We start from the raw sequence: 113,878 nt of genomic DNA on the forward strand, positions 1-113,878 counted from the left end.
ATGATGCCTGCCACGCTGGCCATCATCCGCATGAGCTTTCCCGACCAGCGCGAGCGCTCGGTGGCCATTGGTATCTGGGCCTCGGTCGCCTCGGGCGGCGCGGCGCTGGGCCCCGTCGTCGGCGGCGTGCTGCTGGAGTACTTCTGGTGGGGCTCGGTGTTCCTGGTCAATGTGCCCATCGTGGCGCTGGCCTTGGTGTTGACCGTGTGGCTGATTCCCGCAGACCGCCTCAAGCACCAGGCCAGCCTGGCCGGCTGGGACTACAGCAGCTCGCTGCAGGCCATGGTCGCCATGGTGAGCCTGGTGCTGGGCATCAAGGAGCTGGCCAAGCCCGCGCCATCGCTGGTGTTTGCCGTGCTGATGGGGCTGCTCAGTGCCGCCGTGCTGTGGGTCTTTATCCGCCGCCAGCTCAGCCGGCCCCAGCCGCTGATCGAGCTGCGTCTGTTCCGCATTCCGACGTTCTCGGGCGGTGTGGTGGCTGCCGTGGTGGCTGCTGTGGCCCTGGTCGGGGTGGAGCTGGTGTTCAGCCAGCGCCTGCAGCTGGTGCTGGGCCTCAGCCCCCTGCAAGCGGGACTGGCCATTTTGCCAATCCCCGTGGCCGCCTTTGTCGCCGGCCCCATTGCCGGCTGGGCACTGTCGCGCCTGGGCACCCACCAGCTGATTGTGGGCGGCCTCCTCGTCACCGCCGTGGCGCTGTGCGCGCTGGCCATGAGCCTCAACAGCGATGCCCATGGCCTGCAGAAAATCGCGGTGCTAACCGTCCTGGGCCTGGGCGTGGGTGCCACCATCACCGCCGCATCGAACGCGGTGATGAACAGCGCGCCGCCCGAGCATGCCGGCATGGCCGCCTCGGTCGAAGAGGTGTCCTACGAGTTTGGTGGCGTGCTGGGCGTGGCCTTGCTGGGCAGCGTGCTGTCCTGGCGCTACACCAGCAGCCTGGTGCTGCCAGACAGCCTGCAAGGCGCCGCTGGCGGGGCCAGTGGCGCTAGTGACGGCATCGATGCGGCTTTGTTGGCTGCAGAAAAGCTGCCGCCGCAGGCTGCCACGCAGCTGCTGGGCCTGGCCCATGCCGCGTTTGACCAGGGCTTTATCGCCGTGATGGCCACTGCCGTGGTGCTGGTGCTGGCCGCCGCACTGGCCGTCGCCCTGCTGCGCAGCGGGAGCCCCAAGCGGCGCAGCCCATCTGCAAAACCAGCGGCCAACGCGGTGCCGGGTGTCACGGGTGACGGGCGCTGACCCCCAAAAGGCGCGTTAGAAAAAGTCCTTGTCGGGCAGCGGCTCGCCATGCACCGCCAGCTTGCCCAGCGCCAGCGCCTTGTACAGCGCCGGGTTGTGCGATGCCACGGTGCGGGCATTGCGCCAATGGCGGTCCAGGTTCTGCGTGCGCAAGGTCGACGAGGCACCACCCAGGTCAAACACTGCCGTGCCAGCCTGCAGCACCAGGCCGTCGACGATCAGCTTGGCCTTGGCGGCCAGCACCGCCGCATGGTGGGCCGTGTCCTTCAAGGCGGGGTCGCCTTCGGCGGTGGCGAGCGACGCATCCTGCGCATGGCTGGCTGCTGCCACCACTGCTTCAGCGGCAAACAGCTGGGCTGACAGGTCGCCGACGATCTTCAGCAACAGCGGATCTTGCGCCGGGGTATCGGCAGCGGCAAAGAAAAAGCCCTTGCGCGAGCGCTTGTGCAGCATCGCCGACGCATCACGCACAATGGCGCGCAGGATGCCGGTGTTCACCGCCGTCAGAAAGAGCTGCGGCAAGGTGCTCTTGTAGGGCCGGCTGTAGCCGGTGCCGGCGCTGTCCACAATGATCTCTTCGGGCTCGACCCGCACGTTCTCGAACAAGGTGGTGCCGCTGCCGGTCATGCGCTGGCCCATGGCATCCCAGTCATCGACCAGGTTCACGCCTTCGCGCCGGGTGGGGATGATGGCGGTGACATCGCGCTCTTGCGAATCGCGCGCCCGCACGATGACAAAATCCGCATACAGGCTGCCGGTGCTGTAGAACTTGGCGCCCGTCATGCGGAAATGCGCGCCGTCGGGCACCAGGCGCGTGAAGGTCTTCTCGCCGCTTCTGGCCTGCGCCAGCTCGGTATTGGCCAGGCCAAAGATGGCCCCCTGGGCCACCTGATCGCGCCAGAAATGCGCCTGCGCGCTGACTGGGTTGCGCGCAAAGCGCTCCACAAAGACAAAGTGGTTGCGCAGGATATGCGCGACGTTGGAGTCGGCAGCGCCCAGCGCAATCACCTGCTCCATCAGCCCCGCAATGCTGGCCCCCGTGCCGCCCTCGGCCACCGGCAGGCGGTAGGCACCAAAGCGCTGCTCCTTCAAGGCCTGGATCTGCGCAAACGGCAAAATGCGCTTTTCCTCGCGCTCGGCCGAGCCAGCGGCGATCTCGTCAAACAGCGCTTGCCAGTCGCTGCTGGCGGTTCCGCTGGTGGCGGTCTGCGCAGCAGGGGTCAGGGTCTGGGGATGGTCGATTTTCATAAACGGTTCTGCAAAAAGCGCGGGCCGGGCCCGGCGGGTGTATATGGAGAGGGGCTCAGGCCGCAGCCAGGCCCAGGTTGCCGCGCAAGGTGCTGGCGTTATAGGTTTCGCGGTAGACGCCGGCTTTGCGCAGCAGCGGCACCACCTGGTCGACAAAGTCTTCCAGGCCCGAAGGCAGCACGTCGTGCATCAGGTTGAAGCCATCGATGGCGCCGCTGCGGAACCAGCTCAGCATGTAGTCGGCCACCTGCTCGGGCGTGCCGACGATGGTGTTGTGGTTGCTGCCGCCGCCGTTTTGCGCGCGAATGAGCTCGCGCACCGTCCAGCCATGGCTGCGCGCCTTGTCCACCACGTTCTTGGCAAAGGTGGTCATGCCGTTGTCCGGCAGTCGCAGGTCTGCGCGCAAGGGCCGGTCCAGGTCGGCATGGCCAAAGCGGGTTTGCAGCAGGTCCGACAGGTAGTTCAGCCCCTGCTCGATCGGCACCAGATCGGCCAGCGCCTGGGCGCGCTGCTGCGCGGCCTGCTCGGTGGCACCCAGCACGGTGACCAGGCCGGGGAAGACCTTGACGGTGCTGCTGGCACGCCCCAGCGCATGCAGCCGGGCATCGAGCGCCTGGCGGTAGCTTTGCGCCTGCGCCAGCGACGGCGCCAGGGTGAACACCGCATCGGCATGCAGGGCGGCCAGGTCCAGGCCCGCATCCGAGCCACCGGCCTGCACCACCAGTGGCCGGCCTTGCGGGCTGGGCGGCACATTGATGGGGCCCTCGACCGCAAAGAACTCGCCCTGGTGCGCAATCGGGCGGATCTGCGCCGGGTCAAAGTACTGGCCCGTGGCGCGGTCGGCCACAATGCCGCCCGGCCCCCAGCTGGCCCACAGGTCCTTGAGCACCTGGCTGAACTCTGCCGCGCGCCGGTAGCGGTCGGCATGCGCCAGCGGCGCGCTGCGGCCAAAGTTGCGCGCGGCCTCGACATCGGCCGAGGTGACGATGTTTACCCCCGAGCGCCCGCCACTGACCAGGTCGAGCGACGCAAAGCGCCGCGCAATATTGAAGGGCTCGTTGTACGAGGAAGACACGGTTGCCAACAGGCCGATGTGCTGGGTCTTGGCCGCAATCAGGGCCAGCAAAATGCTGGGCTCGATCGCCGGAAACGGCCGGTGCAGGCTGTTGCCGGGAAAGGCCGCGCGGTCCGAGAAGAACACCGCATCAAAGCCTCCCCGCTCTGCGGTCTGGGCCAGGCGGACAAAATAGTCGGGTGTTACCGGCCACAGCGGGTCGTTCTGCGGCCACAGCCAGGCAGCGGCATGGGCGCCTGCGCCATAGATATTGAGGTTGAGGTGGAGTTGGGTAGGCTGGCTCATCGTGTGGGGCACACTGGGGATATCAAAAATAGGTTCAGCGCAGGCGAGGCATCAGGCCACGCGGGCCAGCGCGGGGCTGTCTGGCTCAACCTCGGCCGGCCGGGTCTTGAAGCGGCTGCGCGCCGGGTCGATGTCGAGCATTGCGCCGAGCAGGCTGCGGGTATAGGCATGGCGCGGCGCGCCAAAGATCTGGTCACGCGGGCCGGCTTCCACCACCCGGCCCTTTTCCAGCACGACGATGTCGTCCGAAATCGCATAGACGCTCTCCAGCCCATGGGCGATGAACACCATGCTCAGCTGCAAGTCCTTTTTGAGGCGCTGCAGCAGCGCCAGGATTTCGGCCTGCACCGAGACATCGAGCGCAGAGACGGGCTCGTCGCAGATCAGCAGCTGGGGCTGCACGCTCAGCGCCCGCGCAATGCAGACGCGCTGGCGCTGGCCGCCCGAGAGCTCATGCGCAAAACGGTCCAGGGCCGAGGCCGGCAGGCCCACCATGGCCAGCAACTGCGCCGCTTGCGCCCGCAGCTGCGCTGCCGTCCAGCCCGGTTGTTCGGCCAGCGGCTCGGTGATCAGCTGGCCAATGCGCATGCGTGGGTTCAGCGATGCATAGGGGTCCTGGAACACCATCTGGATGCTGGCAGCGGCGCGCACCGCCGGGTCGCCCAGATCGGCGCCCTCAAAGCGCAGGCTGCCGCCATCGGCCTGCGCCAGGCCGACGATGATGCGCGCCAAAGATGATTTGCCACTGCCCGACTCACCCACCAGGCCCAGGGTGCGGCCCCGTTGCAGCGAGAAAGACACGCCATCTAAGGCGAGGTGCTTGAAGGGTTTGAAATGCCAGGCACGGGGCTGCTGGTAGTACTTGCTCACGGCATCCAGCTGCAGAATCGGCGGCGCATCTTGCGCTTCTTGCGGCTGCTGCAAGGCGGCCTCTGCCAAGGGCTGGCGCACCACGGCCGGAATGCGCGGCGCCAGCGCCAGCAACTGCTGGGTGTAAGCGGCCTGCGGCCTGGCAAACAGCTGCTGCACCGGGGCGGATTCGACGATCTCGCCGTGGCGCATCACATGCACATGGTCGGCCACCTGGGCGACGACCGACAGGTCATGGGTGATCAGCAGCACGCCGACATTCGATTGCTCGGCCGTGCGCACCATCAGCTCCAGCACCTGGGCCTGCACCGTGTTGTCCAGCGCCGTGGTCGGCTCGTCGGCAATCAGCAAGGCCGGCTCGCCGGCCATCGCAATGGCCAGCATCACGCGCTGGCGCATGCCGCCCGAGAGCTGGAAAGGGTAGTCCTGCAGCAGCTGCGCCGGCCGGGGCAGGCCCATGCGGGCCAGCAGGTCAATGGCCTCGGCCCGGCGCTGGCGGCGCGTCAGCTGGCGCTTGTAGTACAGCACCTCTTCGATCTGGTCGCCAATGGTCAGCACCGGGTTCAGCGACGACAGCGGCTCCTGGAACACCATCCCCACGTCACCCCCGCGCAGGCTGCGCCATGCGGCCTTGTCCAGCTGGCGCAGATCGCGGCCATTGAGCATGGCCTCATCCGCGCTGAAGCGGGCATTGCTGGGCAGCAGGCCCAGCACGCTCAAGGCCGTCAAGGTCTTACCCGATCCGCTCTCGCCCACCAAGGCCACCACCTGCCGGCGTTTGACCTCTATATCCACTCCGCGCACCAGGCGCAGCGGCTCGCCGCCACCATGGGGCTGCAGTGTGACGCCGGCATTGCGGTAGCGCAGCACGGTGTCTGTCAGGCCTGTATGCAGCGCGGCAGGGCGAAGAATGGCGCCAGCCTGGTTGGCGGCGTGGGCAAGCGTTGGGGCAGCAGTCATGGCAGGCGTGGGTCCAGGTAGTCTCTGAGCCAATCGCCCAGCAAGATGATGCTAAAAACCGTGGCCGTCAGCGCCACGCCGGGGAAGGTGCTGATCCACCAGCTGGTGGCCAGCTGCTGGCGTCCGTCGGCCAGCATCTGGCCCCAGGAGATATCGGGTGGCTGGATGCCAAAGCCCAGAAAGCTCAAGGACGACTCCGTCAGGATGACGGTGCCAATGTTCAAGGTGGCCACCACGACGAGGGCCGGCAAGATATTGGGCAGGATGTGGCGCAGCAGCAGGCGCGAGGTGCGCACGCGGCTCACGCGCGCGGCAGCCACAAACTCCAGCTCCTTGACGCGCAGCACCTCGGCGCGCGCAATGCGGGTATAGATCACCCAGTTGGTGAGCGCTATCACCACAATCAGCGGCGCCAGGCCGGCGCCGGCCACCAGCGCGACTACCAGCATGAACAGCATGGCTGGAATCGCCAGGATGGCATCGACCACGCGCATCAGCACCTGGTCCAGCCAGCCGCCGCGCAGCCCGGCCAGCACGCCGATCGCCACACCAATGGCCCCCGAGAGCGCCACGGCCGCCAGGCCCACCATGACCGAGCTGCGCGCGCCATAGATGATGCGCGCCAGCATGTCGCGGCCCTGGCCATCGGTGCCCAGCGGGTAGGCCCACTGGCCCTTGTCCAGCCAGACGGGGGGCAGGTAGCGCAGCGACAGATTGCGTTTGACCGGGTCGGCCAGCGGCAGCAGATCGGCGCCCAGGGTGGTCAGCAAGATCAGCAGCAGCAAGATGGCGCCCAAGCGGCCACTGCGGCTGCGCCACAGCGCGCGCAAAAAGCGCTGCAGGCCCGAAGGCTGGGCCGCCACCACAGGCGCATCGGCCTGCAGGGCCGCGCCGGTATTCACCACCACGCCGCTCATAGCTTCATCCTTGGGTCAATCAGGCGGTAGACCACATCGGTGGCGAAGTTCACCAGCAAGGTCATCGCGGTGATCACCAGCACACTGATCTGGATCACCGCCATGTCCTTGGTGTTGATCGCCTGCACGATCAGCTGGCCCAGGCCCGGCCAGGCAAAAATGGTCTCGGTCACCAGCGCCCCGCCCAGCAGCGCCACCACGTGCAGCGAGGTCATCGTCACCGTCGGGATCGCGGCATTGCGCAGCGCATGCTTGCCAATCACCAACCAGTCGGGGATGCCCTTGGCATAGGCGGTGCGCATATAGTCCTGGCTCAAGGTTTCGAGCATGCTGGCGCGCACCAGCTTGGCCAGATCACCGGCAAAGGCCGTGCCCAGGGTCAGCGCGGGCATCACCAGGTGCGCCCAGGTACCGCTGCCCGATACCGGCAGCCAGCGCAGGCTGACGCCAAACACCAGGATCAGCATGATGGCGACCCAGAAATTGGGCATGGCCTTGCCCAGCACGGCTACGCCGGAGACCGCATGGTCCACCCAGCTGCCGCGCCGCAAGGCTGCCGCCACGCCAGCGGGCACCGCGATCAGCACGGCTACCAGCATCGATGCGGCAGCCAGCAGCAAGGTGGCGGGCAGGCGCTCGAGCACAATGGGCAGCGCCGAGCTGCCATAGCGGTACGAGGTGCCAAAATCGCCGTGCAGCAGGTTGCGCATGTAGTTGAGGTACTGCAGGTGCACCGGCTGGTCCAGCCCCCAGGCGGCCACCATGGCCAGGCGGTCGGCCTCCGAGGCCTGGTCCGGGATCATCATCACCGTCGGGTCGCCGGCCAGAAACACCAGTGCAAACACGATCAGGGTGACCGTGAACAGCACCGGCACCGCCTGGAGCAGCAGCCGCCACAAGGCCGAGAGCATCATGCGCGCCGCACTTGTTCAGCCGGGATCATCTCGTCAAAGCGGCCGGCAAACTGCACTCGCTTGTTGACGCTGTAGATCGCCTTGGGGTAGAGCACACCGATGCGGGCGCGGTCCTGGGTGATGATCTCCTGCGCGCGCCAGATGATGGCCTGGCGCTCCTTCTCGCCGGTGGTCGCGGGCAGCTCGGTTGCCAGGCGCTCGAACTCGGCGTTCTTCCAGTGCGGGTTGAAGCGCTTGAGCGAGCCCATGTTCAGGATGAAGGAGGCATCGGTGTAGGAGCCCATGCCCCAGAAATAGATCTCGCCGTGCGAATCACTGCCCACGCGGGCGTTGTAGATGCTCCACTCCTGCACTTCAAGCTGGGCATTGAGGCCGACATCCTGCAGGTAGCCGACGATGGCCTCGGAGACCTCGCGGTCCTTGATATAGCGGCCGCTGGGCGAGCCAAAACGGATCTTGGCCCCCTTGGCGCCTGCCGCCTGGATCAGCTGGCGGGCCTTGTCGGGGTTGAAGGAGTTGGCTGCCGTCAGGCGCGTATTGGCGTTCGGGATCTCGGGCGGGAACAGGCCGCGCGTGGCGGTGGCATAGCCATCGGCCACCACCTCGGCCAGCTCCTGGCGGTTGATGGCCAGGTCAATCGCTTCGCGCACCCGTGCATCGTGGGTGACCACGCCCGGCTCGGTGCGCAGATGCAGGCCGAAGTTGCGCGCAATATTGAAGGCGACGATGCCGGTATCCGCATTGGACTTGAGGCGGCCGATGTCCTCGGGCGGAATGTTCACCGCCAGGTCCACGCCGCCGGACAAGGCCTCGGCCACGCGCGTGGCGGTTTCAGGAATCGCGCGGATCACCACCCGCTCCCAGTGCGGCGCCCCACCCCACCACTGGGGGTTGCGCGCGAGCACCAGGCGGTCGGCCTTTTTCCACTCGACAAACTTGTAGGGACCCGTGCCGATGGGCTTGGCAAAGAAGGCCTCTTCGCTGCCCGCCGCCTTGAACGCGTGCTGGGGCAGGATCGAGCCGCCGTTGCCGACAAAGTTGTGCAGAAACAGCGGATCGGGCTTGCTGGTGACCAGGCGCACCCGGTGCGGGCCCAGCACCTCGACCTTTTCCACCGAGCGGAACTTCTCCACCGCGCTCAGCAGCTTGGGGTTGCCTTTCATGCGCTCGACGGTGAATTTCACGTCTTCGGCAGTAAAGGGCTTGCCGTCGTGCCACTGCACATCAGGGCGCAGCTCAAACACCCAGGTGCGCGGGTCTTCCTGCTTCCAGGACTGGGCCAGGCCCGGCGTGAAGGCCATCTTGCCGTTCGGGAATTCCTTGTTGACCAGGTACTCATAGAGATTGACCAGCGCCGACTGGGTGCTGTTGTTCTCGTGGTTGGCCGGGTCCAGGGACAAGATGTCGTTGCTCTGCGCAATCGTCAGCGTGGTGGATCCGGCCGCAAAGGCGGCCCGCGGCAGCGCAAGAGGCAGCGCGGCCAGGCTGGCCGTGGCGGCGGCGTTTCTCAGAAAGATACGGCGGCTGGTAGACATGGGGGTATTCGAATCAAAAAGAAAAAGGGGGAGAAGAGACAAGCAGGGGGCGCAGTGCGGGCCACGCTTGCCGCAGCCTCAGGCGCAGGGGCGGATCAGCCCAAACAGAACAGCGCCCGCTCTTGCGCATCGATCTGGGCGAGCAGGCCGGTTTCCCATGCCAGGTAGGCACGCGCTGCCGCCTTGTTGCCGCTGTGGCGGTCATGCACAAAAAACAGGTAGTCGATGCGCTCGGCGTCGCTTGGCACATCGGGGCTGGCCAGCACTGGCAAGCCCGCGCGCTGCCACTGCTCGGGCCCGTCGCTCAGCAGATGCCAGACGCCGCCCACATCGCGCGCAGCGGCTGCGGCCAGCGCAGGCTCGGGCGTGATGAACACGGTTGCCCGGGTCCCATCGCCGCGCTGCAGTAACGGCCGGATGGACCAGCGCGCACCGGCGATATGGCCAGCGCGGTAGCTGGCGCTGTCGCGCAGATCGACCAGATCATAGACAGTGGGGTCCGCAGCCAGCGCCGCACTGCTGATACGCGGCAACGCCGCTTCAGGCAAGGGCGCCGTGGGGATCGCCGGCAAGGCATCGGGCCTGGCCAGATAGGCCTTATGCCCCAGGCGCCGCAGCCAGACCGCCGTCATCGGCGCGCGCAGGCCATCGGTATCCACCAGCACAATGCGCGCATGGCGCGTGCCCAGGTACTGGTCGGTGGCCTGCACCAGCTGGCCGCCGGGCGCATGGGCGGCACCCGCAATCGGGCTGGCGGCAACTTCTTCGGGCGAGCGCACATCCAGCAGGTAGGTGGTGCGCTCGGGGTCGGCCAGCCAGGCGGCCAAGGTGGCGGCATCCAGGTGTGCCGCGCCCTGCTGCTCGCTCAGCTGGGCCAGCCGGGTGGCCACCTCGGGCGCCGGTGCACGGCGGTGTTCGGGGTAGCTGCGGCTTTGGCCATGCTCGAGCGGCAGGTCGTTCAAATACCAGCCCTGGGTGCCGTTCTCCAGCGCATAGATGGGGTTGGGCAGGCCCAGGTCGCGCAGGGTCTGCGCGCCCACAATGGAGCGGGTGCGGCCGGCGCAGTTGACGACCACCGTCGTCTGCGCATCCGGGATCAGATCGGCATGGCGCAGCGCCAGCTCGCCATTGGGGCAGCTGATCGCGCCGGGAATGCTCATCTTGTTGAACTCGGCCAGCGGCCGGCCATCGAGCACCACCAGCTTGCCGCCAGACGCTTGCAGCTGCTGCAATTGCTGCGCGCTGATATGGGGAGTGCCCAGCGCGGCCTCGGCCAGCTCGCCAAAGGTTTTGGATGGCAGGTTCACACCCTTGAACAGCACCAGGCCCGCCGCCTCCCAGGCGGCCACCCCGCCCTCGCTGATGGACAGATCGCTGTAGCCCAGCGCTGCCAGCGCCCGAGCGGCCCGGCTGGCAACACCGTTGCCGCCATCGATCAAAACAATGCGCGTGGACAGCCTGGGCACCAGGCGGGCGATATCGGCCTCCAGGCGACTGTAGGCCAGCGGGATGGCCAAAAATGGATGACCCTCCCCAAACTCGCCGGCTTCGCGCACATCCAAAAACGCGAACTCTTGGCCATCCCCCAACAGGGCTTTGACGGACAGGGGACTCAGTGCTTGCATAAAAACCATCATCTCTCGGACACAGCCCCAGACACAAAGGGGCATGGGGGAGAGCTGCGATTGTGCGCAAGGGCCCACTCGGCGAAAACGAATTAAATCTACTTAGCATATTTGCTGAGCGAGTATGGTGCGGCCGGCGAGGTGCGGCCGGCGAGGTGTGGCCGAACAGGTGCGACCACCCAGGTGCGGCCGGCTAGCCGCAGGCAGCAAAGCCCCAGCCTCAGCAGCGCGCGGACCCATCCTCCCGCGCGCTACCCACCACCAGCAAGGCGGCAGCCGCCACACCGGCCGCGGGCCAGAGCATCGCCGGCAAGTCCCATGCATCCCTCCCCTGCCCAGGCTCCCAGCCGATGCACGGGCGCTCGCAGCGCTGATCTATGGCAGCCTGGCCGAGGCGGCGTTCTGGATTGCCGATGGGGCCGACGGTGCGGAAGGGGTCGATGGCGCTGCGCGCCTGGAGCAATCCGCCGCAGGTCTGGATTTGCTGCTGCGTGGCCTGCTGGTGCAGCCGCAGCGTGGCTAGCTCTGGCGGCTGTGTGAGGTTGATGGTGACGACATGCCTCCCCGGCTTACTACGCCTAGGCAAGCACAGCGACTACAGATTCCGCAATGCCATGCCCTTAACCTGAAAGGGCAGCCAATACCGCGCTGCATCCCCCCTTCAACCGGAGACAGAGATGAGCAACCAGCAGCAACCCAACCAAAGTCCCAATGGCCAACAACCTGCCCAAAAGCAGCAGGACCAACAAAACCAGCAGCGCCCTGCCCAGCAGCAGCAGCAAGGCCGGGACCAGAACCAGCAGCAGCAAGCGCAGTCCCAGCAGCAGTAAACGCAATGGCGGCAGGGCGTCTGGCCCGCCCGGCACGCGCCCGGTTCCCGCCTAAAGGCCGCCCAAGAAAAAACCCGCCATTGCGGGTTTTGTGTCGTATCGCTTAGGGGCGAAATTGCGTTTGGTAATGTTTCAGTGCCAATTCCACATCCTGCAGGCGATCATATTGCGGGGAGCCCATAAAGGGCTCCAGATCCCGTAAACCAATCACTTCCAGTTCCAGACGCTCGTATTGCGCTTGCGTCACCACAAGCAGGTCTTCCGCTTCTCGCATAAGACCTCCTTTCCACCTGGTACCCAAATCCGTAAGTTTGGCTGACGATCCAGGTTCCACCACGATAGCGCCATCCAGGCATTTTGCAAAGTTCTTTTACAAGAACCAACGTCTGGTACACACCCGGGCGTATTCAGTATTCGGGCGTTTTCCAGCTGTCTGCGGTGATGGGCCGCGTCAGCTGCTCGATCTTGGCATCGATCAGCGACAGGCGCGCGTGCTCAATGGTGCCTTCTGCCGGGTGGTCGGCCAGCAACTCAGCGCCCTGGGCTTTCAAGGCATCCAAATAGGCGTCTTTCTCCTTGTCATTTCCGGTCTGCGTAGACATTCCTAGCCTCCAATGCTTTGGTGGTTAAACTGTAACAAAACTACTCCAAAACGCCAGCCAGCGATCTCAAAATTACGAAATAAGCAGAAAACGTCCTACAGCCACACCGAGGTGGAGCTGAGGTCTGTTATTTGCTTTGCGTAAGACTAACCTAGCTTATATGCACTGGGTTTATATAGAGGCATTTCGCCCGACACCCGTCAGTCGGCGGATGCATTGCCCGAACCGCCCAGCAGCTTCATCGCCGCCGTGATCGACACAGCCGCCTTGGCATAGCCATCCCAGGGCGCATTGCCTTGGCGAAAGCGCGCTTCGATAGAACGGAGGCCCCAGTGCGCGCCGCTGCTGACCTGGTCCAGCTCTGCCCAGCTGATGGGCACCGACACCCCCATACCCGGCCGCGCCCGCAGCGACCAGGCACTGACGGTGGTGGCGCCCCATCCATTGCGCAGGTAGTCGACAAAGATCTTGCCCTTGCGGTTCTGCGGGCCGCTCTTGGCCACAAAGCGCTGGGGCACGGTGGCAGCGAGGTGCTGCACGATGGCCTTGGAAAAGCCCTTGACGGTGTCCCAGTGGTGGCGGCGCTGGATCGGTACCACCAGATGCAGGCCCTTGCCGCCGCTGGTTTTGAGAAAGGGCTCCAAGCCAAGCTCCTGCAGCAGCACCCGCACCAGCTCGGCCGCTTCCTGCACCGCCGGCCAGGCCAGGCCTTCGCCCGGGTCCAGGTCAAAGGTCATGCGGTCGGGCCGCAGAATCTTGTCGCGCCTGGCGTTCCAGGTGTGGAGCTCGACCACATTGAACTGCGCCGCCTGGGCCAGGCCCTCTGCTGCGGCAATGGCCAGCAGCGGCGGGTGCTCCGGGTCCAGCGACGGGGGCAGTTGCACGATGCCGGCCTTCGCGCGAGACTGCAAATGCTTTTGAAAGAAATGCTCGCCGTCCACACCATCCGGCGCACGCAGCAGCGACGTGGGCCGGTCCTGCAAGTGCTCCATCATCAGCGGCGCCACCTGCTCGTAGTAGCGCACCACGTCCAGCTTGGTCACGCCCGTGCTGGCATCGATGATGCGATCACCATGGCTGACTTCAATGCCGCCGGTAGCGCAGGGGGTTTTCTTGCGGGTAGGCATGGTGGCTGTTCTCTCCCGGGTGATCTGGTTGGCGGGCTTGTCCTCGCGCAAGCCATGGAAGACCGCATGGCGCACCCGGCCCTGGCCGGTCCAACCGGCAAAGGCGATTTCTGCGACCAGCTCGGGACGAACCCAGATGGCCGCATAGTCAATGCGCTCGGGGTCGACAAAGGGGCATGTCTTGGCCTGGATCTTTTGCAACTGCGCCGTCAGCGCGCGCAGGCTGGCCTCGTTAAAGCCGGTGCCGACATTGCCGGCATAGACCAACTGGCCATCGCTGCCATGTACCCCCAGCAGCAAGGAGCCCAGACCGGTGCGCGTGCCTTTGGGACGCGTGTAGCCGCCAATGACAAACTCCTGGCGCTGGCCGCATTTGAGCTTGATCCAGTCTGCCGAGCGGCCCGCATGGTAGGCAGCATCCTTGCGCTTGCCGACCATGCCCTCCATGCCCAGTGCGCAGGCCGAGGCCAGCAACTGCGCCGGATCGCCGGCAAAAGCCTCGCTGATCCGCACGCTATTGCCCAAGCCCGGGCTGGCATCCAGCGCCGCCTGCAGCGCATCGTGCCGTGCCTGCCAAGGCTGGGCACGCAGATCCTGGCCATTGGCAAACGTCAGATCAAAAAGGTAGTAGACGAGGTCGGTCGTGCCCTCCCCATCAAACGCGTTTTGCAACCGCTGAAAATCGGGGAGCCCTTGGTCATTGAGCGCTACCACCTCGCCATCCAGCCAGGCGTCGTTGAGCTGCAGATGCTGCAGGGCCGCTGCCAGCGCCGGCATCCTGGCCGTCCAGTCCTTGCCATTGCGCGTCCACAACTGCAGCTTGAGGCCTTTTTTGCGGGCTGCCATGCGGTAACCGTCCAACTTCAGCTCCCAGGCCCAGTCCTCGGCGTTTTGCGGTGGCGCGTCCGCAAGCACGGCCAGCTGGGGCGCCATTGTGGCGGGCAAAGCAGCATTTTTTGCTATGGCCTTGCTGGATTTACTGCGCTTGGCAGCCGGCTTGGCGCGGGTCTCGGTGGCCACCGCACGCTGCTCACTGGCCACGCTGTCAGGCCTGGCGGTCACAATGTCCAGCTCTTCTTCCTTGCGCGCAAAGTCATCGGCTTCCTTGATCAGCAGCCAGGGCGGTTGGCGCTCACCCTCCTTGCCCTTCATGCGCACCAGGGTCCAGCGCCCGCCCAGCTTCTGGCCCCGCAGCTCAAAATGGAGCTTGCCCTTGCGGTAGCCCTCGTGCGGGTCGGCGAGAGGCAGCCACAGGCCCTTGTCCCAGACGATCACCTTGCCCGCGCCATAGTGGCCAGCGGGTATCTGGCCCTCAAAGCGGTTGTACGAGATCGGGTGGTCTTCCACCTGCACGGCCATGCGCTTGTGGCTGGGGTCCAGGCTCGGCCCTTTGGGTACTGCCCAGCTTTTCATCACGCCATCGAGCTCAAGCCGTAGGTCGTAGTGCAAGTGGCTGGCCCAGTGCTTCTGAATGACAAACTGCAGCTGGCCCGCGACCGATTCCCCGCCGTCGGCCGGCTCAGGGGTCTTGGCAAAGTTGCGCTTGGCTTGGTATTTGTCCAAGGAGCTGGGCATGCAGAGCCTCCGGGCGCCAGGCCACTAAGCCGCACGGCGCCGGGCAGGCGCGGCCTTGCGGGCGCTGGCGGATTTGGTGGCTGGCTTGGGCTTGGCCTGGGGTTTAGCCGCTGCGGCTGCCGCTTTGGCTGGGGCACTGGCCTTGGTCTTGGCCGGCGCGGCCTTGGGCTTTCGCGCAGCGGGCTTGCTATCGGCCGCCTTGGCACCACCGGCCAGGCTGCGTCTGAGCAAGGCAGTCAAATCCAGGATCTCGCCGCTGCCCGATACCGGCGATTCCTTGGGCGCCTGCACCACCTCTTCGACCTCGCCCGATTTAACCTTGGCATCGATCAGCTTGTGGATCTCTTCGGAGAAGGAGTTTCTGAAGTCGTCGGCATTCCAGGCCTGGGCCTTGTCCTCGATCAAGGCGACTGCCATGTCCATCTCGGCGCTGCTGATGCCGGCGGCCTTGGCCGATTGGGGAGGCAGGTTGAGCTGCTCGAACGAACGGATATCGCCGCCCCAGCGCAGCAGATTCAGCACCAGGGCCCGGCCGCAGGGCACCAGCACGGCCAGGTGCTGCTTGGTCTGGATGACGACCTTGGCCACGCCCACCTTGTTGGTCTTGCGCAGCGCCTCACGCAACAGCGCATAGACTTTTTCGCCGCGCTTGAGGGGCGCCGTGTAGTAAGGCCGCTCCAGGTAGATCAGCGGAATGTCATCGGCATCGACAAAGGCCTCGATCTCGATGGTCTGCGTGGTTTTGGGAAAGGCCGCGCTGATCTCCTCCTGGCTCAGGATGACGTAGCGGCCGTCTTCGTACTCCACGCCTTTGACGATATCGCTGCTGGCAATCTCCTTGCCGGTGCGCTTGTTGATGCGCTTGTAGCCGACCGGCTCCATCGAGCGTTTGTCCAGCCAATCAAAGTCAATGCCCGAATCGCGCGTGGCCGTGTACAGCCCAATGGGGACATGCACCAGCCCAAAGCTGATCGCACCTTTCCAGATGGTGCGTGTCGATGTCGGGGCATTGCCTTGCTGCTCTTTCATGCCGGCCTCCTAGGTATGCGGCCAGTGTGCACGCGTCACGGCCGCACCGCTGAGAGCAAATGGCAACGCGCGCAGGGAACTTCCGACCATCTGCATGCCAGCGCGGTCTGACAAAAAGACCCATCACTCCAATCCTGCACCAGCCTTAGCTGCCAACTCGCTTGGATGACTCCATGCGCGGGCGCACAAATCCTACAGACCTGGGGCGCAGCAGCAGCGAACCTAGTAGGCATACGACCGAGGAGCACGACATGAGCAGCACCAAGCCAGACACCCCTACCGACACCCGGCCCGCAACCCAACCTAACTATCCTGAAGACGAAAGCATGGACCCGGTGGGCGAGCCCTATCCCGAGCAGGAGCCGCTGGCACCCGAGCCCGGCGAGGACCCTCCCCACCCGCCGTTCTCGCCCAGCACGGAGCCCGATATTCCACAGGATCCCGAATCCGAGCGCGTCATCAGCCCCGAGCCGCTGGATCCCTGATGGCCAGCCTCTCGCCGCTGCCGCTGCCGCTGCCGCTGCCTAGCGATGCGGCACTTTTCCTCGACTTTGATGGCAGCCTGGTGCCCATTGCGCCAACGCCCGACAGCATCGCCGTGCCTACCGGGCTGGTGCCCTTGCTGCGCGATCTGCAGGGGCGGCTGGGTGGCGCGGTGGCCATCATCTCCGGACGGGAGATTGCGGTCCTTGACGCCTACCTGCAGCCCTTGCAGCTGGCCTGCGCCGGGGCCCATGGCGCGCAGCGCCGCAATGCCAGCGGCCAGCAGTGCAACGATGCGCCCGGTGATATCTCGGCCGTGATCGACGCCTGCGAGCAATTGGCTAAGGCGCACCCTGCCCTGTATGTCGAGCCCAAACAAAGTGGTGTCGCCCTGCACTACCGCCGCGATCCATCGCTGGAGGACCTGTGCCTGCGCAGCCTGCAAGCAATGCTGGCCCACAGGCCTCAGTGGACGCTGCTGCGCGGCAAGCAGGTGCTGGAGATGCTGCCGGTGGGCGCAAGCAAGGGCCGCGCCATAGATGCCTTTATGCAGGAGCCGCCTTTTGCCGGCCGCACGCCGTTTTTCGTCGGAGACGACATCAGCGATGAAAGCGGCTTTGCCGCAGTGCTGGCCGAGCGCGGCGTCGCCATCAAGGTGGGCGCGGGTGTGAGCTGCGCCAGCCACCGCCTCGATGACGTGGAGGCCGTCTACCACTGGCTTCAAGCCGCCTGCACGCAGCACCGCATGCTGAGCGCGCTGGGCCGGCCGGCGGAGGTGCAGCCATGAGCCGCCTGGTCGTTGTCTCCAACCGCGTCGCCGACCCGCAGGATGCCGCGCCCGGTGGCCTGGCCATTGCGCTGGAGGAGGCGTTGCAGCGCCAAGGCGGCCTGTGGTTTGGCTGGGGCGGCACGGTCAGCGAGCAATCCCCGCCCCCACTCTGCATCCGTCCATGGAAGGCCGTGACCGTCGCGACGACCGCGCTGGAGCGCTGCGACCATGACAGCTACTACAGCGGCTTTTGCAACAGCACGCTCTGGCCCGTGTTCCACAACCGCCTGGATCTGGCCGCATTCGACCCGCGCTTCTACGAAGGCTACCGGCGCGTCAACCGCCAGTTTGCGCAGCAGCTGATGCCGCTGCTGCAGCCCGATGACGTGATCTGGGTGCATGACTACCACCTGATGGCGCTGGCGTCTGAATTGCGCGCGCTGGGCTGCCAGCAGCGCATCGGGTTTTTTCTGCATATCCCCTTTCCGCCGCTGGTGGCCCTCGGGGCCGTGCCCCAGCACAAGGCCTTGATGCAGGCCTTGATGGACTTTGACCTGGTGGGCCTGCAAAGCCGGCAGGATCTGCAGCATTTTGAGAGCTATGTGCTGGCCCAAAGCGATGGCCGCATCAGCCACCGCCACCACTACCGTGCCCATGGCCAGCAAACGCGCTGCGAGGTGTTTCCGGTGGGCATCGATGCGCGCGCCTTTGCAGCGCTGACCACCACACCCCCGGCGCAGCAGGTGCAAGCCACACTGGCGCAGGAATACCGCCAGCGCCGCTTGGTGGTGGGCATTGACCGGCTCGACTACTCCAAGGGCCTGCCCGAGCGCATCCACGCCTTCCGCGATCTGCTCGAGCGCCACCCGGCCCACCGGCGCAGCGCCAGCCTGGTGCAGATTGGTTCGCCCACCCGCGAGCACCTGCAGGCCTATGCCGATATCCGCAGTGAGTTTGAGTCGCTCTGCGGCGCCATCAATGGTGATTTTGGCGAGCTCGACTGGATGCCCGTGCGCTATATGCACCAGGTGCTCACGCGTGCCCAGCTGGCGGGCCTGTGCCGCTCGGCCGCCGTGGGCCTGGTCACGCCCTTGCGCGATGGCATGAACCTGGTTGCCAAGGAATTTATCGCCGCCCAGGACCCGGCCGACCCCGGGGTGCTGGTGCTGTCGCGCTTTGCCGGCGCGGCCGAGCAGCTGCAAGAAGCCCTGCTGGTCAACCCCTATGACGCGCACAGCACCGCCAACAGCATCGACCAGGCGCTGCAGATGCCGCTGGCCGAGCGCATCGAGCGGCACCAGCAGCTGCTGGCCCGTATCGAGGCCGAAGATGTGCACTGGTGGTGCCAGCGCTTTTTGCATGCGCTCCACCAGTGCCAGCCTGCGCTTGCGCGCAAGCCGCGCATTGCCGTTGCAGCCAGGAGCGCTGTGCTCGATGCAGAACCCGACCTGCCGATGACCCGCCCCACGCGGGATGGCAGCTTTCCCTATCTGCGGGTAGTGCCAGGCGGAGGCCCTGCGCAGCCCAGCACCACGGCCGCACTGCGCAGGGGCGGTTGAAGGATGCATGCCTCTACCGCACTTGAAGACTTTCTGACCGGCTCCGAGACGCAGGAGCCCGGACAGACGCTGCGCGACCTGGTCGCACAGGGCCTGGACCAGTTGCCCCTGCCCGGCCAGGGCCAGACCCTGGCGCGCTGGCGGGCACTGGCCGCGGTGGCCGCCAGCAACCTGAGTCTGGTCAAGCTGTTTGAGGGCCACACCGACGCCCTGGCCATTCTGGCCGAACTGGGAGCCCAGGCGCCCGCAGCGGCGCGGACCTGGGCCGTCTGGGGTGCAGAGCCGCCGGGCAACCGGGTGCAGGCCACGCCCATCAGCGCCAGCGCTCACCTGGCCCCCGGCAGCGAGGTGCTGCTGAACGGCACCAAGGCATGGTGCTCGGGCGCGCACAGTGTGGACCATGCGCTGGTAACCGCCTGGCTGTCCGATACCGAGCGCTGCCTGGTCACCGTCAACCTGCTGCAGCCTGCGGTGCAGGTCAGCAGCGAGGGCTGGCAGGCCGTGGGCATGGCCGACAGCGGCAGCGTCGATGTACAGCTGACCGGCGCCCGCGCCAGCTTGGTGGGCAGCCCGGGCGCCTATCTGAGCCGCCCGGGCTTTCAGCATGGGGGCGCCGGCATTGCCGCCTGCTGGTATGGCGCCAGCGCCCGCATTGCAGGCCAGCTGCTGCGCGCCTGCCGCAACCATGCCGAGCCCCATGCCTTGGCCCACCTGGGCGCGGTGGATGTGGCGCTCTCGGCCACCGCTGCGCTGCTGCGCGCCACCGCAGCCCATATCGATGCCCAGCCCGAGCAGCCCTGGACCCGGGAGGTGAACCGCACCCGCCTGGCCGCCGAGGCTGCTGCCCAGCAAGTGCTGCAGCATGTGCCGCGCGCGCTGGGCCCGGGCCCTTTTTGCAAAGACCGGTCGCTCGCCTTGCTGCTGGCCGACCTGCCGATTTTTATCCGCCAAAGCCATGCCGAGCGTGATCTCGCCGCGCTCGGCCAAGCGATCGCACAACAGGAGAACAACGCACCATGGAAGCTCTGATGCCCCGCCACATCGAAGGAGAAGGCACGCCCGAACTGCAATGGCAGCCCTGGCTGGCCCAGGCAGCATTGGGCACCACGCCGCTCGAGGAGCTGCTGCAAGGCTGCGCGCGGGTGGTGATTGTCTCGCCCCATCCTGATGACGAAATCCTGGCCACGGCCGCCATCATGCAGCACTGCGAGGCCAACGCGCTGCCCTGCACGGTGATCGCGGTCACCTCGGGCGAGGCCAGCCACCCGGGCTCGCGCCTGTGGACGCCGGACCAACTGGCCCAGGCCCGCGAGCGTGAAAGCGCCCAGGCGCTGGCCCTGCTCTGCCCGGGCAGCCAGATCATCCACCTGCGCATCCCCGACGGGCAGGTGCAGGACCACCAGCCCCAGCTCGAATCACGCCTGCAGCAATTGCTGCGCCCGACCGATGCGGTCTTCTGCCCCTGGCGCTACGACGGCCACCCCGACCACGAGGCCACCGGCGAGGCCTGCGCCGCCGCCACCGCCGATGTCGGCAGCCGCTTGTTTGAGGTGCCGATCTGGACCTGGCATTGGGCGAGCCCCGGCGACCAGCGCGTGCCTTGGCAGCAGGCCGTGCGCATGCCGCTGAGCGCCGAACAGCTGGACCGCAAATGCCTGGCGCTGTCCTGCTTTCGCAGCCAGTTGCTGCCCGACCCGTCCACCGGCAGGCCCGCCATCCTGCCGCGCTGGGCCACGGCGCGCCTCTTGCGTAACTTCGAGGTGATACTGCGATGAACCAACGCCAACACTTTGAACAGCTCTACCAAAGCTCCTCCGACCCCTGGGCCGTCAAAACCGCCTGGTACGAGCGGCGCAAGCGAGAGCTGCTGCTGGCATCGCTGCCGCGCGAGCACTACCGCCACGGCTTTGAACCCGGCTGCGGCAATGGCGAAACCACGATGGCGCTGCTGGAGCGCTGCGACCAGCTTGTGGCCGCGGACTTTGCCGAATCAGCCGTGCTGCTGTGCAATGCCCGCATCCAGCGGGAAGACCGGCGCCAGCTGCACCTGCAAAAGCTGCAGCTGCCGCAGGAGTGGCCGCAGGTGCCGCCCGGCGGCTTTGATCTGCTGGTGGTCTCCGAGCTCGCCTACTACCTGGATGATGCCGATCTGGCGCTGTTCAGCGAGCGCTGCCTGACCTCGCTGGCAGCGGGCGGGCACTGGCTGATGTGCCACTGGCGCCACCAGGCGCCCGACCTGCTGCAAAACGCCGACACCATCCATGCGCAAATCGGGGCCAGCGCCGCACTCAAGACCGTGGTCGAGCACCGAGAGACCGATTTCCTGCTGGAAGTCTGGGAAAGGCTCTGAACCCATGATCGGCATCTGCATCCCCGCCCACAACGAAGAAGACTTGATGGGCGCCTGCCTGGAAAGCGTCGCCACGGCCAGCCTGCATCCCGACCTGGGCGCCGAAGAAGTCAAGGTGGTTGTCGTGCTCGACAGCTGCAGCGATGGCAGCGCCGCCATCGCCCGGCAATGGCCCTTTGTCACCCTGCAGGTCCATGCCCGCAATGTCGGCCGGGCGCGGGCTGCCGGGGTCCGCCATCTGCTGCAGCACCAGGCGCGCTGGCTGGCCTTTACCGATGCAGATACCCGTGTGGCCCCCGATTGGCTGGCAGTGCAGCTGTCGCTGGGGGCCGATGTGGTCTGCGGCACCGTCGGGGTGGACAGCTGGGCGGCCCATGGCGCCGATGCGCAAGCTGCGCGCCTGCGCTTTGAATCGGGCTACCAGGACCGCGACGGCCACCGCCATGTGCATGGTGCCAACCTGGGCCTGTCGGCCCATTGCTACCAGCAGGCGGGCGGCTTTGATGCGATGGAGTGCGGCGAAGACCAGGCGCTGGTGGACCGCCTGGCCGCGCTGGGCGCGCAGATCGCCTGGAGCGCCCTGCCACGGGTGCTCACCAGTGGCCGCCCTTTTTCCCGCGTGGAGCATGGCTTTGCTGGCGCCATTCGGTTAGCAACCCAGCCGGGGTAAGCCCGCCCGCCGCCCGGCTCGATGCCTGTGGCAGCAAGCCACGGGCAAAAGCACTACAGCCAGTCAGCTGAAACCTGTTGACATTCCTCGGACAACGCCTACACCGCGCACCAGCCCTTCGCCGCGATCATGGAGGCATCGAAGAAAGGAGTTCGTCATGCAACACCAGCCATCTTTTCCGATGCTGACCATGCCAACCCGACCCTTAGTCGCGCAGCGTGGTGAAAAGCAAAACCGCTATGTTCCAGCGGTGTCCACAGATATCAGCAAGACCTTCGAGAAGTACCGCCGCCTGGCCGCGCTTCAAAACGCCAAGCAGTTGGCGACTTAGCCGTTTTTCTTGCCGAGTTCATGCTTTCCCCTCCATCCGGTTCAAACTTGCATGAACGGCTCACATTGAGCATCGGCCTTCTTCTACCGGCCTATGCCGCCCCTTGGGCATGGCCACCAACGCAACAGCCCGCCAAAGGGCGGGCTGTGGGCAGATGGGAGCCTTCCAACTCAGCCCGCCGCAGTCTTGGCAGGGCCCCCTGCCCGGGTCGCGAGCCAGCACAAAATGGCGCCACCGCAGACCATCGCAGCCCCTTGCCAAAACGCCAACGACAGTGGCGCGCGCAGCAGCACAGTGGACAGCGCGGCCGACAGCACGGGGATAAAGTAGGATGCGCCGGCCAGCACGGTCACGTGGCCGTGCAGGATGCCGAAGTTCCAGGCGCCGTAGCCAAAGCCCATCGCGGCAGCGGCCAGCACCAGGTAGACGATCGCCTCGCCGCTGAAATGCATCGCGCCACCGCCACCCAGCAGGTACTTGGCCCAGAGGGTGATCGACACCAGGATAAAGAACAGGGTCACGCCATTCTTGCCATGGGCGATACGCGCCGTGACCGTGCAATAGGCCGCCCAGATCAGCGCGCCGGCAAAGGCCAGGCCGTAGCTCAGCGGGTTGTCGCGCACGTTGTGCAGCATGCCTGCCATGTCAAAGCCCTGCTCGCCGCCCAGCACCCAACAGATGCCAACGATGGACAGCACAAAACCCGGCACGATCAGAAAATTGCTGTGCTGGCGGTTGAACAAAATGGCCGCGACGATGGTGAAGGTGGGCCAGAGGTAGTTGACCATGCCCACCTCAATGGCCTGCTGCGCCGTGTTGGCGTAGCCAATGGACAGCGACAGGCACAGCTCATAGACCACAAACAGCAGGCTGCCCCAGACCAGGTACTGGCGGGGAAAACTGCGCAGCTGGCGGGGGCGCGCACCGCCCACCGTTAGCAGCAAAAAGACCGACGCCAGGCTGTACATCAGCGCCGCGCCGCCGGTGGCACCAAAATGCGTACTCACGCTGCGGATCAGGCCGACGATGGCGCTCCATAAAAGCACGGCCACGAGGCCGATCAAGGTGGCCTTGTTCTTGTTTTGCATGGTTGTTCAAAGGTTGCAGGCACAGCGCCCAGCCATGCTTGGCCGGGCGCTGCGCCTATTGTCGCTGCCGCATCAGTCCTGCGTGTCGATCCAGATGGTTTTCATCTCGGTGTACTGGTCATGCGCCCACTGGGATTTGTCGCGGCCGCCAAAGCCCGATTCCTTGTAGCCGCCAAACGGCGTGGTGACATCGCCCTCGCCAAAGCAGTTGACGGTGACCACACCGGCATGGATAGCACGCGAGACTTTGATGGCCTGGCGCAGGTCATCGGTGTAGACCGAGGCAGCCAAGCCATAGACCGAATCATTGGCCAGCGCAATCGCCTCGTCCACGGTGCGAAAGCTCGTCACCGCCAGGATGGGGCCAAAGATCTCCTCCTGGAACAACCTGCTGTCCGGGCCCACGCCATCGACCACGGTGGGCTGCACATAGACGCCCTGCTCCGTCTGGCCGCCATAGGCCACGGCCAGCTTTTCCGCCTGGGCCTGCGCAAAGTAGGAACTCACCTTGTCGAAATGCGCCTTGCTCACCATCGCGCCCAGGCGGTTGTCCGGGTCCAGCGGGTCGCCCATCTTCCAGGCGCGCATCTGCTCGCCGATGTGGGCCAGCAGGTCGGCCTTGATGTCTTCGTGCACGATCAGGCGCGACGAGGCCGAGCAGTTCTCGCCCATGTTCCAGAAAGCACCGGCCACAATGTGCTGGGCGGCAGCGGCCAGGTCCTGCACATCGCGCAGCACCACGGCCGGGTTCTTGCCGCCGCACTCCAGCACCACGCGCTTGAGGTTGGACTCGGCCGCGTACTGCAGGAACAAGCGGCCGGTGTCGGTCGATCCGGTAAAGCTCACCATGGTCACATCGCGGTGGCGGCCCAGCGGCGCGCCCACATCGCGCCCGCCCCCGGGCAGCACATTGAACACGCCCGCTGGCACCCCTGCCTGGTGGGCCAGCTCAGCCACGCGCAGGGCCGTCAAGGTGGTTTCCTTGGCAGGCTTGACGACGATGGAGCAGCCCGCTGCCAGCGAGGGGCCGATCTTCCAGGCCAGCATCAGCAGCGGAAAGTTCCAGGGCAGCACCAGGCCGACCACGCCAATCGGCTCACGCACCACCAAGGCCAGCGCATTGCCACCCACCGGCGCCGTGTGGTCGTAGATCTTGTCGATCAGCTCGGCATGCCAGCGGATGGTGTGGATGGCCTCGGGCACATCGGTGTTCTGGCATTCGCGGATGGGCTTGCCGCTGTCCAGCGTTTCCATCACCGCCAACTCATGGGCATGCTGCTCCAGCAGTCCGGCAAAGCGCAGCAGGATGTGCTTGCGCGCATTGGGCGACAGGCGGCTCCATCGGCCATCCTCGTACGCCGCCTTGGCCGCAGCCACCGCCAGGTCCACATCGTCGGCATTGCAGGCCGCAATCTGGGCCAGCAGCTGGCCGGTGGCCGGGTTGGTGGTCTCAAAGGTCTGGCCCGACAAGGCGGGGCGAAACGCGCCATCCACAAAGGCCTGGGTGGGCAGCGTGATGCGGTGGGCCAGTTCGGCGTACTGGGCGGCGGTCAGCAAAGGGGCGGCCATTATTGCTGGCCTCCGGTGATGGCCGCGACATCGCGCTGGAGCTGGTTGAGCACGGCTTGCAGGCCCTGCTTTTCTTCGTCGTTCAAGCCTTGGAGCGGTGCGCGCACGCCACCGGCCTGCAGGCCGATCAGCTCGCAGCCATGCTTGATGGCCTGCACAAACTTGCCGCCTTCGAGGAAATCCATCAACGGCATCAGCGCGGCCATGATGCGGCGGCCCTTGTCAAAATCCTTCTCGACCACGCAGGCCTGGTACAGCGCAATGTGCTCGCGCGGGATGAAGTTGGAGCCCGCGCAGACCCAGCTGCGCGCGCCCCAGGCAAAGAACTCCAGCGCCTGGTCGTCCCAGCCGCAGGACAGGCCGATCTGCGGAAATTCGCAGGCCAGCATGTGCAGCTGGCCGGTCTGGCCCGAGCTTTCCTTGATCGCGACAAAGTTCTTCGAGGCCTGCGTCACGATCCGGAAAAACTCACGGCCCATCGACATGCCCATGCGGCCGGGGTAGTTGTAGAGCATGACCGGCAGGCCAGCGGCGGCATCGATGGCCAGCGCATGGGCGGCGTTCTCGGCCTCGGTGGGCAGCGCATACGGGGGCGTGCCCACCAGGATGGCATCGGCCTTGATCGCCTTGGCCAGCTTGGCGTATTCGACCGATTCCTCGGTGCGCACCGCGCCGGTGCCGATGATGAGCTGGGTACGGCTGCCGATCACCTCTTTGGCATAGCGGGCCAGGTCCAGGCGTTCCTGCGTGCTGTGGGCGTAGTACTCGCCGGTGGAGCCGGCAATGATGATGCCGTGCACGCCGGCGTCGATCAGGTGCTCCAGCACCTGGCTGAATGCAGCGTTGTCGATGGCGCCATCGGCGCGCAGGGGCGTGATCGCGGGGGTGTAGATGCCTTCAAAGTTCATGGTCGTCTCTGTTGGGTAAAGAATGGGTGGAGGGAATAAGCGCCGCAGTGCCAACCGCAGCGCGAAGGATCAGCGTTGGAGCGATGCCGCCTCTTCAAGGCTCATCGCACGGGTCTCGGGCGCCAGCAGCACCGATGCCACCAGGCCGACCACGGACACGGCGGCGGCCGCATACATGGTGTGGCCGATGCCAAAGCTGGCCAGCGAGGCGGGCACCAGCCAGGTGCCAATCGCAGAGCCCACGCGTGTCATCGACGAGCCGACACCAACGGCAAAGGCGCGGATCTCGGTGGGGAACAGCTCATTGGGGTAGACCAGCTCGAGCACCTGGGCGCCGCCGATAAACAGGGCATAGGCGCCAAACAGCAGCAGCACCACCACCTCGGAGCCGCTCGAGAACGCGCCCAGCCCCAGCAGCGCCAGGCTGGACCAGAGAAAGCTGTGGATGATCAGCGGGCGGCGGCCCATGCTGTCGATGAGGCGCGTGGCAATCACGCAGCCCACGACAAACAGCAAGGTGATCAGCACCGAGCCATACGAGGCCCAGTCGCCCTTGAGGTTGAGCGCCTGCAGCACCACCGGCGCAAAAGAGTAGACCGCAAACATCGGCACCACGGCTGCGGTCCAGAACACGATGACAAACAGCATGCGCTTGCCATAGCCCGAGTGCAGCAAGCTGCCCAGCGACACCTTTTGCGCCGAGGCCTGGGCCGGCATATTGGCCAGCGAGAAGCTGGGGCCGTAGACCTTTTTGATGACCTGGTCGGCCTCGTCAAAGCGGCCCTTGTTCATCAGCCAACGGGGCGATTCGGGCGTGCCCAGGCGCACCAGCATCAGCAAAGCACCCAGCACGGCCGAACTGGCCAGCACCCAGCGCCAGCCGTCAGGCCCGCTGTGCGCCAGGATGAAGTTGCCCACGATATAGGACAGCGCAGCGCCGACAAACCAGAGGATGGTCAGGCCCGCCAGGCGCGGGCCCCGGTTCTTTTGTGGCAGAAATTCGGCCAAGAGCGAGCCGGCTACCGGGTATTCCAGCCCCACGCCCATGCCCACCAAAAAGCGCAGGATGAACAGCGCCGTGCCCGACTCGACCCAGAACGAGCCCAGCGAGCCGATGATGAAGAGCAGCGGCCCGACAAAAAACAGGCGCTGGCGGCCGATTTTGTCGGTCAACCAGCCGCCCAGAAAGCCGCTGAAGAAGGTGCCCAGCATCGCCGATGCCGCCACCATGCCCTGCCAGAAGGAATCGAGGTGCAGATAATCAGAAAACTGCACAATGGCCACGCCGATAATACTCAGAATATAGCCATCCAAAATCCAGCCACCGCCACAACGCAAGGTCATTAACTGGTGAAATCCATTCAAGGGCACGTCCTCGATGGACATATTCTCCTTTTGCATGATATATCGTCTCCTTTTTTAGTAATACATCAATCCATGGATAGCGTTATCCATGCCGGATATTTTTTGAATCCGGTTTAAAAAATCATTGGCGCCACGCTTTCACCGCGAGAGGCGCGGCGGCCTCAGCTCTCCAGCCCTGCCTTGCGCTGGCCCCACCACAGGGTGGCGTTGACGCCGAGCGACAAAAACGGCTCGGGCGGCAAGCGGCTGGGGCCGGAAGTAGCCAGCAAAAACTCCATCAATTCATGGCGTTTGCCGGCGATCATGTCGGCCAGCAGGCTGCCGGTGACGGTGCCGCGCGTGATGCCCAGGCCGTTGCAGAACAGCGCGCCGTAGACGTTGGGCGCCAGCTGCCCAAAAAAGCCGTTGTGGTTGCGGGTCAGCGCCAGCGATCCGCTCCAGGTGTAGTCAAAGCTGACGTCTGGCAGCATCGGAAAGCGCCGCGCAAAAGACTGCTGGTGCTGGCGGGCAAAGCGCGCCAGGCAGGCCGGCTTGGAGCGCTGGCAGGGGTTGAAGCTGAAGCTGTTGCGCATGAGAATGCGGTTGTCATGCGTGCGGCGCACCGTGCTGCCATAGGGGTCGGCCGGGATCACGCCCCAGAAGGCCTCGCCCCCCAGCAGCTGCTGCTCGGCCTCGGTCAGGGGGCGGCTGAGGCTGGCATACAGGTACATCGGCAGCACGGTGCGCTGCAAAAAGCCAAAACGCGCGCCAAAGGCATTGTTGGCCAGCACCAGCTTGTCGGCCCGGATGCAGCCCTGGGCATGGCGCAGCCGCACCTGGCTGCCGTAGTCCACTTCGGTGATGGCGGTGTTTTCGTACAGGGTCACATTGGGCGGCAGGCTATCGGCCAGGCCTTTGACCAGGGCCGAGGGCTGCAGCAGCATGGTGCCGGGGGTGAACAGCGCCTGGCGATAAAAATGGGTGCCAATGCGTGCGGGCAGGTCCTTGCCGGCAATCACCTCATAGGGCTCGCCCAGCTTGTCCAGGCCACGCCGGTAAGCCTCCAGCACCGCAATGCCCCGGTCCTCCACCGCCGCCTGGTACTTGCCACTCGCACGCATATGGCAGTCGATCTGGTGCTGCTGCACCAGCGCATGGAGCAGGCCCTGGCCCATGCGGTTGAGCTTGAGCGTGTTCCTGGCGATGGTAATGTCGCCGATATAGTCGTCAGCGCCAATGTCATGGGGCAGGTCGATCGCAAAGCCGGCATTGCGGCCCGAGGTGCCAAAGCCCACTTCCTGCGCATCGATCAGCACCACCTCGTCCTGCGGAAAATGCAGTGCCAGCTGCCGCGCAGCGGCTAGGCCGGTAAAGCCTGCGCCGATCACCGCCCAGCGGACGTGGCGATCGCCGCGGTGGGCGGGCCGGGCCTGGCGTGCAGGCGCCGTGTGGTACCAGCCGCAGGCGGCATCGTCCTGGGGCGTAACGCTTATCTTTTGCATGTTGTCTCCGGCTTCCGGCCTCAAACTACTGCAGATATTCAAGCACTGCAATAAATCAAAGCCTTTTTATCAAAGGAAGCGATTATTTTTAGGCCGGCACACCACCCACAAAAAAACACGTCGCTTTACCAATACCCCGCCTTTAAAAGGTGGATAAGGGTAAAAACACAGACGGGCTTGTTTAACGAGATAATGCGTTACCGAGCGATTGAAGTTTAGGCATTGGCCACCCCGGGCACAATCGACATTTCGTCCGGGCAATTGATAACATGGCGTTATGAATCAGCACCCCAGCACCGACCAGACCCTGCTCAAGATGCCTTCGCTGCGGGCGGTGAAGTGCTTTGTGGCCGCCGCCCGCTATGAGAGCTTCACCCGCGCGGCCGAGACCCTGTGCGTGACCCAGGCCGCCATCAGCCGCCAGATCCGCGAACTCGAAGAGCACCTGGGCACGCCGCTGTTCGAGCGGGTCGGGCGCTCGGTCCGGCTGACGACGGCCGGCGCCATCTTTTTTGATGCGGCGCAGCTGTCCTTCATCAACATCGCACAGGCGGCATCGCGCATCCGCAAGGACTATGGCAACAATGCCCGGCGCAGCTTGACCGTGTGCTGCTCGCCGGCCTTCTCGGCCTTGTGGATGGCGCAGCGCTTGCCGAGTTTTTTCAGCGACAACCCCGATATCGACCTGGACCTGGTGACCAGCCAGAACTTTCTGTCCCTGGAGCCGGGCATCCACCCCGATATCTTCATCACCAAGATGTCGCGGCTGCGCGATGGCTATGCCAGCGTGCCGCTGTTCCATGACCGCATCTACCCCGTCTGCACCCCCGCCTACTTGCAGGCGCACCCGGAGATCCAGACTCTCGACGGCCTGCGCCACAGCGTGCTGCTGAACCTGAGCCCCTATGGGCGCTCCCAGGTGGCCGAGCATGTGGACTGGAGCGTGTGGCTGGCCATCCACCGCCTGGACCTGGACGAGCGCCAGAAAAATGGCGCGCATTTCTTCAACGCCAATGACTACAACCTGCTCATTCAGATGGTGCTGAACGGCCAGGGGGTTGCGCTGGGTTTCAACCAGCTGGTCTCGCACCTGATCGCGCAGAACCTGCTGGTGCGGCCTGTGCCCGAGGAGCTGGTGCTCGAAGAATCACGCCACTACTTTGCCTACCGCGAAGACAAGGCCAGTGACAGCGCGCTCGCCCGCTTCAGAAGCTGGTTTTTTGCGCAGTGCGGGCTGCTGCAGGAATAAGCTGAAAGGCCATCACAGCGCAGCCTGCCGCATCCTGCTGTGCATAAAAAAAGGCCAGGCTTCCCCAGCCTGGCCTTCCCTTCTCCTCCTGCATTCTTAGTCAATGGGCACGATGCGCACACTCGACTGGCTCGCTGCATCGGCAGCCACCACGCCCACAAACAGGCGGCGGTTCTGCTCGTCATAGGCCACGCCCCGGATCTTGGGCCAGCCGCTGGCCAGCACGCTGGTCTCGCCCTTGGGGCTGACGCGGAACAGCTTGCCGCCCGAGCCACCAAAGAACAGGCTGCCGTCCGTGGCAGCGGTCATCAGGTCAATGCCATCCGAGCTGCTGAACGTGGCGATCAGCTTGCCGTCGGCCACGGTAGCCGGCGCCGCACGCAGCTTGGCCAGCGAGAAGGACAGCACCTGGCCGCTCGTCTGGTCGCTCACATACACCGCATCGCCCACCACGGCCAGGCCCACGGGCTTGCCAAAGCCGGTGATCAGCTCGGTCTCGGTGGCAGCGCTGCCACTGATCTTGAGCTCGCTCACGGCACCTGTGCCGCCCTTGATGAACCAGCCATCCAGCAGCGATCCATCAGGCGTCGAGGTGATGCCGATGCGGCGGCGCAGGCTGTCGGTGCCGCGCAGGTTGTAGGCCGTGCCGCTCTTGGGCACCGCAGCCACGGCGCCATCCGTGCCAAAGCCAAAGCGCGTCACATAGACGGTGCCATCGCTGCCACGCGTGACCTGGCCCAAGGTCGAGCCGCTGGCGGGCGCAGCGGGCAAGGCCGCGTACTGTGCAAACTGGCTGCCGCCCTCCCATACCCGGATGGTGTTGGCCTTCTCATCGCTCACAAACAGTCGGCTTTCGTTCTTGTCCCAATACAGGCCATTCAAATCCGCAGATACCGACAAGGTGGTCGGCCCCCGGTCCGCATCACTCCCGCCCCCGCCGCAGGCCGACAAGGCGACTGCCGCGCCAGTCAGGCCCACCAGCAGCATGCGGCGTATGCCTGCATCCACAAAAGGGCGGCGCAAAAAGGGGCTGATCCATGGCATGGGCTTGTCCTCGTTCTTCATATAAAGCGCTATTATATTTTTGAATAGCGCTTGGGTGGAACAACGACTGGTGCGACAGCTGAGCCCGGGATTCTCAGCGCAGCAACGGCAGGCCGTTTCATGGATGCGCACCGCAAGCGGTGGGGCATTGGGCAGCTGCTCAGCCCCTCGGCCCACGCCATTGGCGCTGCCCAGCGGCCGGACGTAAGACATTGTGCGGCCCGGTTTAAGGCCATTAAAAGGAGTACCGTGGGCCGAGGCCATCCATCTTGGTGTGCCGCAATCGCCATAGACCGGAGGTCTACATGTTCAAATTCTCAGCCTATCCCCCTGCTTCGTTTTGGGATAAGTCCAAACTGATGCTCCAGAGCGCAGGTGTGCCAGCGCCGCAGGAGCAAGACAAGAAGCCGCCTGCTGACCCAGAGCGCCCAGGCCAGGATCAACAGATCGTGGCTGGCCATGGTTTCAAATTTGTATAAACGTGGGAAGCTGCCGTCCCCAGAACTGACCGCCGTTGTGCGGTTTTTTTCTACCTGGTGTGCGCTTGCGCCAGCTTTGGCAGCACTGGCGCTGTTGTGGCCACTGCCGGCAAGGGCTGGCAACTACGCCACCTGTATCCTCGACCATGCAGCACGGGTGCGCAGCGACGCGGCGGCCAAGGCCGTGTCGCAAGGCTGCTTGGCCAGCTATCCCGGTGGGATAGAGGCCGTTCGGCAAGGCGCCAGCATCGCGAGCGATGACTTCAGCTCTGGCGCCCAGTGCTCGGCAAGAAAGGCAGAAGACACGCGCAGCTCCATGGCGGCCTACCAGATCAAACGGGCCTGCCAACGGCTGTATGACCATCCCGAGGTCCCCGCACCGGCGCCGATTGCGGTGCCTTGAGAACTTCTGTTCCAAGGGTTTTTTCAGCGCGCCGTTGCTGCCTCCTCTGCCCTTGAGGGACTTCACGGCCTTCCCGGCGTGCGGCCTTGCGCTCGCAGCTAGCCATGCTGGTCGTTGCAGCGGATGCTTGCTGCCATGGAGCACTTTGCACACAGAAGTCCGCTTTGTGCTATCCTGAAATATCCGATCAGGGCATGCTTGCCCCTTGATCCGTCAAAGTGCAAGGCGCGCAAGGCTTTATGCACACATCCTAGGCAAGCCCTCCAAGCCACAATAAATTCCTAGGGTCGGCTTTTCCCTCTTTCGCATTTATTTCTGGCGCTTCATGCTCCACCGTTTCAGCGCGTGGAGCGCGCACCCATGTTTCAATTTTTTAAAGATACCCACAAGATTTCCCGTTATTTCATCTCGCCAGGCGTGTGCGAGCAAGCAGACGGGAAATTCCAAGCAGCAGTCTCATTGAAGTCCGGCCAGGGCTCGGTTGCGCAAGACACCGTGTACACCTTCTCCAAGCTGTTCGAGACAGCGCAGGAGGCGGTCGATCACGCCAAGCATGAGGGCATGCAGCTTGCCCTCATGAAATAAGGCCACAGGCCATCACCAAGGACATCCGTTGAGCAAAGAAGACCTTATCGAAATGCAGGGGAAGATCGAAGAAATTCTCCCAGATGCGAGATATCGCGTGAACCTGGACAATGGCCACTCGCTGATTGCATATACCGGTGGCAAGATGAGAAAGCACCGTATCAAGATCATTGCCGGGGACAACGTGACGATCGAAATGTCCCCCTACGATCTGTCGAAGGGTCGCATTACGTTCCGGCATCTTGCGCCTCGCTCGGGAGCCGCCACCGGCGCCAAGCAGTTCCGCAAGCGCTAGACATTCCAGCGTTCATAACGGCACATGGCTGTGCCGATCCATAACCGCCCATGGGCGGTTTTTTTATGGGCCGCTCCAGGCAGCGCTTGCCGCACCATGGGTTATCAGCCGCCGCACAGCTCGCATTTGCAGCGGCTTCTGCCCAATGCTTGCGCCAACCGAGCAGCCAGCGCCACGGCTGGCTGCAAACCAACAAAAACTGGGCTGACCGGGCTCAGATGCGAGCCAGAGAGATGCTGCGGATTCACGTTAGGCTTCAAACCAATCGACATCGAGCGAAATGGCATAGCTCCGCTTCTTACCGTCCACGCCTGTGCCACCACCGCCAATATAGGCATCGCATGACGTGACCTGGGCATGCAGGCCGGCGTCCTGCAGCATGACTTTGAAAGGCATCAGGTCTCTGACAGACAGCTGACCTATGCGCAATCCATCCACCACCACCGACACGGGCTTGTCCGTATTCTCCTTGCCTTCTTCCGGAACGAGGAACGCGATGCAGTCCCGGTTGGCGTTTTCACCAAAGCTGTTTCCTGCGACGCGGAAAATGTTCGCCGTATAGGTGCCGTCGTCAGCCACCTTGACCGTCTCTCCGCGCGCCCAATGCTTTTTTGAGCTCAGGTCTTTCAATGCGATCGTCGCCTTCAAGGGGCCACGAAGAAACCCAGGTGTTCGCGGCGGCCCTCTGGACAGCAGCCAGTACGCAAAATAGGACAGCCAGCACAGGAAGAAAAACAACAGTATTTGTCCATAGCCCATCTCGTTCCTTTAATCGACGCTGTTTGTCAGGCTACCGCATCGCAAGGGGCAGGGAGCGAGAGCAAGAAGATGTCCTTCAAGTAGGCGCTTCCCGCGTTTACCCAATAAGCGGCCAAGCCGCAAAAAATGGCGGCCTGTATTTGGCATGTTCGCAACGACGGCGCTTCAACCGCCAGCGCCTGGCCAGGCCACGAGGCGCTTTGCAAGAGGGAGAGAGGGCACAGGCGGCCCGTTATCAGCGAAGCAGCGAATGCCTATGGCTGCGAGGCCAGGGCGGGGGCCGCCGATCACGGGCCTGGGACGCAACGCTGGCCAAGGCCCGGCCTACGTCAGTCGTCCACCCCGATCATCACCGACGAGGCCTTGATCACGCCGTAGGCCTTGGCGCCCTCTTTCAGCTTCAGCGCATCGGCCGAGTTGGTGGTGATGCTGGAGGCAATCTGCACGCCCGGTGCGATTTCCAGAACGACTTCGGTAGAGACGGGGCCGCGGGTGATGGAGATAACGGTGCCGCTCAAGACATTGCGTGCGCTGATTTTCATGGGGATTCCTTTGGGAGCGGTGGGTACCGCGAAATAAACAGACGCTCTATTCTGGCCGCATTTGCCGCGCGGCCCAAGCAGCAGACCCCCACCACCGCCGTGATGGGCAGCAGCGGGCCATGGCAATCACGCCACAGTTCCCCGGCCAAATCTAGGCACATCTAGAAACAGTCATAAAATGCGAATAATTCTCAAATGCATCGGATTGCTGCCTGCTCTGTACCGCCTCCCATGTCTGCCATTCCCGACGTCCAGCTTCTCTACACCGGCCACCACCAATGGCTGCAGCAGCGCTTGCAGCACCGGCTCGGCAATGCCGCCGATGCGCAGGACATGGCGGCCGACACCTTTGTCTGCGTGCTCACCAGTGCCACGCCGCCCGAGGCCATCCGTGAGCCCCGGGCGTTCTTGACGACCATTGCCAAGCGGCTTTTGATCAACCACTGGCGCCGCCGTGATCTGGAGCGCAGCTACCTCGAAGCGCTGGGCGCCCAGCCCGAGCCGCTGATGCCCTCGCCCGAAGAGCTGGCGGTGCTGCAGGAAACGCTGGCCCATGTGGCCCATGCGCTCGACGGCCTGCCGCTCCCGGCCCAGCAGGCCTTTTTGCTCAGCCAGCTCGATGGCCTGGGTTACGAGGCGATTGCACAGCGCCTGGGCATCTCGCACAGCACCGTGCGCCGCCATATGGCAGAGGGCTTTCGCCGCATTGCGCTGGCCCTGGCCAGGCAGGATGCCGGTATTACCGCGCCAGTGCGCAACGCAGCACCTGCGATGGCGGGCCGCCTGAGCGCCGGATGACGGCAAGCCCCGAATCCACGTTGGACCCGGTCAGCGAAGCTGCCGTGGACTGGCTCGTGCAGTTCCACTCGGGCGAGATGACCGAGGCCGACCAGGCCCGCCACCGAGCCTGGCTTGCCGCCCACCCCCAGCACCCGCTGGTCTGGCAGCGGCTGAGTGGCAGCCTGCATGCGCAGTTTGGCGCGGCCCGCGCCGTGGTCAGCCCCCAGGCTGCCGCCCCGATGGGCGATGTGATGGGCCAGGCGCTCGCGCATGCCCAGCGCCGTGGCAGCAGCCGGCGGCGTCTGCTCAGCGGTGCGCTGGCCATCGGCGGTGTCTCTGCAGGCGCCCTGCTGCTGGCCGACCGCCAGATGCCCTGGCGCCAGATGACCGCCGACCTGCGCACCGGCACCGGCGAGCGCCATGCCTTCACCCTGCCCGATGGCAGCGAGCTGCTATTGGATGCCCGCTCGGCGGTGGACCTGGACTTTTCTGAGAGCCGCCGCCGGGTCGCGCTGCGCCAGGGCGCGCTGCTGGTGCAGGCGCAGCCTGCCAGCAACGGCCTGGCGCCGTTTGAAGTGCTGAGCCGGCATGGCCGCATCCAGGCGCTGGGCACCCGGTTTACCGTGCGGCTGCAAGAGTCCTGCACCCGCGTCGGCATGCTTGAGCACGCCACGCGCCTGACGACCGCAGCCGGTGCCAGCCAGGTGCTGGACGAAGGCCATAGCGCGCGCTTTGACACCTTGTCCATCGACGCCGACGACACCAACCCCCAGGCCGAGGCCGCCTGGCAGCGCGGCATGTTGGAGGTGCACAACCGGCCGCTGGGCGAGGTGGTGCAGGCGCTGCGCGCCTACCGCCGGGGTTTTGTCCGCATCAGCGCCCAGGCTGCCGCGCTGCGGGTCTATGGCAACTATGCGCTCGACGACAGCGACCGCGCCTTGGATGCGCTGGCGGCAACCTTGCCGATCACGGTGCGCGTCTACCAGCGTGGCTGGCTGGTCGTGATCGAAGCGGCCTGAGGCGCGCAGACCTGCCCGGACAGGTCTGTGCGGGACGGGGCTGCAGCGCATCTGCCTCGCCCCTCAAAAATAAATGAACACTTTTTTGCGCTCGCTCTACATACCTTGGAAGCCTCGATTCATCTATCTGCATTTCCAAGGACCCTATGCCACTCCGCCGCTCGCCCACCCTGCCCGCTGCACCTATGGGCGCCATCGCACTGGCCGCCGCACTGGCCGCCGCCATGTCCTGCGCCCTGCCTGCCCAGGCCCAAACCCGCAACCCGGCCGCAGTCCAAAGCTATGACCTGCCCGCCCAGCCGCTGGGCAGCACGCTGGCCCGCATCGCCTCGCAAAGCGGCCAGCAGATCAGCATGGATGCCAGCCTGGTGCAAGGCCGCACCGCGCCGGCCCTGCGCGGCAGCTATGCCCCGGAGGACGCTGCACGCGCTGCGCTGGCCGGCAGCGGGCTGGAGCTGGTCAAGATCGACGGCGGCACCTGGTCGTTGCGCGCCGCGCCCCATACGGGAGCCGGAGCCGGCGCCACGACCGTCAGCAGCGATGCTGCCGCCGCTGGCCTGACCCTCAACGAGATCCGCGTGACCGCGCCGGCGATCCGCAGCGCCACCACCGAGCAGACCGGTGCCTACACACCGCGTGCCGTCACCATAGGCAAGGGCGAGCAGGCGCTCAAGGACATTCCCCAGTCGATCAGCGTGGTCACCCGCCAGCTGATGGATGAGCAAAACGCGACCTCGGTCTACGACGCGCTGGGCAGCACTACCGGCATCACCCTGCTGCAAAGCCCGCAGGGCGGCAAGTACATCTACTCGCGCGGCTTCAGCATGGCCACCATCCAGTACGACGGGGTCAATGTGCAGCGCCTCTATGGCCGCGCCAGCAACTACCAGGGCGGCACGGCCATCTATGACCGCGCCGAGGTGCTGCGTGGCTCGGCCGGTTTGCTGCAAGGCGGCGGCGACCCGAGCGGCGCCGTCAACCTGGTGCGCAAGCGCCCGCTCAAGGAAGGTGGCGTCACCGTCACCGCCAAGGCCGGATCCTGGGACCGCTATGGCGCGCAGATCGATGGCAGCGGCGCGCTGAACGCCGACGGCAGCCTGCGCGGCCGCGCCGTCATCGATGTGGACGACCAGCACTCCTTCATCGACTATGCCAAGCAACGCAATGGCACCCTGTACGGCACCCTGGAGTACGACATCTCGCCCCAGACCCAGGTCAGCGTGGGCGCGAGCTACGAGTCCTTCAAGGGCCGGCCTTTTATCTCGGGCCTGCCGCACTACAGCGATGGCCGCGACATCGCGCTGCCCCGCTCCACCTACCTGGGCGCCATCTGGAACCGCCAGAACAACAACACCCGAACGCTGTATGCAGACCTGAACCACCAGTTCAACAGCCAATGGCGCGCCAAGGTCTCGGCCCTGCATGTCAAGGAAGAGCTGGACATGAAGTACGCCTCATCCCAGCGCGCCGTGGCCGCTGCCACCGGTCTCGGCGCCACTGTCACCAACCTGACCCAGGCCGACCAGAGCGCATCGGGCCTGGATGCGAGCCTGGTCGGCGATTTCAGCGCCTTTGGGCGCGAGCACCAACTGGTGCTGGGCACCAGCTACAGTCGGGGCAAGGCCACCAGCGACTACAGCTCGATCACACCGGCAGTGCCGATCAATGTGTTCGACCCCAACCCTTTCCGGGAAGAACCCAGCAACGAAGCGATTCGCTACGCCAACACCGAGCGCTTTTTGGGTACCACGCGCCAGGTGGGCGCCTATGGCGCGCTGCGCCTGCAGCTGACCGATCCGCTCAAGCTGGTGATGGGCGGACGCCTGGGCAACTACAGGTCCGAGTACGACCTGATCACGACGACCACCGGCAATGTCGTCACCTCGAACTCGCACCAGGCCAACACCCGTTTCATGCCCTTTGCCGGGCTGATCTACGCGCTCAACCCGCAATGGTCGGCCTACGCCAGCTATGCCGATATCTTCAACCCCCAGGCATCGCTGAATGCAGCGGGCCAGAACCTGAAACCCATCCAAGGCGCGACCTATGAGCTAGGTCTGAAGGGAGAAATCCTGGGCGGCCGCGCCAACACTTCGTTTGCGCTGTACCGCGTTGACCAGAAGAACCGCGCCACCGAAGACATCGCCTCCGGCCCCGACTGCCGCGACAGCTACTACTGCTACACCGACGACGGCCAGGTGCGCAGCCAGGGCTTCGACGCCGAGATCAGCGGCGAGCTGACCCGGGGCTGGAACCTGTTTGCCGGCTACACCTTCAACCGCAACGTCTACAAGCGCGACGTCAACAACGAGGGGCTGGACTTCAACAGCTACACGCCCAAGCACCTGCTGCGTCTGTGGACCACCTACCGCCTGCCCGGCGACTGGAACGCGCTCACGATTGGCGGCGGCGTTAACACCCAAAGCGCCTCCTACCGCAAGATCGGCGCGATCAGCCTCAATGCGCCGGGCCGTGCCGTCTGGAGCAGCTATGTGCGCTACCAGATCGACCCGCATTGGCAGCTGAGCCTGAACTTCAACAACATGTTCAACAAGCGCTACTACTCGTCCATCGGCAACCTGGTCAACAGCAGCCACTATGGCGATCCGCGCAACGCGATGCTGACCTTGCGCGGCTCGTTCTAAACCGCGTCTGCGCAGATGGCAGGCGAGTTTCGCCAACGCATGGCCTGGCTGCACACCTGGTGTGGCTTGGTCAGCGGCTGGCTGCTGTGCGCGATCTTTCTGACCGGCACTTTGAGCGTGTTCCGCGCGCCCATCACGCGCTGGATGCAGGCCCAGCCGCCGCTGGAGGCCGCAGCAGCGCAGGCCCCACTGGCGCTGGATGCAGCCGCGCGCCACCTGGCCCGCGAGGCCGCTGGCGCGCGCTTTTGGCGCATTGAGCTGCCCCAGCAAGCGGGCGATGCGCTGCTGCTGGCCTGGCAACCGGCTCGCGGCCAGCGCGGCGGCCTGCAAACTGCGGCGATGGACCCGGCCACGGGCGCCCTGCTGCCCCAGCCCTGGGGCCGCAAGACAGAGGGCGGGCGCCATTTCATGAGCTTTCACTACAGCCTGCATGCGGGCACCATCGGCTTTTGGCTGGTGGGCTTTTTGGCCATGTGCATGCTCGTTGCACTGGTCTCGGGCGTCGTCGTGCACCGGCGCATCTTTGCCGACTTTTTTACGCTGCGGCTGGGCAAGGGCCAGCGCTCCTGGCTGGATGCGCACAACGTGACCGGCGTGCTGGCGCTGCCCTTTCTGTTCATGATCGCCTACACGGGTCTCGCCTACTTCTACACCAGCTATATGCCCTGGCCACTTCGCGCCCTGTATGGCGACAGCCCCCAGGCCCAGGCGCGTTACCAGGGCGAGCTCTCGCCCGAGGCCGCGCCGCCACGCCGCAGTCTGCAGGGCCAGCCTGCGGCGATGCAGGACCTGGCGCAGCTGCTGGACCAGGCGCAGCAGCTGACCGGCCGCAGCCCGCGCATGCTGTTTATCGAGCGGCCCGGCGATGCCTCGGTGACCGTGCGCGTCTTCCACCAGCCGCCCAGCGACACGCAGACCATCCTCCACCAGGCCGCTCAGGTCAGCTTTGACGGCGTGACGGGCGCCGTGCTGCAGCTGCGCAACCCCGCCCCCCAGGCCCCCACCCAAAGCGGCCAGATCCACCCGGTGCTCGAAGCGCTGCATGTCGCCAGCTTTGGTGGCTGGACCCTGCGCTGGATGTACTTTGTCTTCGGGCTGATGGGCACGGCAATGATGGCCACCGGCACCGTGCTCTTCATGGTCAAGCGGCGCAAAAAAAGCGCGCAGGAGTTTGGTGGCGCTACCGCTGGCTTTTACCGGCTTGTCGAGTGCCTGAACGTGGCCGCCCTGGCCGGTATGGCACTGGCCTGCATGGGCTACTTCTGGCTCAACCGCCTGCTGCCCGCCACCCTGCCGGGGCGCGAGCTGTGGGAGATACGCGGTTTTTTGCTGCTCTGGGCCGCCAGCGGGCTGCATGCCGCCTGCCGGCCCCCGGCGCGGGCCTGGGTAGAGCAGCTGGTGCTGGCAGCGGCCCTGTGCATGCTGCTGCCGCTGCTGAACCTGGCCACCACCGGCCTTTGTGCCTGGCATTACGCCCAGAGGGGCGACTGGCAAAGCGCCAGCGTGGAGCTGGTTGCCCTCGCGTTTGGCCTGGTGCTGATGGGTATGGCCTGGGCAGTAAAGCGGCGCTGGCACAGCCCAGGCCCGCAGGCAACGCTGGCTCCGCTGCCAAAGCCGGCCAAGCCGGCCAATCCTGCAAAGTGGCAGGCCACCCAGCCAGCCTACCGCCTGCAAGTGAGCAGCCGGGTGTTGGCCGCCTGCCTGGGCGGCTATGGCCTGGCCAGCCTGGCCGCAGCAGCCCTCGCGCGCATGCTGCCCAGGCTCAGCGGGCTATCCAGCGCCGAAGCGGTGCTGAGCGCCAGCCTGCTGAGCTTTGTGCTCTATACCGCCCTTGCCATCTGGGTGTTCAGCACCCGCCGCGCCAGCCAGGCCTGGCTGGGCCTGGCCATGCTGGCCATGGCCTGCGCCGCCTTGGTTCTTGCTTAGAGTCGCTGCAAAATCCTCGCCTGGTGGGATGGACCCGAGCCGCCCGCGCCGCACCAGAGCCAGCGGCTGGCCCGGCACTGCGGCGCTCATGCCAAGGTCTTGCACCAAAGCCTTGATCACAAAGTAGCTATGGTATTTCCAACTGGTTTGTTCATTTTCCATAGCCACTGAATCCATCCTCAGGAATTGCCGAAGCATTAGCCGTAAATTCCGAATTGTGCTTCTGCCACCCATCCGGTTCAATGGGGCCATCTGGAGGTTCCCCATGCATGATTCAATGTTCTTTTATGGCTTGCTGACAGCCACCTTTCTTTTTGCCGGCATGGTGAAGGGGGTGACAGGGATGGGTCTGCCGACGGTGGCGATGGGGCTGCTGGGCATGGTGATGCCGCCGGCCATGGCGGCAACGCTGTTGGTGGTGCCATCCTTTGTCACCAATGTTTGGCAACTGTTCTCTGGCGGCGCGGTGGCAGCGCTGGTGCGGCGCCTGTGGCCCATGCTGGCGGCCATGGTGATCGGGACGGTGGGCGGGTCCGCGCTCCTGGTGCGCGTTGACCCCCGCTGGTCCGGCTTCGCCCTGGGATCGGCCTTGATCGTCTATGCGGTCTATGCCTTGTTGGCGCCCGCGCTCTCAATCCCGCGTGCGCTGGAGGCATGGCTTTCACCGCTGGTGGGGCTGGTTACCGGCATGGTCACGGGGGCCACCGGCGTCTTTGTCATGCCAGCCGTTCCCTACCTTGGCGCTCTTGGCTTGCACAAGGACGAGCTGGTGCAGGCGCTGGGGCTGTCCTTCAGCATCTCGACCCTGGCCCTTGCCGCAGGCTTGCTGGCCAACGACGCATTTCGCCTGAACCAGCTGGGCCTGTCGTCACTCAGCGTCATCCCTGCGTTGCTGGGCATGTGGCTTGGCACTCGGGTCCGGGCGCGTATCAGTCCCCAGCGCTTTCGGCAGTGCTTTCTGCTGTTGCTGCTTGCCCTGGGGCTCGAACTTGCCTCTCGGCCGTTCTTTTAAGAACCTGCTCAAAAGGCCGCGCCATCTAAGAACCTGTTCAAAGCCCCATGGGCAGTCAGCCAGATGCGGGGCGGGTTGTGACTCAGTGCCAACCACCGAATGCGCGCCGCCCCAGGCCTAGATGCCCGCACACCTTCGGCAGGCCCATGCAGACCGTTGACGGCGCCACTGCCCGCACCCGCCGCCGCACAGCGGCCCATCGCTTGCATCGCAAAAATTCGTCGCTATAATCCGCGACCTATGGTCATCATCTCGTACGCCTTCGCTGTGCTGTACCGCCTCGCTTCCTAAGCGCGGCACGATTTCCTATTCCCATTTGAAACGATGCCGCCGCACGGGCGGCATTTGTTTTTTCAACGGGCCTTCCTGCGGCATTTTTCCCAGAAAGGACCCCGTCTTGTCTTCTCTCTGCGCTTTTTTCACCGCCCTGCCGTTGCTGCCTGACAGCGCCGGCCTGCGCCTGCACGCGCCGCATTTGCCTGCGCACAGGGCCTTGCGATGACGCACGCCGCCATCGCCCTTGCCCTGTGGACCGCATCGCTGCTGATTGCCGCATGGCAAGGCCGCGCCGGCCGCATCGACCGCCGCGATTACCGGGCGCTGCTCACCGTCGCGGGCCTCGCTGGCCTCACCTCCGCCGCGCTGGCGCTGATCGCGCTCGTCGCTGCGAGTGCCGAACCCTGATGCCGGCCGCTGCACCCCTCCTCACCCACCCCATGTCCATGCTGCTACAGCAAGTCCTTCCATGACTACCGATACCCTCCTACCTGCCAGCGGCCTGCGCTTTGCCGCCTCTCTCGCGCTGATTGCCGTGCTCGGCCCCTCGGCCACCGACATGTACCTGGCCTCGATGCCCGAGATCGCCAGCGAACTGGCCGTGCCCTATGCCCAGGTGCAGCTGACCCTGACGGTGTTCCTGCTGGCCATGGGCCTGGGCCAGTTGCTGTTTGGCCCCATCGTCGATGCCCTTGGCCGCCGCCGTCCGTTGCTGGCAGGGCTGCTGGCCTTTGCGCTGGCCTCGTTCTGGGCCAGCCAGGCGTCCTCCATCGGCATCTTGCTCACCAGCCGCTTTGTGCAAGGGCTGGCCGGCGCGCTCACCCTGGTGGTAGTGATGAGCTCGGTGCGCGATGTGGCCAAGGGCGCGCGTGCCGCCCAGCTCTTTGCCTTGCTGATGACCATCGAGGGCCTGGCCCCGGTGCTGGCACCTGCCGTGGGCGGCTATGTCGATGTGCACTACGGCTGGCGCGGCGTCATGGTGGTGCTCGGCGCGATGGGCCTGTTGGTCCTCTTGAACACCGCGATGGCCCTACCCGAAACCCTGCCGCGCGCGGCCCGGCTGCCGCTGCGGCTGCGCTCCGTCGCCAGCACCTACCTGCGCATTGCCAGCGACCGGCAGTTTCTGCTGCCCGCGCTCGCGCTGTCCAGTGCCTTCTTTGTGCTGTTCATCTACATCGCAGGCGCCTCCCTGGTCTACCAGCAGCGCTTTGGCCTGAGCCCCGACCGCTTTGGCCTGGTCTTTGGCGCCACTGGTGTGGCGGTACTGATGGGCGCGGTCACCAGCGGCAAGCTGGTGCAGCGCGCCGGCGTTGCCAGGCTGGCTGTCGTCGGCGCGCTGCTGATGGTGGCTGGCTCCGCCCTGGCACTGGCCGCCGCTGCCGCGCAGTTGGGCCTGCCCGGCATCGTGCTGGGCATGTTCCTTGCGATGTGGGGCCTGGGCATGGCCGAGGCCACCTTGATGTCGATGGCGATGGGCTCGCAGCACAGTGCGTTGGGCTCCACGGCCGCGCTTCTGGGCGCCTTCCAGCTCAGCATCTCCTCGGCCGCCACGCCGCTGGCCGGCAAGGTGGTGGTGCTGGGCACCGTTCCGTGGCTGGCCTTCATGCTGCTGGCCTCAGTGGTGCTGCTGCTGCTCACCCGGCTCAGCGCCAGGCAGGCGCCTGCCACGCTCCATGCGCTGGCGGGGCATTAGCGCGCCAGGGGCAATAACAGCCGCATTTACCGTAAATGCGTGATGGCAGATCTCCCTCTTTGCGTCAAAATGTAGCGATGGCTATTGCGCAACTCCCCGTACTGCTGGTTGATGACGACCCCGACATGCTCGCCCGGCTGGGCGCCGTGCTGGGCTCGGTGGGCGTCACACCCGAGCAGCTGTGCGAGGCCGGCTCGCTGGCCGAGTGCCAGCAATTGGTGACCGCGCCCGAAGGCGGCCTGCAGCCCATGGTGATGGCGCTGATCGACCTGGGCCTGCCCGATGGCAATGGCATTGACCTGATTGACTGGCTGCGCGCGCGCAACCCGGTGCTGCCGATTCTGGTGGTGTCGGCCTGGAGCACCGAGGAGATGATCCTGGGCGCGCTGCGCGCTGGCGCCAATGGCTATGTGCTCAAGGAGCGCGACGACCTGGAGATTGCGCTGTCGGTGCGCAATGTGCTCAAGGGCGGCGCGCCCATCGACCCCTTCATCGCCCGGCGCATTCTGGACCTGGGGGGGCGCCCGGCCGGGCGCCCTCCCACCCCGTCGCAGCCGCCCGACCCGGCGCTGCGCGAAGCGCTCACCGAGCGCGAGCGCGAGATCCTCGACCATGTCGCAGCCGGCATGAGCAACCGCGAAATCGCCGAATGCCTGCACCTATCCCGATGGACCATCGACACCCATATCCGGCATATCTACGACAAATTGGCCGTGAGCTCGCGCACGCAGGCCTTGCGGCGTGCACGCGAGCATGGCTTGCTGCGCTGATCTGTCTGGCGGCGCTATGCCAGGTGCCGCCCGTGCAGGCGCAAGGCCAGCCCTGGCCGGGCACGGCCGAGGCCGTACGTTCGGATTGGGATGCCCAGCAGCCGCCCGACACCGGCTGGGTGCCCGTGAAGGTGCCCAACGACTGGAACCAGCAGTGGCCGGGCTATAGCGGCGTCGTCTGGTACCGGCTGCGCTGGGACATCAGCGGCGAACCACAGACCCAGGGCCTCTACATCCACTACCTGATGCAGGCCGGGGTCATCTCGGTCAACGGCGTGGAGCTGCAGCGCGACCCGTATTTGACCGAGCCGATGACACGTGCCTGGAACACGCCGCGCTACCTGGTACTGCCCGCACCGCTGCTGCACAGCGGCAGCAACGAGCTGCTGATCCGCGTGAGCGGCTACTACGCCTACCAACCCGCGCTGGGCCCGGTGGAGATCGGCGCACCCGAGTTGCTGCGCGCGGCGCAGCAGGACAGCTACCTGGTGCGGCACAACCTCAACTGGCTGCACCTGGGCGTGGGCGCAACCCTGGGCTGCTTCTTCCTGGTGCTGTGGCTGATGCGCCGCCAAGAGGCCGCCTACGGCTGGTATGCCGCACGCCAGGCCGCCTGGGTGGGCTTTACCGTCAACTTTGTCAGCGTTACGCCCTGGCCGTTCCACCACATCAACACCTATGCGGCTGTGGTCTCGATCGCCTATGTGCTCTACCACGGCTGCAATGCCATGTTTGTGCTGCGCTTCATGGGCCGCCGCTGGCCCAGGCGCGAGGCCGCCATGTGGCTGGTCATTGCCGCGCTGGCGGCCATCACCTTGCTGGTGCCCGATGCGCAGCTCAGAGACATGCGCAACGTGATGGCCTGGGCCTCATCGGCCCTGCTGTTCACCACCGCTGGCGTGTTTGTCGGCCTGGCCTGGCGCAACGGCAACCAGGCCCAGCGCCTGCTGTCGCTCACGGCGCTGGCCAGCGCCCTGGCGATGGCGCATGACCTGCTGGTCTTCACCCGCATCGTGGACGACAACTTCTACCTCGCCACCTACACCGAGCCACTCGCCACCGTCGGCATTGCGCTGACCCTGGCCTGGACCTTTGTGCAGAACACGCGGCGCATCGAGAGCTTCAATGACGAGATGCAGCACCATGTGGCCGAGGCCCGCGCCGAGCTGACCGAATCGCTGGCCGGCCGCCATGAGCTGGAGCTGCTGCAGGCCCGCCTGGGCGAGCGCGTCAATATCGCCCACGACCTGCACGACGGCCTGGGCGGCATGCTGATCGGCAATATCACCACCTTGGAGCGCACACGCGGCTCGCTGCCGCCCGACCAGGTGCTGGGCATGTTGCGCGGCATGCGCGATGACCTGCGGCTGATCATCGATCTGGCCTCCGCCCAGCACTATGGCGAGCTGTCGCTGGGCGAGCTGCTCGCCCCCATGCGCTACCGCATGAGCCAGCTGTTCGAAGTGCATGACATCGAGGTGCACTGGCAGCTGAGCCATATCGACCAGCTGCACCTGCCCACCAGCGCCAGCCTGGATGTCCTGCGCATTCTGCAAGAAGCCCTGACCAATGCCTTCAAACACAGCCACGCCCAACGCGTGGATGTGGTGCTGGCGCGCGAGGCCGGCCAGCTGCTGCTGCAGGTGCAGGACAACGGGGTGGGCCTGCCTGCGGCCAAAACGGCCAACACCCCCACGCACGGCACCGGCCTGCGCAGCATGCAGGCCCGGGCCCAGCGCCTCGGCGCGCAGTTGTCGGTGGGCTCGCAAGGCGGGCTGACCACGGTGGTGCTGCGGGTGCCGCTGCCGGCTGAGACCGACCATACACCAGAGCCCTGATCGCCATAGCTGCCAGGGCATGCGCAAAAAAAAGGGAGCGCAGGCCCCCTTCCGTACATATCCCAGGTGCGTGGCGTTACTTCACCAAGGGCACCACACCCAGCGCCAGCGATGCCAGCAGCATCACCATGCTCGAGCCCACCGCCCACTTGATGGCCTGCTTTTGCACGGCGCCGTAGTTGAGATCCAGCATGCTGACCAGCAAATAGGTGGAGGCGACCAGCGGGCTCAGGATGTGTACGGGCTGGCCGATCAGCGAAGCGCGGGCCATCTCGGCGCCCGTCACGCCGTAATGGGCAGCAGCCTCTGCCAGGATGGGCAGCATGCCGAAATAGAACACATCGTTGGAGACGACCCAGGTCATCGGGATGCTGACCAAGGCGGTGACTACCGCCATATAAGGGCCCAAAGCCTCGGGAACGATGGCGACGATGGTCTTGGCCAGTGCCGAGGCCATGCCGGTTTCGTTCAGGATCCCGATAAAGACGCTGGCGGCAAACAGCATCATGGCGACGGACAGGATGGCGGGCGCATGTTCGGCCATGCGCTTTTGCTGGTCCTGGTGCTTGGGGAAGTTCACCACAAAGGCGATTGCAGTCGCCAGCATGAACAAATAGGCCAGCGGCAGTACTTCCATCACCAGGCCCACCATCAGACCGATGGTCAGCGCCCAGTTGAAGTACAGCTTCCAGCCGGCGGGCGGGTGCTGCTCGAGCATCTGCGCCGTGTCGAGCTGGACGATGCCCAGGCGGCTGCGCTCACGCTTGCCAAACAGCCAGGCCAGAAAGAAGGCCCAGACCACGCAGGCCAGCAGTGGCGCGATCAGCGGCGTGAACACCTCGGACATCTCGACCTTCATCGAGGCAGCGGCCCGCGCCGTAGGGCCGCCCCAGGGCAGCAGGTTGCCAATGCCGGTGCATTGCAGCAGCAACACCGCCACCAGCGGCAAGGACAGGCCCAGGCGCTTGTAGATCGGCAAGAAGGCCGACAGCACAATCATGTAGACCGTTGCGCCATCGCCATCGAGCGCGACCAGGTAGCCCAGCGCCACGGTGCCGATAAAGATCTTGACGGGATCGCCGCCGACCGCGCTGACGATGCGGCGGATGATCGGATCGAACAGACCGGTGTCGGTCATCAGCATGAAATAGGCCATCGCGAAGATCAGCAAAACGCCGGTCGGTGCGATGGTGCGAACGCCCTTGATGACCATGGCGCCCATCTCGGGGCCAAAGCCTCCAATCAGCGCAAAAATGGTCGGGATCAGAATCAGGGTGGCCACGGCCGACATCCGCCCGCTGATCAGCAGGTAGATGAAACAGGCAAACATGGCAAAGCTCAATGCGACGAGCATGGACGTGTTCCTCCACCCCTGCGGGCGCTAGCCCGAAGGGAGATGTGTCTTGGTAAAGGGGTCAGCGAGGGGTCCTGCTGACCTTCTTGGTATGGATGCGGAAAGGGCTGGCGATCAGACCGGCAGGCCCTTGGCGCGCAAGGTGGCGTCAAAGCGCTCGGGGTCCGAGCGGCCGGCCTCATTGTCGGCGCGGATCTTGGCTTCCTTGACCAGATGCGCCCGGCCCAGCTCCAGCACCCGGGCAGCCTCGGCGGCCGGGATCGCGATCACGCCATCGGCATCGCCAACGATCAGGTCACCCGGCAGCACGGCCATGCCGGCGCAGGAGATGGGGATGTTGATCTCGCCCGGGCCGTCCTTGCTCGGGCCCCGGTGCGTGTGGGCCTTGGCAAACAGCGGCATGCCCTCTTCGGCCCATTCGCAGAGGTCGCGCACGGCGCCGTCGATCACCAGGCCGCCCAGCTTCTTGGCCACGCAGGTGGTACGGATCAGGCCACCGACCAGGGCTTGGGCCACATCGCCGCCGCCATCGATCACCAGCACATCGCCGGGCTGCACCATCATCAGCGCCTTGTGGATCATCAGGTTGTCGCCCGGGCGCACGCGCACCGTCACCGCTGGGCCGCACATGACGGTGTCCAGCCGCGCATGGTACTGGCGCAGACCGATGGTGCCGATATTGCGGCTCATCGCATCGCCAATCGCGGCCACCGGAATCTCGCGAAACGCGGCCACGACATCGGCCGCAGGCCCGTCCACACGGGGGTTGATGCGGTTGCCCGCAGGCCATTGGAGCGATGCGGTGGCGGTGGGGGTGGTGTTGTCAGAACTCATGCTGCGCTTTCTCGGATAAGGAGGGAAAAGGTATCGAAGGTCGTTGGGCGGGCATCAAGCCAGTACCTGCCCGTTCACGCAGGCCGCGGCATCGGCTGGCTGCCCTTGCAGCCAGCCCAGCACATTGCGGGCGGCGCCCGAGGCCATGCCGGCCAAGGCGGCGGGCGTGGAGCCGCCCACATGCGGGGTCAGCACCACATTGGGCAGGCGGGTCAGCGGGTGGTCCGCTGGCAGTGGCTCCTCGTGCATGGTGTCCAGGCCGGCGGCATAGAGCTGCCCGGTCTTCAAGGCATCGATCAGCGCTGCCTCGTCAATCACCTCGCCGCGCGCGGTGTTCACCACGATCGCGCCGCGTGGCAGTTTGGCGATCTGCTCGGCACCCAGCATGCCGCGGGTGTGCTTGTTCAGGGGCACATGCAGGCTCAGCACATCGGCATGGCCCAGCAGTTCGTCGAAAGAGCCCAGCAGACGAACGGCGGGGTTGGGGCTCTGTGCCAGAGCCGGGTCAAACCCAACCACCTGCATGCCGATGGCCAGCGCAGCCGCTGCCACCCGCTGCCCGATCTGCCCAAACCCGACCAGTGCCAAGGTGCGGCCCTGCAGCTCGATGCCATCCTGCACGCGCGACCAGCGGCCGGCATGCAGCTCGCTGTCCATCCAGGCAATACGGCGGGCGGCGGCAAACATCAGGCCCAAGCTCATCTCGGCCACGGACTGGGCATTGGCGCCAGGCGTGACATACACAGGAATGCTGCGCGCCGTAGCCGCGTCGACATCGATATTGCTGACGCCCACGCCATGCTTGGAGATGACCTTGAGCGTGGGGCAGGAGACAATGGCCTTGGCCGACAGCGCGACGGTGCGCGAGATGACGGCATCGACCGGTTCGGTCGCCATGATGTGCTCCACCTCCTCGGCGCTGTTGCCATCTTTCAGATAGATGACACGGGCGTTGGCCTCGGCCAGCAGGTCAACCCCGCTTGGGGCCAGACGGGGTGCAGTAACAAAGATGCAGAAAGTCATAGGTGTGGGTCAAAAAATCAAACGCTGAAGCCGTACAAGTTGCAGGCGTTGTCCAGCAGGATCTGCCGTTGCACGGCGCTATCGGGTGCACAGGCAGACAGCCAACGCAGCAGCGCTGCGTCATCGGGGGCCGCATACCCGGTCTTGTGAATGGCAGGGTGCGGCCAGTTGCTGCCCCAGACCAGGCGGTCCGGAGCCAGCGCAATAAAGCTTTGGGCGACACCGGCGGCCGAGGCGTAGCCCGGCGCCTCGGCCGCGCCATCGAGCTCTGCGCCCGACAGCTTGAGCCAGGCGCGCTGCTGCTGCAGCAGCTCGGCCACCAGGTCGAACGCAGGGTGCGCACTGCCGCCATGGCCCGGCAGACGGGCGAGGTGGTCAAACACCACCGGCACGGGCAGATCGCGTATGGCCGGCGCCAGCGCGGCAATCTGGTCGGCACTGGCGTGGAGCTGCAGATGCCAGCCCCAGGGCGCAATCAACCGCGCAATTGCTTGCATATGGGCGGCAGCCACCGGCGATGGCCGCAGCAGGTTGAAGCGCACGCCACGGGCGCCGCGCTGGTGCATGGCGGCCATATCGTCCGCGCTCGTGCTGGCATCCACCACGACGACGGCGCGGGCGGCATCCAGGCCCAGCTCGGCCACCGCATCCAAGGTGCAGCGGTTGTCCGTTCCGTAGCTGGAGGGCTGCACCACCACCACCCTGCGGGTGCCCAGCCGCGCCTGCAGTTGCCGGTAATCGGCCACAGTGGCTGCGGGCGGATGGAGGTCGGCCCCCGCCGCATAGGGGTAGCGGGGATCGTTGATATGGATATGGCAGTCGCAGGCGCCCGCCCATTCAGGGCCTGACAGCAGCGGTGAAGGCAGCGCAGGCGACGCATGCTTGCCGGTGGCGGCCACAGCATCAGTCATCGATCGACACCTTGCTGGTCTGGGCCGCGCTGGCCCAGCGCTTGGCCTCGGCCGCCACATAGGCTTCAAATTCGACACGGCCCAGCGCCGTGGGCTCGGCACCCATCTCCCGGTAGCGCTGCTGCACCTTGGGGTCCTTCAGGGCGGCCGTCAACGCGCTGGAGAGTTTGTCCAAAACGGCCGGAGGCAGACCTGCCGGCGCAAACAAGCCGGTGTAGAGCGTGGCATCCACCGCCGGGAAGCCCTGCTCCGCCAAGGTGGGCACATCGGGCATCAGCGGCGAGCGCAGGGGGCCCAGCTGGGCGATGGCCTTGACGCGGCCATCCCGGATCAGCGGTGCGGCCGTGGTGATCTGGTCCACCATCGCATCCAGGGTATGGCCCATCAGGTCGGCCGCTGCAGGGCCCGTGCCTTTGTAGGGGATGACGGTGATGGGCGTGGCCGTGGCGGCCCGCACCAGCTCGATGGCCAGATGGGTGAAGGAGCCATTGCCAGCGGTACCCACGCTGGCGCCGCCCGCGCGGCCCTTGGCATAGGCATTGAACTGCGCGAAGTTGCTGGCGGGGATGTGGGTGGAGATCGTCAGCACCGCCGGATTGGTGGTGATGCCGCCGATGACGGTGAAGCTCTTGACGCCGTCGTACGGCACCTTTTTGCTGACCGAATTGGCCACCGCATTGGGGCCGGAGTTGCCCAGCAGCAAGGTATAGCCATCGGGCTTGGCGCGGGCCACATAGGCCGCGCCGATCACGCCGCCGGCGCCTGGCCGGTTCTCGACGATGACCGGCTGGCCCAGTGATTTGCCAATCAGGTCCGAAATGGCCCGAGCCGTGAAATCGATATTGCCGCCCGGGGCAAAGGGCACCACCAGGGTGATGGCGCGGGTTGGCCAGTCGCCTGCAAAGGCCGCCGAGCAAGCGAAGGCCAGCGCTGCCACTGCAGCCTTTTTAGTCACATTGCGCATGTCTTGTCTCCTGTTATGGGATCGCATTCTCCAGTCGACAAATCATTCCGTCCATTGGATAATTTTCATAAAACAATTCCTAAAAGTTATCGATGGACATCAATTTTCGGGACCTCAAATACTTCGAAGCGGTGGCCGATGCCGGCCATGTCGGCCTGGCAGCCGACAAGCTGGGCCGCACGCAGCCGGCCCTGAGCAAGGCCATCCAGCGGCTGGAAGATGCATTCGAGTGCGAGCTGTTTGAGCGCAAGGGCCGGGGCATCCAGCTCACCGCCGTGGGTGAGGTACTGCTGGCCCGGGCCCGGCTGCTGCGGGGCACGACCGAGGAAGTGCTGCGCGAGGTCAACGACTTCTCGCGGGGCCAGGCCGGCCATGTGCGCATTGGCAGCGGCCCCATCGCCGCCGACTATGTCTTGCCAGAAATCTGCAACCTGCTGCTGGCCGAGGCGCCCGAGACCACGATCGACATCACCACCGGGCCCAGCCTGATGCTGCGCGAGCGCTTGAAGGAAGGCTCGCTCGATCTGCTGATCGGCCTGATGCCGGACGACGATGAGGAGCTGGTATCGCATGCCATCGTCGACGACGTCGTCGTGGTCGCCACCAGCCGCCGGCACCCGGTATTTGCGCTGCCGCAGATCACCATCGAATCGCTGCTGCGCTGGAAATGGGTGCTGCCGCTCGAGAGCATCCCCAGCCGGCAATGGCTGGATGCCGCCTTTCGTGCCCGGGGCCTCTCGACCCCGCAGGTGCAGATCAACGCCAACTCCATTCCCCTGCTGCCCCGCCTGATTGCCCACAACGAGCTGCTGAGCTTTCTGTCCCGCCACACCTTGGCAGAAGCCCGTGGCCACCAGGCGCTGCGCGAAGTACCGCTCAAGGAATTGCAGCTGCACCGCAAGCTCGGCGTGACCTACCGCCGATCCGGCTACCTATCGCCTGCGGCCCGCCGCTTGCTGAATCTGCTGCGGGAGCGGGGGCGGAGTTTGTTTGTGGGAGTTGGGGATTGAGGTGTTCAGCACAACACAGCCGGCACTTGCGCGGGTGCTCTACCCTGCTTTAGCTAAAGCCGCTGATACGCATCCCTTGCCCAAAAGGACGATTGCGGCATTGACGCTGAGGTCTAGCACATGCAATCTATTGGCCGACAATGCAATTCATCCAACCACCGCCGCACCAAGCTGCCGATGCGCGCTGTAGAAGAAGCTATCCAAGGAATCAGCCCCAGGCAAGCAATAGCTGACTATCTACGACCGCTCAGACACTGCATTAGCCATACCAAGCATGACCAATCTTCGCGTGAGCACCGATAAGAGCGAGTTGAATATACCGCTCATCCACCAGTTTCTCTCTACGCAAACCGCATGGGCAAGAAATATTCCCCTGCATACCCTAGCAAAAGCCATCGACCACTCCCTTTGCTTTGGGGGGTTTATCGACCACCAACAAGTGGCCTTTGCCCGCGTGATCACGGACAGCGCGACCTTTGCCAACCTGGTAGACGTCTTTGTTGTGCCCGAGTGCCGGGGCAAAGGCTATGGCTTCGCTCTGATGGAAGCCGTGTTCAGCCACCCCCAGCTGCAAGGGCTGCGGCGATTTACATTGGCCACCAGCGATGCCCATGGTCTATACGAGAAATTTGGATTTAAACCACCGCTGCATCCAAACACATATATGGAAATCTACAAACCAAAAATATACCAAGCACTCAACCAGCTGAATTAATTTCATGGCCCACGAACATAGAGCCAGTTCGCACAAGAGACAACGGCTGGCCCGGCATTCACTACCAGGCCAGCCGTGCCCCAAGGGCTGAGCACCCTGCCCTCCTACACCCCTCCAACCCAGCTTTTTCAAAATTCGCGGCACCAAGCTCCCGCAATACAGGCTGGCCCGGCGCCCCACCACTCAATCGGCCTTGCGCGCCACCACACGGCGCCCGACCAGGCCCATCCCGCCCACCAGCGCTGCCAGCAAGGCCAGCGCCCAGCCCGACAGCGCAGGGACCGCAATGGGGTTGGCGCCGCCGTTGCCCGGAGGCGCGGTGACGACCACCTGCGACGGGGTCAAGGTCACAGCGGCGGCGTTGTTGCTATCGCCGCTGTAGGTCACGGTGATAGCGCGCTCGCCCTGCGCCAACGCGGAGGTGGTGCAGCTGGCGGTGGCGGTATCGCCCACGGTGACAAGGGCCACAGGGCCGCCGCAGAGCACGCTGGGGCCATCGCTGAAGGTGACGGTGCCGCCAGGGGCGCTGCCGATCACCGTGGCGGTCAAGGTCACTGCCTGGCCCTGCTGCACTTGCTGCGGGCTGGCCTCCAGGCTGACCTGCGCGGCAGCCTGGCCAACGGCAAAGCTGGCGCTGCTGGTTTGCAGCAGCGCCGGCTCGGCCAGGTTGGGGTTGAGCGCCAGGCTGGCGACGAGGCTCTGGCTGCCGGCTTGGGCAAACTCCAGGTCGTCAAACACGGCAGTGCCGGTGGCAGTGGCCAGGTCTACCGATACCGGCGTGGTGGCCAACACCAGCTTGGCCAGGCGGCCCATGCCCGGGCCTTGGGCCAGCTGCACGCTGCCCAACGAGGCGAGTGCGCCAAGGGCTGGGTAGCTGGTACTGCTAAAGGCCTGGCCGTTTTCTTGCAGTGTGACTTGCGGCGCTGGCAGCATGGGCGTGTTCAGCGCCACCGCTGATGGCTGCACGCTGAACTGCATCGCGTAATGGCTTTGCACGGCACCGGCATCCACGCAGGATGCGGGCACCAGGCCATCGGCCACATAGGGGCGCGCGGCGCCGCGCTGGTCCAGCGGTGGCACCGTCACCTCTGCCGCGCTGGCCACGCCCGCACAAATGCTGCGCGAACCGGGCAGCGCCAGCAGGGTTTGCGTGTTGCCGCCGTAGTGGCCCAGCGGTGCCAGGCCGGGGTCGATGGTCGTAGGCGTGTCCTGGGTAAAGACATTGCCACCGCCATCAATGAGGGTCAGCCCTGTGCTGCGGATATCAGCCGCTGGCCCAGCGCCGCCGCTGTTGCCGGCCACGATGCTGTTCACCAGGTTCAGGCTGGGGGTGTTGCCACCGTCGGCTGCGCCACTGATACCACCGGCAATGCCGCTGCTATTGCCTGCCAGCGTGCTGTTCAGCAGCACCAAACGGCTCTGGCCCTGGCTGAACAGGGTGCCGCCTTGGCCGGCCGCGTTCGGGCTGGCATTGGCGCTGAAGGTGCTGTTCTCGATCTGCGCCACACTGCCCAGGTTGGCAAGCGCACTGCCGCCCAGGTCGCCTTGGTTGGACACCCAGGTGCTGCCGCGCAAGGTGGCGGTGTTGCCCGCCGCCACCAGCAGACCACCGCCCAGTTGCGCAGCACTGTTGCTGTCGAAGCTGGAACCTTCAATCTCCAACGCACCCGTTCCATGCGAGTACACGGCGCCGCCCGAGCCCGCCTGGGCCAGCGTGTCATTGTCACCGCTATAGCCACCGGCTGCGGCCACATTCTGCGCCAGCACCAGGTTTTGCAACTGCACCAAGCCGGATGAATGGTTGAGCACCGCGCTGCCGCCATTGGAGCGGCCTTGCGCCAGGCGCAGGCCCGCCAGGCGCACCGGCTGCGCGGCGGCCTCGATCTGCAGCACACGGCTGGCACCATTGCCGCTGACCGTCAGCACATCGGCGCCCGGGCCCTCGATGGCCATGCTTTTGGCCAGGCTGATCTGGCCATGGGCCAAGCTGATGGTCTGCGGAGCAGCGGGGTTGAACACGCTGGCATCAAACTGGATGACGGGCGCGCCGCCCAGCATATTGGCCTGCAGCACCGCATCGCGCAAGGTGCAGGTGTTGGCATTGCCCTGGGCGCAGGCTTGTGGGTTGCTGCCATCGCTGTCGCCAGCGTTGTTGACCACATAGCTGGCCGCAAAGAAGCGCAACACGCTGGCGGGCGTGATGGGGCTCATGCAATTGGCGTTGGGCACGGCCATATAGCAGCCTTGGGTAAACACCTGTACCGCTGCATCGCTGCCGCCCGCGCCAGCCGGCGCCACAAAGCTGAGCGACGTGGGCGTCACATTGAAAGGCTGGATATAGGTATAGCCTGCAAACTGCACTTGGGCCGTGGCATCAAAGTGGCTGCCGTTCACCGTCACCACCGTGCCGCCTGCGGCATCGGCCACGGAGGGCGCCAGACTGGTGACGAGGGGCGGCAGCAACAGCACCTGCGTGCTGGCCGAGCCTTGTACCACGGGGTTGGACAGCGCATCTGCCACCGTGATCTGCTGGCTGCCCGTGGCGGCCAAGGTGGCGCTGAAACTGCCCGCACCGCCGGAGAGTGCGGCACCTGCGGGCAACTGTGCCCCGGCATCACTGCTGCTGAAATGCACGGTGCCGCTGTAGCTGGGCATCGCATGGCCATCGGTATCGAGCGCGTTGACGCTGAAGTTAAACGCCTGGCCCGCAGCCACTTGCGCTGGCAGGCTGATACCAAATCCGCCCAGCTGCTGGGCCGCGACGGTAAAGGCCGCGCTGCTGACCGAGGCTGCGCCCAGGTGCGCATTGAGGCTGACGCCCGCAACCGGCACGCCACCGGGCAATGTGAAGCTGACCGTGCAAGCAGCCTGGCCGCTGGCATTGCTCGGCGCGCAGCTGGCGCTGGAGGTCAGGCCAGCATGTGTGCTGGCAAGCAAGGCCGGGGTCACCCCCAGCAGAGGCTGTCCGCTGCTTTGCACATCCACCGTCACCGGCAACGCCGCGCCCGGCGCCACCTGGCTGGGGAAAGGCGAAGGGCTGGCAAACGCCAGGGTATAGGCCTGGCCTTGCACAGCACCTGCATCCATCACCGCACCCACGGTGGCTGGGCGCGGTGCGCCGATCTGGTCGAAAGCCTGCTCGCCTGCTGCATAGCGGCCCAGGCCCAGCGCCGGCGAGCCCGCCAGGGGCGGCATCGTTGGCATGGTGCCGCCATAGGCGCCCAAAGCGGCAAGCCCGATCGCAGGCAGGCCTGTGTCAGCTGCACTGGCGGTATGGACGGCACTGTTCTGGTTCACCAAGCTGCTGCCGCCCACCACATTCGGAAAGCTTGGCGCCGTGTTGCCGCGAATGATGGAGTTGACCACCAACGGCGCGCTGCTGCCCTCCCTGTAGAAGCCTCCACCCCAACTGGTCGCTTGGTTTGCGCTGATGGTGGAGTTGTGGATGGCAATGCTGCCACCTGAGCTACTGTTGATGCCGCCACCCTGGCGGGCCACATTGTTGGCAATGGTGCTGTTGTGGATCAGCAGCGCCGTGGCAGTCGGATCATTCTGGATGCCGCCGCCGTAGCCAAACGACGCGTTGCTGGCCGTGTTATTGGCCACCGTGCTGTTGAGCAAGCTGAGGCTGCCGCGGTTGAGGATACCGCCACCGTTGCTCGTGCTGGTGTTGGTGTTGCTATCGATCCAGCAGCTGTCGACCGTGAGCTTGGCAGCGCTGTTGATGCCTTGGCGCGCGCCACTGATGCGCAGCCCAGCGAGACGAACCTCCAAGGTACTTCCGGTACCGCTCGCGCCTTGGCCCGCGTTCATCACAAACATGGTCTGCGAGGTGCTGCCCCTCAAGGTCAGCAGATGCGCACCCGGGCCCGCAATGTCCACGCTGTAACGCGGGGCCAATTGGCTCACCGCAATCGTCTGCGGAGACGAAAACAGGCCCGCATCAAACTCGATGCGCGCCGCAACGCTGCTGTCTGCATCGGCATTGAGCGCCAAAATCGCATTGCCGAGGGTGCAAGTGCCACTATTGCCTGCACCGCAGCCGGACGCATTGACGGTAGCGCTGGTTACGGCATTGACCACATAGGTTTTGGCCTGCGCCGCCAGTGGCAGTGCAACGACCAATGCCAAACTGCCCAGCAAAACCAGCTGCCGCAAACGGCTCCCGGCTGCCCTTGCCTGCACAGTGCATTCCAGCTGCGTTGCCAAACCAACTCTCCCACCTTGCGCCCGCCGGTTGGTGTTACCAGCGTTGCCAAATCCAACCATAGTTACCCCCAGTCTTGTCTTGAGCGCAGACTAAAGGGGCAAGCCGGTTTTGCCATCCCGTAAATTAGTGATTCGGCTGCGGGTGGCGGGCTTTCAGGGCCTGCCCAGGGGAGATGTGGAGGTATCTCGAGGCCCATGCCCGGCACTGGGGCGCTGGTTCAGCGCTCGGGTTAAAGCCAATGCAGTCCGCTTGCTTATCAGCGTCCAGCCGCCAAGCTTGCCAGACCTACTCGGCGTCACCGATGGCGTGGTTTGGCCCAAGCGGAAGAATACAGAACAGGTGCCTGGCATGCTGCCATCCGCTTCTGCGCATGCAAGGGCAAACAGCGGTTGGCCTCCGCCCGATAGCGCTTGCCGAGGGCCCCATGCGAGCCGGTACCTAGGTGCAGCCTGCACAACATGCCGCGCGCAAGTCCAAGGCTCAAGGTTGACCCGCCCCCTGCTGAAGCTGCCGGCTCAACGCCTCTATCTGGGCATCGATCCAGGACAAGCGCGCATGGTCGCTGGTGCCCGGCGCCGGCCTGCGGGCCAGCAACTCCGCCCCTTCTTCCCTCAAGGCTGCCAATCTTTCAGCCAAATCCTGCAGGTTGCTAGAACGTTCTGACATTTGGTTTTCTTCAATTTTCTTTGAAAAATTAACTCTACCTATTTATTTGATGAAATCTATCCGGCGTTACAAAAACTACATAACGAAGCGATTTCCGCTTACAGGGCGCCCGTGCCAGCCGGTTGAACTTTTCCGCCAAGCACGGTCCCGGCTGCCCCGGCTTTGCCAAGACCACAGTGCGGCATCTGCCCCGCATCTGCGCAGCAGCCCCGTCTGAGGCGCAGATGCGCCAAAACAGGAGGCCCGCGCAAGCCCCTCGCTGACAGCGGGCTGCCGGGGTCGCCACTACGCTTTTGCGACGAGCTCAGCGCATTTCTCAAAACCACAAGAGCAGCACCACATGGTCAAACCCCAAAAGCCTTTGGCTTATGTCACCGATGCCTCGCCCGGCTGGCAGCGCATCCAGCGCGGCGACGGGTTTGTCTACCGAAACCAGCGTGGGCAGACCATCCGCAACCCCCGCCAGCTCGAACGTATTCGCCTCTTGGTCATTCCTCCCGCTTACACCGATGTGTGGATCTGCCCCGATCCGCAGGGCCACCTGCAGGCGACGGGCCGCGATGCCCGGGGGCGCAAGCAGTACCGCTACCACCCGCTGTGGCAGGAGCAGCGCAAGCAGACCAAGTTCGAGCGCATGGCGGCTTTTGCGGCGAAGCTGGGGCTGATTCGACGGCGCATCCAGCGCGACCTGAAAGCGGGCGATACCACGCAGGCCTCGGTGGCGGCAGCGGTGGTCCGCCTCCTGGACACCACGGCGCTGCGCATTGGCAACGACAGCTATGCGCGCGAGAACGGCTCGTTTGGGCTGACGACCCTGCGCAACCGCCATGTGACGATGCGCGCATCGCGCATCCGGCTGGCGTTCAAAGGCAAGAGCGGCGTGGAGCAGCAGGTGGAGCTGGAGGACCCGCGCGTCGCGCGCATCGTGCGGCGCTGCCAGGACCTGCCGGGCCAGCGGCTGTTCCAGTATGTGGATGACGCGGGCGAGCGCAAGCAACTGCGCTCTGAGCATGTGAATGCCTATCTGCACGAGATCGCCGGAGAGGACTTCAGCGCCAAGGACTTTCGCACCTGGCATGCCAGCGTGCTGGCCTTGTCGCTGGCGCTGCAGTCGCGCAGCAGCGATGCGCCGCTGACGGCACCCGATATCGTCCGCCAGGTCGCCCAGCACCTGGGCAATACCGTGGCGGTCTGCCGCAAGTACTATATCCACCCGCTGGTGATGGAGGTCTGCGAAGGCCCCGAGGGCGGCGCGCGCTGCGATGCCTATGCGGGCAAGCTGCGCGGCAGCGCGGGATTGCGCGAGGCCGAGCGCACGCTGATGGCGTTTTTGGCGACTGGCAAGCGGCGGCGCAAACCATAAAACGGCTTTGGGCCTTCTCCTTTAGCGCATTGGGCAGCGGCTGCAGCGTGCATGCGGATGCCTGGCGCCAACCCTTGCGCAAAGAAAAAACGCCGATATCTCCACGATATCGGCGTTGCGGCCCAATGCCTGGCGCAATCGGATCAGCGGCGTTGTGCGCGGCGCAGGCCCGCCATGCCCATGGCTGCAACTGCCAGCATCATCAGCACCAGCTTGGATGGATCCAGGGCCGGCACTTTCTTGAGCTGAGGAGTACCCGGGCCATTGGGATCAGTGGGGCCACCATCGGACGTCTCTGTTTGGCGGTTGGTAAAGGTGCAAACCAGCTCCTCGGCCGATACCAGGGCAACGCTCAGCTGCCGCGTGGCTACATCGGTCGTGATCGTGCTTTTCGGCGGGGCGCCATTTTGGTCGGTACATTGGATGCTGGCAAGCTTCCAACCGGCGAGAACAGCTTCGGTCCAGGTGTAGCTCTGGCCGGCTGCCAGGTTGTCGATGGTCTGGCTACCGGAGCCAGCCTGGGTCGCCACCGCCATGGTGGCGGGCACACCCGCGCCGGTGCCGGCAAAGCTGAAGCTGGCAGCTCCCGTGGCAGGGGTACCCGTTGCAGTTTGCGCCAGCTTGGCGATCGTCACCTTGCCAGGCGGCAGTGCAGCCAGGGTATTGGTCACCACCACCGTCAGGGGCGTCGTCGGCCCCAGCACATTGGTCGGGTTCGGGGCAATGGCCGCCGACCCCACCCAGGTGTAGCCATTGGGCGCTGCGGGCGGCGTATCTTCGGTCACCGTACAGCTGTCCTTGTCATAGAAGCTCAGTGCCGCGCTGTCCGCGCTCGAGGCGCCAGCGGCAACGGTAGCGGACCATGTCTGCGGTGCCTGCGCGCCGCAGCTGATGGTGCCAGTAAAGGTCATCGCTGCGGGCATGCCTGCAGCAGGCAAGCCTTGCACCTTCTTCGTGACGGTGATGGGCGAGCTGGTATTGAAGATCTGGAAGTTCACCGTGCTGCTGTTCGACGAGGGCACGGGATCCAGCCACCCCGGCGCCACAGCGGCAGAGGCCGTATTGGCATAGGTGCCAGCCGTGTTGCCAGCAGATCCAGTGATGACGAAGCGCACGATGCCGCCTTCGGGAAGCGCAGGGATGGTGCTGGTCACCGTGTGGCTCGCTGCGTCGTAGTTCACCGCAGCACAAATGGCGTTTGGCGTCTGGGCAGCGCAGACCGCATTGCCGTAGACAAAGCCGCTGGGCAGAGGGTCCGAGAAAGCCACATTGTTCGCCGCAGCAGAGCCCGTGGCATTGGCCACATCAATGGTGTACACCACGGTGGAGCCGCTCACGCTGGTCGTTACCGGGTCCACCTTCTTGTTCACGGAAATATCCGCACAGCTGACAGGCAGCGATACGCTGGCCGAGTTGCTGGCCGGGCCCAGATCAATATAGCCTGCGGGAACGGAGGCAGAAAACGTGTTCTGGATAAAGCTCGACGCGCTGTTGCCACAAGACGGAACCGGTAGCGCCGTTGGCGTCATCGTGTACACCACGGTCACCGCGCCTCCCACCGGCAGCTTGGGAACGGCGGTGCTGAACAGCATCACATCAATACCCGCTTGGGACTGGTTGCCAAAATTCGATGCATCGGGGCACACCGCACCTCCCGCCGCAGTACAGCTGACAAAGGTCGTGCTGGTATTGATGTACTGGTAAGGCGCGCCGTAGGTGTAATTCGCGAAATTGGTGATCGAATCGGTGATCTGCACCTGGTCCACCGCATTGGGGCCGTGGTTGAGCAAGGTCATCGTGTAGGTGATGGGCTGCCCTGCCACAAACACGTCGCTGCTTTGGCTCTTGGTGACTTCCAGATCGGTTTGCGGGCAATCGGGGGCGCGCGGCGTTTGAATGCTCACCTGCGAAGCATTGTTGTCGTAATTGCTATCGGTCATGCCGCTGGGCAAGGTGGCACGGAATTCATTCTGGATGAATCCTGCGCCCGAGCTGCAGCGCTGCGTGCCCACAATGGTGGGCGTCATCGTATAGACAATGGTGAGCGCACCACCAGCAGGCAGGCTGGGCACCGTCGTGTTGAACAGGTTGTAATCAATACCGGTCGCCGAGATATTGTTGAAATTCGGGCCATCCGGGCAAACCGCACCGCCCGAAGCCGAGCAGTCGACAAAGCTGGCTTCGATATTCATGTAATCGTAGGGAGCGCCCGCGTTGTAGTTGGCAAAACTGGTAATGGAATCGCGGATATTGGTGCTATCGGCGGCATTGGGGCCGTTGTTCACCAGGGTCATCGTGTAGGTCACGGGGGCACCCGGGGTAAAGGTGTCCGTGCTCTGCGTCTTGGTCACGGCCAGATCCGACTGCGGGCAGTTGGGCGACTGCGGTGTGGAGATGCTGACTTGCGCAGCATTGTTGTTGTAATTAGCGTCGGTCATGCCTGCTGGCACCGATGCCCGGAACTCGTTTTGCAAAAATCCCGCGCCCGTGCCGCAACGCTGCGCACCGGTAATGGTCGGCGTCATGGTGTAGACGATGCTGATCGAGCCTCCCGAGGGCAAGCTGGGCACGGAGGTATTGAACAACGCGTAGTCAATGCCAGTAGCAGACTGGCTATTGAAATTGGAGCTGGCCGGGCACACCGCTCCGCCCGAGGCGGTACAGCTGACAAAGGTATTGGCAATCGTCAGGTAGTCATACGGTGGGCCCGAGTTGTAATTGGCGAAATTGGTCAGACTGTCTTGAATATTGGCGCCATCAGCGCTGGCCGGTCCATTGTTTTGCAGTGTCATCGTGTAGGTGATGGGAACACCCGGTGCAAACACATTGCTGCTTTGCGTCTTGGTCACGGCCAGGTCCGTTTTATAGGACATGGCGGTACTCACCACGCTGGTATTGGTGGCCAGATCAGGATCCGTCACCCCTGCCGGGGTGTCCACGCGTGCAGAGTTCGTGATACTCGAAGGGCCACTGCTGGGGAAATTCCCGGTGATGTTGATGATCACCCGCCCCAAAGACGGAAAGCTGGGAATGGTGGCCGTGACACCCGAGGCGTCGATCACCATGGAGCTTGGGCATGCCGCACCATTGATGGCAGACACGCAGACAGCGGCAACATTGCTCAAATTGGGCGGCAAGCTATCGACCACACTGGCCCCGCCCGCTGCACCTGGGCCGTTGTTATCCATGGTCAGCACATACAAAAAACCATCGCCGCCATTGGCAGATACCGGCCCTGTCTTTGTAATCTGCAGATCTGCTGTTTGGGCCTGCGCAAACGCCGGCAAAAGCATAAAAGAGAATAACAAGAAGCAGAAATTGGATATTCTCTTCTTTATAGAATTAAATGACATATAAAATCTTTAAAAGAATTTATCAAACGACGTCAACCCATCATTAACTGCAAGAAATGAGTTAATGGCGTTTACCCAAAACCATCCACAAAATCGAATGAAGCCGCTCTCTGCGGCTTCATCTGCCATGGCCTTTACCCACTGCCAAGGGCCATGAAGAAGTCAATCTCCAGGCAACTTGCAATTGCAAACAATTGAAAAATTCTAATAAATTTATGAATTAATCAAAGAAATCTATTCTATTTCAAAGATGGCATTGAGACTGTGAACAATCTCTGATCGCATCTAGATTGCTGATAAGTTGATCGACACTGATTTGGCGTAGCGCCAGGGCTTATGGCTGCTCGACAGCGACCATATCCACCCTCCGCGCTGGCCATCCGCACCAGGAAGCCGTTTGGGGACCGAGCGCCAGCGCTGCGATGGTGGGCAGAGGCCGCTAATATCTCGACTATGTAACTAAATGTCAATGATTGAAAACAGTGCCAGGGAAAACCCTTGCATCAGCCATAGCCACTTGGCTGCGGAGCCTTTGCGCTCAAGTCCACCGGCTTGGAAGGGCTCATGGGCGGCGACGGCCACCACAATGCCTACGCCCCTAAGCGGCATACCGCACCAAAGCTGAAAGCAAGGGGCGCCCGGCGCTGCCACCGGTACATTCGCAGCATGAGCGTATGGGCAACCTGGTGACGCCCTGCCCCAAGCTCGACCGCTAACGCCAGTTCGATAGGTTGGCAGTCAGCGCCTTTGACCTGGCGCTGGGCTCGGCCTGCCGGGTTCGCCAGCACCTGTCCAATCCGGACGCTGTGCGCGGCACTGTGTGCCGCATGGTTGAGCGGCACCTGTTCAGAGCCCAAACTGGTAGCGGGGAGGAACCGCATGGTGTTGCGGGGACAAGCAGCTAAGTGCTTTCCCCCGCCCCTGGCCTGACTCGGCTTTGGATGGAGTCGTTACACTCATTAACATCCAAAAATGGAGGAGACCGTGTTCAGGCCTGTCATCTATCTGCTGATCGCATTAGCCGCGTGGACGGTGTACAGCCGCTATGAGCAGCAGCAGGCCGCATCGCTGCGGGATTCCGAGCCTGTTCTCTCCGAGCCCGAGCCACCCGAGGCAAGCACGCCCAGTGCGCCGAACCAGCTTTTCAAATGCGATGGCCGCACCCACTGCTCGCAGATGACCTCGTGCAAAGAGGCCAAGTTTTTTCTGAAGAACTGCCCCGACACCAAGATGGACGGCGACAACGACGGCGTCCCCTGCGAGCGGCAGCTCTGCAACGTCAACAAAAGACCATAAACCAAGAGCCTGCGCTGCAGGCTCTTTTTCATCGCCGATGGCCTAGAACTTGCCGTTCAAGGTCAGCATCGCATTGCGTGGCAGCGCCTGCATATTGCCGTTGTAGACCGAGCTGACGGTCTGGTAGTAGGTCTTGTCAAAGACATTGTTCAGGTTCAGGCTCAAGGTCCAGGTCGGGTCAAAGCGGTACTGCAGCATCAGGTCCCAGGTCGCATAGCCGCCCTGCGTGAACTTGTAGGGCTGGCTCTCGCCGCTGCTGTTGGTGACAGCGCCGCTCACATACTGCGTGCTCTGGATACGGCCACTGCCGCCCACGCGCCAGTTCGACAAAGCACCCGGCAAGGTATAGACGGTGGACAGCTTGAACAAATGCTTGGGCGTGATGCTGCTGAAGACCGTGCCTTCGGTCTTGTCCCGCGTCTGGTTGAAGGTGTAACCCGCCGCCAGCTGCCAGCCGCTGGAGACCTCGCCACCCACTTCCACATCAAATCCCCGGCTAGTGACCTTGCCCTGCGGCAGGTAGCAGCAGCTGGCACCCCACAAGCTGTAGTTCTCCGCATAGCGCTCATCCAGCACTGCAGTGCCCGTGCGCTCCACGTTGAAGACGCTGAAGGTCGCGTTCATGCGCCCATCCATCAGCTCGCCTTTGAGCCCCGCCTCATAGCTCTTGCCCTTGATGGGGTTCAGCGGCGTGCCCGGCTGCGGGCCCGCCAGGTTGAGTGCCTGGGGCTTGAAGATCGACGAGTAGCTGACATAGGCCGACCAATGCGGGTTCAGGTCATAGATCACACCGCCATAGGGCGTGAGCTTGGCGCTTTGCTTGAACGATTTGGCGGACCAGGGGCTGGTGTTGCCAGCGGTGTCGATGATGTCGGACATGGTCTGCGTGAACTCATAACGCGCCAGGCGGGCGCCAGCAATCACATGCAGCTTGTTGCTCGGGTGCAGCCGCACAACGCCATAGGCGCCCAGCTGCTCCTGGCCCCAGGGGCCGTAGCGCTCGCTGAGGTTCAGGTTGAACTGGTCAAACGCCGGGTTCCAGGGCTGCATGTCGAACACATTGCCGCCCACCGTGCCGCTGTCGGCAAAGCTCATGTTCTGCCAGTGGCTGCGCACCCGCTGCCAATCGGCCCCGATCAGCAGCTCATGGCTTCGGCCCAGCAGCGAGAAGGGGCCGCTCAGGTTCAGATCCACCATGTCCTGGGTGTTGGAGGAATCCAGCACACCGCCGCGCCACACCGGCCCGGCCAAGGTTTGCGGATCGACTGCGCCAGACAGCGTGCTCCAGCGCCGCTGCTGCTCGGTGCGCGCATGGGTGGCGTTGAGCTTGAACTTCCAGTGGTTGTCAAAACGGTGCTCCAGCTGGGCAAACACTTCCTCGTTCTGGTAGTGGAAGTAGGCCCAGGGGTTGGAGAAGGCCGTGCTGCGCGGCAGGCCCAGGCTGCGGCCATCGGCAAAGCGTGGCAGGCCGGCATAGTCGCCCTTCTGCCGCACCTTGCCGTAGGAGCCGCCCACGGTCAGCAAGGTGTCGGCCGTCAGATCAGCCTCCAGCACGCCATAGAGCGAGGGCTTTTCCTGGCTGATGTAGTCAAAGTAGGAGTCGCCCTTTTGGTAGCTCAGCACCGTGCGGCCCCGGATGCGGCCATCCTGCGTCAGGGAGCCGGTGGCATCGACCTCGGTACGCTGGTTGCCCCAGCTGCCCAGCGATTGCGAGACCTCCACCTGCCGCTGCGCCAACGGCTTTTTGCGCACCAGGTTGATGATGCCGCCCGGGTCGCCCACCCCGCCCAGCAGGCCGGATGCTCCACGCATCACCTCGACCCGGTCGTAGGAGCCCATGTCCTGCTGGGGCTGGTAGGTGTAGGCCCCCAAGGCCATCGGCGCACCACCATCGATCTGCATGCTGGTGATCTGAAAACCGCGCGAGAAGTAGCGGCCGGAGTTGTCGGCCACGATGACGCCAGGCGTCAAGGTCAGGGCCTGCTCCACATCCACCACCCGCTTGTCATCCATCAGCTGCCGCGTCACCACCGACACCGACTGCGGAATCTCGCGGAAGGACTGGTCGGTCTTGGAGGCAATGCTGGTCACCTGGTTGGTGTAGGAGCCCGTGCCTTCGGTCGTGCCATTGGCCGAGCGCCGCGCCGTCACGCGGATCTCGGCCAACGAGCGCTCGGGCGCCAGCGCCGCAGCCGCAGCCGCAGCGGCCGGTGCGGCCGGCGCGGGCGTGGTGCTGGCCGGCTTTTTGACCACCAGGTAACTGCCGCTGGCCTGCTGCACCGCCTGCAGCCCCGTGCCTGCGACCAAGGCAGCCAGGCCCTCTGGCACCGTATGCCTGCCCTGCAGCCCGGGGCTGCGCAGGCCCTCGGTGGTATCGGGGGTAAAGGACAGCAGCACGCCGCTTTCCTTGGCAAAGCGCGTCAAAGCCATATCCAACGGGCCGGCCGGGATGGCGTAGGCCTGGGCGCTCTGCCCCGCTACGGGGGCCTGGGCCTGGGCATGGGCGGCAGGCGGCAAGATAGCGGACAGCGCCAGCGCCAATGCGCTAGGGATGCTCTGCAAAACCCTCGCCAAGCGGGATGGGCGCGGATCGGGATGAGACGCAAGGCGTCTTTTGCAGTCAATAGCCGTAGCTATTGACAAGGAAGACAACGCAGCGGATCGCCCGAGTCCGCGTTCAGACCACGGCAGGGAGTTTTGCAGAGGGTCCCTAGGGGCAAGAACGGTGGAGCGGCCGCCAAAGCGGCGCGCGGATGTGCGGTGATGGGCCATGGATGCAATACTTTCTGTTCGCCACAAAGGCGACGGCGGTCAAGAGGAATCTCGGATCAACCTTGTGATCTCCTCTTCTTGAAACGCTGCTCGGCCAAACAGCTCAGCCCATCCCCATTATTTTTTGGGTGCTGCCCGCACCAAGCGGTACGATGCCGCGCGCCAGCCCCACAGGCGGCTGACGGTCTGCACCTGCAAGGACAGCAGGCCGGCGACGTTGTCCAGCACCTTGGCAATATCTGCCAGTGGGTAGGAGCCCGACAGGCGCAGGGCCGCCACGTCGTCATCGCAGGACAGCGGGTGCACGCTGTAGCGCCCCAGCTCCTGCACAAAATCATCCAGCCGCATATCCCGCGCGACCAGCGCCCCATCGACCCAAGCCGCATCGCTGTCTTCGCGGGCCGGCCGGGGCTCGCCGATGTGCTGGCGGTCAAAGCTGCTCTTTTGGCCGGCCTGCAGCACCAGGCTGCGCTGGCCGTCCACCGGCGCCAGACGCACCGCGCCGTCGTAAACGCCCACCCGGGTCGGCCTCTCCGCATCCAACCGCACCGAAAACCGGGTGCCCAGCGCAGTCGCCAGACCGTGCGGCGTCTCCACCAGCAAGGGCCTTCCACCACCCGCCTTGCCGCTCTGCACCAGAATCTCGCCGGCAATCAGGCGCAGCCTGCGCTCGCTGCTGCCAAAGCGGATATCGAGCATGGTGGATGCGTTCATCACCACCCGCGTGCCATCGTCCAGATCGATCGTGCGCCGTTCGCCCACGCCGGTGCGCTGGCCCGCCAGCACCTCGCGCCAGCTGGTCTGCCGGTAACCCGTCCAGGCCGCGCCACCAGCAATAACCAGCACCACCAGCGACTTGACCATATGCCTGCGCCGTACCGAGCCCTGCGGCGCCAAGGCGGCTTTGGCAAAGTCCAGGGTATCGGGCCCGGCCATCGCACCCAGCCGGCCGTTGACGGCCTCGATGCGCTGCCAGGCCTGTTCATGCACCGGGTCTGCCGCCCGCCATTGCTGCCATTGGTCTTTCAGATCGGGGGTGGCATCTGGCGACTGTAATTCCACCATCCATTCCACCGCCTGCTGGGCAACCGCCCGGGGAATCGCCGCCTCAGCCATGGACGGCGAAATAGCACTGCATGCCCGCTTGCACGATGTAGCGCTTCACGGTCGAGAGCGAAACGCCCAGCGCAGCGGCAATCTCCAGCTGGGGCATTCCCTCCAACTGCGCCATCAAAAACGCCTGGCGCACGGGGGCTGGCAGTTGGTCCAACATGCGGTCGATCTCATCGAGCGCCTCCAGCAAGAGCGCCCGCTCCTCAGGCGACATCGCCATCACGGCGGGGGCCTGCGCCAATGCCTCCAGGTAGGCCTGCTCCAGGCGCTGCCGGCGGTAGTGGTTCAGCAGCGCATGCTTGGCAGCGGTGGTCAGAAAAGCGCGCGGCTCCTGCGCCGCCACCGGCTCATCGCGCAACAGCAGGCGCAGAAAAATATCATGCGCCAGGTCGGCCGCATGGTGCGCATCACCGAGTTTGCGGCGCAGCCAGGTGCGCAGCCACGTGTGGTGGTCGCGGTAGAGCGCGCTGACTTCCTGTCGCACGCCAGGGTGCGCACTGGCATCTTGGGACATAAAAAGGGGAGCCCCGCGCAGGTGCTCCCTCATGTATTGCAAATGATTCGTATTCTATTTGAAATTCCCAAACACAAGTAGCGACCAGGCTTGGGATGTTGGTTCCTGTCTGCGCCGATCAGCCCAACGCCGAGGTCAGCGGGCGGTTGAACACGACATCCTTCATGACCAAGGTCGAGGTCATGCGCTGCATCCCCGGCAAGGCGGTCAGCTTCTCGTCGTAGAGCTTCTGAAAAGCGGGCAAGTCTTTGACGACGATCTGCAGCAGATAGTCTGGGTCGCCAAAGAGCCGCTGGGCCTGGATCACGTTGTCCAGTTCGGCGACCGCCTTTTCAAAGTCGCGCACGACCTTGCTGCTGTTGAGCGTGACGAAGACGATGGCAGCAAAGTCCAAACCCAGTGCTGCCGGTGCCAGATCGGCACGGTAGCCACGAATGGCACCCGCCTCCTCCAAGGTGCGCACACGCCGATGGCAGGAGGACAAACTCAGCCCCACCTGCGCAGCCAGGTCGGTGAGGCTCAAGCGCCCGTCACGCTCCAGCGCTGCAAGAATTTTCCGATCCAGTGCATTCATTCTTCAATAGCTTCCAGTTTTCTCTCAGTTATCGGAATTTAAGGGAAGCACATTCTGCTACATGTTGCCTATCCTTCTCTCCTTTGTTTGCAGAGAGAAGTACTGTGCCTTTGACCGCTGTAGCCGCCTTCTGGGCAGTGTCGTTTGCGTTGGTGATCACCCCGGGGGCCGATTGGGCCTATGTCATTTCTGCAGGCTTGCGGGGGCGCCGGCTGGCTTGCGCTGCGGTCGTCGGTCTAGCCTGCGGCGCCTTGTTGGCCACTGCGGCCGTAGCCGCAGGCGTTGGCGCGCTGGTTGCCCGCCACCCCGTGGTCTTGACGGTTCTGACGGTGGCCGGTTCCGCCTATCTGCTCTGGATGGGCGTGGCCATGTTGCGCAGCCCTGCGGCCGCCGTCAGTGCCAGGTCCGAGCTGGTGGGCGGCGGATGGAAATGGGCGTGCAAGGGCGCAGGTATCAGCGGCTTCAACCCAAAGTTGATTCTCTTGCTCCTGGCGTTGCTGCCGCAGTTTGTACACGCCGAAAGTGCATGGCCCGTCGCGCTGCAGATCATGGTGCTCGGTGCCGTGCATGCGCTGAGCTGCTGCAGTGTGTATCTGGCCGTGGGCTTGACCGCGCAGCGCGTGCTGGGCACGCGCCCAGGCGCGGCACTGGTGGTATCTCGTGTGTCAGGGGCGCTGATGGTTGGCATCGCGTTGCTGCTGCTGGCTGAACGGGCGATGCATTGATGGGGGCGGTAGCTGCCGATGGGGTGCAATGGCACTTCGGTTTGCGGCTCTGCCTGGTCTAAAGCTGGCATTCAACATTAAAACCGGGAGTTAACAACAGCCTCCCCACTCCCTCAAATTCACCCGTTTAGGTGCTTTTTTTCATTGACGGGAAGTCCCTGCAGTGCAACAAAGCCACCAACATCCAATCCGCTATTTGATATCGAATTGGTTCACTTGCGTGGTTTCTTTTGCAATAGTGCTGGTGTATTGAGTGGCTTCAGCTGCGTTAGTACCGACATACCCGTATGTAGTGATAATGGAGTTCTCTTTGAGGGAGAGTCCTCGGTAAGGACCTGTAGCAGCCACCCATGAAGTGGCCTGTGTATCAAGGGTGAGCCTGCCGCTGTCTGCGTCCTTGGCCTGTGTCTTGGTATCAAAACGGCAGGCCGAAAATTGACCCAGCGAGGTGGTGACCGTTTCCAGGCCTACAAAGGTTCTTGTGTAGGCAACGTTGGAAACTCCACGTGTATAAACACCCTTTAAATATTCTTCATTCGTCTGCACAAAGTTCTGCATGGTGACCTGGCCAGGCTGCATAGCCATCACGGATGCGCGTGCTGGCACCAAGCTTTGTTTGCTCGAAAAAACTAGGTTATCTAAATTGCCGAAACCGTAATAGAGCAGCACACCGTTTTCAATGGCATAACGAGAGTGGCCAAACGAATCTTCATTGGAGTCCACAAGAATAATGTTGGCACCGTCTTGTTTTTCTTCGCCTACGACCCGGTGAAAGAGAGAGTGTACATAAGTCGATGCACTGGAAGATTCAGCGGCTTGTGTGGTTTGTGATTGCATAAAAGCGATTTCGGTCCCCAGGCGGTAAAAACCGGCGTTGAAGCAGGCGGCCGAATCCACAGGCTCAGCGATGTCATCATCGCCACCACCTCCGCAAGCCGAGAGGATGGTTGCCAAGGCAAAGACGACTATGTGGTGTGAAGTTCTTTGGTACATGAAGTGTGCCCCGTTGATTTATCTGGAACTATCTTAAGTGTCCCGTGCGAGTTCGGGCATAACTCCACGTGCATCAAATGACATTTGCAGCTTTTTAGTGTGACAACGGCAACAAGAGCCGCTTCCACAATCCAGCAAACCGCAGGTTTGCATTGAAGACGAGACATGAAGCCGCAGGCAGTACAAAAGTACGAAAAGGTTTCCTTGAGCGACGACTGGGTAACCCTAAGGGTAATTGCTAGACACTGACTTTTAGAGCTCTAGGGAGTCATATTCTCGGTGCTTTAGTGTGCAAGTCGTGGACGGGTCTGACCGACAGCTTTTGTGTGAAATGAACTCCCGCCTTGGGTCTTTAACCGCCCTCAAATTCATCAAGACCCTTCTCTACGATCATCGCAATAACTTGAGAACAGACAACGCGCGCACTCAATCCGCAATTCACACTCCAAAGTGCAGCAATCCCCCTCACCTCTTCCCCGCACCCCCATACATCTCCCCCGCCGGAAACGCATTCGTCTCAAAATCCAACCACGGCGGGTTCTGCGCATACATCTCGGCCGTCAGCTCCTTGATCGCAGCGATATACCAGGAGTCGTCATTGACGCGGTGGCTCAGGATGATCGGTGAGGTGGCGCGCTCGTCGTCGATCAGGCGGTAGACCAGGTCCGAGCGCAGGCGTGCCGCTGCCGGCACGATGCAGACGCCCATCTCGGCGGCGACCAGGCCCAGGCCGGCCTGCAGCTCACGCACCTCATGCACCTCGGCGGGCTGTATGCCCTGGTCATGCAACAGGCCCAACACATGGTCGGCAAAGCTGGGGCGTGGGTCCTTGGGGTAGACGATGAGGCGCTGGCCGGCCAGCTCGGGCAGGCGGATGCGGCCGGTGTCGGCAGCCAGCGGGGTGCCCGGGGCAATGGCCAGCACCAGCTTTTCTTCGCGCAGCACCGTGCGGGCTACCGAAGTGTCATTGGTGCGGATGCGGCCAAAACCCAGGTCGATGCGGCCCGAGCGCAGCTCCTGGATCTGCTGGATCGAGCCCATGTCCACCAGGTGCACATCCACGTCCGGATAGCGTTTGCGGAACATGCGCACCAGCATCGGCAGCCCGCCGTACAAGGTGGAGGCCACATAGGCAATCGAGATGGATTGCCGCTGGTTCAGCCCCACTTGCCGGGCCGCGCTTTTCATCTGGTCCACCCGCTGCAGCACCTGCAGCGATTGCTCATAGAAGAGGCGCCCGGCCTCGGTCAGGCGCACCGGGCGGCTGTTGCGCTGGATCAGCTGCACGCCCAGCTCGTCCTCCAGCTGCTGGATCTGGCGGCTGAACGGTGGCTGCGCAATATGCATTTGCTCAGCCGCGCGGGTGAAGTTGCGGGTAGTGGCCACGGCCACAAAATACCGGATATGGCGCAGATCCATCAGGGAAAACCATAGATATGGGAATGCAGCGATTTTAAGTCATTGTTTTTTAATATTCAAACTCCACACCATACCTTCAAGGTATGAAACAAGACAAATTCGGTGTTGGATCAAGGGGCGCACTGCGTCGTCCAATAGCCTCCATGCAAAACACACACCCACCCCAAGACAGCGCCCGACCTGCGGCATATACGGCAGCAGGCACCGTTGTCGTCGAACAGGTGGAGACCTTGCTGGTCGATCTACCCACCATTCGGCCCCACAAGCTGTCGATGGCCACGATGAACGGCCAGACCCTGATGCTGGTGCGCGTGCGCTGCTCCGATGGCACGGTGGGCATGGGCGAGGGCACGACCATTGGCGGCCTGGCCTATGGCGCCGAATCGCCCGAGGGCATGAAGCTGGCCATCGATACCTATTTTGTGCCGCAGATGGTGGGCGCCAACGCCAACCGCGTGCCCGCACTGATGGCCCGGCTGAACCAGGCCATCCGCGACAACCGCTTTGCCAAGTGCGCGGTCGAGACGGCGCTGTTCGATGCGCTGGGCCAGCGCACCGGCCTGCCGGTGTCCGAGCTGCTGGGCGGGCGCCTGCGTGACCGCCTGCCCGTCGCCTGGACGCTGGCCTCGGGCGACACCGGCCGCGACATCGAAGAAGCGCAGCGCATGCTGGAGACACGCCGCCACCAGATCTTCAAGCTCAAGATCGGCCGCAAGGCGGTGCGCGACGATGTGGCCCATGTAGCGGCCATCAAGAAGGCACTGGGCGATCTGGCCTCGGTGCGGGTCGATGTGAACATGGCCTGGAGCGAGCTCGAAGCGCACCATGGCCTGGCCGGCCTCGTCGATGCCGGCTGCGAGCTGGCCGAGCAGCCGGTGGCCAGCGCCGATGTGCTGGCCCGGCTCAAAGGCCGCTACCCGATTGCCATCATGGCCGATGAATCGCTGACCGGCCCGGCCTCCGCGTTGGCACTGGCACGCGTGGCTGGCGCCGATGTGTTTGCGATCAAGACCGAGCAATCGGGCGGGCTGCAGGCGGCGCAACAGGTCGCCGCCATTGCCGATGCGGCCGGGATCGAACTGTATGGCGGCACCATGCTCGAAGGCGGCGTGGGCACCATCGCCTCGGCCCATGTGTTTTCCACGTTCCGCGAGCTGCAATGGGGCACCGAGCTGTTTGGCTCGCTGCTGCTGACCGAAGAGATACTGGCCACGCCGCTGGAGTACAAGGATTTCCACCTGACGGTGCCCACCACACCGGGCCTGGGCATTGCGCTGGATGAAGACCGCGTGCGGCACTTCCGCAGGGACCGCAGCCGCGTGAGCGTGCCGGTCGGGGTGTCCGCCACAGACTGACACCACAGACGGATAGACAGACAGATTGACCCCAAGAATTTACGACAAGGAGACTACGATGAGCGCCCCAATCTTCAACACCCCCGACGTGCAGGATTTTCTGCGTCTGGCCAGCGGCCTCAACCAGGACGGCGGCAACCCGCGCACCAAGCAGATCATCCACCGCATCCTGTCCGACCTGTTCAAGGCCATTGAAGACCTGGACATCACCTCCGACGAATACTGGGCCGGCGTTGCCTACCTGAACCAGCTGGGCGCGCGCGGCGAGGCCGGCCTACTCTCGCCCGGCCTGGGGCTGGACCGCTACTTCGACATGCGCATGGATGCCGAAGACGCGGCGCTGGGCATCGCCAACGGCACACCGCGCACGATTGAAGGCCCGCTTTACGTGGCAGGCGCCCCCGTGGTGCAAGGCTCTGGCCGCCTCGATGACGGCAGCGACACGGCCGGCCACACCCTCATCATGCACGGCACCGTCTACGGCGCCAATGGCCAACCGCTGCCCGGCGCGCAGGTCGAGGTCTGGCATGCCAACACCAAGGGCTTTTACTCGCACTTTGACCCCACCGGCGAGCAAAAGCCGTTCAACATGCGCCGCACCATCATGGCCGATGCCCAAGGCCGCTATAAATTCCAGAGCATTGTGCCGATGGGATATGGCTGCCCGCCCGATGGCCCCACCCAAGCCCTGCTCAACCAGCTGGGCCGCCACGGCAACCGCCCCGCGCACATCCACTTCTTCGTCACAGCAGATGGCCACCGCAAGCTCACCACGCAGATCAATATCGACGGTGACCCGCTGGTGTTTGACGACTTTGCCTACGCCACCCGCGAAGGCCTGGTGCCCCCGCTGACCGAGCGCAGCGACGAGGCCAGCATCCGCGCCCACGGCCTGAGCGGCCCGTTTGCCGAGATCGTGTTTGACATCCAGCTCAGCGCGCTGGTGGGCGGTGTCGACAACCAGATCGTGGACCGCCCACGCCTGGCGGCCTGACCGGCTGACGCCACGCGGCCGGGGTGCTGCCTAGCAGGCAGTGCCCCTGCCCCAGACCCATCCTCCCTCCCCTAGCCATTCGCGCCGCGATCCGCGTTGCGAGGCGGAGCTGTACCCCCAGGAGCCCTCACCATGACCACGATTGCCTCTGCCGATCAGTTCGGCGCCGTCGAACACCTGCTGGAGACAGCGCTGCAAGACGACAAGGAAGCGGGCATTTTCCGCTGCCGCCGCGACATCTTCACCAACCCCGAGCTGTTCGAGCTGGAGATGAAGTACCTGTTCGAATCGAACTGGGTCTACCTGGCGCACGAGAGCCAGATCCCCGACAACAACGACTACTACACCACGTCGATTGGCCGCCAGCCCATCATCATCACCCGCGACAAGCTGGGTGAGCTGCATGCGGTGATCAATGCCTGCGCGCACAAGGGCGCGATGCTGTGCCGCAAAAAGCATGGCAACAAGGGCAGCTTCACCTGCCCCTTCCATGGCTGGACTTTCAGCAACGCCGGCAAGCTGCTCAAGGTCAAGGACGAGAAGACCACCGAGTACCCGATCTCCTTCAACAAGAACGGCTCACACGACCTGACCCGGGTGGCGCGCTTCCAGAACTACCGGGGCTTTCTGTTTGGCAGCCTGAACGCCGATGTACAGCCGCTCGAAGACTACCTGGGCGAGACCCGCGTCATCATCGACCAGATCGTGGACCAGGCGCCCGACGGCCTGGAAGTGCTGCGCGGCAACTCCAGCTACATCTATGACGGCAACTGGAAGATGCAGATGGAAAACGGCTGCGACGGCTACCACGTCAGCTCCGTGCACTGGAACTATGCCGCCACGATGAGCCGCCGCAATGCCGAAGGCACCAAGGCGACTGACGCCAACAACTGGAGCAAGTCGGTCGCCGGCGTCTATGGCTTTGAGAACGGCCACATTCTGCTGTGGACCAACACCTTGAACCCCGAGGTGCGCCCGATCTGGAACCAGCGCGAGGAACTCGCCCAGCGCGTGGGCCAGGAGCGCGCCGATTTCATCGTGCGCCAGACGCGCAACCTCTGCCTCTACCCCAATGTGTTCCTGATGGACCAGTTCGGCACCCAGATCCGCGTGGCCCGCCCCTTGAACGTGAACCAGACCGAGATCAGCATCTTCTGCTTTGGTCCCAAGGGCGAGAGCGCACAGGACCGCGCCACCCGCATCCGCCAGTACGAGGATTTCTTCAACGTCTCGGGCATGGGCACGGCCGATGACCTGGAAGAGTTCCGCGCCTGCCAGGCGGGTTACGCCGGCAGCGCCGTGCGCTGGAACGACATGAGCCGGGGCGCGCCGCTGTGGATCAAGGGCCCCGACGAGAACGCCAGGAAGATGGGCATGAGCCCCTTGCTCAGCGGTGAGCGCAGCGAGGACGAAGGCCTGTTTGTCTGCCAGCACGATTACTGGGCCAAGACCATGCGCCAAGCCGTGCAGCAAGAGCGCGCAGGAGCCCAGCCATGAGCAGCGCCGCCAGCCACAGCAACGCGGCCGACCACCACGCCATCTGCGCCTTTCTCTACCGCGAGGCGCGCTACCTGGACGACCGCGAGTGGGAGCCCTGGCTGGCGCTCTACGCGCCCGATGCCGAGTACTGGATGCCTGCCTGGGACGACGATGACCAGCTCACCGACGACCCGCACAGCCAGATCTCGCTGATCTACTACCCCAACCGCAATGGGCTGGAAGACCGGGTCTTCCGCATCAAGACCGAGCGCTCCAGCGCCTCCATGCCCGAGCCGCGCACCAACCACATGATCACCAATGTGGAAGTGCTGGCCGAGCAGGCCGATACGGTGGAGCTGCGCTACAACTTTCACACGCTGAGCCACCGCTACAAGCAGACCGATCACTTCTTTGGCACGGTCTTTCTGACGCTGCGCAAAGTGGCCGGCAGCTTCCTCATCGCCCGCAAGAAGATCGTCCTCAAGAACGACTACATCCGCCAGGTCATCGATGTCTACCACATCTGACACGCCAGGAGACCACCATGAACAGCTATCGCATTGCCCTGAACTTTGAGGACGGCGTCACCCGCTTTGTGGACTGCGGCGCTCACGAAAAAGTGCTGGATGCCGCCTTCCGCCACCGCATCAACCTGCCGATGGACTGCTCGGACGGCGTCTGCGGCACCTGCAAGTGCAAGGCCGAAAGCGGCACCTACGACCTGGGCGACGACTACATCGACGACGCGCTGACCGAGGACGAAGCCGGCCAGGGCCTGGTGCTGACCTGCCAGATGGTGCCGCAGTCCGACTGCGTGATCGCCGTGCCCGTGCCGTCGACCGCCTGCAAGACCGGAACCAGCCAGTTCAGCGCCACGGTGAGCGCCGTGCAGCCCTTTGGCGATGCCGCCTATGAGCTGGTGCTGGATGTGGCAGAGGCCGCACCGGCATTTTTGCCCGGGCAGTACGTCAATATCGGCGTGCCGGGCAGCAGCCAGCACCGCTCCTACTCGTTCAGCTCCGCGCCTGGCGATGGCCGCATGACCTTCCTGATCAAGCAGGTGCCCGGGGGCCTGATGAGCAGCTGGCTCCAGGGCGCCAGCCAGGGCGAGCCGCTGCAGATGACCGGGCCGCTGGGCAGTTTTTACCTGCGCGCAGTCACGCGGCCGCTGCTATTCTTGGCGGGCGGCACGGGCCTGGCGCCCTTCCTATCGATGCTGGAGGTGCTGGCCCGCAACGGCGCAACCCAGCCCATCCATATGGTCTATGGCGTCACCCGCGACGCGGACCTGGTGCTGGTCGAGCGCCTGCAGGCCTATGCGCTGCAGATCCCGGGCTTCACCTTCAGCACTTGCGTGGCCGATCCGCAAACCGGGCATGAGCGCCAGGGCTATGTCACCCACCACCTGCCCGCCCAGGCGCTGCATGGCGGCAATGTCGATGTCTACCTCTGCGGCCCGCCGCCCATGGTGGATGCGGTGCAAAAGCACTTCAAGGCCGAAGGCATAGTGCCCGCCAACTTCCATTACGAAAAGTTCACGCCCACCCAGCCGGTAGCCGCCGTGGCGGAGGCCCTGGCATGAACGCGCCCCTGCAAGCCGCAAGCACCCAGCGCTTTGCCGGCAAGGTGATGGTGGTGACCGGCGCGGCCCAGGGCATTGGCCGGGGCGTGGCGCTGCGCGCTGTGGCCGAAGGCGCCCAGGTGCTGTTGGTCGACCGGGCCGACTTTATTGCCGACGTGGCAGCCGAGGCGGGCAGCGCCAACGCAGCTGGCCTGGTGGCTGACCTGGAAACCTACGAAGGCGCGCAGGCCGCCATGGCCCGGGCGGCGCAGCTATTTGGCGGCATCGACATCCTCATCAACGGCGTGGGTGGCGCGATCCGTATGCGCCCTTTTGCCGAGTTCGAGCCCGCGCAGATCGATGCGGAAATCCGCCGCTCGCTGATGCCCACCCTCTATGCCTGCCATGCCGTGCTACCGCATTTGCTGGCACGCGGCGGCGGCACCATCGTCAATGTGTCGTCCAACGCCACGCGCGGCATTCGCCGGGTGCCGTACTCGGCCGCCAAGGGTGGCGTCAATGCCCTGACGCAATCGCTGGCGATGGAATACGCGCCGCAGAACATCCGCGTCGTCGCCTCGGCCCCTGGCGGCACCCATGCGCCGCCCAGGCGTGTGCCACGCAATGCCGCGGGCGACAGCCCGCAGGAGCAGAGCTGGATGCGCGAGGCCGTGCAGCAGGTGACCGAGTCGAACTACTTCAAGCGCTACGGCAGCTTGGATGACCAGGTCGGCCCAATCCTGTTTCTGGCCTCCGACGAGGCGGCCTACATCACCGGTGCGGTGCTACCCGTAGCCGGTGGCGACAACGGCTGAGCGCACCCGCCGCCAACCGCCCTACCCACTCTAAAAAAGAAAAACCGTGCCCGCGCAGCACTGCAAAGCTGCAGCAATGCGCGGGCCCAGGAGACACCATGACTGATCGCCAAGCCATTGTTCCGCCCGGCATGGAGGCGGTGTACGAGCAGATCGGCTACGCCCCGGCCATCCGGGTCGGTAACACCGTCTATGTATCCGGTCAGATCGGCCGCACACCCGACCTGCAACTGGTCGAAGACCGCGAAGCCCAGATCACGCAGGCCTTTGCCAACCTGCAGTTGGTGCTGGAGGCCGCAGGCGCCAGCCTGGCCGATGTGGTCGATCTGACCAGCTTTCACACCGATATGCGCGACCTGCCCTTGTTCATGCAGGTGCGCAACCGCTTTTTGCAAAGCCATCCGCTTCCCGCCTGGACGGCGGTGGGCGCACACATGCTGGGCGGCGCGCCCGGCTACATCGTGGAGATCAAGGCCATTGCAGTGATACCGGCCCATGAAGCCAAACCGGGCTGAACAACCCAGCCCCTATAAAAGGAGACAGAGATGAAAACCTTGGACGTCAACCAGGTCATAGACAACGCCCGCTTTACGCGCTTCCACTGGATGGTCACCCTGCTATGCGGCTTGCTGCTGGTGTTTGATGGCTATGACCTGTTCATCTACGGCGCCGTGCTGCCCGTGCTGATGAAGGAGTGGAGCCTCTCGCCCGTGCAGGCCGGCGCCTTGGGCAGCTATGCCCTGTTCGGCATGATGTTCGGCGCCTTCATCTTTGGCCCGCTGGCCGACCGCATCGGCCGCAAAAAGGGCGTAGCCATCAGCTTTGTGCTGTTCAGCATCTCCACCTTCATGAGCGGCTTTGCCACCTCGCCGACCGAGTTTGGCATCTTCCGCTTTATCGCAGGCCTGGGCTGCGGCGGCCTGATGCCCAATGCCGTGGCCCTTATCAACGAGTACGCCCCCAAGCGCGCCCGCAGCACCCTGGTGGCGCTGATGTTCAGCGGCTACTCGCTGGGCGGCGTGCTCTGCGCGGGCCTGGGCATCTACATGCTGCCGCGCTTTGGCTGGCAGTCCATGTTCTTTGCCGCAGCCCTGCCACTGGTGCTGCTGCCGCTGATCTTGTGGAAGCTGCCCGAGTCGGTGGGCTTTTTGCTGCGCCAGGGCCAGCAGGCCAAGGCGCGGCAGATGCTGTCGCAGGTAGCGCCCGATGTGGCCATGGGCAGCGATGTGCAGCTGCTGCAGACCGAGGCCAAGGGCGCCGGCGTACCCATGCTCGATCTGTTCCTGAAGGGCCGCGCCATGGGCACCTTCATGATCTGGCTGTCCTTCTTCTGCTGCCTGCTGATGGTGTATGCGCTGGGCTCCTGGCTGCCCAAGCTGATGGCCACGGCCGGCTACAGCCTGGGATCGAGCCTGTCGTTCCTGCTGATGCTGAACTTTGGCGGCGTCGTCGGCGCCATTGCCGGCGGCTGGCTGGGTGACCGCTTCAGCCTGCCCAAGGTGGTGCTGGCCTTCTTTGCGCTGGGCACCGTCGCCATCGCGCTGCTGGGCTTCAACAGCCCCATGCCGGTGCTCTACCTGCTGATCGCCATTGCCGGCGCCACCACCATCGGCACGCAGATCCTGCTGTATGCCAACACCGCGCAGTACTATCCGCAGGCCATCCGCTCCACCGGGCTGGGCTGGGCCTCGGGCGTGGGGCGCACCGGCGCCATTGTGGGCCCGCTGCTGGGCGGCTGGCTGATGGCCTCAGCGCTGCCGCTGCAGATGAACTTCCTGGTATTTGCCGTGCCCGGCCTGGTGGCGGCGCTCGCCATCGGCTTCTTCATCCTTTACTACCGTGGCAAGCAAGAGGCGCCCAGCGTCTCCGTGGCTGCCGTTCGCCCCGCCGTCTGATCCCTTTCAAGGAAAAACCCATGCTCTATCTTGTCCATATGGTCGTCAACATCCCCGCCAGCCTGCCTGCCGAAGAGGCCGCGCGCATCAAGGCTGCGGAAAAAGCCTATTCGCAGCAGCTGCAGGAATCGGGACAATGGCCGCACCTGTGGCGTGTGGTGGGCGAATACGCCAACTACAGCGTCTTCGATGTGGCCAGCCATGACGAGCTGCACAACACGCTGAGCCAGCTGCCGCTGTTCCCCTATATGCAGATCACAGTGACGCCACTGGCCAAGCACCCCTCTTCCATCCGATAAGCAGACAGGCAGATGCAGATGACGATGCAACGGCGAACCCTGGCCCTGCTGCTGGCGGCCCTGGCGCTGCCAGGTGCCGCCATGGCGCAACCCGATGCCGCCTGGCCGGCCAAGCCCATCAAATGGGTGGTGCCCTTTCCACCGGGCGGCGCGATGGATGTGATTGCCCGCACCTTGGGCGACCTTGCCGCACGCGAGCTGGGCCAGCCCTTTGTGATCGAGAACCGGCCCGGCGCCGGCGGCAATATTGGCGCCGACTATGTCGCCAAGCAGCCTGCCGACGGTTACACCATCATGATCACCTCGATTGGCATGGCCACCAACCCGGCGCTGTACGCCAAGCTCGCCTACGACCCGGTCAAGGACTTTGCGCCCATCAGCCTGCTGGCGGTGGTGCCCAATGTGCTGGTGGTCAATGCCGCGCGCAGCCCCGACCAATCGGTGCAGGATGTGCTGGCCCATGCGCGCCGCAACCCGGGCAAGCTCAGCTACGCGTCCGCTGGCAACGGCACCTCCATCCACCTGGCCGGTGAGGTGTTTGCCTCCACCGCCGGCGTGGAGCTGATGCATGTGCCCTACAAGGGCAGCGGCCCGGCCATTACCGACATGCTGGGCGGCCAGGTCGATCTGATGTTTGACAGCATCACCTCGGCGCGGCCCCATATCCAGTCGGGCAAACTGCGCGCGCTGGGCGTGACGACTGCCAAGCGCTCCTCGGCATTGCCCGGTGTGCCCACGATCGCCGAAGCCGGCCTGCCCGGTTACGAGGTATCGCCCTGGTTTGCGGTGTTTGCGCCAGCCGGCACGCCGCCCGCCGTGGTGGCCCGGCTCAACCAGGTGCTCAACGGCGCGATGCAGCAGCCCGATACCCTCAAAAAGCTCGAAAGCGTGGGTGCCGAGCCCATTGGCAGCACGCCCCAGGCGCTGGCTACCCACCTGCAGCAGGAGCTGGCGCGCTGGGGCAAGCTGATCAAAGAACGCGGCATCCGCCTGGATTGATGCCGCAGCCTGGCAACGGATAACAAGGGCCAACCCCATGAACCTCAACGACACCCGCAGCCACGCCGAGCAGGCCATTGGCGCCGTGCTGCCCCAGCGCCGGCAGGATCTGGCGCGCCTGCGCGTGCTGGCCGAGCGCGGCCTGCAGCCCGTCGTCACCGTGGTGGGCAAGTACAACCACGGCAAAAGCCGCCTGCTCAATGAGCTGATCGGCAGCCCCACCTTTGCCGTGGCCGACCGGCGCGAGACCGTGGCCCTGTCCGGCCATGTGCATGCGCAGGTGCGCTGGCTGGATGCGCCGGGGCTGGATGCCGATGTGGACCAGGCCGATGACGACCACGCGCACCGCGCCACCTGGCTGGAGTCCGACATCCGCCTGTTTGTGCATGCCGCCAAGGAAGGCGAGCTCGATGCCCGCGAGCGCAGCCTGCTGCAGGCGCTGCACGCCGATGCCGAGCGCACCCGGCGCCAAACGCTGTGTGTGCTCACCCAGATCGACCAACTGGCCGACGACGCCGCCCAGCAGCAGGTGAACGGTGCCATCGCTGCGCAGGCCACTGGCCAGATGTGGCTGGCCGTCTCGTCCACCCGCTACCGCCAGGGCGTGGATGGCGCCAAAAAACTGCTGCTGGAAAAAAGCGGCATCCCGGCGCTGCAGCAGTCCCTCAAGCAAGCCCTCGCCCAGGTGCCCCAGGCGCGCAGCCATGAGAAAGCGCTGCTGCTGCAAGAGATTCGCAGCCAGCTCCAGGCCCTGCATGCCGAGCGCCAACAAGGCCTGGCCCAGCTGCGCCAGCTGCAAGCAGAGCAAGGCCAGCACTTTGCGAGCGACCTGGCCGCCGTGCAAGACAAGACCGGCCAGGACATCCAGGCCGTGCTCGATGTGCCCGGGCCGGACCATTCGCTCACGCCCGACAGCTTTGCCAACCAGTTCAAGATGACGCCCGGCAAGCTGGAGCGCAACCGCCTGCAGGTCGCCTATTCCAAGGCCTGCATCAGCATCAGCGCCATCTTGACCAAGCATGGCGTGGTGGAGCTGCCGCTGGAGCAGCAGACCCAGGTCAAGAGTCTGGACAGCGTGATGGTCGCCGTCATGGGCGTCTCCGTGAAATACCGCCAGGACCTGCGCCGCCTGTTTTGCGAGTCCGCCGGGCGCGGCGCCCTGGCCCAGGCCTTTACCCGCTACTTTGAGCTGTCCGCCGACCGCCAGGCCCTGGTGCAGCGCATTGGCCACCAAGAAGCCCAGGTACAGGCCAGCGCCCAGGCCCTGGCCGCCTTTAGCGCCCTCGAAACACTGGAGACCCGCGCATGAATGCCATGGCCGGCGAACAGCAGTTTCTGGCCCATGCGGGCGGCAGCGCCGCCGGGCCCACCACTGCCAACCATCAGGCCGGGCTGGCGCAACTGCATTCCCAACTGCAACAGTTGCAAGCCTGGCAAACCCAGCTGCAACAAGGCCTGGGCAGCGCCCTGGCACCAACACCCGGCCTGCAGCCCAGCCACCCGCTGGCCCAGCAAGCCCAGGCCCTGCACCAGCAATGCCAGGATCTGCAGGTGCGCTGGGCGCAGCAATGGTCTGCGCTGCAGCCCGCACGCAGCCTGGCCCAGGACTTTGAGCAGCGCGTGATCCTGCTGGTATTTGGCAAGTTCAATGCCGGCAAAAGCTCGCTGTGCAACTTTCTGGCCGAGCGCTTTGCCGCGCAGGGCCAGCCCCTGCGCTTTTTTCACCTGACAAATGGGGCCGTGGTGGAAAGCGACGAGCCGCTGCGCGAAGGCGCCACCGAAACAACAGCCCGGCTGCAAGGCCTGTGCCTGGGCACTGGCCTGGTGCTGCTGGACACCCCCGGCCTGCACTCCGTCACGCCCGAGAATGCCGCCCTCACCCAGCGCTTTACCGAAAGCGCCGACGGCCTGCTCTGGCTCAGCAGCTCCACCTCGCCCGGCCAGGTGCAAGAGCTGGACGAACTCGCCCGCGAACTGCGCCGCAACAAGCCGCTGCTGCCGGTCATCACCCGCAGCGACCTGATCGAAGAAGACGAGGTCGATGGCGAGATCCAAAAATGCCTGCGCAACAAAACCCCAGGCAACCGCGCGCTGCAAGAGGCCGACGTGCAGGCACGCGCCCAGGGCAAGCTGCGCCAGCTGGGCATTGATGTGTCGGTACTGAAGCGCCCCGTCTCCATCTCCGTCCACGCCGCACGCAGCCAGCCAGGCCCCGACGCGCTGGCCGACGCCGGCCTGCTGCGCCTCTACACCGCCATCACCGAGGTACTGGCCCCCGCCCAGGCCTATAAACAGCGCAAGCCGGCAGAAGTGCTGCTGCACCACCTGGAAGAAAACGTGCAAGGCGCCTTCGACGCCGAGTTGCTGCCCAAGCTGCAAGACCTGCAACGGGCCTTGGCCCAGGAGCTAGAGCGGCTGCAGCAAAGCAAGGCTGCCATGCTGCGCGCTGCGTGGCGCCAGGCCATCCCAGCTTTGCCTGGGTTGCTGGAGCTGTATGCGGACCGGTTACCTATGCTGTCTGCGGAGGTTTCTGCGCTGGTGGAGGGAGAGATCAGCGAGCAGCTGCGTGGGCATCTGGCTGGGTATGTGTTGTCTGCGCTGCCAACGGAAGCCGCTGCTGTGGTGCTGCCAGCGGGTATTGCTGGACCTGATGCGCTATTCGCGGCTTTGCAAAATGCTGTGCGCGTGCAGATGGAGGCAGCGTTTGCTGCTGCGGTGGATGCTTGCAGCCATGCGCTGGAGCCCATGCTGCAGCAAACCGAGAAGATGCAGGCGCATTGGCGGCAGAGCGCGCAGGATTTGCAGGTGGTAGGCACCGCATTGCGGGCCTGAGTACAAATAGGCCCCCATATCCCAGATATCTCCTAACCAGCCATCTAGAGTCATCACTTGATATCCCATTCGGGCTTCGGGCAAAAACATGCCCATGTTTTTCAAGGGGTGGACGATGCGCAAGAGCCGTATGGTTGGGTGTTCGCTGGTGGTATTTCTCAGCGGTATGGCCTATGCGCAAGCGGTCTCGACTTTCCCGCCCGGCAGCCCTCTTTATGAAGCCGTCAAGCAGAACCTTCTCCAAAACGGCAACAAGGATCTGAGCCCGGGGACTGTCAACCAACACATCCAGGCATCTGCCGTTATCGCCCAACTCAACAAAGAGCTGGAGGCTTACTTCTCAGACCGCCATATGCAATCCGAGATGGACAGTACCCGGGCGGGCTACCCGACGCTCAAGGTCTATGTCAAGAACCTCCGCCCCCAAGACCAAAAGTACATCGACTCCCAGCCGCAATATGCAGTGGTAAAGCTGGTCAACAGCCAGCTCAACAAGGCCGAGGCAGCGCAGATCAACCAGACCATTGGCGAGACACTGGGCAAGGACGAAAAACTGCTGGTATCCATACGCAGCGGCCATTACGATCCGGCAGCTGATCGCTTCATCGTGAAAGTCGTGACCGATGACACTAGCGACCTGGAGACTGCACTCCGGCCATTGAAAGAGCGCTTCAGCATCAATATTGTGTACTTGAAAGTCGAGGGGGCCGATGCAGAAATGCTTCGCTTGCTCCGTGCTGATTGATGTTGCAAAGAGCGGGCTCCGGCCACTAGGCCGGATGAAGAGTCAGTGCTGCCGGATCCATCTTGGTTGTCTTGATCGGCAAGGGGCCGCCCTCTCTTGGCTACCAGCGGCACATACGACTATTGGTGGTTAAGGTCTGCTGTGCAGCGATTGCTGCCGCTCGCATGCGAGGCTCGAGCGGAAGCTATGAGGCTGGCAGCAGACAGCTGGCCTGGCACCTTTGCGCCATATATATGTTTCTACGTGTGTATAAAATGTTAAAAGCAGGGGTACAAGTATCCCCAAGTGTCACGGTCTACTTGAGGGGACAATGTTGAGTACAAAGCTTTCAACGTTCGCGACAGGCGCTTGTTTAACCGCAGTGTCTATGGCGTTTAGTCATGCGGCTGTAGCTGCCTGGGTACCAAGCGCCCCCATGTTGACCGAGCGTGCGCAGCATGCAGGCGCGTTGCTCGATGATGGCACCTTTGCGGTGTTCGGAGGAGTTAACCGCACCGGATTCGTTACTACAGCAGAGCGGCTGACAGGCAATACGTGGAGCGCAATCGGCTCGATTGGCATTACTGGCAACGTTATGGAGGCAGTGACACTGGGTACAGGCCAAGTGCTTGTGCGCGCAGACGGTAGTCGGCAGGCTCGTCTGTACGACCCAGAGTCCAATTCTTGGTCAGATGCGGGAGTTCAGAGTGTTACGCGCAGCATGCCTTCCATGACACTGCTGGCCAATGGCAAAGTTCTTTTGGCCGGTGGGGTGAGCAGTGGTGGTGTAAGAGAGACTTCGGCGGAAATATATGATCCTCGAACTCGCACGTGGACAATGACTGGCAGTATGGCAATGGGAAGAAACGCCCACGCCGCCGTGTTGATGTCTGACGGCCGTGTATTGGTGGCGTCGGGTTTCGGAGGAGCTGGAGAAGTCCTGGGTGCAGAAATCTACGATCCTGTTGCAGGCACGTGGTCACTGGCCGCACCGCCCCTGGTGCCGCGCCACTATGCAAGCATGAATCTACTGCCTGACGGGCGCCTGCTACTGGCGGGGGGATTCACATCCGCTGGTGTGACCAATCATGCAGAACTCTATGACCCGGTCGCCAATACTTGGACAGCCACTGGTTCTTTAATTTATCCGCGCAACGGCACGATGGGCTCTCCAATGGCGCATGCAACCGTACTGCCGTCCCGCAAAGTATTGATTGCTGGCGGCTCAGACGGGGCACGCAATGCCCAGGCAGTGGCGGAAGTTTATGACCCTGCAACTGGCACTTGGTCCAACTCAGATGCAGTCACTCAAGCGCGGGAAAATGGAACAGCGAATCTTTTGCCAAGTGGCGAGGTGCTGATTACGGGTGGTTTCAGCTCGAATCCCAGCTTGACTTTTTTTGCGAACACAGATCGCTATCAGCCTCCTGTGCCGGTCAGTACTCCAGCCGTGCTGGATCCCCTGCCGCTTTTGCAACGGCGAGGGGGCGTACTGACTCTTACAGGTACTGGGTTCAAGGGCGCTGCAGGTACCGACATACCGAGACTGGAGCTACAACGTGTAGAGAATGAATTCATCTACCAGATAGGTTTTACTTCTCATTCAACGACACAGTTCGTGTCGACGCCGTTGCCCGATCTGCCTGCAGGGCTGTATATGGCGCGCCTGATTGTAGCTGGCGAACCCTCTACGGTCGCCCAGTTAGTTCGATTCACCGATCCAGCAGGTGCGCCAACGGGCACTGCGGGTGAACTGCAGATCGCCGTAAGCTGGACTGCACCTTCCGATGATCGAGGCAATCCTCCGGTCGGCTATGAAGTGACTTCCAATCCAGCGAGTGCAGGCTGTACCGCAGTCGCGCCATCGACACAATGCACCGTTAGCGGGTTGACCGCTGGTACGGACTACACGTTCACCGTGCGTGCCAAGCACGCCAATGGCCTGGGGCCAGAGTCCACATCTTCTCCACCTGTGACGCCCCTTGCGGCACCTGGTCCTCAAACCATCAACTTTGCGCCACCAGCGCCGCATCAATTTGGTACGACCTATCAGCCGCAAGCTACAGCCACTTCGGGGTTGAGCGTGAGCTTTGTGGTCGATTCCGGGCCTTGTGTAGCCCAGCAGCCATCAGGCCCCATCACATTCGCTGGTGTTGGAAGCTGCACGATTCGTGCAACGCAACCAGGCAACGCCGCTTATCAAGCAGCGCCCGACGTGACGCATGTCTTGGTTGTGGAGCAAGCGATGCAGACGCTTCGCTTTAACCCGCTTCCGCCCTCGACTGTGCAAGTGGGGGCGCGCTACACACCCGTTGTAGAGGGGGGCGCGTCAGCAAATCCTGTGATCGTTACGGCAAGCGGTGTGACCAAGCAGCAGCGCCTGATGCAAAAGGCCGCAGGCGACGTGTGCACGCTTGACGCAGGCACGGTGACCTTTGGTGCAGAAGGCACCTGCACGATTACCGCCACACAAAACGGAAACGCCAACTATGCAGCCGCACAAGCTCAGTCTTACGACATCACGGTAACGCCCGCTGCGGTTGTGACACAGCCAACACCGGTCCCGTCGCTGAGCCAGTTAGCGCTGATGCTGCTTTCCGCTGCAATGGCGGGACTAGCTGCCATTGGCTTTCGTCGCAAAAGGCTAAATTGATGGCTATGTCCCCGTTGAGTGTGGAAAAACGCCAATAGCCGCGAGCTGCAATGCCTGGCGGGATCCTCAGATGCTGTGTATCCACTGGGGCCATTTATAGAGAGCTAAACGTTAGCTTCTTGTTTTGAAATTTTGCACTGAATTTCTTAGTTTGTGAGGCGCGAGCATGGGAGTGCGAGCTGCACAAAAGGGCTTGGCGATGTTATGTATCGGTTCTGACCGGCGAAGACTCCTTCGCAGCGATCGCTGCCTCCCATGGTCTCATCGCGCGGGTTCGCTCACCACCGCATAGCGGTCATCCGTGCGCTAATGTTCCAGCCGAAGCTGTGACCACTTTCTGGGTAGCAGCAGACGCTGGCCATCAGGGCCATCCAAGTGACTACTAGATGTCCGCTATCGCTGTGCATGAATAGGCGCTATCGACCCAAAGCGGCTGTCTGGTGAGTGCTTAGGGAGGCCCGAATCGGACGCCGGAGCTGCGTAGTTCATCCTCCAACTGTTCGTCGGTCAAACCTTTTCCAGTTTGATTTAAATCCCACACCCAGACAAGCTGGACTGCCATCAAGTCCTGCTCAGTCACTAAGTCGGCTATAAAAAATCCAAGAATTGAGCGGTTAACTCCGTACTTTGCTGCCAGTTCACGCAGAAGCACTGTCACACGCTCGCCTCTAGCCAGTCTTAATCGATATTCACCGACGTCGCCCTCAGGCAGCTGCATCATGCTATTCATTGAAGTGTCCGTTCCTGGCCGATAACCGTCATCCTAACCTCGAATGCTCAAGCTTCGCACGCGACTAAGCCGGCCAGCTGCCCGCACAGGTCGACCGACCAGCCCACACGCGTAGACAGTGTGAGCGTCGGTTCTCAATTTGCATGTAGTGAGAAAATTTGCAAGATCAGTGAGAACGGTTGATACAGCCAGTCTCACACTCTTGCAAAGATCCTACCGACCAAGCCAGGAGTGATCTGCGGACGGAACTTGCTCGGTTGAATCCACAGCCATATGCGGACACTCGAACCTTTGCACCCGAGAGTGAAATCAGAATTTTTAGGCCTGTCTCAAAGTGGCTACTACAAATTTGCCTATCGAACAGCAAGCTCATAAAGTAGTGCGAACTATGCATGCCTGTTGCATACCTTCCAAATCTAGTTAGGCCTCATCAACCACATGGCGCAGATCCGAGCACTCCTTAAAAAAATCTTCGGAAGTGGACCTGAGCAGGCTCCACCTGAAGGCCCCCTCGACTACGAGAAAGTGGTTCATCTGGATGCTGAGAACTTGGCAGAACAAGGCATCAAAGCTGCCTATGACGACCTGCTCCAACAGTTGCAGCACTACTCACCAAATCCACTTGATGTGACCGAAGAGGTTAGTTCAGATGCGGGCTCGTACACGGTCATCGCAGCAGGCAATCGCTACGAAATATGGGGGCCGACTTTCGATTCAGACGATGACTGGGCAAGAGCAGCTGTAGCGTTCTTCCAGATCGTGAACGCAAACCTAGGCCAGTCATCGCACAAGTTTTATGCCCTCTACGGAGGGAACGACCTTAGTGGCTTATTCCTCACTAACGAGCAATGCCTACTGGCTCAGAAAGCCATCAAGAATCCGTCCTCTAGGCCCTACATGCCAGTTATGGAGCCGCCGCACTATGGCTTCCCAGCACAGGGTTCGACTTAGAGTCGCTAACACAACCCTTGATACGTCGTTGCCAAACCTTGCCGTACTACTGTACTGTCTGCGGCTCGACGCCTAGTCTCAATCGCAAACCTTCGGTTTGCTGGGTCGTGTTAGCGGCTCTTAACCTTCCGTCGAGGGGACTCACCCCGGAAAGCCGAATATGTCAGATGACTGCGAACTCTATTTTCTAGAGCGCGATACGCGTCCAGCCAGGGCGGAACTAGATGGCAACGGATCCCCATATCTGTTGTCTGAATGGCATCTCCCGATTGTTTGGCTAGCCTTATTTCAGCCGCAGGATGCACGTATAGACCTCACTTCTATCCGAGACGGAGATCGAGCCTATTTTGCGACCTTAAGAAATGAGGCGCTTTCTAATCTAGAAAATAGAAAAGCGTGGATTCAGGCAGCGGTCCCCAATCTGGATGTGGAATGGTTAGATTCGTTTACCAAGTTCCTTACGACCTGCAAGCTTCCGTGGGTACATGTTCAGCCCCTCTCTTTTTATGAGGACGGCTCAGCCCCTAGCATCGAAGCGTTGAAGGATTTGCTGAAAATTTTTAGCTGTCCTCCAAATTTATTAGGTACAGCGTCAAGCCAAGGCTTGAATTTGTATAGCGCTCATTTCGCTAGTCAATTCGATCAAACAGAGAAAAATATCAAATTGATAAGCCTGGGATACAGTGGCACAGAAGACCTCGCCGAATGGGATGACTAAATTGGCGAACTTCCGCTTTGGGCCGAACAGCAACATTCATGCGCAGACAATTGGAGCTGCTGGCACGATGCCTCAATTCGGCAAGTAGCGAACCGAGGGTGTTGCTGATAGTTTCATCTCATACCGAGAATTTAGGGGAAGGTTCAGTTATGAGTGTCACGCTGTATGTCGAAAGACCGCGTAATGAACCTGCCATTGAGCTAAATGAATGGCTTTCCGTCATTAAGGCCGATACTCAGTTACAGATGCGAACTGCGCCTTATAAAGTAATCAATCCGACTACTGGCGCCACCATAGAAATGTCTGTAGGAGAGGCAGACTCTGAAATTTACTTCGATGGGGAGTGGGTTCCTTTTCTTCAGTTCAGAAGAGGAAAACTCAGAACAGGTTACGTCGAGGAGTTTGATAACCCAAGCGACTTACGACGTCAAAAAATCTCTGCAATTGCAAAGGCACTTGATGCCCAAATCGCCACAGATGATGACGATGACCTATTGGATTGGTGACCGGCAGCAAAGGATTGATAGCACCACTTCAACTTGCGTAAAAGCTGTTCCTCGCTTAGCGTCCAAATTAGATGACCGATTCCGGTTGTACAGCGGACCTGGAAAGGCGCTTCACAGCTATGGCTACTCTGGGCGCCGTCAGACATTGAACTTGCAGAGTCGACGGTCTGCAACCAGCCTGAAGCTGCCCTCGTGTGAGCAATCATGCATGTTAACGACAGGCACTGACGAAAGCGTAGTGGCCAACGCGATAGCTCAGCAACGCCTCGGAAAAGATTGCATCGGCATTGACACCAGTACTTTCGATAGTGCGCTGCTAATCCAGAGAGGCATCCCTCTCACTAATTTACGTGATTGGCAGAATCGACTGCTTCAGTAGCATAACCACTAGGATTTTTTGCGTAAATGCCGCCCATTCGAGGGACATACAAACCAACTCGCAATCGGTTTGATAGGCGCAAATCGTCGCACTAGCTGGAACAAGTCGGCCATCCCCATCGCCAAGGCCGCTCACCATGTTGTCCCCCAGGCTCACTTGGTGCGAAGCGAACAACCGTAATCTTTCTTTTTGTTTTTGAAAGCATGCAATGCTCCATGCAAGGCCATTGGCTACTGGGGAGATTGGCTTTCCTGGAAAACAACATGACAACAAATTTCAAACCAACCTGGGTTCAGGCCTTGCTGGCCACGGTACTGACATGGCATGCGCCATGGGGTATGGCCGCGCCGTGCTTTACGGTCAACCCGACGACCTCGGACCATAGTGCTACCAATGCTGCGGTCAGCGATGCAGAGACTGGTCTGCTCTGGGACCGTTGTGCCTTCGGTGCAAGCAACAGGAATGGCACATGCGACACAACAGCTATGGCTTCTACGCTTGGGACCAAGCGCTCGCGGAAGTGAAGTCCGGCAATGACAACAGGTATCTGGGGTATTCCGATTGGCGGTCACCCAATATCAAGGAGTTGGAATCCCTTGTGCCTCTGCTTGTCGTCACTACCATTGACGCCAACGCATTTCCAGACACTCCGACGACTACCTTTTGGACATCCGCAAAATGACTTACGCAAACTGCGATGAACAACGGGCTTGGCCTTTGGCCAGAGCCAGTGACTGCGGCCTTCTTGCGTAAGACGTGTTTTAAACCGTTGCCTGAAAGCACCTCATGACCATTTATTACCTGGACTACTGCCAGCGCCTGATTTCCACTCTGCGCGCCTGCCATTCATATGGCGCTGCATTTGTCCGGCGCGCCGCGCTGTCGGGGTTGGTGGCCGTGCTGGCGGTTTTGGAGCTGGTCCCTGCGCAGGCGGCTACCAATGTGCCGTACCTGGATGCCAGCGGCACATTGCAAACCGCGGCCACGGCGACTGAGCTGATTACCGGCGGGGGCGCAGCCACCCTGTCCAGCGGCTGGTATGTGTGCAATGCGGGCACGGCGGTAGCCTACACGGGCACACTCACGGTTCAAGGCGATGTGACATTGATCCTAGCAGATGGCTGTCAGATGAACGTGACAGGCACAGCAGCCGGTGGCGCGGGGATTGATGTTTCTGGCGCGAACCGCCTGACGATTACGGCGCAGTCCACCGGTGCGGGCATGGGTGCACTGGTGGCTGCAGCAGGGGTGGGGGATTCCGGCAACCCCGGCGGGGCGGGCATTGGCGGCGCAAGCTCCTACTGGAACCCGGGCAGCACGGCAGGCACGATCACCATCAATGGCGGCGAGGTCACGGTCACGGGCGGTGGAGGAGGGTTTGCATCCGGCGCGGGCATTGGCGGCGGTGCGTCCAGCGAGGGTAACGGTGGTGCGGGCGGCACGGTCACGATCAATGGCGGAACCGTGACGGCGACAGGCGGCAACGCGGCGGCCTCGGGCGCGGGCATTGGCGGGGGCGGGTCGAGCAAGGCAACTGCGGGCGCGGGTGGCACACTTGCCATCCACGGCGGCACGGTTACGGCCACGGGTGGCCAAGGCACCTATGCGGCGGGTGCCGGCATTGGCGGGGGCGGTGCCTATGCTGAGGGCGGTAGCGGTGGCACAGTGACTATTGATGGCGAAAGCGTGGTAAACGCCAACGGTGGGCGCTGGTCGGGCGCGGGCATTGGCGGGGGTGGCTCGAATCGCAAGGATGGCCGCAGCGCAGGCGCAGGGGGCACGGTGACGATTGGTAGCGACAGCGCGGTGACGGCCTATGGTGGCGGCTCTGCCTCGGGGGCAACCGATCCAGGCGCACCTGTGGGTGCAGGTGGCACTTCTGGCATGGGGTCGGGTGCGGCGCAGGCCATCAGCGGCATGTACCGACTGTCGGTGTCGAAAGACGCGACCTCGTCTGGCGCCGGCACGGTCAGTCCAACGGGCGTATGGATGATCACTGGCAAGGCGAACATGTCTTTCACTTTTACCCCTATCGGCGGGTCGGTGATCAAGCAGGTCAGCGTGAATGGCATGGGCATTGGTACGCCGGGCAGCTATACGGCCAGCGGTTTGACACAAGACACGACGGTGGTGGTGACCTTTGCGTATCCGCTCACCGGCAGCGTGGCGATCAGCGGATCGGCGGTCGTGGGGCAGAGCCTGGGGGTGAACACCGCGGGCATATTGCAAGTGCAGCCAGGCGCGCTGTCGTACCAGTGGCTGCGCGATGGCAGCGCAATTGCGGGGGCAACCGATGCCAGCTATACGCTGACCGCCGCCGATGCGAACCAATCCATCAGCGTTCAGGTGGGTTCAGCCCTCTATGCCGGGGTACTCACATCGCTCAGCGTGCAGGCGCTGCCGCTACTAACGGGCACCATCGACATCAGCGGCTCGCCCGTGGTGAAGCAGGTGCTAACGGCCAGTGCAACCGGCACCCCAGCGGGCAGTACGCTGGCCTACCAATGGCTGCGCGGCGGCACGCCTATCGAGGCGGCCCTGGCCAGCACCTACACCCTGGTGACGGCGGATATTGGCCAGGCCATCAGCGTGCAGGTATCGGCCACTGGCTATGGCGGGGTGCTGAATTCATCTGCGGTGACAGCTAGCAAAATCACGCCGGTGATCACCAGCCCCCAGGCCACGCCGATTACCTACGGGCAGACGCTGGCGAGTTCGACACCCAGCGGCGCGGGCGTGGACGGCAGCTTTGCGTGGGTGGATGCAACCACCGCACCCAGCGGCGCGGGCACATCCAGCTACCCCGCCACCTTCACGCCAACAGACTCGGCCAACTACAACACGGTGGCGCTGAGCATTGCCGTAACCACCAATCCTACCGCCCCAACGCTGGCCCTGGCACCGGCCAGCCTCAGCACCATCACCCTGGGCGGCAGTGCCAATATGAGCGCTGCCCTGGCCGGGGCCACCAATCCAACGGGCACCGTCAGCTTTAGCGATGACGGCGTAACCCTGTGCAGCGCTCGGGTAGATGGCACTGGCACGGCAAGCTGCTCGGTGCCTGGCCTGCTGCTGGCGGGCGATCACCCAATCAATGCCAGCTACGCGGGCGACAGCAACAACCAGGACGCCACCAGCAGTGTGCAGACGCTGACGGTGAACCCCGCCAGCGTGCCCCTGCCCAGCACGGGCGCTGGTGCCAGCGGCACCGCGCAGGTAAGTATCAGTGGCCCGGCCGGCTGCCTGCTGGATGTAGCGCCAACCATAGCCGCCGCCACACAGGCCGATCAACTGCCCCCAGATGCCACCGCCCCGCTGGGCCTGCTGCGCTTTGCAGTGAAAGACGGCGGCTTAGGCGGCAGTTGCAGCAGCGTGCAGGTGCGCACCGTCTACCCCAGCGGCAGCCTGGCTGGCCTGGCGGCCTACAAATACGGCCCGCACACCCAAATGACTGGTGCTACCCCAACCACCACGACCGGATGGTACGCCCTTACAGGGGCTGGCATGGTGGGCGATGTCATGAGCTACAGCGTGAGCGACAACGGTGATGGCGACAACGACAGCACGGCAGGCCGCATCGACGACCCCAGCGCCCCGCTGCGCCTTCCAGGGGCTGCGGCTGCACCCACGGCAGTGCCCACCCTGGGCCACGCGGAGCTGGTTTTGCTGGTGCTGCTGCTAGCCGGTGGGGCCGTGGTTGCCAGGCGCACCAACCGCAAAGAGGGCCAGCAATGACCAGTGGGCAACCGCGAGCGATGCGCGTGTGGCCCGTGGGGCCAACGCTGCCTGCACAAGGTTCGCTGGCCATTACGGATACAGCGAACAGCCCGCCCCTGCCGCAGTCGATTGCAAGGCGCACCGGTACAAAACAGCCGCTACCCAACATACTGCAACTAAGCGCCTATATGGACGCCCCGCTCCATGCGCGTCAGCGAAATATCAGGCACGGTAGAGCCACTCCTATGGTGGCTACCTGCGCACCAGGCAACTTCGGACCAGGCCCAGATGCGCTCTCGCCAGCGCGGGCCGGTGTCTGGCTCTGACTGCAAACAATCCCACCCCGTTGAACTGCAGCCTACGCCTGTACCTGGAGAAGATCACGCGCCCTTCAAACCGCCCAAAGACCCAGCTTGCGCGGGCTCACAGGACCTGGCTATCCCAGGTACTGCTGCCCTGGTAGCGCTGCTGCCAACGGTCGATGCGCCACTGGCCGGCCTTGCGCAGCAACGTGAAGCGGCTCTCCACGATGGGCCAGCGGTTCGAGAAGAATTCCCCGCGCGTGGTCGCGCCCGCATGGGTGTCGGTCGACTCGGGCTCGTCCACGGGGAGCATGCGGTGCTGGGTGGTGATGGTGCATTGGTCAGCGCTTGGCCACTCCAGCGCCAGCAGGTCCAGGTGCAGCGGCAAATCGGGCTTGGCGCTGATGGAGATGCGCGGGTACTTGCGCGGGCGCGGCGTGGCATAGGCCTGGCGCAGGGCCATCGCGCCCGCCAGCTGCTGCCACATCACGCCCATGTCCTGATCCTCGGCGCCCCGGGCGCCAGCGATGGCCTGACTCGCCGCGCGCTCCCAGTGGTTCATGGCATGCACCCAGCTGCGTAGCGCCGCCGTGGGGCTGACAAAGGCGGGGCCCAGTCGGTCGGCCAGCGCGGCGTGAAAGGCGCTGTCAAACGACGAGTCCTCGCCGCTGGCCAGGCTCCGCCAGTTGGGCTGCTGAAACGTGGGGAAGTCATCGGGCCAGTGCAGCACAGCCAGCGGTTCGTCGGGCCAAGGCAAGGTGCCGCTGGGCGGCGCTGGCGCAGCCGCTTGCAGCTCGGGGGGCAGCAAGGCATCCAGCCGCGCGGCTAAGGCTTCGAAGCCGTTGCGGCGCGCCAAGTCGGCAGCGGTCGCGCCCAGGCCGTCCTGGGCAGCCACCAGCGCGCCAGCGGCCAGCAAAAGGGTCACCGCCTCGTCGCCACCCGCCTGGGCGGCGGCCATCAGCGGCGTGCGACCTTGCTCGTCGGCCTGGTGCTCGGTATCGGCGCCGGCGGCCAGCAAGGCCTGCACCAGTGCGGCCTCATTGCCGCTGGCAGCCCAGCCCAAGGCCGTCCAGCCCATCACGGCATCGGGGGTGTTGAGCGCAACACCGCGCGCCAGCAACCACCCGACCACCTCCGCCTGCTGGGCGATCACCGCCTCGATCAGCGGCGTGCGAATGTTCCACAGGGCCGACAGGTCGTCGCCCGCTTCGGCCAACGCGGCCAGCGTGCGGATATCGCCGCGCGCGGCGGCCTGGTTGCCTGCGCCGGCTGAGCCAGGGATAGAGGTTCCAGAAGCAAGCTGTGGCATGGGAGGGGACTGCGAGCCGGTCGTACATGGAAGGAGTGATGGACCTGAAGTTTAGGGCCCCTGCCATGGGCGAGTGATGTGGAGTGAGAGAACCCTGCGCCGGAGCCCGGAACTCCAATCGGAGAGCACTTACCCCATCTCTGGCGGTGCCCCTCCCCCGCCCCCTCCAAGCCCCGCAGCGCACCGGATAAACGCCGCGCAAGCCTTGACTGCTTTAGACTCGGGAGTTATATTTATTAGCTTCTTAAAGCCAACAGAGCATGTTGGCGCTTCGGTACTACTCGCGGACCAGCTTGCGTCCCGTCGCGGTACCTATTTTCTTGCGTGGGGTGCTGCTGCCCCACCGCCCTGCGTCGTCAACCCAAGCCTTGTCCCTCTCGCTGGACGCCGATCCACGATCGGCAGGCCTTGCTTGCGCCGTCTGTCTCGCCGTCTTTAGCGCCTGCCTTGCGGCTGTGGAACGTGGCTGCCTTGGCTTGGGCGGCTACCGCCCAGCGCACTGCATTGCATTGCCGCAGGCTTGCCGCCATGGCGCCAGAGACCTCCCTGAGCTCGGCTCAGGCGCTTGCGTGGCGCCAAGAGCCTAGCTCGCTTTCTCCACCCGCTTGTATAGGAAATACACCGCATGATGAACACCCGACACTTTGCCCGCACCCTGCTCGCCAGCGCCCTGCTGGCCCTTGGACTGTCCAGCCACGCTGGCGATCTGCCCGGCAAGGGCGTCAAGGTGCTGCCCCTGCAAAGTTCGTTGGCCGAGGAAACCTTCCAGACCCTGCTGGTCACGCGTGCACTCACCAAACTTGGCTATGACGTGCAGCCCGTCAAGGAGGTCGAGTACCCGCTGGCGCATCTGGCCGTTGCGCGCGGAGACGCCACCTTCATGGCCAACCATTGGAATCCGCACCACTCGGAGTTCTACAAAAGCGTAGGGGGCGACGCCAAACTGTCGCGCAAGGGTGTGTACGCAGCCGGCGCCGCCCAGGGCTACATGATCGACAAGAAGACAGCCGATCAGTACGGGATCACCCACCTGAGCCAGCTCAGCGACCCCAAGCTGGCCCGGCTCTTCGATACCAACGGCGACGGCAAGGCCGATCTGGTCGGACCCAGCGCCGGTTGGGGTGGCGAAGCCGTGGTGAACCACCAGCTCGCCGCCTTCAAGCTGCAAGGCACGGTGAACTACACCCAGGGCAACTACCCCGCGCTGATCTCGGACACGCTGGCCCGTTATCAGCAAGGCAAGCCGGTGCTGTTCTACGCCTGGACCCCCTACTGGTTGAGCAATGTGCTGCGCTCGGGCAAGGACGTTGTCTGGCTGGAAGTGCCGTTCTCGGCCATGCCCGGTGTACAGGCCGGCACGGACACCCAATTGTCCAACGGCAAGAACTATGGCTTCCCTGTCAACAACGAATACATCGTGGCGAACAAGACCTTTGTCGAAAAGAACCCCGCCGCCGCCAAGCTGTTTGAGATCATGTCGCTGCCCATCGGGGACATCAGCGAGCAAAACCGTCGGATGCACGACGGCGAGAACCGCCAGCAGGATGTGGAGCGCCACACGGACAGCTGGATCAAGGCCAACCAAAAGACCTTTGATGGCTGGATCGAGACTGCGCTGAAGGCCGCCGCAAGCTGACCTGGGTTTGCTCTGAACGCTGGGCGTTGGGCCTGCACTTCTACACCTCGGCAACACCCACGCAGGCCGCCTGGCGTGTCGACCACGCGCTTATTGATCAGCGCCTTGTGCACGGATCAGATCGCGCACTGCAATGGCCGTCACCAAAAGCGCCAAGCCGGCGGCGCTCAGCGTTGCCGCCGTGTAGAAGCTGATCAAAGCCCAGTAAACGACAGGCTGCTCGGCGGCAAGGATGTCAGGTCCTTTGCGGTTGTTGAGCACCCCGGAGCGCAAGCTCTCCACCACTTCAGTCGCGCCAACCATGCAACCCCAGCCGATCAAGGCCGCGATGGCGAGGGCTGCCATCGACTGCAGCCACGGTCGCCGGCGGCTCGGGGTATTCGGGAGGCCCATCACCTGCTCACTGACTTGGCAAAGGCCCAAAGGGCCAGCGCTTCGCAAAGGAATGCCGCACTACCGCATCTCGCTGGCCCACACCCGCTGCGCGCGATGCCAGGCAACGCATGGGCGTACGGTCTGGCTGCCAGTCCGGCATAACATCCAGCGCGTCCGTTGCATCCCAGGCGCAGGGCCGTGCCGCGCCAGGCACTGCTGTAGTGATCGGCCAGGTGCTGCACACAGCCCTCCGGCAACACCGGGAGGGTCCGCGCTTGCATAGGCCCAAAGCGATATTGCTCCACAGGCGTTGTTTCCTTTTAGTGAATCCGAGGTATAGGAACCCATCCGTCGCATGTTGTGCGATTTCCATTGGGTGGTGGGCGCATAGCATACGCGTCTATCGTCTCCACGCTGGGATGGTGCAATTGTCATGCTGTCAAAAGCGCAAGGCCGCCCAATAGCAGGCATTGGAGGACAAGTTGGATTTAAACACCTTTGAGTCTCGCGCTACGTGGGCAACACAGAGCATGTTCTCCTTTCGCAGCGTTTGTTGCGGCGGCCAAAGATCCGTCGACTGACTCACGCTATGCCGATGCCTGGCTGGATGCAGAGATGGTGAGTGCCCTGGCCGCATGGGAAGAGCAAGGACGGCCAAGAGACTGGTCGGCGCAGTGGCAGCAGACCTTCAGGAATGAAGTCATCAAAGCCATGGCCGCGTTGAAAAACGCCGGCAAAGCGAGCCTGTAGCCGCGACACATCCGGCCAGTGCTTGCGATCACGGTAGGTGTCATTGCAACCGTCTGGGATCGGCCAATTCAGGCAAAATCCAGATGATCGGGGCAAACCTGGCACCAGGTCTGCCGGGAAGCCCACTTTGAAGAATGGAACAACACCAATGGCACTGACGAAAAAGGGCGAGTTCATGTACGGGACGACGTCGGGCGACACCCAAGCCGAGCTGCGCAGCTACAGCGTTGCAAATGGCCATGAGGCCACCCGGTTTGCCTCGTCCAAATGCGAGTGCGGCTCCCGGACTTTTGCACTGCAGACCGACGAAGAAGCCGGCGTTGCCATCCGCACCTGCTCCGACTGCGGGCAGGAGCACCTGATGGGCGACAGCGCCGACTACATGGAAGAGGCCACCCCCGAGGGGCACGCCTGCGTGTGCGAGAACGAGGTGTTCGAGCTGGTGTCCGGCGTCTCCGTGTACCAGGGCACCCATGACGTGCGCTGGTACTACATCGCTTGCCACTGCGTGGAATGCGATCTGGTGGGGGTCTTCGCAGACTGGAAGTGTGAAGCAGGTGATGCGGCGGCCTTCCTCGCCAAGGTATAAGTGCGCCGCCCGCAGAGGCCCTATTGGCAGGCTTGAGCGGCCCATCAACCAATAGAGCCCAACCCGCCGCCAGCACCTGCACCATGCGCTGAGCGCGGATGCAAGCCCTTCGGCACCCTGCCCCGCCCTTTCCCCAGGGCTCAAAACCCACTCCCCCCCAGCTCCACAAACAGCGCCTCCCCCGCCATCACCGGCGCCAGCCAGGCCTGCACCAGCGGCAGCTCATACGCGTAAAAGTAGCGCGCGCAATCCAGCTTGCCCTGCAAAAAGGCCTGCTGCCCGGCATCAGCGGCCGCCATGCGCCCATGCGCCTTGAGCGCGACATCCAGCCACAGCCAGGCCAGCGTGACATGGCCGAAGGCGGTCATGTAGGCGGTGGCGTTGGCAAGGGCCAGCTGGGCATTGCCGCTGGCCCAGGCCGCGTCGGTGGCGGCTTGCAGGGCTTGGGTGGCCGCATCTAAGCGATCGGCCCAGGGGGCGCATGCGGGCACCGACCGGGCAGTGGCGACGGTTTTCGCAATCTCGGCTTGCAGCAAGGCCCAGGCGGCGCCGCCATCCATGCGCAGCTTGCGGCCCAGCAGGTCGAGGGCCTGGATGCCGTGCGTGCCTTCGTGGATCATGTTGAGCCGGTTGTCGCGCCAGTGCTGCTCCACCGCATAGTCGCGCGTATAGCCATAGCCACCCAGCACCTGGATGGCGAGGCTGTTGCCCTCCTGGCACCACTGGCTGGGCCAGCTTTTGGCGATAGGGGTGAGCACCTGCAGCAGCAGCTGGGCGGCATCGGCCTGCTGCGGCGCACCGGCGCGCTGCGTATCGACCAGCTTGGCGCAGTACAGCTGCAGCGCCAGCGCGCCTTCGGCATAGCTTTTTTGCGCCAGCAGCATGCGCTTGACATCGGCATGCTCGGCAATCGGCACCTGGGGCTGCTGCGCGTTCTTTACCACCTTCTGGCCGGCAGCCACCGGGCGGCCCTGCGGGCGCTGGCGGGCATAGTCACGCGATTGCAGGTAGCCGGCATAGCCCAGCATGGTGGCGCCCAGCCCCACCTGGATGCGCGCTTCGTTCATCATGTGGAACATGCACTGCAGGCCCGCGCCCAGCGCGCCCACGCGGTAGCCAACGGCCCCGCCCTGCTCGCCATAGTGCAGCAAGGTGTTGACGGTGCCCCGGTAGCCCAGCTTGTGGTTCAGCCCGGCCAGCGCAATGTCGTTGCGCTCGCCAGTCACCCGGCCTTCGGTATCGACCAGGACTTTGGGCACGATGAACAGCGAGATACCGCCCACACCGGCAGGCAGCTGGCCGCTGTCGTCGGGCACCTTGGCCAGCACCAGGTGGACGATGTTCTCGCCCATCGCATGCTCGCCGCCGGAGATCCACATCTTGCGGCCCGTCAGCCGGTAGCGCGGGCCCAGCGGGTCGTCGGCATGGTCGCCGCCATCGGGCACGGCACGTGTGGTGATGTCCGACAGGCTGGAGCCGGCTTGGGGCTCGCTGAGGTTCATCGTGCCAAAAAAGCGGCCTTGCAGCTGGGGCAGCGCAAAGGCCTTTTGCTGAGCCGGCGTGCCGTGCGCCATCAGCAGGCCGGCATTGGCCGCTGTCAGCATTGAATAGGCCTTGAGCGCAATGCTGGCGGCCGAGACCATGCTGTTGGCCGCCATATCGACCACGCAGGGCAGTTGCATCCCCCCCACCGCGTAGTCGTGCGATGCCGCCAGCATGCCCGATTCGGCATAGGCGGCGCAGGCCGCCGGTGTGCAATCGGGCAGATGCAGCTGCTGGCCGTCAAAATGCGGCTCCTGCTGGTCCACCAGGCGGTTGAAGGGCTCGAACTTGTCAGCAGCCAGGCGCTCGCACATGTCCAGCACGGCGCCATAGGTCTGGCGGTCATGGCCGGCATAGCGCGCATGGCGGCTGAGCGCTTCTACCTCTAACCAGTCGTAGAGCAAAAAATCCAGGGTCTGGCGGATGCTGGCGTAGTCGAGTTGCATCTTACGCGACCTCAAATAAGGCTGCCGCTCCCATGCCGCCACCCACGCACATGGTGGCCACCACATAGCGCACACCCCGGCGCTTGCCTTCCAGCAAGGCATGGCTGGCGATGCGGGCGCCCGTCATGCCATAGGGGTGGCCGATGGAGATGCCGCCGCCGTTGACATTGAAGCAGGCTGGATCGATGCCCAGCTGGTCGCGGCAGTACAGTGCCTGGCAGGCAAAGGCCTCGTTCAGCTCCCACAGGCCAATGTCCTGCACACGCAGGCCATGCTGGGCCAGGAGCTTGGGGATCGCATAAATGGGGCCGATGCCCATCTCTTCGGGCGCGCAGCCAGCCACTGCCATGCCCCGGTAAATGCCCAGCACCTCCAGGCCCCGGCGCTCGGCCAGCACCGAATCCATGACCACGCAGGCCGAGGCCCCATCCGACAGCTGGCTGGCATTGCCGGCGGTGATGACGCCGCCCTCGATCACCGGCTTGAGCGCGGCCAGCCCTGCCAGGCTGGTGTCGGGGCGGTTGCCTTCGTCGCGGGCCAGCGTCACGTCGTGCAGGCTGACTTCCTTCGTGAGCTTGTCGGTCACCGCCATCTGGGTGCTGAAGGGCACGATCTCGCGGTCAAACAGGCCAGCGGCCTGGGCGCGCGCGGTGCGCAGCTGCGACTCCAGCGCATAGGCATCCTGCGCCTCGCGGCTGATGCGGTATTTACGCGCCACATGCTCGGCCGTTTGCAGCATCGGCATATAGGCATGGGCGGCATGCGCTGTGACGGCCGGGTCGCGCTCGCGGCTGGCCCATTCCATATAGGGGGTCTGCACGGCCGTGATGTTGTCGCAGCCGCCCGCCACCACCACCTGCATGCCATCGACCAGCACCTGTTTGGCCGCCGTGGCAATCGCCATCAAGCCCGAGGCGCATTGCCGGTCAATCGTCTGCCCGGCCACGCTTATTGGCAGGCCTGCGGCCAGCAAGGCATTGCGTGCCAGGTTCATGCCGGCCGTGCCGGCTGTCAGCACGCAGCCGACCACGACATCGTCCACCTCTGCCGGGTCCACCCCGGCGCGCGCCACCGCGTGCTCGATGGCGTGGCCCATCATCTGGGGCGAGCGCGTGTGGTTGAGCGAGCCCTTGTAGGCCCGGCCGATGCCCGTGCGGGCGGTGGAAACAATGACGGCGTCTTTCATGGCGGTGCTCTTCGATGGTGATGGGTTCAGGCGCAGAGGTTCTTGCCTTCAGGCGGCTTGCAGGCTGTCAAAGCCCTGGCGCTGTGCGGCCAGCCGCTGCAGCAGTGGCGACACCGTCCAGTAGCCATAGCGGTTGCCCCGGCTGGCGGCATAGTGCTCCAGCCGCGCAACGATCTGCGTCAGGCCAATCTCCTCGGCCATGAACATGGGCCCGCCCCGAAAATCCGGAAAACCATAGCCCGCCGCCCAGACCACATCGATATCGCTGGCGCGGTAGGCAATGCCCTCGTCCAGAATCTTGCAGCCCTCGTTGACCATGCTGTACAGCAGGCGCTCGACCATCTCCTGAGCCGCAATATCGCTGCGCTGGGCAATGCCATGCGCCTGCGCCAGCTCGTCGGCGATACGGCCAGCCTCCGGGTCAGGCAGCGCATTGCGGCCCTCGTAGCGGTAGTAGCCCAGGCCGGTTTTCTGGCCAAAGCGGCCCAGCGCAAACATCTTGCGCACCACCGCGCGGTAGCTGGCATCGGGCGGCAGGCCGCCGGCCTTGTCGCATTCGATAACGGTCTTGGCGCCCACATCGAGCCCGGCCATGTCCAGCATGCGGCAAGGGCCCATCGCCAGGCCCAGCGCCTGCACGGCCTCGTCGATCTGTGCGGGGGTGGCGCCTTCCATCAGCAAGAACTCGGCCTCACGCAGGTAGACCTCGGCCATGCGGTTGCCAATAAAGCCAAAGCAGACGCCCGATACCACCGGCGTCTTGCCGATCTTGCCAGCCAGGTCGATAACGGTCTTGAGCACCTGCGGAGCAGTTTGCGCGCCGCGCACCACCTCCAGCAAACGCATGATGTTGGCCGGGCTGAAAAAGTGCATGCCCACCACATCGGCAGGCCGCCCTGTCGCCTGGGCCAGCGCATCCACATCCAGGGTCGAGGTATTGCTGGCGATGATGGCGCCGGGTTTGCAGACCTCGCCCAAGCGGCGGCAGACCTGCAGCTTGAGGGCCATGTCCTCAAACACCGCCTCGATCACCAGGTCGCAGGGCGCCAGGGCCTGGTCGTCCAGTGACGTGGTCAGCAGCGCCAAGCGCGCGCTGGCCTGCTCAGCGCCCATGCGGCCCTTGGCCACCTGGGCCTCGTAGGTCGAGCGGATCAGCTGCAGCCCGCGCTCCAGCCCAGCAGCTGCGGCGTCCACCAGCACGGTGCGGATGCCGGCATTCAAAAAGCACATCGCAATGCCGCTGCCCATGGTGCCGGCCCCCAGAATGCCCACCTGCTCGATCTTGCCAACCGGCACCTGCCGCTCCAGACCCGGAATCTGCCGGCTGCGGCGCTGCGCAAAAAACAGATGGCGCAGTGCGCGCGATTGCGCCGATGGCAGCAAGCGGTTGAAGGCCTCGGCCTCGGCGCGGGCGCCGCTGGCAAAGTCAGCGGTCAGCGCCTGCTGCACGCAGAGCACGATGGCCTCCTTGGCGGGGTACTGCGGGCTTTGGCGCGCGGCCTCCAGCGCTGCCGCGATCGCCTGGCTGTGCTCGCCGGGCGGGGCAGTTTGCGCGCTCAAGCGGCGCGGCTGGCCGCCTTTGGCCAGCAGCTGGCGGCCAAAGGCCAGGCCCAACGCCAGCGGTTCACCCTCTTCTACCGCATCGACGATGCCGCTGCCCAGCGCCTCTTGCGCGGGCACCGGCCGGCCGCTCAGCATCACGTCCAGCGCCAGCGCTGCGCCCACCAGGCGCGGCAGGCGCTGGGTGCCGCCTGCGCCGGGCAGAATGCCCAGCTTCACCTCGGGCAGGCCCAGCTTGCTTCCCTTTTGTGCCACGCGGTAGTGGCAGGCCAAGGCCAGCTCCATGCCAGCGCCAAATACCGTCCCATGCAGGGCCACCACAACAGGGCGCGTCTGCGCCTCGATACGGTTCAGCAGCGCATTGATGGCCTCGGCAGAAAACGCCGGGTTGTTGAACTCGGCAATGTCCGCGCCCGCAACAAAGGACTGGCCCTCACAGTAGATCAGCAGCAGCGGCAGCGAGGCATCGGCCTCAAACTGTGCCAGCGCGGCGCTCAGCCCCGTCAGCAGGCTGTGCGAGAACAGGTTCAATGGCGGGTGGGAGATGCAGATACGGCCTATCCCGTCTGCGCTGTGAAAGGTGACGTTGCTCATGGCTGGCAGCTCTTGGTGGAAGATAAAAATGCCCCGTTGCAGGGCGCAGGCAGGCACAGCCCCCAGTGCGGATCGGCCAGCAGACAGGCCGTTCAAACACCCAGGGAGCTTGGAGACCCAGGTTATCAGTGCGTGGCGTTTTCCACTGTTGCGCTGGCGTCTGCCGCGCGCTCGCGGTCGCGCTTCTGCGCAAAGTGGTAGCCGCTAAAGCCCTTCTGGATGGCAGCCAAGCAGTGTTCGCGGTACTTCTGAAAGCCGCCGGTAAACATGGTCAGGCCCGGGGCCTTGCCTTGCACATTGGCGCCCACATACCAGGTCTTGGCCTTGGACAGCAAGGTGCGCGGCGCCAGCGAATGGACCAGGTCCATCCAGGCCCGCTCCTCTTGCGCGCTGGGCTCGATGCTGCTAAGGCCATGGGCCTGCATGTGGCGGATGGCGGCTGCCGTCCAGTCCACATCGTTCTCACTGGTGCGCACCACATTGGCCAGGGCCGAGGGGCCGTTGGGCCCGGTGGTCATGAACAGGTTGGGGAAGCCATGCATCATGATGCCCAGGCAGGAGGTCGCGCCCTCCTTCCACTTCTGCTGCACCGTCAGGCCATCGCGCCCTTCCACCTCAAAGGCCAGCAGTGCGCCGGTCAGGCCGTCGTAGCCGGTGGCAAAGATCAGCACATCCAGTTCCACCTCGCCCGACTGCGTGCGCAGGCCCTTCTCGGTGATGGCGACGATGGGGTCGGTGATGCAGTCGCGCAGATGCACATGGGGCTGGTTGTAGGTTTCGTAGTAGCCGGTATCGAGGCAGGGGCGGCGGGCAAAGATGGGGTAGCCGCGCGGCTTCAGCGCCTCGGCGGTGGCTGGGTCGTCTACCGCTTCACCAATCTTGCCGCGCACAAACTCGGCCACTTCCTCATTGGCCTGCTCGTTCTGCATCAGGTCGGCAAAGGTGCCCAGCATCGCCAGGCCGCCTTGCAGCCAGGCATCTTCCAGCAGCGCCTGGCGCTGCGCCGGCGTCACGCTGAAGAAGGGGCGGCTTGATTGAGGCCGCACGCCACCCACATTGCTGTTGCGCGCCAGCTCACGGATGCCGGCATAGTGGCGCTTGACCTCGGCGACGTACTCGGGCTCCAGCGGCACATTGCGCATCGGCATCGTAAAGCTCGGCGTGCGCTGGAAGACAAACAGCTCACACGCCTGTTTGCCCACTTCCTGCACGATCTGGATGCCGGTCGATCCGGTGCCGATCACGCCCACCCGCTTGCCGCTGAAATCCACTGGCTCATGCGGCCAGCGCGCCGCACGCAGGATCTGGCCGCCAAAGCGCTCAATGCCTTCAATCTCGGGCTCCTTCGGCACCGACAGCGGTCCGGTCGCCATGATGCAGTAGCGCGCCTCATAGCATTCGCCCCGGTTGGTGCGCACTACCCACAGCTGGCGTGCCTCGTCCCAGCGGGCGCTGTCCACACGGGTGTTGAACTGGTAGTGCTTGCGCAGGTCCAGCCGCTCGGCGACAAAGTTGAAGTAGCGCATCAGCTCGGGCTGCGCGGCAAACTGCTCGGACCAGGTCCATTCCTGCTCGATCTCGGGCGAGAAGGAGAAGCTGTAGTCGATGCTGGGCAGATCGACCCGCGCGCCGGGGTAGCGGTTCCAGTACCAGACGCCGCCCACATCGCCACCGGCCTCGAAGGCCTGGATCTTCAGCCCCATCTCCTGGAACTTGTGCACTGCGCACAGACCGCCAAAACCGGCGCCCACGATGACCGCATCCACCTGGTGGATTGTGTGATTGTCCATTGCTCTTTGTCTCCTGCTGGCTGGTGCCGGCCGCCCCGCCACACCGCAGCGGGGCACCGGCTCGATAGGGGATGGCAGCTCGCCTCCACCTTGTTCTCGCTGCATCATGCCTACTTGCCGACCGGTAAACAACAGGGTTTCCCCGCAAGCGTTTTGGAGGGGACAAGTCCAGGGTAATCCCGGGCTTGCGACGCTGCTGCGGCTGCTAAACTTTTTACCTGCCGACAGGTATATAAAACAAAACAAGGAGCAACATGCAAGGGCTAATGCAGCAGCGCGCGCTGCGGATTTCCGGCTTGCTGGAACATGCAGCACGCTTTCATCCCCAGGTGGAAGTCGTCTCCCGCACCCCGGACGGGGAGCTCACGCGCTCGAACTGGCTGACCGTGTCCCAGCGCTCGCGGCGCCTGGCAGCGGCCCTGCTGCGCCAGGGCATGGCCAGCGGTGCACGCATGGCTACGCTGGCCTGGAACACGCACCGCCATCTGGAGCTGTACTACGCCGTGTCGGGCGCTGGCGCGGTGCTGCACACCGTCAACCCGCGCCTGTTTGCCGACCAGATCCGCTACATCATCAACCATGCGGCCGATGACTATGTGTTCTTTGACTTGAGCTTTGCCGGCCTGGTGGCCGAGCTGGCGCCCAGCCTCAAAACGGTGAAGGCCTATGTGGCGCTGTGCAAGCCAGAGCAGATGCCCGCGATGGACCTGCCCGCCCCCCTGCTGTGCTACGAGGACCTGGTGGCCGAGGACGCGGGCGATTTTGACTGGCCCGAGCTGGCCGAAGACAGCGCCTCATCGCTGTGCTACACCTCGGGCACCACCGGCAACCCCAAGGGCGTGCTCTACAGCCACCGATCCACGGTGCTGCATTCCTGGGTGGTCTGCGCGGCCGATGGGCTGGCCTTGCGCGCCCGCGATTGCGTGCTGCTCACCGTGCCGATGTTCCATGTCAACGCCTGGGGCCTGCCCTATGCCAGCGCCATGTGCGGCGCCAAGCTGGTGCTGCCCGGGCCGGACTTGAGTGGTAAGGCGCTCTACCAGCTGATGCGCGATGAGGGCTGCACTTTCTCGCTGGGCGTTCCCACCGTCTGGATGGGCTTTTTGCAGTATGTGGAGAGCCTGCCAGCTGCCGACAAAGAGGCCTTGAAGCTCGAACGCATCATGATGGGCGGCTCGGCCGCGCCCCGCGCGATGATCGACCAGTTCGACAGCCTGCTGGGCGTCACCGCCAACCAGGCCTGGGGCATGACCGAGACCAGCCCGGTTGCCACCGTCAGCACCCTGCTGCCCCAGCATGAGGCCCTGGCCCGCGACGAGCGCATCGATGTGCGCGCCCGCCAGGGCCGGCCCATGTATGGCGTGGATGTGGCCATCTTCAATGACGAGGGGCAGCAGCTGCCGCCCGGCGATCCAGCCCCTGGCGAGCTGCGCGTGCGCGGCCCCTGGGTCATCTCCGCCTATTACGGGCAAGACGCTGGCTCGGCGCTGGATGCGCAAGGCTGGTTAAACACCGGCGATGTGGCCCGTATCGATGACGAGGGCTTTGTGCAGATCACCGACCGCGCCAAGGATGTCATCAAGTCCGGCGGCGAATGGATCTCGTCGATCGACATCGAGAACCTGGCGCTGGCCCATCCCGCGGTCAAGGAAGCCGCCGTCATCGGCGTGCACCACGAGCGCTGGCAGGAGCGCCCGCTGCTGGTCATTGTGCGCAAACCCGGCACCGAGGTCAGCGGCCAGGAAGTGCTGGACTTTATGAAGGACCGGCTGGCGCGCTGGTGGCTGCCCGATGCGGTGGAGTTTGTCGATGAGCTGCCCCACACGGCCACCGGCAAGCTGCTCAAGACCCGGCTGCGCGAGCAGTTCAAAGGCTACCAGCTGCCCACGGCCACCTCTTCTGTACCTGCCGCCACCTAACCAAAACCCGCCCGGTACGCGCACGGCCCCCTAGAAAGGCCGGCGCACCCGCAGCAGCCAGGGCACCGCCTTGGCCGACCGCACCAGGAGACAAGACATGAACGCCCTCACCGCGCAGGCAGCGGCCGCGCGCATCCATCCTCTGCTGCCCCAGCGCGATCTGCTGGGCGAATGCCCGCTGTGGGATGTGGCCACGCAATCGCTGTACTGGATCGATGGCCGCGCCCAGCTGGTACACCGCTACTGGCCGGCAGACGGCCGGCAGCAGCAGTGGGCGCTGCATGCCCATATCGGCTCGATCGCGCTGTGCCACAGCGGGCGCTTGCTGCTGGCGCTGGAGGATGACTTCCATTTTCTGGACCCGGACAGCGGCCAGATCACGCCGATGGGTGTGCAGGTACAGCACAGCGGCGAGCGCATGCGCCTGAACGATGGGCGCTGCGACCGGGGCGGCCGCTTTGTGGTCGGCTCGATGAGCATGACGCCGCAGTCCCCCACCGGCAAGCTCTACCAGCTGAGCGGCGATGGCCGCCTGCGCGAGCTGGACCAGGGTTTTCAGGTGGCGAACGCCACCTGCTTTAGCCCCAACGGCCGCTGGCTGTACTTTGCCGATAGCCCGGCGCGCCAGATCTGGCGCTATGCCTATGACCCGGCCACTGGCGCCTGCGGTGCGCGTGAGGCCTTTATTGATACCGCCGCGCTGGGCCTGGCCCCCGATGGCGCCACGGTCGATGCCCAGGGCTACCTCTGGGTGGCCATGGTGCTGAGCGGCCAGCTGGCCCGCTTTACGCCCAGTGGCGAGCTGGTCGGCACGGTGGATTTTCCCGCTGATGCCTACGTCACCTGCCCGGCCTTTGGCGGCCCGGCGCTGCAGACCATCTACCTCACCTCGATCAGCAACAGCGGCAACCTGCTGCGCTCCAGCCACCCGGATGCGGGGGCGGTCTTCGTCATCGACGGCCTGGCCCTGACGGGGCTGGAAGAAGCGCGTTTTGACGACAGCCAGAGCCCGCGCTGAGACCGGCGCGGCGCACCCCATTTTTATTGAGACCAGGAGACAAACACCATGACACAACGCTTTGCAGGCAAGGTCGCACTCGTGACCGGCGGCGCACAAGGAATCGGCCGCGCCATCGTCCAGGCCATCGCGGATGAGGGCGGCAGCGTCGGCATTCTGGACCGCGCCGAGGACAAGGCCGCCGAGGTGGCCGCAGCCATCGTGGCCCAGGGCGGCCGCGCCCATGCCTATGGCGGCAATGTGGCCGACCGCGACAGCTTCAGCAGCGCGATTGCTGATCTCAAGCACCGCTACGGCCGCTTTGACATCCTGGTCAACAACGCCATCTGGGTGCGCTACGGCCCGATTGCCGACATCACGCCCGAGGCGCTGCAGCGCATGGTGGGCACCGGCTTCAACTCCATCGTCTGGGGCATCCAGACGGCAGCGGAAGCCATGGACGACGGCGGCAGCATCGTCAACATCGCCTCGGCGGCGGCCTTTATCGGCATGCCCCAGGGCATGGTGTATTGCGGCGTCAAGGCCGGGGCGCTGGGCCTGTCGCGCGCAGCAGCGGCGGAGCTCGGGCCACGCGGCATCCGCGTCAACGCGGTCTGCCCCGGCTCCATCCCCACCGAAGGCGTGGGCATCAATGTCGATGCAGAAAAAGTGCGGCTGCGCATCGCCAAGACGCCGATGGGGCGCCTGGGCACGGTGCAGGACATTGCCCGCGCCGCCTGCTTTTTTGCGTCGGACGACAGCCGCTTTGTCACCGGCGAATCGATGCTGGTCGACGGTGGCGCCACCCAGTCCTTCATCTGATCGGAGGCGCCGCAATGACTGCTCCCCCCGAGGCCGATGCCCCCATCCTGGAGGCGCGCCAGCTCTGCCGCCAGTTCAGCGGCTTCTATGCCGTCAAGGACGTGAACCTGAAAGTCAAGCGCCATTCGGTGCATGCGCTGATCGGCCCTAACGGGGCCGGCAAGACGACCTGCTTCAACCTGCTGACCACCTTCTTGCGCCCCAGCTCGGGCCAGGTGTTGTTCAACGGGCGTGATATCTCGCGCAGCGACCCGGCCAGCGTGTCGGCGCTGGGCCTCGTGCGCTCGTTCCAGATTGCGGCCGTCTTCAGCCACATGACGGTGCTGGAGAACGTGCGCATTGCGCTGCAGCGCAAGACCGGCGGCACCTTCACCTTCTGGCGCTCGGTCAAGGTGCTGGGCGCGCTGGACGAGCGTGCGATGGACCTGCTGGACAGCGTGGGCCTGACGCGCTGGAAAAACGTCAAGGCCTGCGACCTGCCCTATGGCCGCAAGCGCGTGCTGGAGCTGGTCACCACGATCGCGATGGAGCCCGAGATGATCCTGCTGGACGAGCCCATGGCGGGCCTGGGCCATGAGGACATCTGGCCGGTGGTGGAGCTGATTGGCAAGGTGGCGCAGGGGCGCACCGTGCTGATGGTGGAGCACAACATGAAGGTGATATCGCATCTGTGCGAAACCGTCACCGTGCTGCAGGCTGGCCAGGTGCTGGCCGAAGGCAGCTATGACGAGGTATCGCGCGACCCGAGGGTCATTGAAGCCTATGTCGGAGGGGCCGCCCATGCCTGAGAACATCCAAAACGCCAACAACGGCAACAACAACACCGCGCCGCGCCAGATGCTGCAGGTGCAGAACCTGCGCGCCTGGTATGGCGAAACCCTGGCGCTCGACGGCATCGACCTGCATGTCGGCGAAGGCGAAGTCGTCTGCCTGCTGGGGCGCAACGGCGCCGGCAAGACGACGACCTTGCGCGCCATCATGGGCCTGCTCAAAAAGCGCGAGGGCCAGATCCGCATCCAGGGCCAACCCACCGAAGGCCTGCCGCCCGAGGCCATTGCCCACCTGGGTGTGGCCTATTGCCCGGAAGAACGCGGCATTTTTGCCAGCCTCAGCACTGAAGAAAACCTGATGCTGCCGCCCGTGCTGCACCCCGGCGGGCTGACGGTGGAAGACATCTACCAGGTCTTCCCCAACCTGCATGCGCGCCGCAAGAGCCCGGGCACGCGCCTGTCGGGCGGCGAGCAGCAGATGCTGGCTATTGCCCGCATCCTGCGCACCGGCGCACGCCTGCTGCTGCTCGATGAGGCCACCGAAGGGCTGGCACCGGTCATCGTGCAGAAGATCGGCCAGACGCTGGAGATGATCCGCGCGCGCGGCTACACGGTGCTGATGGTGGAGCAGAACTTCCGCTTTGCCGCATCGGTGGCCGACCGCTTCTACGTGATCGAGGAAGGGCGCGTGGCCAGCCACTTCCACCGCGCCGAGCTGGAAACGCGGCGCGACGAGATCGAAGCGCTGCTGGGACTGTGACAGGCGGAGACAATACGATGGATACTATTTTCGGAATCCCGACAGCCGCGCTGATCGGCCAGCTCGTGGTGGGCCTCATCAATGGCTCGTTCTACGCGCTGATGAGCCTGGGCCTGTCGATCATCTTCGGCCTGCTGCATGTGGTGAACTTTGCCCACGGCGCGCAGTACATGCTGGGCGCCTTTGTGGCCTGGGGCCTGCTGCACTACCTGGGGCTGAGCTACTGGTGGGCGTTGATCCTGGCACCGCTGGTGGTGGCGGCCTTCGGCATCCTGCTGGAGCGCACCATGCTGCGCCACCTGTATGCGGTGGACCATGTCTACGCGCTGCTGCTTACCTTCGGCATCTCGATCCTGATGGAGGGCGCGTTCCGGCTGTGGTTTGGCGTCAGCGGCCAGCCTTACCCCAACCCGCTGCAAGGCGGCATCGATGTGGGCCTGAGCTTTTTGCCGATGTACCGCGTCTGGGTGATCCTGGCGGGCCTGGCGGTCTGCCTGGTGACCTGGTACTTCATCGAAAAAACCAAGCTGGGCGCCTACCTGCGTGCCGCCAACGAGAACACGCCCCTGGTGCGCACCTTTGGCATCAATGTGCCGCGCATGCTGACCCTGACCTATGCGCTGGGCGTGGGCCTGGCCGGCTTCAGCGGCGTCATGGCCGCCCCCATCTACCAGGTCAGCCCGCTGATGGGCTCCAACCTGATGATCATCGTCTTTGCCGTGGTCGTCATCGGTGGCATGGGCTCGATCATGGGATCGATCATCACCGGCTTTGCGCTGGGCGCCATCGAGGGCCTGACCCGCGTCATCTACCCCGAAGGCGCCGGCGTGGTCATCTTCATCGTGATGATCATCGTGCTGGCCGTGCGCCCCAACGGCCTGTTTGGCAGAGCGCACTGATGCGCCCGCACCGCCCTGCTCCCTGGGCATCCACCCAAGCTCTTGTCTTTCCCAAGGATTGAACATGCATTTCTTCTCACAACGCACCAACACCATCTTGCTGGTGCTGGCGCTGGTGGCCCTGCTGCTGGCGCCACTGGTGGCCTACCCGGTCTTTCTGATCAAGCTGATGTGCTACGCGCTGCTGGCCGCATCGGTCAACCTGCTGATGGGCTATGCCGGCCTGCTGTCCTTCGGCCATGCCATGTTCTTTGGCACGGCCGGTTATGCGGCCGCCCATGCCATCAAGGTCTGGGGTTGGGACGGCTCGGCCGCCATCGTGCTGGCCATGCTCTGCGCCATGGCCGTGGCCGTTGTCACCGGGCTGCTGGCCATCCGCCGCCATGGCATCTACTTCTCGATGATCACCCTGGCCTTCTCCCAGGTCATCTACTTCTTTGCGCTGCGCCTGCCCTTTACCGGCGGTGAGGACGGCATCCAGAACGTGCCCCGGCCGGAGGTGTTTGGCTTTATCTCGTTGGCCGACAACACCACCCTCTACTACTTTGCCGCCACCCTGGTCGCCGCCGCCTTCTGGCTCATCTACCGCATCGTCTACTCGCCCTTCGGCCAGGTGCTGCGCGCCATCCGCGACAGCGAGGCGCGTGCCCAGTCGCTGGGCTACCAGGTGCTGCGCTACAAGCTGGTGATCTTTGTGCTGTCGGCCGCACTCGCCGGCCTGGCGGGTGCGCTCAAAGTCATTACCTTCCAGCTGGCCACCCTCAACGATGTGAACTGGACCACCTCGGGCGAGGCGCTGCTTATCTGCATCGTCGGCGGCCTGCAGACCCTGCTCGGCCCCGTCATTGGCGCAGCCATCATCGTCAGCATGCAGAACTACCTGGTCGCCATGGCCGAGTGGGTGCTGATCATCCAGGGCCTCGTTTTTGTCGTCGTCGTGATGTTGTTCCGCAAGGGCATCATCGGCCAGCTCTACGCCTGGCTGGAAACCCGCCAGGCGCGCCAGGCCGCACCGCAGTTGGAAGCCCAAAGCCAGGCCGAGCGCCAAAGCCGCCCCCAAACGGGACAAGGAGCATAAGCATGAGCGAACCAACATCCGTTCCCGCACAAGCCCCTGTCCAAGCCCAAGCCCCCAGCCATATCCCCGAAACGCCCGGCTTGCTGCAAGGCCGCCTCGCCCTTATCACCGGCGCGGCCAGCGGCATCGGCCAGGCCATTGCGATCAGCTTTGCCAAGGCAGGAGCCCGGGTGATAGTGACCGACCTGGACACTGCGCGCTGCGCGGGCACCCTGGCCGAGGTAAAAGCCGCCGGCGTAGAAGGCTGGGCCTTCGCGCTCGACGTCACAGATCTGGAGGCCTGCCAGGCGCTGGCCGCCCGCATCGGCAGCGACATCGGCCCGGTAGACACCCTCGTCAACAACGCCGGCCTGCTGATCCGCGAAGGCATCGACCACCCCCAGGCATCGCGCCACCTGCGCCAGGTCATCGATGTCAATGTC

The 113,878-nt window shown here is 64.1% G+C and carries 99 protein-coding genes and 1 pseudogene (2 of these 100 running past the window's edge); 58 read left to right on the top strand and 42 right to left on the bottom strand.

Annotated features, from left to right (window positions below; all coding sequences use genetic code 11):
* A protein-coding gene (locus WH265_RS17885) for an MFS transporter (protein WP_339559140.1) crosses the window boundary here: on the top strand, nt 1-1,236 show its 3' portion. It extends 339 nt beyond the left edge of the window; 1,236 of the gene's 1,575 nt are visible here — the last part of the coding sequence; its start codon lies beyond the left edge, outside the window; the stop codon is at nt 1,234-1,236.
* Between the two features lie 15 nt (nt 1,237-1,251).
* Here the strand turns inward: WH265_RS17885 and WH265_RS17890 are convergent, their stop codons facing one another.
* The 7 genes from WH265_RS17890 to WH265_RS17920 form a co-directional block, all read right to left on the bottom strand.
* A complete protein-coding gene (locus WH265_RS17890) occupies nt 1,252-2,484 on the bottom strand; it encodes an acyl-CoA dehydrogenase (protein WP_339559141.1) in 1,233 nt (410 codons plus the stop codon).
* Between the two features lie 55 nt (nt 2,485-2,539).
* The gene (locus WH265_RS17895; RefSeq protein ID WP_339559142.1) at nt 2,540-3,844 is read right to left on the bottom strand and encodes an NtaA/DmoA family FMN-dependent monooxygenase; all 1,305 of its coding nucleotides are present in this window, start codon (nt 3,842-3,844) and stop codon (nt 2,540-2,542) included.
* A 51-nt stretch (nt 3,845-3,895) separates the two neighbouring features.
* Nucleotides 3,896-5,674 carry an ABC transporter ATP-binding protein gene (locus WH265_RS17900; RefSeq protein WP_339559143.1) on the bottom strand — a complete coding sequence of 593 codons (1,779 nt, stop codon included), beginning with the start codon at nt 5,672-5,674 and terminating at the stop codon, nt 3,896-3,898.
* Nucleotides 5,671-6,591 carry an ABC transporter permease gene (locus WH265_RS17905; protein WP_339559144.1) on the bottom strand — a complete coding sequence of 307 codons (921 nt, stop codon included), beginning with the start codon at nt 6,589-6,591 and terminating at the stop codon, nt 5,671-5,673. Before WH265_RS17905 ends, WH265_RS17900 begins: the two co-directional genes overlap by 4 nt.
* Nucleotides 6,588-7,505, bottom strand: a complete 918-nt coding sequence (locus WH265_RS17910) for an ABC transporter permease (protein WP_021028201.1) — start codon at nt 7,503-7,505, stop codon at nt 6,588-6,590. Before WH265_RS17910 ends, WH265_RS17905 begins: the two co-directional genes overlap by 4 nt.
* Nucleotides 7,502-9,040, bottom strand: coding sequence for an ABC transporter substrate-binding protein (locus tag WH265_RS17915; RefSeq protein ID WP_339559145.1), 1,539 nt, complete (start codon nt 9,038-9,040; stop codon nt 7,502-7,504). The genes WH265_RS17910 and WH265_RS17915 overlap by 4 nt, the downstream gene beginning before the upstream one ends.
* Before the next feature lie 95 nt (nt 9,041-9,135).
* Nucleotides 9,136-10,665 carry a rhodanese-like domain-containing protein gene (locus WH265_RS17920; protein ID WP_339559146.1) on the bottom strand — a complete coding sequence of 510 codons (1,530 nt, stop codon included), beginning with the start codon at nt 10,663-10,665 and terminating at the stop codon, nt 9,136-9,138.
* 124 nt (nt 10,666-10,789) lie between these two features.
* Between WH265_RS17920 and WH265_RS17925 the strand changes: the two genes are divergently transcribed.
* Nucleotides 10,790-11,188 (top strand): hypothetical protein, encoded by a 399-nt coding sequence (locus WH265_RS17925; RefSeq protein WP_339559147.1) that lies wholly within the window; start codon nt 10,790-10,792, stop codon nt 11,186-11,188.
* Between the two features lie 154 nt (nt 11,189-11,342).
* A complete protein-coding gene (locus WH265_RS17930; protein WP_158400600.1) occupies nt 11,343-11,495 on the top strand; it encodes a hypothetical protein in 153 nt (50 codons plus the stop codon).
* 103 nt (nt 11,496-11,598) lie between these two features.
* Here the strand turns inward: WH265_RS17930 and WH265_RS17935 are convergent, their stop codons facing one another.
* The 4 genes from WH265_RS17935 to ku form a co-directional block, all read right to left on the bottom strand.
* A complete protein-coding gene (locus WH265_RS17935) occupies nt 11,599-11,769 on the bottom strand; it encodes a hypothetical protein (RefSeq protein ID WP_021028205.1) in 171 nt (56 codons plus the stop codon).
* A gap of 133 nt (nt 11,770-11,902) precedes the next feature.
* Nucleotides 11,903-12,097 (bottom strand): hypothetical protein, encoded by a 195-nt coding sequence (locus WH265_RS17940; protein ID WP_021028206.1) that lies wholly within the window; start codon nt 12,095-12,097, stop codon nt 11,903-11,905.
* Between the two features lie 200 nt (nt 12,098-12,297).
* A complete protein-coding gene (ligD, locus tag WH265_RS17945; protein WP_339559148.1) occupies nt 12,298-14,799 on the bottom strand; it encodes a DNA ligase D in 2,502 nt (833 codons plus the stop codon).
* A 24-nt stretch (nt 14,800-14,823) separates the two neighbouring features.
* On the bottom strand, nt 14,824-15,828 hold the full coding sequence (gene ku / locus WH265_RS17950; RefSeq protein WP_339559149.1) for a non-homologous end joining protein Ku: 1,005 nt from the start codon (nt 15,826-15,828) through the stop codon (nt 14,824-14,826).
* Between the two features lie 251 nt (nt 15,829-16,079).
* Between ku and WH265_RS17955 the strand changes: the two genes are divergently transcribed.
* From WH265_RS17955 to WH265_RS17990, 8 genes are all read left to right on the top strand, one after another.
* The gene (locus tag WH265_RS17955; protein WP_021028209.1) at nt 16,080-16,313 is read left to right on the top strand and encodes a hypothetical protein; all 234 of its coding nucleotides are present in this window, start codon (nt 16,080-16,082) and stop codon (nt 16,311-16,313) included.
* Complete coding sequence (otsB, locus tag WH265_RS17960) at nt 16,313-17,098, top strand: trehalose-phosphatase (RefSeq protein WP_339559150.1); 786 nt, start codon at nt 16,313-16,315, stop codon at nt 17,096-17,098. Before WH265_RS17955 ends, otsB begins: the two co-directional genes overlap by 1 nt.
* Nucleotides 17,095-18,639, top strand: coding sequence for an alpha,alpha-trehalose-phosphate synthase (UDP-forming) (locus WH265_RS17965; RefSeq protein ID WP_339559151.1), 1,545 nt, complete (start codon nt 17,095-17,097; stop codon nt 18,637-18,639). The genes otsB and WH265_RS17965 overlap by 4 nt, the downstream gene beginning before the upstream one ends.
* Before the next feature lie 3 nt (nt 18,640-18,642).
* Complete coding sequence (locus WH265_RS17970) at nt 18,643-19,668, top strand: acyl-CoA dehydrogenase (protein ID WP_339559152.1); 1,026 nt, start codon at nt 18,643-18,645, stop codon at nt 19,666-19,668.
* Nucleotides 19,656-20,414, top strand: a complete 759-nt coding sequence (locus tag WH265_RS17975; RefSeq protein WP_339559153.1) for a PIG-L deacetylase family protein — start codon at nt 19,656-19,658, stop codon at nt 20,412-20,414. The genes WH265_RS17970 and WH265_RS17975 overlap by 13 nt, the downstream gene beginning before the upstream one ends.
* Complete coding sequence (locus WH265_RS17980) at nt 20,411-20,989, top strand: class I SAM-dependent methyltransferase (protein ID WP_339559154.1); 579 nt, start codon at nt 20,411-20,413, stop codon at nt 20,987-20,989. The genes WH265_RS17975 and WH265_RS17980 overlap by 4 nt, the downstream gene beginning before the upstream one ends.
* Nucleotides 20,990-20,993: 4 nt before the next feature.
* Nucleotides 20,994-21,659, top strand: a complete 666-nt coding sequence (locus tag WH265_RS17985) for a glycosyltransferase (RefSeq protein ID WP_339559155.1) — start codon at nt 20,994-20,996, stop codon at nt 21,657-21,659.
* Nucleotides 21,660-21,816: 157 nt separating this feature from the next.
* Nucleotides 21,817-21,990: a hypothetical protein gene (locus WH265_RS17990; protein ID WP_158400602.1), complete on the top strand. Its 174-nt coding sequence runs from the start codon at nt 21,817-21,819 to the stop codon at nt 21,988-21,990.
* Between the two features lie 170 nt (nt 21,991-22,160).
* Here the strand turns inward: WH265_RS17990 and yddG are convergent, their stop codons facing one another.
* The 5 genes from yddG to WH265_RS18015 all read right to left on the bottom strand — a co-directional run bounded on the left by yddG (nt 22,161) and on the right by WH265_RS18015 (nt 28,401).
* Nucleotides 22,161-23,078, bottom strand: coding sequence for an aromatic amino acid DMT transporter YddG (gene yddG / locus WH265_RS17995; RefSeq protein ID WP_339559156.1), 918 nt, complete (start codon nt 23,076-23,078; stop codon nt 22,161-22,163).
* 72 nt (nt 23,079-23,150) lie between these two features.
* Nucleotides 23,151-24,647, bottom strand: coding sequence for an aldehyde dehydrogenase (locus tag WH265_RS18000; RefSeq protein WP_339559157.1), 1,497 nt, complete (start codon nt 24,645-24,647; stop codon nt 23,151-23,153).
* Entirely contained in the window at nt 24,647-25,555 is a 909-nt protein-coding gene (locus WH265_RS18005; protein ID WP_339559158.1) for a dihydrodipicolinate synthase family protein, read from the bottom strand. Before WH265_RS18005 ends, WH265_RS18000 begins: the two co-directional genes overlap by 1 nt.
* Before the next feature lie 69 nt (nt 25,556-25,624).
* The gene (locus WH265_RS18010; protein ID WP_339559159.1) at nt 25,625-26,956 is read right to left on the bottom strand and encodes an MFS transporter; all 1,332 of its coding nucleotides are present in this window, start codon (nt 26,954-26,956) and stop codon (nt 25,625-25,627) included.
* 125 nt (nt 26,957-27,081) lie between these two features.
* Nucleotides 27,082-28,401, bottom strand: a complete 1,320-nt coding sequence (locus WH265_RS18015; protein ID WP_339559160.1) for an NAD(P)/FAD-dependent oxidoreductase — start codon at nt 28,399-28,401, stop codon at nt 27,082-27,084.
* A 277-nt stretch (nt 28,402-28,678) separates the two neighbouring features.
* Here WH265_RS18015 and WH265_RS18020 point away from each other — a divergent pair, with 277 nt between their 5' ends.
* Nucleotides 28,679-29,650: a LysR substrate-binding domain-containing protein gene (locus WH265_RS18020; RefSeq protein ID WP_339537525.1), complete on the top strand. Its 972-nt coding sequence runs from the start codon at nt 28,679-28,681 to the stop codon at nt 29,648-29,650.
* A gap of 96 nt (nt 29,651-29,746) precedes the next feature.
* Here the strand turns inward: WH265_RS18020 and WH265_RS18025 are convergent, their stop codons facing one another.
* Entirely contained in the window at nt 29,747-30,694 is a 948-nt protein-coding gene (locus tag WH265_RS18025; RefSeq protein ID WP_339559161.1) for a hypothetical protein, read from the bottom strand.
* Between the two features lie 459 nt (nt 30,695-31,153).
* On the opposite strand from WH265_RS18025, the gene WH265_RS18030 reads away from it, so the two are divergent.
* From WH265_RS18030 to infA, 3 genes are all read left to right on the top strand, one after another.
* Nucleotides 31,154-31,576 carry a hypothetical protein gene (locus WH265_RS18030; protein ID WP_239645036.1) on the top strand — a complete coding sequence of 141 codons (423 nt, stop codon included), beginning with the start codon at nt 31,154-31,156 and terminating at the stop codon, nt 31,574-31,576.
* 360 nt (nt 31,577-31,936) lie between these two features.
* The gene (locus WH265_RS18035; RefSeq protein ID WP_021028220.1) at nt 31,937-32,161 is read left to right on the top strand and encodes a hypothetical protein; all 225 of its coding nucleotides are present in this window, start codon (nt 31,937-31,939) and stop codon (nt 32,159-32,161) included.
* Nucleotides 32,162-32,189: 28 nt separating this feature from the next.
* Nucleotides 32,190-32,456 (top strand): translation initiation factor IF-1, encoded by a 267-nt coding sequence (gene infA / locus WH265_RS18040; protein WP_021028221.1) that lies wholly within the window; start codon nt 32,190-32,192, stop codon nt 32,454-32,456.
* Between the two features lie 249 nt (nt 32,457-32,705).
* On the opposite strand, the gene WH265_RS18045 is transcribed toward infA, so the two are convergent.
* Both WH265_RS18045 and WH265_RS18050 read right to left on the bottom strand, forming a co-directional pair.
* Nucleotides 32,706-33,215, bottom strand: coding sequence for a hypothetical protein (locus tag WH265_RS18045; protein ID WP_339559162.1), 510 nt, complete (start codon nt 33,213-33,215; stop codon nt 32,706-32,708).
* A gap of 329 nt (nt 33,216-33,544) precedes the next feature.
* Nucleotides 33,545-33,757 (bottom strand): TOBE domain-containing protein, encoded by a 213-nt coding sequence (locus WH265_RS18050; protein WP_021028223.1) that lies wholly within the window; start codon nt 33,755-33,757, stop codon nt 33,545-33,547.
* Nucleotides 33,758-33,988: 231 nt separating this feature from the next.
* Between WH265_RS18050 and WH265_RS18055 the strand changes: the two genes are divergently transcribed.
* The 9 genes from WH265_RS18055 to WH265_RS18095 all read left to right on the top strand — a co-directional run bounded on the left by WH265_RS18055 (nt 33,989) and on the right by WH265_RS18095 (nt 45,716).
* Nucleotides 33,989-34,555, top strand: a complete 567-nt coding sequence (locus tag WH265_RS18055; protein WP_339559163.1) for a sigma-70 family RNA polymerase sigma factor — start codon at nt 33,989-33,991, stop codon at nt 34,553-34,555.
* On the top strand, nt 34,552-35,556 hold the full coding sequence (locus WH265_RS18060; RefSeq protein WP_339559164.1) for a FecR domain-containing protein: 1,005 nt from the start codon (nt 34,552-34,554) through the stop codon (nt 35,554-35,556). Before WH265_RS18055 ends, WH265_RS18060 begins: the two co-directional genes overlap by 4 nt.
* A gap of 146 nt (nt 35,557-35,702) precedes the next feature.
* Entirely contained in the window at nt 35,703-38,201 is a 2,499-nt protein-coding gene (locus WH265_RS18065) for a TonB-dependent siderophore receptor (RefSeq protein ID WP_339559165.1), read from the top strand.
* A 15-nt stretch (nt 38,202-38,216) separates the two neighbouring features.
* Nucleotides 38,217-40,127, top strand: a complete 1,911-nt coding sequence (locus WH265_RS18070; protein ID WP_339559166.1) for a PepSY-associated TM helix domain-containing protein — start codon at nt 38,217-38,219, stop codon at nt 40,125-40,127.
* A 277-nt stretch (nt 40,128-40,404) separates the two neighbouring features.
* Entirely contained in the window at nt 40,405-41,139 is a 735-nt protein-coding gene (locus WH265_RS18075; RefSeq protein ID WP_339559167.1) for a sulfite exporter TauE/SafE family protein, read from the top strand.
* A 498-nt stretch (nt 41,140-41,637) separates the two neighbouring features.
* On the top strand, nt 41,638-41,823 hold the full coding sequence (locus WH265_RS18080) for a hypothetical protein (protein WP_339559168.1): 186 nt from the start codon (nt 41,638-41,640) through the stop codon (nt 41,821-41,823).
* 61 nt (nt 41,824-41,884) lie between these two features.
* The gene (locus WH265_RS18085) at nt 41,885-43,108 is read left to right on the top strand and encodes a multidrug effflux MFS transporter (RefSeq protein WP_339559169.1); all 1,224 of its coding nucleotides are present in this window, start codon (nt 41,885-41,887) and stop codon (nt 43,106-43,108) included.
* Nucleotides 43,109-43,185: 77 nt separating this feature from the next.
* A complete protein-coding gene (locus WH265_RS18090; protein WP_339559170.1) occupies nt 43,186-43,878 on the top strand; it encodes a response regulator transcription factor in 693 nt (230 codons plus the stop codon).
* A gap of 32 nt (nt 43,879-43,910) precedes the next feature.
* Nucleotides 43,911-45,716, top strand: a complete 1,806-nt coding sequence (locus WH265_RS18095; protein ID WP_339559171.1) for a sensor histidine kinase — start codon at nt 43,911-43,913, stop codon at nt 45,714-45,716.
* Between the two features lie 76 nt (nt 45,717-45,792).
* Here the strand turns inward: WH265_RS18095 and WH265_RS18100 are convergent, their stop codons facing one another.
* The 5 genes from WH265_RS18100 to WH265_RS18120 form a co-directional block, all read right to left on the bottom strand.
* Nucleotides 45,793-47,070, bottom strand: a complete 1,278-nt coding sequence (locus WH265_RS18100; RefSeq protein ID WP_312990002.1) for a CitMHS family transporter — start codon at nt 47,068-47,070, stop codon at nt 45,793-45,795.
* A 114-nt stretch (nt 47,071-47,184) separates the two neighbouring features.
* Nucleotides 47,185-47,904, bottom strand: coding sequence for an RraA family protein (locus tag WH265_RS18105; protein WP_339559172.1), 720 nt, complete (start codon nt 47,902-47,904; stop codon nt 47,185-47,187).
* A gap of 54 nt (nt 47,905-47,958) precedes the next feature.
* The gene (locus WH265_RS18110; protein ID WP_339559173.1) at nt 47,959-48,927 is read right to left on the bottom strand and encodes a hydroxyacid dehydrogenase; all 969 of its coding nucleotides are present in this window, start codon (nt 48,925-48,927) and stop codon (nt 47,959-47,961) included.
* 17 nt (nt 48,928-48,944) lie between these two features.
* On the bottom strand, nt 48,945-49,838 hold the full coding sequence (locus WH265_RS18115) for an amidohydrolase family protein (protein WP_339559174.1): 894 nt from the start codon (nt 49,836-49,838) through the stop codon (nt 48,945-48,947).
* Nucleotides 49,831-50,802: a Bug family tripartite tricarboxylate transporter substrate binding protein gene (locus tag WH265_RS18120; RefSeq protein WP_339559175.1), complete on the bottom strand. Its 972-nt coding sequence runs from the start codon at nt 50,800-50,802 to the stop codon at nt 49,831-49,833. The genes WH265_RS18115 and WH265_RS18120 overlap by 8 nt, the downstream gene beginning before the upstream one ends.
* A 92-nt stretch (nt 50,803-50,894) precedes the next feature.
* On the opposite strand from WH265_RS18120, the gene WH265_RS18125 reads away from it, so the two are divergent.
* Nucleotides 50,895-51,812, top strand: a complete 918-nt coding sequence (locus tag WH265_RS18125; protein WP_339559176.1) for a LysR family transcriptional regulator — start codon at nt 50,895-50,897, stop codon at nt 51,810-51,812.
* 274 nt (nt 51,813-52,086) lie between these two features.
* The gene (locus WH265_RS18130; protein WP_339559177.1) at nt 52,087-52,527 is read left to right on the top strand and encodes a GNAT family N-acetyltransferase; all 441 of its coding nucleotides are present in this window, start codon (nt 52,087-52,089) and stop codon (nt 52,525-52,527) included.
* Nucleotides 52,528-52,710: 183 nt separating this feature from the next.
* On the opposite strand, the gene WH265_RS18135 is transcribed toward WH265_RS18130, so the two are convergent.
* Complete coding sequence (locus WH265_RS18135; RefSeq protein ID WP_339559178.1) at nt 52,711-56,658, bottom strand: beta strand repeat-containing protein; 3,948 nt, start codon at nt 56,656-56,658, stop codon at nt 52,711-52,713.
* A gap of 559 nt (nt 56,659-57,217) precedes the next feature.
* Complete coding sequence (locus WH265_RS18140) at nt 57,218-57,403, bottom strand: hypothetical protein (RefSeq protein ID WP_339559179.1); 186 nt, start codon at nt 57,401-57,403, stop codon at nt 57,218-57,220.
* A 340-nt stretch (nt 57,404-57,743) separates the two neighbouring features.
* Here WH265_RS18140 and WH265_RS18145 point away from each other — a divergent pair, with 340 nt between their 5' ends.
* A complete protein-coding gene (locus tag WH265_RS18145) occupies nt 57,744-58,766 on the top strand; it encodes a DNA topoisomerase IB (RefSeq protein ID WP_339559180.1) in 1,023 nt (340 codons plus the stop codon).
* Between the two features lie 143 nt (nt 58,767-58,909).
* Here the strand turns inward: WH265_RS18145 and WH265_RS18150 are convergent, their stop codons facing one another.
* Together WH265_RS18150 and WH265_RS24255 are read right to left on the bottom strand one after the other, a co-directional pair.
* Nucleotides 58,910-61,639 carry a prealbumin-like fold domain-containing protein gene (locus WH265_RS18150; protein WP_339559181.1) on the bottom strand — a complete coding sequence of 910 codons (2,730 nt, stop codon included), beginning with the start codon at nt 61,637-61,639 and terminating at the stop codon, nt 58,910-58,912.
* A gap of 66 nt (nt 61,640-61,705) precedes the next feature.
* A pseudogene (locus tag WH265_RS24255) lies at nt 61,706-62,119 on the bottom strand (hypothetical protein); the annotation flags it as partial.
* 972 nt (nt 62,120-63,091) lie between these two features.
* Here WH265_RS24255 and WH265_RS18160 point away from each other — a divergent pair.
* Nucleotides 63,092-63,415, top strand: coding sequence for an excalibur calcium-binding domain-containing protein (locus WH265_RS18160; RefSeq protein ID WP_339559183.1), 324 nt, complete (start codon nt 63,092-63,094; stop codon nt 63,413-63,415).
* A 42-nt stretch (nt 63,416-63,457) separates the two neighbouring features.
* Here the strand turns inward: WH265_RS18160 and WH265_RS18165 are convergent, their stop codons facing one another.
* The 4 genes from WH265_RS18165 to WH265_RS18180 form a co-directional block, all read right to left on the bottom strand.
* On the bottom strand, nt 63,458-65,977 hold the full coding sequence (locus tag WH265_RS18165; protein ID WP_339559184.1) for a TonB-dependent siderophore receptor: 2,520 nt from the start codon (nt 65,975-65,977) through the stop codon (nt 63,458-63,460).
* A gap of 327 nt (nt 65,978-66,304) precedes the next feature.
* A complete protein-coding gene (locus WH265_RS18170) occupies nt 66,305-67,303 on the bottom strand; it encodes a FecR domain-containing protein (RefSeq protein ID WP_339559185.1) in 999 nt (332 codons plus the stop codon).
* A complete protein-coding gene (locus WH265_RS18175; protein WP_339559186.1) occupies nt 67,296-67,814 on the bottom strand; it encodes a sigma-70 family RNA polymerase sigma factor in 519 nt (172 codons plus the stop codon). The genes WH265_RS18170 and WH265_RS18175 overlap by 8 nt, the downstream gene beginning before the upstream one ends.
* A 118-nt stretch (nt 67,815-67,932) precedes the next feature.
* Nucleotides 67,933-68,388, bottom strand: a complete 456-nt coding sequence (locus tag WH265_RS18180) for an Lrp/AsnC family transcriptional regulator (protein ID WP_021024683.1) — start codon at nt 68,386-68,388, stop codon at nt 67,933-67,935.
* Between the two features lie 104 nt (nt 68,389-68,492).
* On the opposite strand from WH265_RS18180, the gene WH265_RS18185 reads away from it, so the two are divergent.
* Complete coding sequence (locus WH265_RS18185; RefSeq protein ID WP_339559187.1) at nt 68,493-69,113, top strand: LysE family translocator; 621 nt, start codon at nt 68,493-68,495, stop codon at nt 69,111-69,113.
* A 192-nt stretch (nt 69,114-69,305) separates the two neighbouring features.
* On the opposite strand, the gene WH265_RS18190 is transcribed toward WH265_RS18185, so the two are convergent.
* The gene (locus WH265_RS18190) at nt 69,306-70,106 is read right to left on the bottom strand and encodes a hypothetical protein (protein WP_339559188.1); all 801 of its coding nucleotides are present in this window, start codon (nt 70,104-70,106) and stop codon (nt 69,306-69,308) included.
* A 465-nt stretch (nt 70,107-70,571) separates the two neighbouring features.
* The gene (locus WH265_RS18195; protein ID WP_021024686.1) at nt 70,572-71,525 is read right to left on the bottom strand and encodes a LysR family transcriptional regulator; all 954 of its coding nucleotides are present in this window, start codon (nt 71,523-71,525) and stop codon (nt 70,572-70,574) included.
* A gap of 143 nt (nt 71,526-71,668) precedes the next feature.
* Here WH265_RS18195 and WH265_RS18200 point away from each other — a divergent pair, with 143 nt between their 5' ends.
* From WH265_RS18200 to WH265_RS18265, 14 genes are all read left to right on the top strand, one after another.
* Nucleotides 71,669-72,880, top strand: coding sequence for a muconate/chloromuconate family cycloisomerase (locus WH265_RS18200; RefSeq protein WP_339537502.1), 1,212 nt, complete (start codon nt 71,669-71,671; stop codon nt 72,878-72,880).
* Between the two features lie 58 nt (nt 72,881-72,938).
* A complete protein-coding gene (gene catA, locus WH265_RS18205; RefSeq protein ID WP_339559189.1) occupies nt 72,939-73,874 on the top strand; it encodes a catechol 1,2-dioxygenase in 936 nt (311 codons plus the stop codon).
* Nucleotides 73,875-74,006: 132 nt separating this feature from the next.
* Nucleotides 74,007-75,371 (top strand): Rieske 2Fe-2S domain-containing protein, encoded by a 1,365-nt coding sequence (locus WH265_RS18210; RefSeq protein WP_021024689.1) that lies wholly within the window; start codon nt 74,007-74,009, stop codon nt 75,369-75,371.
* Nucleotides 75,368-75,880, top strand: coding sequence for a benzoate 1,2-dioxygenase small subunit (benB, locus tag WH265_RS18215; protein WP_339559190.1), 513 nt, complete (start codon nt 75,368-75,370; stop codon nt 75,878-75,880). Before WH265_RS18210 ends, benB begins: the two co-directional genes overlap by 4 nt.
* A 17-nt stretch (nt 75,881-75,897) precedes the next feature.
* Nucleotides 75,898-76,935 carry a benzoate 1,2-dioxygenase electron transfer component BenC gene (benC, locus tag WH265_RS18220; protein ID WP_339559191.1) on the top strand — a complete coding sequence of 346 codons (1,038 nt, stop codon included), beginning with the start codon at nt 75,898-75,900 and terminating at the stop codon, nt 76,933-76,935.
* Nucleotides 76,932-77,729 (top strand): benzoate diol dehydrogenase BenD, encoded by a 798-nt coding sequence (gene benD / locus WH265_RS18225; protein WP_339559192.1) that lies wholly within the window; start codon nt 76,932-76,934, stop codon nt 77,727-77,729. Before benC ends, benD begins: the two co-directional genes overlap by 4 nt.
* A 98-nt stretch (nt 77,730-77,827) precedes the next feature.
* The gene (locus WH265_RS18230) at nt 77,828-78,244 is read left to right on the top strand and encodes a RidA family protein (RefSeq protein WP_339559193.1); all 417 of its coding nucleotides are present in this window, start codon (nt 77,828-77,830) and stop codon (nt 78,242-78,244) included.
* A gap of 30 nt (nt 78,245-78,274) precedes the next feature.
* Complete coding sequence (locus WH265_RS18235) at nt 78,275-79,624, top strand: MFS transporter (protein ID WP_339559194.1); 1,350 nt, start codon at nt 78,275-78,277, stop codon at nt 79,622-79,624.
* A gap of 20 nt (nt 79,625-79,644) precedes the next feature.
* On the top strand, nt 79,645-79,923 hold the full coding sequence (catC, locus tag WH265_RS18240) for a muconolactone Delta-isomerase (RefSeq protein ID WP_339537494.1): 279 nt from the start codon (nt 79,645-79,647) through the stop codon (nt 79,921-79,923).
* 18 nt (nt 79,924-79,941) lie between these two features.
* Nucleotides 79,942-80,922, top strand: coding sequence for a tripartite tricarboxylate transporter substrate binding protein (locus tag WH265_RS18245; RefSeq protein WP_339559195.1), 981 nt, complete (start codon nt 79,942-79,944; stop codon nt 80,920-80,922).
* A gap of 37 nt (nt 80,923-80,959) precedes the next feature.
* A complete protein-coding gene (locus WH265_RS18250) occupies nt 80,960-82,231 on the top strand; it encodes a GTPase (protein WP_339559196.1) in 1,272 nt (423 codons plus the stop codon).
* Entirely contained in the window at nt 82,228-83,754 is a 1,527-nt protein-coding gene (locus tag WH265_RS18255) for a dynamin family protein (protein ID WP_339559197.1), read from the top strand. Before WH265_RS18250 ends, WH265_RS18255 begins: the two co-directional genes overlap by 4 nt.
* 115 nt (nt 83,755-83,869) lie before the next feature.
* The gene (locus WH265_RS18260) at nt 83,870-84,499 is read left to right on the top strand and encodes a hypothetical protein (protein ID WP_339559198.1); all 630 of its coding nucleotides are present in this window, start codon (nt 83,870-83,872) and stop codon (nt 84,497-84,499) included.
* A gap of 415 nt (nt 84,500-84,914) precedes the next feature.
* A complete protein-coding gene (locus WH265_RS18265; protein WP_339559199.1) occupies nt 84,915-87,131 on the top strand; it encodes an IPTL-CTERM sorting domain-containing protein in 2,217 nt (738 codons plus the stop codon).
* A gap of 448 nt (nt 87,132-87,579) precedes the next feature.
* Here the strand turns inward: WH265_RS18265 and WH265_RS18270 are convergent, their stop codons facing one another.
* Complete coding sequence (locus tag WH265_RS18270) at nt 87,580-87,861, bottom strand: hypothetical protein (RefSeq protein WP_021028929.1); 282 nt, start codon at nt 87,859-87,861, stop codon at nt 87,580-87,582.
* Between the two features lie 438 nt (nt 87,862-88,299).
* On the opposite strand from WH265_RS18270, the gene WH265_RS18275 reads away from it, so the two are divergent.
* The 5 genes from WH265_RS18275 to WH265_RS18290 all read left to right on the top strand — a co-directional run bounded on the left by WH265_RS18275 (nt 88,300) and on the right by WH265_RS18290 (nt 94,150).
* On the top strand, nt 88,300-88,812 hold the full coding sequence (locus WH265_RS18275; protein ID WP_339559200.1) for a hypothetical protein: 513 nt from the start codon (nt 88,300-88,302) through the stop codon (nt 88,810-88,812).
* A gap of 160 nt (nt 88,813-88,972) precedes the next feature.
* Nucleotides 88,973-89,530, top strand: a complete 558-nt coding sequence (locus WH265_RS18280) for a hypothetical protein (protein ID WP_148293317.1) — start codon at nt 88,973-88,975, stop codon at nt 89,528-89,530.
* Between the two features lie 149 nt (nt 89,531-89,679).
* Nucleotides 89,680-90,036, top strand: a complete 357-nt coding sequence (locus tag WH265_RS18285) for a hypothetical protein (protein ID WP_339559201.1) — start codon at nt 89,680-89,682, stop codon at nt 90,034-90,036.
* Nucleotides 90,037-90,884: 848 nt separating this feature from the next.
* The gene (locus tag WH265_RS24260) at nt 90,885-91,097 is read left to right on the top strand and encodes an Lcl C-terminal domain-containing protein (RefSeq protein WP_445228552.1); all 213 of its coding nucleotides are present in this window, start codon (nt 90,885-90,887) and stop codon (nt 91,095-91,097) included.
* Between the two features lie 104 nt (nt 91,098-91,201).
* Complete coding sequence (locus WH265_RS18290) at nt 91,202-94,150, top strand: beta strand repeat-containing protein (RefSeq protein WP_339559202.1); 2,949 nt, start codon at nt 91,202-91,204, stop codon at nt 94,148-94,150.
* Between the two features lie 405 nt (nt 94,151-94,555).
* On the opposite strand, the gene WH265_RS18295 is transcribed toward WH265_RS18290, so the two are convergent.
* Nucleotides 94,556-95,743: an ankyrin repeat domain-containing protein gene (locus WH265_RS18295; protein WP_339559203.1), complete on the bottom strand. Its 1,188-nt coding sequence runs from the start codon at nt 95,741-95,743 to the stop codon at nt 94,556-94,558.
* Nucleotides 95,744-96,368: 625 nt separating this feature from the next.
* On the opposite strand from WH265_RS18295, the gene proX reads away from it, so the two are divergent.
* Nucleotides 96,369-97,379 (top strand): glycine betaine/L-proline ABC transporter substrate-binding protein ProX, encoded by a 1,011-nt coding sequence (proX, locus tag WH265_RS18300; RefSeq protein ID WP_445228553.1) that lies wholly within the window; start codon nt 96,369-96,371, stop codon nt 97,377-97,379.
* 90 nt (nt 97,380-97,469) lie between these two features.
* On the opposite strand, the gene WH265_RS18305 is transcribed toward proX, so the two are convergent.
* Together WH265_RS18305 and WH265_RS18310 are read right to left on the bottom strand one after the other, a co-directional pair.
* Nucleotides 97,470-97,724: a hypothetical protein gene (locus tag WH265_RS18305; RefSeq protein ID WP_312986628.1), complete on the bottom strand. Its 255-nt coding sequence runs from the start codon at nt 97,722-97,724 to the stop codon at nt 97,470-97,472.
* A 612-nt stretch (nt 97,725-98,336) separates the two neighbouring features.
* Nucleotides 98,337-98,681 (bottom strand): hypothetical protein, encoded by a 345-nt coding sequence (locus tag WH265_RS18310; RefSeq protein ID WP_339559320.1) that lies wholly within the window; start codon nt 98,679-98,681, stop codon nt 98,337-98,339.
* Between WH265_RS18310 and WH265_RS18315 the strand changes: the two genes are divergently transcribed.
* Nucleotides 98,653-99,093 carry a hypothetical protein gene (locus tag WH265_RS18315; RefSeq protein WP_339537374.1) on the top strand — a complete coding sequence of 147 codons (441 nt, stop codon included), beginning with the start codon at nt 98,653-98,655 and terminating at the stop codon, nt 99,091-99,093. The genes WH265_RS18310 and WH265_RS18315 overlap by 29 nt on opposite strands.
* A 140-nt stretch (nt 99,094-99,233) precedes the next feature.
* On the opposite strand, the gene WH265_RS18320 is transcribed toward WH265_RS18315, so the two are convergent.
* The 4 genes from WH265_RS18320 to WH265_RS18335 form a co-directional block, all read right to left on the bottom strand.
* Nucleotides 99,234-101,081 (bottom strand): acyl-CoA dehydrogenase, encoded by a 1,848-nt coding sequence (locus WH265_RS18320; RefSeq protein WP_339559204.1) that lies wholly within the window; start codon nt 101,079-101,081, stop codon nt 99,234-99,236.
* A gap of 1 nt (nt 101,082) precedes the next feature.
* Nucleotides 101,083-102,267 (bottom strand): acetyl-CoA C-acyltransferase, encoded by a 1,185-nt coding sequence (locus WH265_RS18325; RefSeq protein WP_339559205.1) that lies wholly within the window; start codon nt 102,265-102,267, stop codon nt 101,083-101,085.
* Between the two features lie 48 nt (nt 102,268-102,315).
* The gene (locus tag WH265_RS18330; RefSeq protein WP_339559206.1) at nt 102,316-104,421 is read right to left on the bottom strand and encodes a 3-hydroxyacyl-CoA dehydrogenase NAD-binding domain-containing protein; all 2,106 of its coding nucleotides are present in this window, start codon (nt 104,419-104,421) and stop codon (nt 102,316-102,318) included.
* A 125-nt stretch (nt 104,422-104,546) separates the two neighbouring features.
* Complete coding sequence (locus WH265_RS18335) at nt 104,547-106,211, bottom strand: flavin-containing monooxygenase (RefSeq protein ID WP_339559207.1); 1,665 nt, start codon at nt 106,209-106,211, stop codon at nt 104,547-104,549.
* 254 nt (nt 106,212-106,465) lie between these two features.
* Between WH265_RS18335 and WH265_RS18340 the strand changes: the two genes are divergently transcribed.
* From WH265_RS18340 to WH265_RS18375, 8 genes are all read left to right on the top strand, one after another.
* Nucleotides 106,466-108,130: a long-chain fatty acid--CoA ligase gene (locus WH265_RS18340; protein ID WP_339559208.1), complete on the top strand. Its 1,665-nt coding sequence runs from the start codon at nt 106,466-106,468 to the stop codon at nt 108,128-108,130.
* Between the two features lie 97 nt (nt 108,131-108,227).
* Nucleotides 108,228-109,148 carry an SMP-30/gluconolactonase/LRE family protein gene (locus tag WH265_RS18345; RefSeq protein ID WP_339559209.1) on the top strand — a complete coding sequence of 307 codons (921 nt, stop codon included), beginning with the start codon at nt 108,228-108,230 and terminating at the stop codon, nt 109,146-109,148.
* A gap of 48 nt (nt 109,149-109,196) precedes the next feature.
* Nucleotides 109,197-109,949, top strand: a complete 753-nt coding sequence (locus WH265_RS18350) for an SDR family NAD(P)-dependent oxidoreductase (RefSeq protein WP_339559210.1) — start codon at nt 109,197-109,199, stop codon at nt 109,947-109,949.
* 14 nt (nt 109,950-109,963) lie between these two features.
* Entirely contained in the window at nt 109,964-110,737 is a 774-nt protein-coding gene (locus WH265_RS18355; protein ID WP_116925133.1) for an ABC transporter ATP-binding protein, read from the top strand.
* Nucleotides 110,730-111,479 (top strand): ABC transporter ATP-binding protein, encoded by a 750-nt coding sequence (locus WH265_RS18360; RefSeq protein WP_445228554.1) that lies wholly within the window; start codon nt 110,730-110,732, stop codon nt 111,477-111,479. The genes WH265_RS18355 and WH265_RS18360 overlap by 8 nt, the downstream gene beginning before the upstream one ends.
* 17 nt (nt 111,480-111,496) lie before the next feature.
* Nucleotides 111,497-112,378, top strand: coding sequence for a branched-chain amino acid ABC transporter permease (locus WH265_RS18365; protein WP_312986615.1), 882 nt, complete (start codon nt 111,497-111,499; stop codon nt 112,376-112,378).
* 64 nt (nt 112,379-112,442) lie between these two features.
* Nucleotides 112,443-113,456 carry a branched-chain amino acid ABC transporter permease gene (locus tag WH265_RS18370; RefSeq protein WP_339559211.1) on the top strand — a complete coding sequence of 338 codons (1,014 nt, stop codon included), beginning with the start codon at nt 112,443-112,445 and terminating at the stop codon, nt 113,454-113,456.
* Between the two features lie 2 nt (nt 113,457-113,458).
* Nucleotides 113,459-113,878, top strand: the 5' portion of a protein-coding gene (locus WH265_RS18375; RefSeq protein WP_339559212.1) for an SDR family NAD(P)-dependent oxidoreductase. It continues 405 nt past the right edge of the window; the window shows 420 of its 825 coding nt (coding positions 1-420); it begins with the start codon at nt 113,459-113,461; the stop codon falls past the right edge of the window.

The sequence above is a fragment of the Comamonas sp. MYb396 genome (genome assembly GCF_037479555.1).
Taxonomy (GTDB): domain Bacteria; phylum Pseudomonadota; class Gammaproteobacteria; order Burkholderiales; family Burkholderiaceae_C; genus Comamonas.

What these genes read in the sequence shown, in the direction of transcription:
- WH265_RS18230 (WP_339559193.1), top strand. Translation starts at nt 77,828, where the DNA reads ATGACTGATCGCCAAGCCATTGTTCCGCCCGGCATGGAGGCGGTGTAC.
- WH265_RS18005 (WP_339559158.1), bottom strand. Translation starts at nt 25,555, where the DNA reads ATGAACTTTGAAGGCATCTACACCCCCGCGATCACGCCCCTGCGCGCC.
- WH265_RS18265 (WP_339559199.1), top strand. Translation starts at nt 84,915, where the DNA reads ATGTTGACCGAGCGTGCGCAGCATGCAGGCGCGTTGCTCGATGATGGC.
- WH265_RS17980 (WP_339559154.1), top strand. Translation starts at nt 20,411, where the DNA reads ATGAACCAACGCCAACACTTTGAACAGCTCTACCAAAGCTCCTCCGAC.
- WH265_RS18335 (WP_339559207.1), bottom strand. Translation starts at nt 106,211, where the DNA reads ATGGACAATCACACAATCCACCAGGTGGATGCGGTCATCGTGGGCGCC.
- WH265_RS18140 (WP_339559179.1), bottom strand. Translation starts at nt 57,403, where the DNA reads ATGTCAGAACGTTCTAGCAACCTGCAGGATTTGGCTGAAAGATTGGCA.
- WH265_RS17930 (WP_158400600.1), top strand. Translation starts at nt 11,343, where the DNA reads ATGAGCAACCAGCAGCAACCCAACCAAAGTCCCAATGGCCAACAACCT.
- WH265_RS18060 (WP_339559164.1), top strand. Translation starts at nt 34,552, where the DNA reads ATGACGGCAAGCCCCGAATCCACGTTGGACCCGGTCAGCGAAGCTGCC.
- WH265_RS18360 (WP_445228554.1), top strand. Translation starts at nt 110,730, where the DNA reads ATGCCTGAGAACATCCAAAACGCCAACAACGGCAACAACAACACCGCG.
- WH265_RS18030 (WP_239645036.1), top strand. Translation starts at nt 31,154, where the DNA reads ATGGTTTCAAATTTGTATAAACGTGGGAAGCTGCCGTCCCCAGAACTG.
- WH265_RS18150 (WP_339559181.1), bottom strand. Translation starts at nt 61,639, where the DNA reads ATGTCCTATAAAACGGACCTGGCCGTGACCAAGACGCAAAGCAGCAAT.
- WH265_RS17915 (WP_339559145.1), bottom strand. Translation starts at nt 9,040, where the DNA reads ATGTCTACCAGCCGCCGTATCTTTCTGAGAAACGCCGCCGCCACGGCC.
- WH265_RS18210 (WP_021024689.1), top strand. Translation starts at nt 74,007, where the DNA reads ATGACCACGATTGCCTCTGCCGATCAGTTCGGCGCCGTCGAACACCTG.
- WH265_RS18145 (WP_339559180.1), top strand. Translation starts at nt 57,744, where the DNA reads ATGGTCAAACCCCAAAAGCCTTTGGCTTATGTCACCGATGCCTCGCCC.
- WH265_RS17975 (WP_339559153.1), top strand. Translation starts at nt 19,656, where the DNA reads ATGGAAGCTCTGATGCCCCGCCACATCGAAGGAGAAGGCACGCCCGAA.
- WH265_RS18015 (WP_339559160.1), bottom strand. Translation starts at nt 28,401, where the DNA reads ATGCAAAAGATAAGCGTTACGCCCCAGGACGATGCCGCCTGCGGCTGG.
- WH265_RS18070 (WP_339559166.1), top strand. Translation starts at nt 38,217, where the DNA reads ATGGCAGGCGAGTTTCGCCAACGCATGGCCTGGCTGCACACCTGGTGT.
- WH265_RS18045 (WP_339559162.1), bottom strand. Translation starts at nt 33,215, where the DNA reads ATGGGCTATGGACAAATACTGTTGTTTTTCTTCCTGTGCTGGCTGTCC.
- WH265_RS18290 (WP_339559202.1), top strand. Translation starts at nt 91,202, where the DNA reads ATGACCATTTATTACCTGGACTACTGCCAGCGCCTGATTTCCACTCTG.
- WH265_RS17955 (WP_021028209.1), top strand. Translation starts at nt 16,080, where the DNA reads ATGAGCAGCACCAAGCCAGACACCCCTACCGACACCCGGCCCGCAACC.
- WH265_RS18085 (WP_339559169.1), top strand. Translation starts at nt 41,885, where the DNA reads ATGACTACCGATACCCTCCTACCTGCCAGCGGCCTGCGCTTTGCCGCC.
- WH265_RS17895 (WP_339559142.1), bottom strand. Translation starts at nt 3,844, where the DNA reads ATGAGCCAGCCTACCCAACTCCACCTCAACCTCAATATCTATGGCGCA.
- benD (WP_339559192.1), top strand. Translation starts at nt 76,932, where the DNA reads ATGAACGCGCCCCTGCAAGCCGCAAGCACCCAGCGCTTTGCCGGCAAG.
- WH265_RS18080 (WP_339559168.1), top strand. Translation starts at nt 41,638, where the DNA reads ATGACGCACGCCGCCATCGCCCTTGCCCTGTGGACCGCATCGCTGCTG.
- WH265_RS18350 (WP_339559210.1), top strand. Translation starts at nt 109,197, where the DNA reads ATGACACAACGCTTTGCAGGCAAGGTCGCACTCGTGACCGGCGGCGCA.
- yddG (WP_339559156.1), bottom strand. Translation starts at nt 23,078, where the DNA reads ATGCAAAACAAGAACAAGGCCACCTTGATCGGCCTCGTGGCCGTGCTT.
- WH265_RS18200 (WP_339537502.1), top strand. Translation starts at nt 71,669, where the DNA reads ATGCAAAACACACACCCACCCCAAGACAGCGCCCGACCTGCGGCATAT.
- WH265_RS18105 (WP_339559172.1), bottom strand. Translation starts at nt 47,904, where the DNA reads ATGAGTTCTGACAACACCACCCCCACCGCCACCGCATCGCTCCAATGG.
- WH265_RS24260 (WP_445228552.1), top strand. Translation starts at nt 90,885, where the DNA reads ATGCGACACAACAGCTATGGCTTCTACGCTTGGGACCAAGCGCTCGCG.
- ligD (WP_339559148.1), bottom strand. Translation starts at nt 14,799, where the DNA reads ATGCCCAGCTCCTTGGACAAATACCAAGCCAAGCGCAACTTTGCCAAG.
- WH265_RS17970 (WP_339559152.1), top strand. Translation starts at nt 18,643, where the DNA reads ATGCATGCCTCTACCGCACTTGAAGACTTTCTGACCGGCTCCGAGACG.
- WH265_RS18125 (WP_339559176.1), top strand. Translation starts at nt 50,895, where the DNA reads ATGGACATCAATTTTCGGGACCTCAAATACTTCGAAGCGGTGGCCGAT.
- WH265_RS17890 (WP_339559141.1), bottom strand. Translation starts at nt 2,484, where the DNA reads ATGAAAATCGACCATCCCCAGACCCTGACCCCTGCTGCGCAGACCGCC.
- WH265_RS18280 (WP_148293317.1), top strand. Translation starts at nt 88,973, where the DNA reads ATGTCAGATGACTGCGAACTCTATTTTCTAGAGCGCGATACGCGTCCA.
- WH265_RS17925 (WP_339559147.1), top strand. Translation starts at nt 10,790, where the DNA reads ATGGTGCGGCCGGCGAGGTGCGGCCGGCGAGGTGTGGCCGAACAGGTG.
- WH265_RS18180 (WP_021024683.1), bottom strand. Translation starts at nt 68,388, where the DNA reads ATGAATGCACTGGATCGGAAAATTCTTGCAGCGCTGGAGCGTGACGGG.
- WH265_RS17935 (WP_021028205.1), bottom strand. Translation starts at nt 11,769, where the DNA reads ATGCGAGAAGCGGAAGACCTGCTTGTGGTGACGCAAGCGCAATACGAG.
- WH265_RS17900 (WP_339559143.1), bottom strand. Translation starts at nt 5,674, where the DNA reads ATGACTGCTGCCCCAACGCTTGCCCACGCCGCCAACCAGGCTGGCGCC.
- WH265_RS18115 (WP_339559174.1), bottom strand. Translation starts at nt 49,838, where the DNA reads ATGACTGATGCTGTGGCCGCCACCGGCAAGCATGCGTCGCCTGCGCTG.
- WH265_RS18110 (WP_339559173.1), bottom strand. Translation starts at nt 48,927, where the DNA reads ATGACTTTCTGCATCTTTGTTACTGCACCCCGTCTGGCCCCAAGCGGG.
- WH265_RS18275 (WP_339559200.1), top strand. Translation starts at nt 88,300, where the DNA reads ATGGCGCAGATCCGAGCACTCCTTAAAAAAATCTTCGGAAGTGGACCT.
- WH265_RS18345 (WP_339559209.1), top strand. Translation starts at nt 108,228, where the DNA reads ATGAACGCCCTCACCGCGCAGGCAGCGGCCGCGCGCATCCATCCTCTG.
- WH265_RS17990 (WP_158400602.1), top strand. Translation starts at nt 21,817, where the DNA reads ATGCAACACCAGCCATCTTTTCCGATGCTGACCATGCCAACCCGACCC.
- WH265_RS18090 (WP_339559170.1), top strand. Translation starts at nt 43,186, where the DNA reads ATGGCTATTGCGCAACTCCCCGTACTGCTGGTTGATGACGACCCCGAC.
- WH265_RS18320 (WP_339559204.1), bottom strand. Translation starts at nt 101,081, where the DNA reads ATGCAACTCGACTACGCCAGCATCCGCCAGACCCTGGATTTTTTGCTC.
- WH265_RS18325 (WP_339559205.1), bottom strand. Translation starts at nt 102,267, where the DNA reads ATGAAAGACGCCGTCATTGTTTCCACCGCCCGCACGGGCATCGGCCGG.
- WH265_RS17905 (WP_339559144.1), bottom strand. Translation starts at nt 6,591, where the DNA reads ATGAGCGGCGTGGTGGTGAATACCGGCGCGGCCCTGCAGGCCGATGCG.
- ku (WP_339559149.1), bottom strand. Translation starts at nt 15,828, where the DNA reads ATGAAAGAGCAGCAAGGCAATGCCCCGACATCGACACGCACCATCTGG.
- WH265_RS17910 (WP_021028201.1), bottom strand. Translation starts at nt 7,505, where the DNA reads ATGATGCTCTCGGCCTTGTGGCGGCTGCTGCTCCAGGCGGTGCCGGTG.
- WH265_RS18285 (WP_339559201.1), top strand. Translation starts at nt 89,680, where the DNA reads ATGAGTGTCACGCTGTATGTCGAAAGACCGCGTAATGAACCTGCCATT.
- WH265_RS18295 (WP_339559203.1), bottom strand. Translation starts at nt 95,743, where the DNA reads ATGCCACAGCTTGCTTCTGGAACCTCTATCCCTGGCTCAGCCGGCGCA.
- WH265_RS17920 (WP_339559146.1), bottom strand. Translation starts at nt 10,665, where the DNA reads ATGCAAGCACTGAGTCCCCTGTCCGTCAAAGCCCTGTTGGGGGATGGC.
- WH265_RS18330 (WP_339559206.1), bottom strand. Translation starts at nt 104,421, where the DNA reads ATGAGCAACGTCACCTTTCACAGCGCAGACGGGATAGGCCGTATCTGC.
- WH265_RS18100 (WP_312990002.1), bottom strand. Translation starts at nt 47,070, where the DNA reads ATGCTCGTCGCATTGAGCTTTGCCATGTTTGCCTGTTTCATCTACCTG.
- catC (WP_339537494.1), top strand. Translation starts at nt 79,645, where the DNA reads ATGCTCTATCTTGTCCATATGGTCGTCAACATCCCCGCCAGCCTGCCT.
- WH265_RS18170 (WP_339559185.1), bottom strand. Translation starts at nt 67,303, where the DNA reads ATGGCTGAGGCGGCGATTCCCCGGGCGGTTGCCCAGCAGGCGGTGGAA.
- WH265_RS18000 (WP_339559157.1), bottom strand. Translation starts at nt 24,647, where the DNA reads ATGGCCGCCCCTTTGCTGACCGCCGCCCAGTACGCCGAACTGGCCCAC.
- WH265_RS18160 (WP_339559183.1), top strand. Translation starts at nt 63,092, where the DNA reads ATGGAGGAGACCGTGTTCAGGCCTGTCATCTATCTGCTGATCGCATTA.
- WH265_RS18310 (WP_339559320.1), bottom strand. Translation starts at nt 98,681, where the DNA reads ATGAACTCGCCCTTTTTCGTCAGTGCCATTGGTGTTGTTCCATTCTTC.
- WH265_RS17940 (WP_021028206.1), bottom strand. Translation starts at nt 12,097, where the DNA reads ATGTCTACGCAGACCGGAAATGACAAGGAGAAAGACGCCTATTTGGAT.
- WH265_RS18370 (WP_339559211.1), top strand. Translation starts at nt 112,443, where the DNA reads ATGCATTTCTTCTCACAACGCACCAACACCATCTTGCTGGTGCTGGCG.
- WH265_RS18315 (WP_339537374.1), top strand. Translation starts at nt 98,653, where the DNA reads ATGGCACTGACGAAAAAGGGCGAGTTCATGTACGGGACGACGTCGGGC.
- WH265_RS18260 (WP_339559198.1), top strand. Translation starts at nt 83,870, where the DNA reads ATGCGCAAGAGCCGTATGGTTGGGTGTTCGCTGGTGGTATTTCTCAGC.
- proX (WP_445228553.1), top strand. Translation starts at nt 96,369, where the DNA reads ATGATGAACACCCGACACTTTGCCCGCACCCTGCTCGCCAGCGCCCTG.
- WH265_RS18120 (WP_339559175.1), bottom strand. Translation starts at nt 50,802, where the DNA reads ATGCGCAATGTGACTAAAAAGGCTGCAGTGGCAGCGCTGGCCTTCGCT.
- WH265_RS17965 (WP_339559151.1), top strand. Translation starts at nt 17,095, where the DNA reads ATGAGCCGCCTGGTCGTTGTCTCCAACCGCGTCGCCGACCCGCAGGAT.
- WH265_RS18175 (WP_339559186.1), bottom strand. Translation starts at nt 67,814, where the DNA reads ATGTCCCAAGATGCCAGTGCGCACCCTGGCGTGCGACAGGAAGTCAGC.
- WH265_RS18010 (WP_339559159.1), bottom strand. Translation starts at nt 26,956, where the DNA reads ATGCAAAAGGAGAATATGTCCATCGAGGACGTGCCCTTGAATGGATTT.
- WH265_RS18340 (WP_339559208.1), top strand. Translation starts at nt 106,466, where the DNA reads ATGCAAGGGCTAATGCAGCAGCGCGCGCTGCGGATTTCCGGCTTGCTG.
- WH265_RS18065 (WP_339559165.1), top strand. Translation starts at nt 35,703, where the DNA reads ATGCCACTCCGCCGCTCGCCCACCCTGCCCGCTGCACCTATGGGCGCC.
- WH265_RS18195 (WP_021024686.1), bottom strand. Translation starts at nt 71,525, where the DNA reads ATGGATCTGCGCCATATCCGGTATTTTGTGGCCGTGGCCACTACCCGC.
- catA (WP_339559189.1), top strand. Translation starts at nt 72,939, where the DNA reads ATGAGCGCCCCAATCTTCAACACCCCCGACGTGCAGGATTTTCTGCGT.
- WH265_RS18250 (WP_339559196.1), top strand. Translation starts at nt 80,960, where the DNA reads ATGAACCTCAACGACACCCGCAGCCACGCCGAGCAGGCCATTGGCGCC.
- WH265_RS18050 (WP_021028223.1), bottom strand. Translation starts at nt 33,757, where the DNA reads ATGAAAATCAGCGCACGCAATGTCTTGAGCGGCACCGTTATCTCCATC.
- WH265_RS18255 (WP_339559197.1), top strand. Translation starts at nt 82,228, where the DNA reads ATGAATGCCATGGCCGGCGAACAGCAGTTTCTGGCCCATGCGGGCGGC.
- WH265_RS18365 (WP_312986615.1), top strand. Translation starts at nt 111,497, where the DNA reads ATGGATACTATTTTCGGAATCCCGACAGCCGCGCTGATCGGCCAGCTC.
- WH265_RS18245 (WP_339559195.1), top strand. Translation starts at nt 79,942, where the DNA reads ATGACGATGCAACGGCGAACCCTGGCCCTGCTGCTGGCGGCCCTGGCG.
- WH265_RS18035 (WP_021028220.1), top strand. Translation starts at nt 31,937, where the DNA reads ATGTTTCAATTTTTTAAAGATACCCACAAGATTTCCCGTTATTTCATC.
- WH265_RS18075 (WP_339559167.1), top strand. Translation starts at nt 40,405, where the DNA reads ATGTTCTTTTATGGCTTGCTGACAGCCACCTTTCTTTTTGCCGGCATG.
- WH265_RS18270 (WP_021028929.1), bottom strand. Translation starts at nt 87,861, where the DNA reads ATGAATAGCATGATGCAGCTGCCTGAGGGCGACGTCGGTGAATATCGA.
- WH265_RS18055 (WP_339559163.1), top strand. Translation starts at nt 33,989, where the DNA reads ATGTCTGCCATTCCCGACGTCCAGCTTCTCTACACCGGCCACCACCAA.
- WH265_RS18235 (WP_339559194.1), top strand. Translation starts at nt 78,275, where the DNA reads ATGAAAACCTTGGACGTCAACCAGGTCATAGACAACGCCCGCTTTACG.
- WH265_RS18355 (WP_116925133.1), top strand. Translation starts at nt 109,964, where the DNA reads ATGACTGCTCCCCCCGAGGCCGATGCCCCCATCCTGGAGGCGCGCCAG.
- benB (WP_339559190.1), top strand. Translation starts at nt 75,368, where the DNA reads ATGAGCAGCGCCGCCAGCCACAGCAACGCGGCCGACCACCACGCCATC.
- benC (WP_339559191.1), top strand. Translation starts at nt 75,898, where the DNA reads ATGAACAGCTATCGCATTGCCCTGAACTTTGAGGACGGCGTCACCCGC.
- otsB (WP_339559150.1), top strand. Translation starts at nt 16,313, where the DNA reads ATGGCCAGCCTCTCGCCGCTGCCGCTGCCGCTGCCGCTGCCTAGCGAT.
- WH265_RS18025 (WP_339559161.1), bottom strand. Translation starts at nt 30,694, where the DNA reads ATGCCATGGATCAGCCCCTTTTTGCGCCGCCCTTTTGTGGATGCAGGC.
- WH265_RS18130 (WP_339559177.1), top strand. Translation starts at nt 52,087, where the DNA reads ATGACCAATCTTCGCGTGAGCACCGATAAGAGCGAGTTGAATATACCG.
- WH265_RS18190 (WP_339559188.1), bottom strand. Translation starts at nt 70,106, where the DNA reads ATGTACCAAAGAACTTCACACCACATAGTCGTCTTTGCCTTGGCAACC.
- WH265_RS17985 (WP_339559155.1), top strand. Translation starts at nt 20,994, where the DNA reads ATGATCGGCATCTGCATCCCCGCCCACAACGAAGAAGACTTGATGGGC.
- WH265_RS18020 (WP_339537525.1), top strand. Translation starts at nt 28,679, where the DNA reads ATGAATCAGCACCCCAGCACCGACCAGACCCTGCTCAAGATGCCTTCG.
- WH265_RS18305 (WP_312986628.1), bottom strand. Translation starts at nt 97,724, where the DNA reads ATGGCAGCCCTCGCCATCGCGGCCTTGATCGGCTGGGGTTGCATGGTT.